Source organism: Streptomyces sp. NPDC048664, from assembly GCF_040650555.1.
Lineage (GTDB): Bacteria > Actinomycetota > Actinomycetes > Streptomycetales > Streptomycetaceae > Streptomyces.
This window is the reverse complement of record NZ_JBEZHK010000016.1, coordinates 55,049-165,971: the sequence shown is the minus strand read 5'-3', so window position 1 is coordinate 165,971 and position 110,923 is coordinate 55,049. Positions and strand designations below refer to the sequence as shown.

Genomic DNA, 110,923 nt, shown 5'->3' with positions numbered 1-110,923 from the left:
GCCCGGGTCGGCCTCGACGGGCTGCGCGAGATGTTCGTGATGGTCAAGAACCCCGGCCACGCCGTCTGGCACGGCATGCGGGAACTGGAACCGGGCACCGTCGTCACCCTGGACCGCCAGGGCCTGCACCGACGCGTGTACTGGCACCTGGAGACCCGCCCGCACACCGACGACCGCGACACCACCATCACCACCGTCCGCTCCCTCCTCGACGACATCGTGCGCCGCCAACTCGTCGCCGACGTCCCCCGCTGCACGCTCCTGTCGGGCGGCCTGGACTCCTCCGTGCTGACCGCGCTGGCGGCGCGCCGGCTGGGCGAGCACGGGGAGAGGGTGCGCAGCTTCGCGGTGGACTTCGTCGGCCACGAGGAGCACTTCGTCGCCGACGAGCTGCGCGCCACCCCCGACGCCCCGTTCGTCCACGACGTCGCCCAGGCCTCCGGCACCCAGCACCAGGACATCGTCCTCGACGTGAAGGCGCTCGCCGACCTCGACGTCCGGGCGCAGACGATCCGGGCGCGCGACCTGCCGGTGGGCATCGGCGACCTGGACTCCTCGCTCTACCTGCTGTTCAGGGCGATCCGCGAGCACTCCACGGTGGCGCTGTCCGGGGAGTCGGCCGACGAGGTGTTCGGCGGCTACCTCCAGTTCTTCGACGAGGACGCCAGGCGCTGCGAGACCTTCCCGTGGATGGCGCAGGCGGAGCGCTTCGGCAGCGACTCCGGCATCCTGAACCCCACGCTCGGCGCCGCCCTGGACCTGAAGGCGTTCGTCGCCGACAGCTACCGTGCCGGTGTCGCGGGCATCCAGCGGCTCGACGGGGAGAGCGACTTCGAGTTCCGGATGCGCACGATCTGCCATCTGCACCTGACCCGGTTCGTGCGGGTGCTCCTGGACCGCAAGGACCGGCTGAGCATGGCGGCCGGGCTGGAGGTGCGGGTGCCGTTCTGCGACCACCGGCTGGTCGAGTACGTCTACAACGCGCCCTGGTCGCTGAAGTCGTTCGACGGCAGGGAGAAGAGCCTGCTCAGGGAGGCGAGCGCCGACCTGATCCCGCGCTCGGTGTACGACCGCGTCAAGAGCCCCTATCCGTCGACGCAGGACCCGCAGTACGCCGTCGCCATCCAGGACCACGTCAAGGACATCCTGGCCCGCCCCTCCCACCCGGTGTTCGACCTGCTGGACCGGGACACGGTGCACCGGGCCGCCTACCGGGACACCCCGCAGGTCACGCTGGCGGCCCGGCGCGGACTGGAACGCACGGTGAACCTGGCGCTGTGGCTGGACCTGTACAAGCCGCAGCTGCTCCTGGACTGAGGGCTCAGCCGGGCCAGACGATCGCCTGGAGTTCGCTGTAGGCGTGCAGGGCGTACGAGCCGACGTCCCGGCCCACGCCACTGCGCTTGAAGCCGCCGAACGGGGCCTCCATGTTGCGGCCCACCGTGTTCACCCCGACCCCGCCGGCCCGCAGCCGGCGGGCGACACGGAAGGCACGGGCCACGTCGCCCGACCAGACGTAGTCGATCAGGCCGTAGTCGCTGTCGTTGGCCAGCCCGACGGCCTCCTCCTCGTCCGCGAAGGGCAGGACGACCACCACGGGACCGAAGATCTCCTCGCGGACCACCCGCATGTCGGGGGTGCAGTCCGCGAGGACGGTGGGAGCGACGTAGAAGCCCCGGTCGTGCGGCGGCCGGGAGCCGCCGGCGGCCAGGCGCGCGCCTTCCTTGCGGCCCAGTTCGACGTAGCTCTCCACACGGTCGCGGTGCGCCGAGGAGATCAGGGGGCCGACGACCGTGCCCCGCTCCCGCGGGTCGCCCACCGGCAGGCGCGCCGCGTACGTCGCCAGCCCGCTCACCACACGGTCGTACACGTCCCGGTGCGCCAGGACCCGGGTGGGTGCGGTGCAGATCTGCCCGCTGTAGAAGGAGAAGGTCGTCCCCACCCCCGCCACCGCCGCGTCCACGTCCGCGTCGTCGAAGACGAGGGCGGCGCCCTTGCCGCCCAGCTCCATCAGCTGGCGTTTCATGGAGCGGCCGCACACCTCGGCGATGCGCTGTCCCACGGCCGTGGAGCCGGTGAAGCTGACCATGTCGACGTCCGCGCAGTCCACGGCCGCCTGCCCGGTGTCCGGGCCGGAACCGGTGACGACGTTCACGACGCCCGGCGGGGCGCCCGCCTCCGCCAGGGCCTCGGCCATGCGGTACACGGACAGCGGGTCCTGCGGGGCGGGTTTCACCAGCACCGTGTTGCCCATGGCCAGCGCGGGGGCGACCTTGCCGGCCGGGTTGGCCCAGGGGTTGTTGTAGGAGGTGATGCAGGTGACCACGCCGACCGGCTGCCGCACGGCCAGCGCGCCCAGCACGGCGGCCGGGCCGAAGGGGCCCGCCTCGTTGATCTGCGGCGGCAGCGGCTGCTCCCCGGGCTCCACGCGGGCGTAGCGCCGAAAGCGTGACACCGCGACCCCGACCTGCATCCCGCGCGCCGTGGCGGTGGTGGCGCCGCTCTCCGCCCGGGCGAGGTCGGCGAGGGGCACGAGGTCGCGCCGCAGGAGGTCCGCGGCGCGGGCGAGGACCGCCGCCCGCTCCTCGGGCGCCGTGCGCGACCAGGGGCCGAACGCCTCGCGGGCCGCGGCGGCCGCCGCCTGCACCTGCTCGCGGGACGCCTCGGGCGCCCAGCCCACGTTCTCCTCGGTCGCCGGGTCGAGCACCGCGTAGTGGCCCCGGTCGGGCTCGACCCACGCGCCGCCGATGAACAGCTTCTGCCGCTCGCTCACTTGGTGCTCACCGTCCTGGTGTCGCGGCCCGAGCGCAGCACCCTGCCCGGCACCGCGCCGCTCACCACGTCGTCCCGGATCGCCTCGGTGCCGTTGACCCAGACCGCCCGTACGCCGATCGCCCGGGAGTCGAGCCGCGGGCTGCGACCCGGCAGGTCGTGCACCAGGGTGGCGGGGCCGGCGTCGATGCGCCGCGGGTCGAACAGCACCAGGTCCGCATGGAAGCCCTCCCGCACCTGGCCCCGTTCCCGCAGTCCGAAGAGCCGCGCGGGATCGTCCGTCAGCATCTGCACGGCCTTCTCCAGCGGCACCAGCTTCCGGCCGCGCAGGCAGTCCCCGAGGAAGCGGGTGGTGTACGGGGCGCCGCACATGCGGTCCAGGTGGGCGCCGGCGTCCGAGCCGCCGAGCAGGACGTCCTCGTGCCGCCAGGTCTCGGCCCGCAGGGCCCAGGAGTCGGGGTCGTTGTCGGTGGGCATGGGCCACAGCACGGTGCGCAGGTCGTCGTGGGCGCAGATCTCGACCAGGCAGCTGAAGGGGTCCTGGCCGCGTTCGGCGGCGATGTCCCGCACGACCCGTCCGCTCAGGCCCTCGTTGGCCGGGCTGTAGGTGTCCCCGATGACGTACCGCTCGAAGCGGGCGAGCCGCCGGAAGACCCCCGCCTCCCTGGAGTCGGCGCGGCGCAGCATCTCGGCCCGTACCCCGGGGTCGCGGAGCCGGGCGATCCGCTCGGCCACGGGCAGGCTCAGGATCTCGCCCCAGCCGGGGATCAGGTTGAGGGCGCAGAAGGTGCCCAGGGACATGTTCATCGGGGTGAGGATCGGCATGGTGAGGGCCACCACCCTGCCGCCCGCCTCGCGGGCGCGCTCGGAGGCGAGCAGCTGGCGCGGCACGCGTTCCGGTACGGCCGCGTCGACGGTCAGGACGTTCCAGTTCAGGGGGCGTCCGGCGGTCGCGCTCAACTGGGCGAGCAGGTCGATCTCGGCGTCGCTGAACTGGTCCAGGCAGCCCGCGACGATCGCCTCGATCTGGGTGCCCTCGTGCTCGCCCACCGCCCGTGCCAGGGCGAGGAGTTCGGCGGGCCGGGCGTGCCGGGAGGCGACCGGGTGGCCGTCCCCGTCGGAGTGGGTGGAGGACTGGGTGGTGGACAGCCCCCAGGCGCCGGCGTCCATGGCGTCCTTCAGCAGCCGCACCATGGCCGCCAGTTGCTCCGCGCTCGGCTGCCCGCCGATCGCGTCCGGGCCCATCACGTACCGGCGCAGGGCGCAGTGCCCCACCATGAAGCCGGCGTTGACGGCGATCCGGCCTTCGAGGGCGTCCAGGTACTCCCCGAAGCCGTGCCAGGTCCAGGGCGCGCCCTCCTCCAGCGCGACCAGGGCCATGCCCTCGACCCGGGCCATCATGCGCCGGGTGTAGTCGGCGTCCTCGGGGCGGGCGGGGTTCAGCGGGGCCAGGGTGAACCCGCAGTTCCCGGCGGCGACGGTGGTGACCCCGTGGTTGAGGGACGGGGTCGCGTACGGGTCCCAGAAGAGCTGGGCGTCGTAGTGGGTGTGGGGGTCGACGAATCCGGGGGCGAGGACGAGCCCGGTGGCGTCCTCGCTGGTCCGGGACTCCTCGGAGACCTTCCCCACGGTGGCGATACGCCCGTCCCGTATCCCCACGTCGGCGGTGTACGACAGCGCGCCCGTCCCATCCACGACGGTCGCGCCCCTGATGACGTGATCGAGCATGAACCTTGCCTCCAAGAGTCCGGGCGCGTGGGACGCACCCGCGGGGTGCGGGGCGGTCAGGCGCCGGCGCTGCGCCGGAACCTCGTCGTGCGGTGCACCGGATCCGTGTCGATCTTCGGGATGACGTGCTCCCCGATCAGCCGGATCGTCTGGAGGGTCTCCTCCTTGGGCACCCCGACCGGCAGCCCGAAGCTGAGCTGGTCGGCCCCGGCCCGCTCCCACCGCCGGCACTGCCCGAGCACCTCGTCCGGGTCACCGCAGATGAGCAGTTCCTCCTCGATGAGGATCTCCAGGAACTCCTCCGTGTACGGGGGCAGCGTCTCGGGCCATTCGGGGAAGCCCTCGGGGCGCGGGAAGGTGTCGTGGTAGCGGAAGACGAGGGACGGCAGGTAGTGCAGCGCGCCGTTCATCGCGATCCGGATCGCCTCGGCGTGGGTGGGCGCGCAGATGGCGGTGGTGGTCACCATCACGTTGTCGTTGACGAAGTCGCCGATGGGTTCGGCGTCGACGATCGCCGTCTTGTACTGCTCCAGCACCCACTCCATGTCGGAGACCTTCTGGATGCTGAAGCCGAGCACGCCGAGGCCCTTCCTGGCGGCCATGGCGTAGGAGGGCGGCGACCCGGCGGCGTACCACATGGCGGGGTGCGAGGGCCCGTACGGCTTGGGGAGCACCTTGCGCGGCGGGAGTTGCCAGTGCTTGCCCTCGAAGCCCGGGTACTCGTCCTGGAGCCACATCTTCGGGAACTCCGCGATGGTCTCCTCCCAGATCTCCTTCGTGTGGTTCATGTCGGTGATGCCGGGGAGGAAGCCGAGGATCTCGTGCGAGCCGGCTCCGCGTCCGCTGCCGAACTCGAAGCGGTTCTCGGTGAGGTGGTCGAGCATGGCGACCTTCTCGGCCACCTTCACCGGGTGGTTGACCTGGGCGAGCGGGTTGAAGATGCCGGAGCCGAGGTGGATGCGTTCGGTGGCGTGGGCGAGGTAGCCGAGGTAGACGTCGTTGGCGGAGAGGTGCGAGTACTCGTCCAGGAAGTGGTGCTCGGACGCCCAGGCGTACTTGAAGCCGGACCTGTCCGCCTGGATGACGTACTCGGTCTCCTCCATCAGCGCCTTGTGCTCCGCGAGCGGATCGGTCTCGGCCCGCTTGCCCACGTACCCCTGTACAAAGAGCCCGAATTCCATGGAGGTTCACCGTCCCCACGAGTGCGCGACATGTGATCTGACGGATCGTCAGTTCTTATCTGCCGCCGACTCTGGCACCACCCACCGGGGTCGTCAATAGCTGACGATCCCTCAGCCGCGAGTGGGGCGAGGTCACAGGACGGAGACCCCCGCCAGCCACCCTCCGTCGATCACGAAGGGCTGCCCCGTGATGTACGAGGAGTCGTCGGACGTCAGGAAGAGGGCGAGCCGCGCCACCTCCTCGGGGCCGCCGATCCGGCCGAGCGGCACCAGCCTGCGGTACAGCTCGTCCAGCGCCCGGCTCGTCTCCCGCGGGTCCGCCTCGGCGTCGAGGCGGGCCGGGTTGGACATCGGGGTGTCGACGGCGCCCGGGCAGATCGCGTTGACCCTGATCCGCCGCCCGGCCAGCTCCAGCGCGGCCACCCGGGTCAGCCCGAGGATCGCGTGCTTGGTCGCCGCGTACGCGCCGACGGCGGCCATCCCGGTCAGCGCGGTGTAGGAGGCCGTGTTGACGATCGTGCCCCCGTCGGACATCCGGGGCGCCACGGCCTTGATCCCCAGAAAGCAGCCGACCTGGTTGACCCGCACGACCTGCATGAACTCCTCCAGGGGTGTGTCCACCAGGGAGTTGAAGCGCAGGATGCCCGCGTTGCCGACCAGCCCGTCGATCCGCCCGTTCGCCCGCAGCACGGCGGCCACGGCGGCGGACCAGTCCTCCTCACGCGAGACGTCGAGATGGACGTAGGACTGGCCCAGTTCCTTGGCGAGTTCCTCGCCCTGGTCGTCCAGCACGTCGGCGAGGACCACCCGGGCGCCCTCCGCCGTGAACAGCCGTGCCTCCTGCTCGCCCTGCCCGCGCGCCGCACCGGTGACGATGACGACGCGCCCGTCCAGCTTGCCCATGCGGCCTCCTCAGTCCAGGCGCGGGGCCACCTCGGCCCCGAACGCTGCTATCTGGTCGGTGAGTTCGGTACGGCTGCGGCAGCGGAACCGCACCTGGAGCAAGTGCACGCCGAGTGCGGCGTAGGCGTTCAGCGACTCGGCGACCGCCTCCGGTGCCCCGCTGACCGTGCGCCGGCCCACCTCCCAGCGGGGGGTGCCCACGTACAGCGGTTCGGTGATGGCGTTGACGGTGAACGGGTCCGTGTTCCCCGCCTGCGCCCGCAGCCGGCGCAGCAGGTCGATCTGGGCGGGCAGCCTCTCGCGGGGGTCGCCCTGAGGCAGCCAGCCGTCGCCCCTGAGCGCGGCCCGGCGCACGGCGGCCGGCGAGGAGCCGCCCACCCAGATCGGCACCCGGCTCTGGGCGGGCCTGGGGCGCTGCCCGAGCCCCTCGAAGTCGTAGGCCTTGCCGTGGTGCTCGGGGAACTCCTCGGGCCCGAGCGCCGCCCTGAGGGCGTCGACGCTCTCGTCCAGCAGGGCGCCGCGCCGGCCGAAGTCCACGCCGAGCGCCTCGAACTCCTCCCGCACGTGCCCGGCCCCCACCCCGAGGACGAGCCGCCCCGCGGAGAGATGGTCGAGGGTCGCGTACTGCTTGGCCGTGACCAGCGGATGCCGCAGCCCGACCACCGCGACATGGCTGAGCAGCCGTACCCGCTCGGTGACGGCGGCGAGATGGGCGAGGGTGGCGACGGGGTCGTACCAGACCGTGCTCATCCCGGCGGCGAGACGGCGCGGGATGGCGACGTGGTCGCACGCCGCGAGGTAGTCGAACCCGGCGCCCTCGGCGGCCTGCGCGACGGCGACCAGGTCCTGCGGGCCCGCGTCCGCCTCCCAGGACTCGGCGAAGACCACGGACTGGGACTGGACGGGAAGCTGCATCCCGTACCGCAGCCGCCCGCTCACCGGGCACCGCCCGGCCACAGCCCCTCGTCCGTCAGCCCCAGCAGGTCGATGGCGTTGCCCCGTACGATCCGGTCCACGACGTCCGCGTCCAGGTGGCCCATCTGGGCCTCGCCGACCTCCCGCGACTTCGGCCAGGTGGAGTCGGAGTGCGGGTAGTCGGTCTCGTAGAGCACGTTCCCGGTGCCGATCGCGTCCAGGTTCCTGAGGCCGAACGCGTCGTCGAAGAAGCAGCCGAAGACGTGCTCGGCGAACAGTTCGGACGGCGGGCGGTGCACCTTGTCCGCGACGCCGCCCCAGGCGCGGTTCTCCTCCCAGACGACGTCGGCGCGTTCGAGGATGTACGGGATCCAGCCGATCTGGCCCTCCGCGTACATCACCCTGAGGTTCGCGAACCGCTCGAACTTGCCGCTCATCAGCCAGTCGACCATCGAGAAGCAGCAGTTGGCGAAGGTGATGGTGGACCCGACGGCGGGCGGGGCGTCGGCGGAGGTGGACGGCATCTGGCTGCTGGAGCCGATGTGCATCGCCACGACGGTGCCGGTCTCGTCGCAGGCGGCGAGGAAGGGGTCCCAGGCGTCGGTGTGGACGGAGGGCAGCCCCAGGCGGGGCGGGATCTCGGAGAAGGCGACGGCCCGGACCCCGCGCGCGGCGTTGCGGCGCACCTCGGCGGCGGCGAGTTCGGGGTCCCACAGGGGGATGAGGGTGAGGGGTATGAGGCGGCCGTGCGCGTCGGGGCCGCACCACTCCTCCACCATCCAGTCGTTGTAGGCGCGCACCGAGAGCAGCGCGAGCTCGCGGTCCTTCGCCTCGGTGAAGGTCTGGCCGCAAAAACGCGGGAAGGTCGGGAAGCACAGGGCGGACTGGACGTGGTTGACGTCCATGTCGGCCAGGCGCCGGGGCACGTCGTAGGAGCCGGGGCGCATCTGCTCGTAGGTGATGACCTCGAGCCTGATCTCGTCCCTGCTGTAGCCGACGGCGGTGTCGAGGCGGGTGAGGGGCCGGTGCAGGTCCTCGTACACCCACCAGTCCCCGACGGGCCCCTCGTCGCCGGGCGCGCCCATGACGGGGGCGAACCTGCCGCCGAGGAAGGTCATGTCCTTCAGGGGGGCGCGGACGACGCGCGGGCCGATGTCGCGGTACCTGCTCGGGAGCCGGTCCTGCCAGACGTGCGGGGGCTCCACGGTGTGGTCGTCGACCGAGATGATCCTCGGGAAGGTGCCGCCTGCCGTTGAGGTCGCTGAGGTCTCCATGGCGGTCACGGTAGCGCTGATCTGACGAAGCGTCAGCTAGGGGGACGGCGCTCGGGCGTCAGGTCGGCTACTGTGCGGTGCGCGGGTTTCACCGCGCGAGGAATCCCGAATTCCCGGCAGACGCGAAGAACCTGTGGAGACGATGTGAGGCGGGGCCCACCCGCCTGTGATCGGCGTCTCCCGCGGCTGACGTTTCTGCCATGCACAAGGCAAACTGGGCTCCTCGGTTGAATACGGATCGACTGAATACGGATCGACGGGGGGCCTGGGGGCAGCGATGGACGGTGTACCGCGAGTGGCTGAGCAGCGGAGTCCCGAGGTGTCGGCGGACTTGCGCTTCGGTGTACTCGGGCCGGTGCGCGCCTGGCGCGGAGAGGAACCGCTGGCCACGGGCTCGCCCCAGCAGCGTGCCCTGCTGGCCGCGCTGCTGCTGCGCGAGGGCCGTACCGCGACCGCCGGCGAGCTGATCGACGCGCTGTGGGGCGAGGAACCGCCGCCCCGGGCGCTGGCGGCCCTGCGGACCTACGCCTCCCGGCTGCGCAAGGTCTTCTCCCCCGGGGTGCTGCACAGCGAGTCCGGCGGATACGCGCTGCGGCTGGGCGAACCGCGCTTCCTGGACCTCACCGTCGCCCAGGACCTGGCGGCGGACGCCGAGAAGGCGCGGAGCGCGGGCGACCTGTCCCACGCCCGCCAGGTGCTCAACGAGGCGCTGGCGCTGTGGGACGGGGAGACGCTGGCGAACGTGCCCGGCCCCTACGCCGACACCCAGCGCACCCGCCTGGAGGAATGGCGGCTGCAACTCCTCGACTCCCGGCTCGACATGGACCTGGAGCAGGGCTGCCACGCGCAGGCGGTCTCCGAGCTCACCGCGCTGACGGCGGCCCATCCGCTGCGCGAGCGGCTGCGGGAGCTGCTGATGCTGGCGCTGTACCGCTCGGGCCGCCAGGCCGAGGCGCTGGCCGTGTACGCGGACACCCGCCGTCTGCTGGCCGACGAACTGGGCGTGGACCCCCGCCCGGGCCTGAAGGAACTCCAGCAGCGGATCCTGCGGGCGGACCCGGCCCTCGCGGAGCCGTCGGCCCCGGCCTCGGAGCCGGCCTCCGTGCCGGTGCGCCCGGCCCAGCTCCCGGCCACCGTGCCCGACTTCACCGGCCGGTCCGCCGTCGTGACCGAACTGAGCGAGGTGCTCGCCTCGTCGGAGGGCCGGATCATGGCCGTCTCCGCCCTGGCCGGCATCGGCGGCGTGGGCAAGACGACCCTCGCGGTGCATGTGGCGCACCAGGCGCGCGGCGCGTTCCCCGACGGCCAGCTCTACGTGGACCTCCAGGGCGCCGGGCAGCGCGCGGCCGAGCCCGACACGGTCCTCGGCTCCTTCCTGCGCGCCCTGGGCACGGCGGAGTCCGCCGTGCCGGACTCGCTGGAGGAGCGGGCGGCGCTGTACCGCTCGATGCTGGACGGGCGGCGGGTGCTGGTCCTGCTGGACAACGCCAAGGACGCGGCGCAGGTGCGCCCGCTGCTGCCCGGCACGGAGGGCTGCGCGGCCCTGGTCACCTCGCGGGTGCGCATGGTGGGCCTTGCGGGCGCCCATCTCGTGGACCTCGACGTGATGTCCCCGGACGAGGCGCTGGCGCTGTTCACGAAGATCGTGGGCGAGGAGCGGGTGGGATCGGAGCGCGAGGCCGCGCTCGACGTGGTCGCGGCGTGCGGCTTCCTGCCCCTCGCCATCCGCATCGCGGCCTCCCGCCTCGCCGCGCGCCGCACCTGGACGGTCTCGGTGCTGGCGGCGAAGCTGGCGGACGAGCGGCGGCGGCTGGACGAGTTGCAGGCCGGTGACCTGGCGGTGAAGGCCACGTTCGAGCTGGGCTACGGGCAGCTCGAACCCGCGCAGGCGCGCGCGTTCCGGCTGCTCGGGCTCGCCGACGGCCCGGACATCTCCCTCGTGGCGGCGGCCGCGGTCCTCGACCTTCCGCCCGAGGACGCGGAGGACCTGCTGGAGGCGCTGGTCGACACCTCCCTCCTGGAGTCCGCGGCACCGGGCCGCTACCGCTTCCACGACCTGGTCCGCCTCTACGCGCGGGCGTGCGCGGAACGCGACGAGCAGCCACCGGGCGAGCGGGACGCGGCGATGTCGCGACTGCTGGACTTCTACCTGGCCACCGCGGCGGGCGTGTACGCGATCGAACGCCCCGGGGACCGGCTGGTGGATCACCTGGAGGCCACCGCGCACCCGGGCCTGACGTTCGAGAGCCGGTACGAGGCCCAGGACTGGCTCTACGCGGAGGCCAACAGCCTCCTCGCGTTCGTCCAGCAGCGCACCGGGAGCGGGACGCTGCGGCGCGCCGTCGACCTGCTGTGGGTGGCGAAGGACCTCGCCGAGTCCGGCGCCAACTCGAAGCAGTACGAGGCCGCGGCGCACGTTCTGCGGCACGCGGCCGACGAGGCGCGGGACGCCAGGGCGCGCAGCCGTGTGCTCACCACGCTGACCAACGTGCACCTGGTGGCCGGGCGGTTCGGCCAGGCGGACGACGAAGCGCGCAGGGCGATGGAACTCGCCGAGGCGTCGCACGACCTGGCGCCCAAGTGCTGGGCCGCCAACGATCGCGGCATCATCGCCCTCTACCAGAACCGTCACGCCGACGGCGAGGCTCATCTGCGCCTGGCCATCGCGAGCTTCAGGCTGGACGAGAACCTCGCGGGGGAGGCCAGTGCCCTGTGCAACCTCTCCCGTATCCAGTTGGCCATGGGGCAGGTCGCGGATGCCGTGGGCCTCGCCCGGCAGGGCACCGCCATCTACGACCGGCTGGGCCACACCCTGCGCGGCGCCAACGGCCGCTACGCCCTCGGGCTGGCGCTCACCGGCCAGGGGGAACTGGACTCCGCCGTCCGCAGCCTGACCGAGGCGCTGGAGGTGTTCCGCGACAGCAGGCAGCGGCTGTGGGAGGGGATGACGCTCATCCGCCTCGCGGAGGCGCACCTGGCCGGCCGCAGACCGACCGAGAGCGCCGCCCTGGCGGAGCAGACACTGGCGGTCCTGCGCGGCATCGGGGGCGAATGGCAGCGCGGCCTCGCCCTGACCGTGCTCGGCCGGGCTCTCAGCCGGCTGGGCCAGAACGGCCGGGCCCGGGCCTGCTGGCAGGAGGCCGTCGACGTCTTCGACCAACTCGGCTCACCCGAAGCGGCCGACGTGCGGACCATGCTCACCGCCGCGGCGGCCTCGCAAGGGCTGTGAGCAGGCCGCATGAGGCGTTCATCGTTCGTTTATCGCGGCAGGGCAAGCTGGTTGTTGTCGATCCGCGGTGTCGGGGGGCAACCGGGTCAGCGGCCATCGCTGCCGCTAGGGTGAACGGCCCTGATATACCTGTCCGGCGGCCCCCGGGGGAGCTGCCGGGCGGGTATCGCCCATCACTGAACGGGAGTTGCAAGTCCATGAGCGACGCAAAGAAAGACCCCATCGTCAAGCCGCTCGACAACCACGCCATGGACGTGGAGGGCGCCAAGCCGCTCGACAACCACGCGATGGACGACGAGGTCGCGGTGCTGAAGGACGCCACGGGTGGTACGGCGACCCCGCAGGACAACCACGCGATGGATGAGAAGGCCTGATCAGACTCATCTGCACACGGGGGTCGGCCGCGGCGGCGCGGAGGGGGAGCCGTCGCGGCCGAGGTGTGTCACGGGTTGGAGGAGCAGCATGACCGCACAGCAGATCGAGGCCGCCGAGCCGGTCGTCGCCAGGCCCGAGCGGACACCCGCGGCCCTTCGAATCGCCCTGGCCCAGGTGGCCCCGCACCGGCTGCCCGAGATGGAGCAGCAGAAGGACGAGGCCATCGCCCTTGCGGCGCGCACGCGCAGCCTCGGCCCGATCAACCAGTTCCTGGAGAGCTGGGCCGTGGCGATCGAGATCGCCCGGACCCCGGCCCTGGCCGCGCGGCTGCGCGCGGCCGTCTACACCGCACGCAGCGTGCACCGCGACGACCCGGCCTGGCGCGAGGCGATGGACGAGATCCACGCCCTCCAGATCTGGGCCCGGGACTCCATCGCCCCCATCTGAGCGAGCGGCGCGGCCCGTTCCACCGGCGCGTCAACACCGGGCGCGCAGCTCGCCCTTCACCACCTTCCCGCTGGCGTTGCGCGGCAGCTCCGGGACGAACTCCACCGTCCTGGGGACCTTGTAGTTCGCCATCTCCCGCCGCGACCAGGCGATCAGGTCGTCGGCGGTCAGGCGGGAGCCCGGGCGCCGCACGACATACGCCCTGCCGACCTCGCCCAGGCGCCCGTCCGGTACGCCGATCACCGCCACGTCCGCCACGTCCGGGTGCAGGCCGAGCAGTTGCTCGATCTCCGCCGGGTAGGCGTTGAAGCCGCCCACGATGAACATGTCCTTGATCCGGTCCGTGATGCGCAGGTTGCCCGACGCGTCCAGGACGCCGACGTCGCCGGTGCGCAGCCAGCCGTCCGGGGTGAGGACCTCCTCCGTGGCCCGCTCGTCCTCGAAGTAGCCGCGCATGACGTGGAATCCGCGCACCAGGATCTCCCCCGGGGTACCGGAAGCCTGCGCGGCGCCCTCGGCGTCCACCACCCTCACCTCGGTGCCGGGGATCGCCCGGCCGGACGTCGTGGCGATCACCACGGGGTCGTCCTCCTGGCGGCACATGGTGACGAAGCCGCTCGCCTCCGACAGGCCGTACGCCGTCAGCACCGTCCGGACCCCCAGCTCGCCCCGGAGGCGCTCCACCAGGCGCAGCGGGACCACGGCCGCACCGGTCACCACCAGGCGCAGGGCCGACAGGTCGTGGGCGGCGCGGGCGGGGTGGTCCAGGAGGGACTGGTGGAGGGCGGGTGGCCCGGGGAGCACGGAGACGCGTTCCGCGGCGATGTTCGCCAGGGCCGTGTCCACGTCGAACACCGGCTGCGGGATCATCGTCGCGCCCCGCATCAGGCACGCCAGCACGCCGGCCTTGTAGCCGAAGGTGTGGAAGAAGGGGTTCACGATCAGATAGCGGTCGCCGTGGCGCAGGCCCGCCAGTTCGGTCCAGATCCCGTACGCCCGCAGCGTCTGGGCGTGGGTGATCACGGCGCCCTTGGGCCGGCCCGTCGTGCCCGAGGTGAAGACGATGTCCGAGGGGCTGTCGCCGCCGAGGGCCGCCGACCGGGCCCGCACCTCCGGGCCCCCGGTCCCCTCGCCGCCGGCGAGGAAGTCCTTCCAGGTGCGGAAGTCGGCCGGGGCGTCGTCCGCCAGGACCACCACCTGGTCCAGGTGCGGCAGGCCGGGGAGCGGTCCGCCCCCGGGCCCCTGGCCCGCCGCCCGGCGCAGCGCGGCCACGTACGACGTCCCGAGGAACGTGCCCGTGACGAAGAGCAGCCTGGCCCGGCTGCGGTGAAGGACGTAGGCGGCCTCCGCGCCCTTGAACCGGGTGTTCAGCGGTACCAGGACCGCGCCCGCGCAGACCGCGCCCAGCGCCGAGACGATCCAGTCGAGGCTGTTCGGCGCCCAGATCGCCACCCGGTCGCCGACGCCGACACCGCTCGCCATGCAGGCGGCGGCCGCGCGCTCCACCCGGGCGCCCAGTTCGGCGTACGAGATCCGGGTGCGGCCCTCGACCACCGCCTCGGTGTCGCCGTAGCGCCGGGCGGCGCTGCGCACCAGGCCCGGAACGCTCCCCCACTCCATGTCACCGCGCACAGCGGCCTCCCCAGCACTAGCTGACTGTTCGTCAGATTAGTTGTAGCCTGACGACCCGTCAGCCACCAGGGTGCCTGGCGCCCGGAAGGGGCACCGGCGCCGGGACTCCCCACGGAGGTGTGCCCATGGCAGGGGCAGGACTCAAGGACGCGACCGCCGTCGTCGGCATCGGGCAGACCGCCTTCGCCCGCCAGCTACCCGAATCGGAGCGGGCGTTGGCGTGCCGGGCCATCCTCGCCGCGCTCGACGACGCCGGGATCGCCCCGGGCGAGGTGGACGCGCTCGCCTCGTACACCATGGAGGAGACCGACGAGGTGGAGGTGGCGAAGGCGGTCGGGTTCGGGGACCTGACCTTCTTCAGCAAGGTCGGCTTCGGAGGCGGGGGTTCCTGCGCCACCGTCGCCCATCTCGCCGCCGCCGTCGCCACCGGCCAGGCCACCGTCGGCGTCGCCTGGCGCTCCCGCAAGCGCGGCAGCGGGCCCCGGCCCTGGCGCAACACCGACGTGCAACTGCCCACCCCCGCCCAGTGGACCCGGCCCTTCGGCCTGCTGCGGCCGGTGGACGAGATCGGGATGCTGGCCCGCCGCTACATGCACGAGTACGGGGCGAGCCGCGACCACCTCTTCAACGTCGCCCTCGCCTGCCGCAACCGCGCCAACCAGAACCCCGCCGCGATCATGTACGACCGCCCGCTGACCCGGGAGATGTACATGGACGCCCGCTGGATCAGCGAACCGCTGTGCCTGTTCGACAACTGCCTGGAGACGGACGGCGCGCTGGCCTGCGTGGTCGTGTCCGCCGAGCGCGCCCGCGACTGCCGGCAGCGGCCCGTGTACGTCCACTCCGCCGCGCAGGGGCTGCCCACCCAGCACCACGGGATGGTCAACTACTGGAACGACGATCCGCTCACCGGCCCCGCCTGGACCGCCGGGCGCCATCTGTGGAAGCACGCCGACCTCACCCCCGAGGACGTCGACGTCGCCCAGATCTACGACGCCTTCAGCGTCCTCATACCGCTCTCCCTGGAGGGGTACGGCTTCTGCGGCCGGGGCGAGGGCGGCGCGTTCACCGAGGGGGGCGCGCTGGAGATCGGCGGACGACTGCCCCTCAACACCTCGGGCGGCGGCCTGTCCGAGGCCTACGTGCACGGCTTCAACCTCATCAACGAGGGCGTACGGCAGCTGCGCGGCACCAGCACCGCGCAGGTCCCGGGCGCCGCCACCTGCCTGGTCACCGCCGGCGAGGGGGTTCCCACCTCCGCCCTGCTGCTGAGGAGCTGAGCCATGTCCGACACCCTCCTGACCCCCGTCCACGACGCGGACGGCGAGCCCTTCTGGGAGTACGCCGCCCGGGGCGAGCTGCGCGTCCAGGCCTGCGCCGACTGCAGCGAACTCCGCTTCCCGCCCCGCCCGTGCTGCCCGCACTGCCAGTCGTTCGACAGCGCGTGGCGGCCCATGAGCGGGCAGGGGCGGATCTGGTCGTACGTCGTCCCGCATCCGCCGCTGCTGCCCGCCTACGCGGCCCGCGCCCCGTACAACGTGATCCTCGTGGAGCTGACCGAGGCCCCGCGCATCCGGCTGGTCGGCAACCTCGTCACGGATCCGGACGCGCCGTTGGACTCGGTGCCCCCGGACCAGGTGCGCATCGGGGCGCGGGTGCGGGCCGTGTTCGGCTCGGACGGGCTGCCGCGCTGGGTCCTGGAACGGCCGTGAGCGGCGGGCTGCGGGTGGCGGCGGACCAGGACACCGGGGTCGCCGTCGTCACGCTCGACCGGCCGGAGCGGCTCAACGCCATCGACCTGGATCTGGCCCGCGCACTGGCCTCCTGCTGGCAGGAGCTGCGCTTCGACGACACCGTGCGCGCCGTCGTCCTCACCGGCGCGGGCGAGCGGGCCTTCTGCACGGGCATCGACCGGGGCGCGGACGTGCCGCAGCCCCGCTCCCCCTACATGGTGGACGATCCGCTGCTCGGCATCGGCCCGAAGGCGAACGGCCTGTGGACACCGGTGATCGCCGCCGTGTGCGGGATGGCCTGCGGAGGGGCGTTCTACCTGCTCGGCGAGTGCGAGTTCATCGTCGCGGACACCAGCGCGACGTTCTTCGACCCGCACACCACCTACGGCATGGTCAGCGCGTACGAGTCCACCGCCATGGCCCAGCGGATGCCGTACGGGGAGGCGGCGCGGATGGCGCTCATGGGGACCGCGGAGCGGATCTCGGCACGGCGGGCGCACGAGATCGGTCTGGTGTCCGAACTCACCGAGCCCGGTGCCGCCGTGGCCGCCGCCGTGCGCTGCGCCACCGTCATCGCGTCGTATCCACCCGACGCGGTACAGGGCACCGTACGGGCCCTGTGGACGGCCCGGGAGGCCTCCCGGGCCCACTCCTTCGCCCAGGCACCCGCGCTGATCGCCCTCGGAAACCTCCCGGCCGGGCGGCAGACGGAACTGTTCACGGCCAGACACGAGCGAACACCGGGGTACCGGCTGCGCTAGCACCTGCGGCGGGCAGCGCTCGCCTGTCCGGGGGCGGTGCCCGGTGTGTGCTCTCGGTGTGGCGGGCGTCAGCCGGGGGAGGCGGTGGGGGCGGGTACGCAGTGGGCGATCTCTCGGGCCAGGCCGGGGGCCACGGCGACCTTGGCGAGCGCGGTGCCGCCCGCGGGTGCCGTCACCCGTGCCGTGTTCGTGGCGAGCCGGGTGCCCGCCCGGTCCTCGAAGTCGACCCGGACGACGAACTCGTTCGCACGTCCGCCTGGGTTGGTGACCTGGACCGTCGCGTACGGCTTCCCCTCGCTGGCGCAGCTCACGAGCTTCACGGTCCCGGCGGCCGGAGAGCCGTAGGCGCTGGCGCTGGCGCTGGCGCTCGGGCGGGACGCGGGGGTGGTGCGGTAGCGGGGCCGCCGGTAGGAGGAGCTTCCCCCGCCACTGCCCCCGCTGCCGCTCGACGAGTAGCTGTCATGGTCCTGGTGGGAGCTGCTGCACCCGCCGCCGCTCCCACCGTGCCCGTGGCTGCTGTGGCTGCCGTGGTGCCCGTGGGAGAACCCCGTCAGCGCCAGCACCACCATGACCGTCACAGCGGTGAACCTGAGACCGCTCCCCCGTATGAACATGCCGACACCGTACCCGCCCGGCCCACGGGACGGATCAGGTGGTGCGCGCCGTCCCCGTCCCCTTCTCCGCGTCCAGGGCGTACACGCAGCGGTCCTTGCTGCACGCGTAGACCACGCCGTCCTTCACCACCGGCGCACCGGTGATCTCGCCGCCGGTGGCCAGCTTCCAGCGCAGCCGGCCGTCGTCCGCCTTGAGCGTGTAGAGCAGGTGGTCCGTGGAGCCGAAGTGGATGCGGCCCTCCGCCACCGCCGGGGAGCCCACGATGTCGCCGCCCGACTGGAAACGCCACTTCGGCGTGCCCGTGACCGCGTCGAGGGTGTAGAGGCCCTTTCCGCTGCCCACGTGGACGTGCCCGGCCGCCACCAGCACCGGCTCGATCGAGGCCCGCGACTCGGTGGCGATGCGCCAGCGGTCGCGGCCGTCCGTGGCGTCCAGCGCGTACACCGTGCCCAGGTAGTCGGCCAGGTAGACGCCGCCGCCCGTCACCGCGGGGCCCGGTACGAAGGCCGGCGGGCACAGGAAGACCGCCGGGGCCTCGAAGTGCCAGCGCACCATGCCGCTCGTGACCTCGATGGCCAGGACCCGGGCGCCGGCCGAGACGTACACGTAGCCGTCCGCGGCCTGGGTCAGGCGCACGGGGACGCCGCCGCAGGAGGCCGCGTCGCCGATCGGGTACGACCAGCGCTCGTCGCCCGTGCGCGCGTCCAGCGCCAGCAGCCGGGCGTCCTTCCAGACGTACACCGTGCCGTCCTGGACCAGCGGTCCGGCCTCCGGTGTCTCGAAGTCCGTCTGCGCCCCGGTGAGCTCCCACAGCTTCTGGCCGTTCGCCGCCTCCCAGGCCTGCACGCCGCCGCCCCGGGTGCCGGTGACGACCGTGCCGCGGTCGGCCTGGACGGAGTACACCCAGCCGTCCAGCGACAGCCGCCACAGGTCCGCGCCCTCCCGGGCGTCCAGCGCGAAGAGCGTCGGGCCGTCGGAGGCGTGGACGCGGCCGCCCGCCACCGCCATCGACCAGGCCACGTCCCGCGTCTTGAAGCGGCGGCGGCCCGTCGCCACGTCCAGGGCGTGCACCTCGAACGAGGTGACGTAGACCAGGTCCTCGGCGACCGAGGGGGTGCCCCATACGTCGTTGGACATACGAAAACGCCAGGGACGCCAGCCGGTGGCGCCCTCCGAGGGCGCGGCGGTCGGGGCGACCGAGGGGGGTGCGACGGCGGGTGCGGTGCCCGTCCCGGCACCCGGCCGGGACCAGGACGCGACGAGGCCCGCCTCCGGGGGAGGCGCCTTCACGGCGGCGGCACGGGCGTCGGCGACGCGCGGTCCGGGCCCGATCGGCACGGAGGCGCCCGCGAGCAGCACCGGTCCGCCGCCGGGCCCGCCGACCGGCACGGGCGCGGGGGCGTGCACGGGGGCCTGACCAGGGGCGTGCGACGGCGGGGGCGGCACCGCGGTGGGCCGGACGCCGCCGCCCCGGCTCGCGGACGGGGACGGCTTCACCGCGGGACGCCCGCCGCGTCTCCCCTCGATCAGGGAGACGGCCTTCTCGGGCAGCCACGCCGACGCCGTGCCGCTGTCGTCCGAGCCGGAGCCGAACAGATGGGGGGCCAGCTGGGCCTGGAGGTCGGCCGGGTTCGGGCGGGCGGGGGCCTCCATCTGCATGCAGGACTCGATGAGCGGGCGCAGCTCGTCGGGCAGCCCCGACAGGTCCGGGCCCTCGCGCAGCAGCATGAAGACGGTCTCGACGGGGTTCGCGCCGTGGAAGGGCGGATGGCCGGTGGCGGCGAAGACGAGCATCGAGCCCAGCGAGAAGACATCGCTGGCGCCGGTCACGCTGCGCGAGTCCTTCGCCTGCTCCGGGGACATGTAGGCGGGGGTGCCCACGGCGACGTTCGTCATCGTCAAACGTGTGTTCGACACGCCGGAGGCGATGCCGAAGTCGATCACCCGGGGGCCGTCCTCCACGACCAGGACGTTCGACGGCTTCAGATCGCGGTGGACCAGCCCGGCGCCGTGGATCGACTGGAGCGCCTCGGCCACGCCCGCCGCCAGCCAGCGCACCGCCTGGGCCGGCATCGGCCCGCACTCGGTCACTATCTCTTCCAGGGAGGGCGCGGGCACGTACGCGGTCGCCAGCCACGGCACGGCCGCGCGGGGGTCGGCGTCGACCACGGCCGCCGTGTAGAAGCCGGAGACCGCGCGCGCCGCCTCCACCTCGCGGGTGAAGCGGACCCGGAAGAGCTGGTCCTCGGCCAGTTCCGTGCGCACGGTCTTGATCGCCACGCGGCGCCCGGAGGCCGAGCGCGCGAGATAGACCAGCCCCATGCCGCCGGCACCCAGCCGTCCCAGCACCTCGAACGGACCGATCCGCCGCGGGTCGTGCTGTGTCAGCTGATCCACCACTTGCCTGCCACCTCCCCGTACGGGTCGCGTTCATCCGCGTCGTGCACGCGACCCCGTGCAGCGTCTCACCACCGCACCGCCATGGCGGCACGCAGCCTGATTCTCCCTGCCCGGAGCACCGGTTGCGAACCCGGGGGCGAGTCGGGGTGTCTGCGGACAAATCCACGCCCGCCCACCCCACCGGACACCGGCTCCCACACAAGGGAACGCCCGCCCCTCCCGGAAAGTGCCCGAGAGTGTACACAAAGAAACTGGCCTCTCACTTTCCGTGACGGCCACTCTTCTGCCGGGGCCCGCACGGACCGGTCGGAGAGGCGGCTGCGAGCAGGTCCGAGGACCCCCGTGGAGCACCCCCCTCCCCATTTGCAGTCGGCCGAATCGCGCTCCGATCACCCGTCGGTAAGCTGACGGCATGACAGGACAAGTACGTACCGTCGACGGCCGCGTGGCCGGTCGGCGCGGGCAGGCGACCCGGCAGAAGCTGCTGGACTGCCTCAGCGACATGCTCAGCTCGTCGCCCTACCGGGACGTCAAAGTCATCGATGTCGCCCGGAAGGCAGGGACGTCACCGGCGACCTTCTACCAGTACTTCCCGGACGTCGAGGGCGCCGTCCTGGAGATCGCCGAGCGCATGGCCGCGGACGGCGCCGGGCTGACCGAACTGCTCGCCGGGCGCTCCTGGGCCGGCAAGGCCGGCTGGGCGACGGCGCAGGAACTCGTGGACGGGTTCCTGGACTTCTGGCGCAGGCACGACGCCATCCTGCGCGTGGTCGACCTGGGAGCCGCCGAGGGCGACAAGCGGTTCTACAAGATCCGGATGAAGATCCTGAACTCGGTGAACAACTCCCTCGCGGATTCGATCACCGAACTCCAGTCCAAGGGACGGGTCGACAAGGACGTGAACCCGGCGGCCGTCGCCGGCGCGCTCGTGGCGATGCTCGCGTCCGTGGCCTCGCACCAGAAGGGCTTCCAGTCCTGGGGCGTCAAGCAGGCCGAACTCAAGCCGAATCTGGCGCTGTTGGTCCATCTGGGCGTGACGGGCAGGAAGCCGACGAAGTGAGACCCGCACGGTAGGACGTCGGCTGTTCCGGGCTCCGGGCACATGTCCTGTCATGTCCTGCCCTGCGGGCGGCGCTCCGGCCGCGCCGCCGCCGCGTACGCCGCGTACGCTCACCGCCGTACCGTCACCGCCGTACGATCCGAAACAGCCGGATCCGACGATCCACCCGCGCCTGGTACGTCGCGTACGGCGGCCAGAAGGCCACCACCTCCGCCCAGACCGCGTCCCGCTCCGCGCCGCGCAGCAAACGGGCCGTGACCGGGATGTCCCGCCCCCTCCAGCTGATCTCCGCGTCGGGATGTGCGAGCAGGTTGGCGGTCCAGGCCGGGTGAGCGGTGCGCCCGAAGTTGGACCCGACGAGGATCCACGTCCCGCCGCCCTCCTCCGGCATGCACGCGAGCGGCGTACGGCGCGGCAGGCCGCTGCGGGCTCCGGTGGCCGTGAGGATCACGCTCGGCAGCACCCGCGCGCTGAGGACGACCCGCCCGCGGGTCATCCGGTGCGCGGCACGGTCGAGGGCGGGCACCACGTGTGGGGCGACCTTGGCGAAGCCCCGCGTGGACGACACCTTCCGCACGAGCCGCACCCCGAGCCCCGCTCCGCCGCCGGTCATACGGCCACCTCCCCCTGCTCGAAGATCCCCGCCCGGTCGGCGGCGTGGGCGCGCAGCCGGTGCACGGGGCCGAACAGCAGCTCGTCCCCGGCGGCCCGCTTGAAGTACAGATGCGCCTCGTGCTCCCAGGTGAAGCCGATGCCGCCGTGGAGCTGGATCCCTTCGGAGGCGGCGGCCCGCAGCGCCTGCAGCGCGGAGGCGAGCGCGAGTCCGCCCACGGCCTCGACCGCCCCCGGCGCGCCTGCCGACCAGGCCGCGTAGTAGGCCGCCGAGCGGGCCGCCTGCACCCGCACGTACACATCGGCCAGCCGGTGCTTCACGGCCTGGAAGGACCCGATCGGCCGCCCGAACTGCTCCCGCCGCTCGACGTGGCGGACGGTCCGCTCCAGGATCCGGTCGGCCGCGCCGACCGCCTCGCAGGCGAGGACGGCCGCCGCCCGGTCCCCGGCGGCGGCGAGCGCGCCGAGCACGTCGGCCCCGGCCTCGCCCAGCAGCTCGGCCTCCACGTCGGGCAGCCGCACCCGCGCCAGGGGTCGGGTCGCGTCCAACGCGGTCTGCCTGGTCCGCAGCGGGCCGGTCTCCGCCCGTACGAGGAAGAGCAGGGTCCGGGACCGGGCGTAGCCACCGGCGTGGGCGGCCACGACCAGGAGCCCGGCGCTGTGCCCGTCCAGCACCTGGCTCGCCTCCCCGTACAGCCGCCAGGCGCCGTCGGCGCGCCGCGCCTGGATGCCGCCGGCGCGGCCCCCGCCGGCCCAGTCGCCCCGGTTGCCGTCGACGAGGCCGAGGGCGGTGGCGAGGGCGGTGCCGGGGACGGCGAGGGTGGCGGTCAGTTCGCCGGAGGCGAGGCGCGGGAGCAGTGCGGTGCGCTGGTCCTCGGTGCCGAGGGCGAGCAGCAGGGGCGCGGCGAGCACGGCGGTGGCCAGCAGCGGGGAGGGGGCGAGCGCGCGTCCCACCTCCTCGCAGGCGAGGGCGAGTTCGGTGGCGGAGCAGCCGACGCCGCCGTACCGTCCGGGCAGCGCGAGCGCGGGCAGACCGATCCGGCCGGCGAGGGTGTCCCAGAGGGCGGGGTCGTGTCCGGCGCTGTTCCGGACGGCGGCCCGCACGTCCTCGGCCCCGCAGTGCTTGGCGAGCGCCTCCCGCACCGTGCGGCGTATCTCTTCCTGCTCAGCGGTGAAGCGGGCGTCCATGAGCGTGGTCCCTTCTTCATCTGACGATCCGTCATATTAGGCCGGGAGCCCGCCGACCGGGAGGGGTGGAACCGATTTCCCCGACCGGGCCACGAAGGGGGGCGACAGGCAACCGATCTGATGTACCGTCAGATTCATGACTGCTGCGACCGGCCGCAAGGCCGCCATCGTCGGGGTGGCGCTGTCCGACTGTGGCCGGATCGACGAGGCGACGTCGTACGCCCTGCACGCACAGGCCGCTCGCCGGGCGCTGGCGGACGCGGGGCTGGAGCGCGGGGTGATCGACGGGTTCGCCTCCGCGGGGCTCGGGACCCTGGCTCCGGCGGAGGTCGCGGAGTATCTGGGGCTCCGGCCGACCTGGGTCGACTCCACCTCGGTCGGCGGGTCCACCTGGGAGGTCATGGCCGCCCACGCGGCCGACGCCATCGCGGCCGGGCACGCCCGCGCGGTGCTGCTGGTGTACGGCTCCACCGCCCGCGCCGACATCAAGGCGGGCCGGCGCACCGGGAACCTGTCCTTCGGCGCCCACGGGCCCCTCCAGTTCGAGGCCCCCTACGGCCACACCCTCATCGCCAAGTACGCCATGGCGGCACGGCGCCACATGCACGAGTACGGCACCACGCTGGAACAGCTCGCCGAGGTGGCCGTGCAGGCGCGCGCCAACGCGGCGGCGAACCCCGAGGCCATGTTCCGCGAGCCGGTCACGGTCGACGAGGTGCTGTCCGGGCCGATGGTCGCGGATCCGTTCACCAGACTGCACTGCTGCATACGCTCCGACGGCGGGGCCGCGGTGCTGATCGTGGCCGAGGATCTCGTGCCGGACTGCCGCACCCGGCCGGTGTGGGTGCTCGGGTCCGGGGAGTACGTCTCGCACACGACGATGTCCGAGTGGGACGACTTCACCGTGTCCCCGGCGGCGGTCAGCGGCGCGCTCGCCTTCGAGCGGGCCGGCGTGCGCCCCCAGGAGATCGACTTCGCGGAGATCTACGACGCCTTCACCTACATGACGCTGGTGACGCTGGAGGACCTCGGGTTCTGCGCGAAGGGCGAGGGCGGCGCCTTCGTGGAGAAGGGCAGGCTGCTGGCGCGGGGCGGGGGGTTCCCGGTGAACACCGACGGGGGCGGTCTGGCGGCCCAGCACCCCGGGATGCGAGGGCTGTTCCTGCTGGTGGAGGCGGTGCGGCAGCTGCGCGGCACGGCCGGCGCGCGGCAGGTGCGGACCAGGGACGGGGAGGTGCCCCGGCTGGGGGTCGCCTCCGGCACGGGGGGCTGGTTCTGCTCGTCGGGAACACTGGTGCTGGGATGCTGACCGGCCCCCGGCGAGGGCCGCCTCGCCATACTCGGGGCATGGCAACGGATCTTCATGAACTGCTGCGGTCCCTGCGGGTGTGGGACCCGGCCACCACCGAACTGCCCGCCTTCGACCCGGCCGCGACGCCCGCCGAACCGCTCGCGCTGTTCACGGAGTGGTTCGCCCGGGCGGTGGCGGCCGGGCAGCGCGAGCCGCACACCATGGCCCTGGCGACCGCCGACGCCGACGGCACCCCGGACGTCCGCGTCGTGATGCTGCACGGGGCGGACGCGGACGGCTGGACCTTCGCCACGCACGCGGGCAGCCGCAAGGGCCGGCAGCTCGCGGTACGGCCGTACGCCGCGCTGGAGTTCTACTGGCCCGTCCAGGGTCGCCAGGTCCGGCTGCGGGGACCGGTCACCGCCGCACCCTCCCAGGAGGGCCAGGCGGATCTGCACGCCCGCTCCACCGGCGCGCTCGCCGCCGCGCTCACCGGGCGGCAGAGCGACGTCCTGGACTCGGTCGCGGAGTTGGCGCGGGCGTCCGAGGAGGCCTGGGAGCGGGCGCGCCGGGAACCCGCGGCGCCGGTTCCGTCCTGGACGCTCTACCGGGTGCGGCCCGAGGAGGTGGAGTTCTTCCAGGGGGACGAGCAGCGCCGCCATGTGCGGCTCGTCTACCGGCGGGCCGAGGAGGGCTGGAGCAAGCTGCTGCTGTGGCCCTGAGGGGGCTCGCGAGGCTCCGTTCGGCGCGCGGCGGGCCCCGTCAGGGCAGCGCCGGGTCCGGGTCGGTCGCGACCCGGGCGTGCAGATGCACGTCCCGGAACCCGCCCGGCGGCGCCTCGTCGTGCATCGCGCCGCGCAGCGTCCCCTCGACGAGGAAGCCGCATCGCTCGGCGATGCGGCAGGACGCCGCGTGGCCGACGGCGTGGCCCAACTCCAGTCGGTGCACGCCCAGGTCGGTCAGGGCCCAGCGGGCGGCCAGGGCCAGGGCGCGGGTCGCGACCCCCTGGCCCCGGGCCTCGGGCAGGATCCAGTAGCCGACGCGCGCGGTACGCAGGAACAGGTCGATCTCGTTGACCCCGATGTGCCCCAGCGTCGCACCGCTCGCCGCGTCGGTGATCCGGAACGAGGCGCTGGTGCCGTCCGCCACCGCCGCCAGCTTCCAGCGCAGCGACTCCCGGGCGCTCTCCCTGTCCGACACGCTCTTCACCGGTGTGTTCCACCGCCGGAAGTCCGGGTCCGTCAGCCCGCGCAGCCAGGCGTCGACATCGCCGTCCGACGCGTCGTCCCAGGAGCGCAGCCGCAGGCCGTGGCCGTGCAGGACGGGGGAGAGGTCGGGAAGGTCGTCTTCGGCCCGGTCGCCGCCGGCGCGGTCGCTGTTCCTGACGTCGGTCATCGGTCCATTCAAGCCCGCGCCCCGGTCGCCTGTCTCGACCATTTCCGCACCGGGCGCCCCAGGGCCTCAACTCCCGGGGCGGAACACCGGGACCGCGCCCTCCCCGGCCCGCCGGAAGCACGCCCGCAGCGCCATCCCCACCCGCAGTCCGGCCTCCTCGCACTCCACCACCTCCGTCATCATCCGCGGCCCCTCGGCGAGGTCGACCACGGCGGCGACGTAGGGGGTGCGGCCCGTGAACGGCGGGAGGTCGTTGCGGTGGACGACGGACCAGGTGTAGAGCGTGGCCCGGCCGCTCGCCCGCTCCCAGGTGACGTCCTCGCTCCAGCAGAACGGGCAGAACTCGCGCGGGAAGTGGTGCGCGCGCCCGCACGCCGCGCACCGGCGGATCAGCAGGGTTCCCCGGGCCGCCGCGTCCCAGTAGGGACGGGTGAAGGCGTCGACGGCGGGCAGGTCGTGGCGGGGCCCGCCCGTCGGCTCCCCCGGCCCGGTCACGCGAACAGCCCCAGGGCGCTGTCCGCCGACCATGTCTGCCAGGACATCGCGAACAGGGCCACGGCCGAGATCAGCGCCATCATCGCGTTCTGCCCCTGCTCCGCCCAGTCGTGGATCATGAGGACGAAGTAGAGGACATTGAGGAGCAGACCGCCGGCCAAGGCCACCGGGGTCAGGAAGCCCGCCGTCAGGCCGAGGCCCAGGGCGAGTTCCGCGTGGACGACGATGTGGGCCATGACGCGCGGGCGGGGCGCGACCACCCGGTCGAAGCCCTTGCGCACGGCGGGCAGACGGTGCCGGGACGCGACGCCGGCGGCCCACTCGATGCCGGAACCCCGTTCGAACCAGGCCTTCTTGTCCTTGTGCCGCCAGCTCTCCAGCCACCACAGTCCGAGGCCGATGCGGAGCACGGCGAGCCACTCCGCGCCGGTGAGCCAGATCGTGTGCATGGGGCGCCCGCCTTTCCAGCGGCCAAACTTCTGACGGTACGTCAGTTTCGATGCCCGGAAGGCCCCACGCAAGAGCCGCGCACCGTCCGCCGCTCCCCCGCAACCGGTCCGCCTACGACACCGGCCCCACGCACTCCTCCTACAGCCGTGATCGATTCGCAACGCATTCCGGTCTTGACCGAGACCCATCAAGGAATCGTCTGGATACGCTCCGCTCATGGCCGACTCGACTACCGCTTCGCCGCGCCCCGTGGTGCCGTCCCACGAGGACCGGCCCGTCTACGTCATCGGCGGCGGACCGGGCGGCCTGGCCACCGCCCACGCGCTGCGCGCCCGGGGGATACGGGCCGTCGTCCTGGAGCGGTCGGACCGCGTCGGGGCCGGCTGGAGACGGCACTACGACCGGCTGCGCCTGCACACCACGCGGCGCCTGTCGGCCCTGCCGGGCCTGGCCGTGCCGCGCTCCTTCGGGCGGTGGGTGGCGCGCGACGACGTGATCCGCTACCTGGAGACCTACGCCGAGCACCACGGGCTGGAGATCGTCACCGGCGTCGAGGTCTCCCGCGTGGAGCCCGCCCCGGACGGCACCGGCTGGCTGCTGCACGCCACCGGCGGCCGGGAGCTGACCGGCAGCGCGGTCGTCGTCGCCACCGGCTTCAACCACACCCCCCACCTGCCCGCGTGGCCCGGGCGCGACGCCCGCACGGTCGAGCTGCTGCACGCGGGCGAGTACCGCGACGCCGCGCCCTACGCGGGCCGTGACGTCCTGGTCGTCGGCGCCGGCAACACGGGCGCCGACATCGCCGTCGACCTGGTGGAGGGCGGGGCCGCCCGTGTGCGGCTGGCGGTGCGCACCGCACCGCACATCGTGCGCCGCTCGCTCGCCGGGTGGCCCGCGCAGCGCAGCGGGATACTCCTGCGGCGCCTGCCGGCCCGGCTCGCCGACCCGCTGGCCCGACTCCAGGCGAGACTGAGCGTCCCCGACCTGTCGGCGCACGGACTGGCCCGGCCCGCCGCGGGGCTCTTCTCGCGCGCGAAGCACGGCGCGATCCCCGTGCTGGACACCGGACTCGTCGACGCCGTGCGCAAGGGGCGCGTCGAGGTCGTGGCGGCCGTCGAGGGCTTCGCGGGCGGGGAGGTCCTGCTCGCCGACGGCGGCCGCGTCGCGCCGGACGCCGTGATCGCCGCCACCGGGTACGTCCGCGCCCTCGAGGGGGTCGTCGGCCACCTCGGCGTCCTCGACGAGCGCGGCAGGCCGGTGGTGCACGGCGCGCGCTCGCCGGAGTCGGCTCCCGGCCTGTACTTCACCGGCTTCACCAACCCGATCAGCGGCACGCTCCGCGAACTGTCCATCGACGCGCAGAAGATCGCGAAGGCGGTGGCGCGCCGCGCGGCGAAGGCCCGGGCGGAGGCGGCGCGGGCGGAGCCGTCCCGTTCGGGCGGGCTCCGCTCGCCGGGCTCTCGCGTGGAGAAGGCCCACCCGGCCCCCTGAGGCGACCGTCGCCGACTCCAGGCCCGCGCACGCACCCACCCGCACCCGCACCCGGCGGATTCGTGCTTTTGTCTGCACGCCCGTTCCTGACGTCACGTCAGTTCAGTAACCTGACAGAGCGTCAGTTGATTGAGCCGTCACACAGGAGCGGGCGGAAAAGATGCTTGGATCGACCCACGGCACCCTCACCACCGACTCCCGCCGGGCCCGGGCCATCGCCTGCGGTGAGCAACCCTCGCCCATGGTGCACGGCAGGCCGGCCGACGTCGGGGACCTCGACGTCGGCGGACGGCCGCTGCACCGCGACGCCCCCGATCTGGACCGGTTCTTCCGGCCCGAGTCCGTCGTCGTCGTCGGCGCGTCCGACGCCGAGGGCAAACCCAACACCGGTATCACCAGACAGCTGCTCGCCTGGGCCGAGCGGGTCGGCGCGCGGCTGCATCCCGTGCACCCCACCCGCCGGTCCGTCTTCGGCATCCCCTGCCTCCCCTCTCTCGCGGATCTGCCGGAACAGGTCGATCTCGCCGTGCTGCTCGTCTCCGATCCCCTCCCTCTCATCGAGGAACTCGGCACCGCCAAGGTGAAGTTCGCCGTCGCCTTCGCCTCCGGTTTCGCCGAGACGGGCGAGGAGGGCTCGGCGGCCCAGGAACGGCTGGCCACCGCGGTGGAGCGGGCCGGCGTGCGCCTGCTCGGACCGAACACCAACCTCAACGCCTTCGAACGGTTCCGCGACGACCTGGACGGGCCCGCCATCGCGCTCATCACCCAGTCCGGCCACCAGGGCCGCCCCGTCTTCGCCCTCCAGGAGCTGGGCATACGGCTCTCCCACTGGGCGCCGACGGGGAACGAGGCCGATCTGGAGAGCGCCGACTTCATCTCCTACTTCGCCGAACGGCCCGAGGTCGGCGCCATCGCCTGCTACATCGAGGGCCTGAAGGACGGCCGCTCCTTCCTGCTCGCCGCCGACCGGGCCGCCCGGCGCGGTGTCCCGGTCGTCGCGGTCAAGGTCGGCCGTACCGAGACCGGCGCCCGCACGGCCGCCTCACACACCGGCAAGCTGACCGGCGCGGACGACGTGGCCGACGCGGCGATGCGGCAGTACGGGGTAATCCGCGTGGACGGGCTCGACGAACTCCAGGACACCGCCACCCTGCTGGCCCGCGCCCGCCCGCCGCGCGCCGAGGGCGTCGTCGTCTATTCGATCTCGGGCGGCACGGGCGCGCACGTCGCGGACCTGGCCGCCGAGGCCGGCCTGCGCCTTCCGGTCCTCTCCGAGGCGAAGCAGGCGGAGCTGCACCAGTGGATTCCCGAGTACCTGAGCGTCGCCAACCCCGTCGACAACGGCGGTCACCCGGTGGGCGACTGGCGCGGTCGCAGGATCATCGACGCGATCCTCGCCGACCCCCAGGTGGGTGTGCTCATCTGTCCTGTCACGGGGCCCTTCCCGCCGCTGAGCGACAAGCTCGTGCGGGATCTCGTGGACGCGGCGGAGCACACGGACAAGCTGGTGTGCGTGGTGTGGGGCTCGCCCGTCGGCACCGAGGCCGCCTATCGCGAGACCCTGCTCGGCTCCCCGCGCGTGGCGACCTTCCGCACCGTCGCGAACTGCCTGACGGCGGTGCGCTCCCATCTCGACCACCAGCGGTTCGTCCGCGGCTACCGCTCCCCCTTCGACGAGGCGCCCCGCACGCCCTCGCCCTCCTACCGCAAGGCGCAGGCGCTGATGCGGCCCGGGCAGCAGCTGAGCGAGCACGCGGCGAAGCAGCTGCTGCGGGCGTACGGCATCCGCGTACCGCGCGAGCAGTTGGTGACCAGCGCCGCGGCGGCCGTGCGCGCGGCGGGGCTCGTCGGCTACCCGGTGGTCATGAAGGCGTCCGGCGCGCAGATCGCCCACAAGACCGAACTCGGCCTGGTGAAGATCGGGCTCACCTCCGCCAGCCAGGTCCGGGACGCCTACCGGGAGCTGACGGACATCGCGCGCTACGAGCAGATCAAGCTCGACGGGGTGCTGGTGTGCCAGATGGTGGAGCGCGGGGTGGAGATGGTCGTCGGCGTCGGCCATGACCGGCTCTTCGGGCCGACGGTCACCGTCGGGCTCGGGGGGGTCCTGGTCGAGGTGCTGCGGGACACCGCGGTGCGCGTGCCGCCCTTCGGCGAGGAGCAGGCGCGGGACATGCTCTTCGAACTGCGGGGGCGGGCCCTGCTGGACGGCGTGCGCGGGCGACCGCCGGCGGACGTCGACGCGCTGGTCGAGGTCGTGCTCCGCGTCCAGCGGATGGCTCTCGAACTCGGGGACCAGATCGCGGAGCTGGACATCAACCCGCTGATGGTGCTGCCCAGGGGGCAGGGAGCCGTGGCGCTGGACGCGCTGGCGGTGTGCGGCTGACGCCCCGGCCGATGCGGCGACGCCCCAAAACAAGGCCACGCAACACGACACGACGAAACGGAACATGATGGCTCCTTCCCCCGAAGATCCCGTCGAGTCATTGGTACTGCACACCACTGACAGCCACGTCTCACAGCTCACCCTCAACCGCCCCTCCTCCCTCAACGCCATCACCCCTGACCTGCGCGAACAACTCATCCAGAAATTCCTGGACGCCTCCGCCGACCCGGACGTACGCGCCGTCGTCCTCACGGGAGCGGGCCGCGGCTTCTGCGCGGGGGCCGACCTGCGCGGCGGGGGCGCGAGCGGCGAGCGGATACCGGGCGATGTGGCGCGCACCCTGCGCGAGGGCGCCCAGCGGCTGATCGCCGCGGTCCTGGACTGCGAGAAGCCGGTGATCGCGGCGGTGGGCGGCGTCGCGGCCGGGCTCGGTGCGCATCTCGCCCTCGCCTGCGACCTCGTGATCGCCGCCGAGTCGGCCTCCTTCGTGGAGGTGTTCGTGCGGCGCGGCCTGGTCCCGGACGCCGGGGGCGCCTACCTCCTGCCCCGGCTCGTCGGGCCCCGTCGGGCCAAGGAGCTGATGTTCTTCGGCGACGCGCTGTCGGCGGCGGACGCCGAACGCCTCGGGCTGGTCAACCGGGTCGTGCCGGCGGACGGGCTGGAGAAGGCGGCCCGCGCCTGGGCGGAGCGCCTGGCCGCCGGTCCCACCCGCGCCCTCGCGCTCACCAAGCAGCTGGTCAACGCCTCGCTGGACACGGACCGGGCGACGTGCTTCGCGGCCGAGGCCGCCGCGCAGGAGATCAACATGACGACGGCGGACGCGCGGGAGGGCGTCGCGAGCTTCGTGCAGCGGCGGGACGCCGCGTTCGAGGGCAGGTGAGCTCCGGCCCTCGAACCCGGCGACGCCTCCGGTCCACCCGGGCCCTCGGCCGGATCAGGCCCGCTTCAGGACGCGCAGCGAGCCGGCGTCGGCGTCCCCGAACAGGACGAACAGCTCGGGCTCCCGCCGCGTGCCGCCGATCGTCCAGAACGTCCCGTGCCCGCAGTCACCGCCGAACCGTACGAAGACCCCGTCGCGGTGCCCGGGTCCCTCGTCACCGTCCGCCGCGTAGCGGCCGTTCCGGTCGAGCACCCAGGTGCCGGTGCCGTCGCACACGGCGAAGTCCTCGTCGGTCCGGGCACCGGTCGGGGGCCGCACCGGCACCCGGGTCAGTTCGACCCGGCCGCCCTGGCCCAGTCGCATGACCGCCCCGTCGTCGCCGCGCCACTCGCCGGCGAGCCGCGCGGCGGACAGGACCGGGGGCCGGTAGGGCGCGAGCAGGCCCGCCACCGAGGCGACCGCCCCGGCCGAGACGACCAGGACGCACAGGGCGAGGGACGCGAGACCCGCACGCCGCCACAGGGGCCAGAACCCCCACGCCCGCCCGGTGCGCGCGGCGCGACCCCGCAGATACGCGATCCCCAGCACGGGCGGCACGGCCAGTGCCGTGAGCCATCCGGCCGCGGCGGCGAACGGCCAGGCGCCGAGCGCGGCGCCCACCCCCGCCCACAGCGCCGCGACCACCGCGGCGTACCCCAGATGCCAGAGCCACTCGGGGCCCCGGGTGAGCCGGGCCGCCGGCCGGGCGAGCGCGGCGGCCGGCAGGGTGTGCACCGCGGCGTGCGCGAGGCCGAGCACCGGAAGGACCAGGGGCGCGAGGACGACGAGACAGGCCACGCCCAGACCGCCGCCGGTGGCGCCGTGGTCGTCGCGGGTCGACGCCGCCAGCCACCACAGGAGCCCGGCCGCCGGCAGCACCGCCGCGCTCGTCGCCGCGGCCGCCGTCCGGTTCTCCCACGCCGCGCGAACACCGTCCCGCCACATGGTCTTCACGTTCCCCCGCTCCATGGCCACAGCCTAGACACAGCTTCCTGCACCCCTCTCACGCCCCTTCCCATCTGACATGACGTCAGCTTCAATGGAAGGCGTGATGGGACACGCCGGGATGGCGGCCACCGCCGTCCGCTACCTCAGATCGGTCGGGGCCCCTGCGGCGGAAGGGCCCTTCGAAGCCCTGCCCCGGCCGGAGCTGCGCTGTGTCGGCCAGGACGAGCGCGCCCCGGTCGACCAGGCCGAGTTCCGGCGCGTGCTGGGGAACTTCGCCACCGGCGTCACGGTGATCACGGCGCCCGCGCGGGACGGCGAGGCGGGCCCCGCCGGATTCGCGTGCCAGTCCTTCTCCTCCCTGTCGCTCGACCCCGCGCTCGTCGTGTTCATGGTCGGCCGGTCCTCCACGACCTGGCCGCGCATCGCCCGCGCGGGCGTGTTCTGCGTGAACGTGCTCGCGGCTCACCAGGCCGGGTTGTGCCGCGGCTTCGCGGTGAGCGGCGGGGACAAGTTCGCCGGGGTCGAGCACGAGCCCGCGCCGTTCTCCGGCTCGCCCCGCCTCCTGGGCACCGCGGCGTGGATCGACTGCTCCCTGCACGCCGTGCACACGGGCGGCGACCACCTCATCGTGGTGGGCCGGGTCCGGGCCCTGGGGTCGGACGAGGACGACGGCGCGCCGCTGCTGTTCCACAAGGGCCGGTTCGTATAAGGGACTCCCGCCGCGGCGAAAGGCCCTAACATGCGGCGTTGTGGCTTTTCAGAATTCATGGGGGACCCCGCAGGGCGGCCCGGCGCCGCTGCCGCCGATACCGGCGAGGGAACTGCGTCCCCGGCGCATCTGGTACGTGATCGGCGCACTGCTGGGGGTGGTGCTGGCCGGTGCCGGGGTCGTGTTCCTCGTGGTGGCGGTGAAGGACACCGTGCACTCGATCGACGACACCCGCACCCTGCCCAACGGCGTGACCCGGGAGTTCTCCTTCGTCCGGGGTGAGACCAGGGAGATCTACGTCTCGCAGTCCGGGCGGGGCCGGGTCGACTGCCGGATCCCCCAGATGCCGCCCGGGGCGCTGACCCAGCCGAGCACCAGGTACCGGATCACCCTCGACTCCCGCTCCTGGGTGCGTGTCTTCGAGGTGCGGCCCACCGACAGCGGCACCTACGCGGTCCTGTGCAACTCCGGGCTGCCGGAGGCCGAGTTCGCGCTCGGGGGCGCGCCCCATGTCGCGGCGACGGTCGGCGGCATCTTCGCGGCGGTCGGCTGCTTCCTCGCCGCCATCGCCTCGGTGCTGACCATCTGCCTCGTCACCGGCTTCCGCCGCGCCGGCCACCGCAGGCGGCTCGCCGCCGCCCGGGCGCCCGCACCGCAGTGGGGGGCCGGCCCCCAGTGGGGTCCCGTGCCCCCGGCGGGGCCGTGGGGGCAGCCGCCCTCCGGCCACGCACCGGAGCAACCGCCCCACCCGCAGCGGTAGGGCCTGTCTGACGATTCCTGTCGTCCGCCCGAAGGGCGGGCCGCGCGGCGCCTGGTGCGTGCGATCGCAAGGCGCCGGAGCGCCCTCGTGGCGGAGCCACGTGGGCGTTTCGGCAACGCCGCGAGCGCGCGTGCCAGGCGCCGCGCGGCAGGCAGGAATGGTCAGACAGGCCCTAGGGACGGCCCGCCGATCACGCGAGCGCGAGCGAGGGCGCGGGGCGGCGCCTGATCACCAGGGACATCAGGGCCGCCGCCGCGCACAGCGCGCCCGACGCGTACCAGACCACGTCGTACGAGCCGAACGCGTCCCGCGCGACACCGCCGAGGAAGGCGACCAGAGCCGCGCCGATCTGGTGGGAGGCGAGGACCCAGCCGAAGACGATGGCGCTGTCCTCGCCGTACTGCTCCCGGCACAGCGCGAGGGTGGGAGGCACGGTGGCCACCCAGTCCAGGCCGTAGAAGACGATGAAGAACACCATCGGCGGGTGCACGGACGGCGCCATCAGCATCGGCAGGAACAGGAGCGAGAGACCGCGCAGGGCGTAGTAGACGGCGAGCAGGCGGCGCGGTGAGAAGCGGTCGGTGAACCAGCCGGAGGCCACCGTGCCCAGCACGTCGAAGACCCCGATGACCGCGAGAAGCGAGGCCGCCGCGGTGATCGGCATGCCGTGGTCGTGGGCCGCCGGGACGAAGTGCGTCTGGACCAGGCCGTTGGTTGAGGCGCCGCAGATGGCGAAGGATCCGGCCAGCAGCCAGAACGGGCCCGTGCGCACCGCCGAGAGCAGGACGCCGACGGCGCGGCGGGCGGCGCCGCGCACGGGCGCCGGCCGGGGGACGAACTCCGTTGCCCCGTAGGGCGCGAGGCCCACGTCGGCCGGGTGGTCGCGCAGCAGCAGCCAGACGAAGGGGACGACCGCGAGGGCGGCGAGCGACACCGTCACCGAGGCCGGGCGCCAGCCGTGGTGCTCGACCATCCAGGACAGCACGGGCAGGAAGATCAGCTGGCCGGAGGCCGAGGCGGCCGTGAGGATGCCGCTGACCAGGCCGCGCCGCCCGGTGAACCAGCGGTTGGTGACCGTGGCCGCGAACGCCAGCGCCATCGAGCCCGTGCCGAGGCCCACGAGCAGGCCCCAGCAGAGCACGAGCTGCCAGGCCGCCGTCATCCACACGGTCGCGCCCGAGCCCACGGCGATCACCACGAGGGCCACCGCGACGACCCGGCGGATGCCGAAGCGGTCCATCAGGGCGGCGGCGAACGGCGAGGTCAGCCCGTACAGCGCGAGGTTGACGGAGACGGCGGCCCCGATCGTGCCCCGCGACCAGCCGAACTCCTGGTGCAGCGGGTCGATGAACAGTCCGGGCACGGACCGGAAGGCGGCGGCGCCGATGATCGTCACGAAGGTGACGGCGGCGACGAACCACGCCCGGTGCACACGGGTGGGCATCCGGCCGGGGGGTCGTACGGCGTCCGCGCGCGCGGATTCGGTCGTCTGGGTCACGTTGTCGAGGGTCCGACGCGACGGGCTGCCGATCGAGTGGCCCGAAGGACAGTGTTCGTTAGGATCGGGCCATGGCCCGATCCCCCGCGTCCGCCGTCCGGCCGCACCGCGTCGTCGTCCTCGCCCTCGACGGGCTGCTCCCCTTCGAGCTGGGCATCCCGCACCGGATCTTCGGCCGCCCCCGAGACGCCCAGGGGCAGCACCTCTACGAGGTCCTCACCTGCTCCGTCCGTCCGCCCGGCCCGGTCAGGACCGACGCCGACTTCGTCATCCACGTCGAGCACGGCCCCGAGGCCCTGGCCACCGCGGACACCGTCATCGTCCCCGCCTCCTACGAACTGGGGCCCGTCTTCGAGCAGGGCGTCCTCACGGAGGAGCTGGCCGCCGCCCTCGCGCACATCAGCCCCGGCACCCGGCTCGCCTCCATCTGCACCGGCTGCTACGTCCTGGCCGCCGCGGGCTATCTCGACGGGCGCCCAGCCACCACGCACTGGTACGACGCCGAGCACTTCCAGCGGCTCTTTCCGAGGATCCGGGTCGACGCGAACGTCCTGTTCGTCGACGACGGGGACGTCCTGACCTCCGCCGGGGTGGCCGCCGGGATCGATCTGTGCCTGCACATCCTGCGCCGCGACCACGGCACCGCGATCGCCAACGAGGTGGCCCGCCGCACGGTGGTCCCGCCGCACCGCGACGGCGGCCAGGCGCAGTACATCCACCGCCCCGTGCCGGACCCGCGGCTGGCCACCACGGGCGCGGCCCGCGCCTGGGCGCTCGGCCGGCTCCACGAGCCGATCCAGCTGCGCGACATGGCCCGGCAGGAGGCCATGTCCGTGCGCACCTTCACCCGCCGCTTCCGCGAGGAGTCCGGTGTCAGCCCCGGCCAGTGGCTGACCCGCCAGCGCGTCGAACGAGCCCGCCAGCTCCTGGAGTCCAGCGACCTGTCCGTCGACCAGGTCGCCAGGGACGCCGGGTTCGGTACGGCCCAGTCGATGCGGCAGCACCTCCAGAGCGCCCTCGGGGTCACCCCGACCGCGTACCGCAGGACGTTCCGCAGGGGCGCCGACTGAGCGGACGGCCGGGGCGCGGGGCTCAGGGCTTGAGGAAGGCGCGCAGGGTCTCCACCGCCAACTCGTCGGTCGCGGCACTGCGCCCGGAAAGGCGGTGCACGAGGATCCACCCCTGCGGAAAGGCACCGGCGAAGACGGACGCGTCGCGGGTCGCGCCGTTGTGGTACAGCAGATCCCCCGCCTTCTGCCAGGCCGGCGCAGGCTCGCCGAGCCTGCGGTCGACGAGCAGCTCGGTGACGAGGCGGGCGGTGGCCCGAGGGGTCGCCCACAGTCCGCCGGCGGGCAGGATCGCTCCCGTCATGGTCCAGGGACGCTTCGGCCGCCCGAGCAGCCCGCGACCGCACAGCCGCCGGTCGGGCGCAGGTTCGGAGGCGACGTCGGCGACGCCGAGCGGGTCGAGGACGTGGCGGTGCAGGAGTTCGGTGTACGGCGTGCGGGTCGCCGCGACCAGGGCGGCGCCCAGCACGGCGTATCCGAGGTTCGAGTACTCCTCGGCGCTGCCCGGGGCAGCCGTGGTCAGGGTGTCGAGGTGGCGTACGACCTCGTCCAGGGCTCCCGCGTCGAAGGCCGCGTAGGGGTCGCGCCCGCGGATACCTGGCGGCAGCCGGGGAAGGCCCGAGGTGTGCTCGGCGAGATGGCGCAGGGTGATGCCCGTGCCGCTGGGCGCCGGCAGGAACTTCTCCAGCGGGTCGTCGAGGTCCAGGACGCCGGCGGCGGCCAGGGCGGTCAGCACGGTCGCGGTGAGCGGCTTGGTCAGGGAGCCGATCTGCACGAACGCGTCCGGGTCGTGACCGTGGCGGACCAGGGGCGCCTGGAAGCTGCTGAGGACGCAGAGGGGGACGCGGATCACGGCGGCCTCAGCCGTGCGTCCGGGGCAGCGCGCAGGCCGCCGTACCGGCGGGCATGCGGTGCCGGTGGGCGGCCACCTGCCGGTAGACGAGACGAGCGGCCTGCCTGACGCCGGGGGCGCGCAGAAGCAGTCCCGCGGCCCGGTAGCGGCGGCGGGGGGAGGAGGAGAGGTACGCACCGAGCGCCTGCGCGCCGGAACTCACCGCGTCGGCCTCGCGCAGGACGAGGACCTCCCTGTCGAGGCGCTCGCGGTGCGGCCGGGTGATGTGGTCGGGCAGCGCCTGCCAGGGCGTGGCCCTCATCCGCGGTCTCGCGCCGCGGCGCAGGCGGGTGATGGTCGCCTGGCAGAATCCGCAGTCACCGTCGAAGGCCAGCGTGGGTGCGGCGGGGCTGTCGGCTGCAGAGGGGTCGGAGCGCACGGGCTTGTCCTTCGGTCCGTTGGTCCATGACGTGCGGGTTCGGGGGGGCGAGGGAGCCCGTCGGTCAGGCTCGGGCGAGCCAGAGTTCGAGGACGGCTTCCCGCTCGCGCGACCGGAGGATCCCGGCCGGCCGTGTCTGGTTCGCCCACCACTCGGTGATGACGGCGGGCGTGGCGGTGCCCTGGGTGAAGTGGCCGATCAACCGGCGGGAGAGGGCGATCTCGCGCGGGGAGTAGGCGACGGCCGCGCTGGAGTGGACGGGCGTGGTGACGGTGCCGTCGGGCGTGGTGATGGACACGGTCATCTCGGTGGGGCTGCCGGGCACCCACGCGTCCAGCGCCGCCGCGGCGAACGTCGCCGCGTGCAGCGCCCACCGCTGCACGGTGGAGCGCACCGGGACCTCGGTGACCTCGAGTTCGGTGACGTCGGACCAGGCGAAGGCGTGCGGGTCCGGGCCCTTGACCCGGGGCCCCGACGTCTCCAGGACCACCTCGGGGGCCGGTGCCGTCGTCGGCGCTCCGACGTACACGCCGTCCGCCGTGACCCAGAACAGCCCCACCGTGATGCCGTCGTCGCGTTCGTGGGGCGGGGTTGCTTCCATTGCCGTCCGTTCTCCTTCCGCTCGGGTCGGCCCGCCGCGACGGGCCGACCCGCTGAACCAGTGAGCTTGCCCGGCGCCCGGCCCCGACGCGCGGTTTCCGGCCAGGGGCACCGGGACGGCTACCCGGCCTCCTCCACGAGCGCGCCCTCGGCGGTGCGCCCCGTCGGACCGCCCTCACGCCGGGCCCGCCGGCGCAGCCGGACGGCCAGCTCGCTCACGATGGAGACGGCCTTGCCGAGTTCCCTGTCGAGGAAGACGAGGTCGCAGGCGATCATCGTCAGAGCGAAACCGGTGAGGCCCATGAACAGCGCGATGCCGAGGTGGAAGCTGATCGACATGGCGGCGGCCCAGGGACGCAGGGCGGGTACCAGCACGCCCAGCGGGAAGTACACGAGGAAGAAGACCGTGATGTAGGTCCCGGCCACGACCGCGAGGTCATGGTCGTAGACGAGGTGCGAGACACCGGGCAGCGTGAACTCCGGAACCCGCAGCACGTAGAACAGGGCGGTGCCGTCCTGCCACATCTGCCCCTGCACCTTGTACAGGCCGCTGACGACGTACACCAGGCACATCTGGGCCGCGATGGCCACAACGCCCAGATTGTGCAGGGGCGTCGTCAGTGATCGCAGGTGCGTCGGCAGGCGCCGGGCGACCTTGTCCGCGACGCCGGAGGGAAAGGAGAACCGGCTGTAGCAGCGTGTGGCCAGGAGCATCGGGATGACCAGGTAGGCGAGGTTGTCGCCGCCGTCGAGCAGCACCGGCTGACGTTCGTAGAGCGACCACAGGAACACCCAGTGGCAGGCGAGTCCGACGCGGCCACCGATACCCAGGGTCACCATCAGGGCGGTGATCAGGCCCAGATGGAAGATCAGCTGGAACCACGCCTCGGACGAACTCCAGGCGTACAGGCTGAAGGAGCCGTTCTCATGGACCTGGGACACGAAGTCGTGCCAGGGCAGGACGGCGTCAGGCCCGAAGAGGTAGTTCCTGTCGGCGTACTGGCTGACGTAGAACATCAGACCGACGAATCCCAGCACGGCACGGGTTCCGGACACACCGACCACGCCGAAGGGCACCGAAGCCCACCTGTCGAGCGCGGCGTTGAGCTTGTTCACCTGACCGCCTCCGCATTCCGCCACCGCAGGTCCTCGAAGCGGGTCGTTCCCTTGGCGAAGGGATTCCTGCGTTGCGACCAGGACGGCAGTGCGTGCACATAGATTCGCACCTGCACAGCGGAGGGCGAGCCGTCGCAGGTGTTTTGCAACTGGGACATCGAATACCGCGCCAGGAAGGTCTCCGCCTGGTTCCGCGCATTCCTCTCGTAGGGCAGGAGGGGCACCTGCCGCTTCTTCTTCTCCACTTCATTGCTTCGAAGTCGCGCCAGAACCGGATCGGGAGTGTCCAGCTGCGTGATGGTCCCACTCACGAGCCTGCTGATACGCGAGGGAAAGAACCGGTCATGCTGAACTCTCGCCACATAGGGACGAGTGACGTCGTAAAATCCGGTGACCTGTCCGTTTCCGCACCTGGCCCGCGCGAGAACTCCGCGGTCGTCCGACAGGGGGTCCGGGGCGAAAAGCATCCAGTTCTGCGACAGATAGGGCTCCGTCACCGAATTGACCTTGTCGTAGTAGCGGAGCTTGACGGGATTCAGCGGCGCCTGCGTCAGCGCCGCGACGGCGAGGTAGGCGCCCAGGAGGGCGGCCCCCGTCACGAGGACCGCCCTCCTGAGAACAACGTGCTCGGTCACTTGTCGAAGACCGTGTCAACCGCCTCGACCCCACCGACGCCCTTGGCGGGCGCCACATGGGTCCCGAAGAGGTCGTTGGCCACCTGACCCGCGGCCTTCGCCACGTGCGGGCAGGCCGCACGGCCGTGCACGACGGCCTTGCCCAGAAGGCTGCCCCAGCCGGCGGGCGCCTTCGCGGCGTCCGGCCGGACGACCGCCGGAGTGGAATCCGCCTTCGGCGCGGCGGCCTGCGCGGTTCCCTGCATGCTCAGCACGGCAGCGACACCACCTATGGCGACACCCGCCACGGCGAACAGCTTCTTCATCTTCTCTCCTTACGCCTGCTCGATTCAGGGCAGGCTTTGTCGATGCCCGGCACGTGCCGGGCAGCAGAAGAGGGATGGAGTACGGGCAGCGCGGAATCGCGCTGCCGATGCCGACGCCCACGGATCGAAAGCGCCGGACTCCCCCTGTCGGTCACGGGGGTGCCGCGGCATGTGGTCAGCATGCCGCCCTGGAAAAACCGGAATCCGGCCCTCCAGAAACATCCCCGTGAGACAGATACTCGCACACCCGGAGTCGACGTCTCCTGTCGTTATCGATCTTGTGCGACTGGAAACGACCAATACCCGCCAGGCGGAATCACCAGGACCGCTTCCGGATCGCAGCTTCACACCTGCGCAAACCCGGACAGGCCCGAGGCGCTCTCGATGATCATGGTCGTCCCACTTCCGGCGCCTCCCCGGGGAAGGGTTGGCCGAAACTGCTGTGTCCGTCGGCTACGGCTGGAAGGTGAGCACGGCCCGCGCCACCCTCCCCGCGTGGGCGTCCGCCGCCGCCTTCTCGAAGTCCTCCACCGGGTAGGTCGCCGTCACCAGGTCGTCCAGGAGCAGCCGGCCCTCGCGGTAGAGCCGGGCGTACAGCGCGATGTCCCGCTGGGGGCGTGAGGAGCCGTAGCGGCAGCCCAGGATGGACTTGTCCAGGTACAGGGACGAGACCAGGAACGTCGCCTCGGCCGTCGCCGGGGGCACCCCCAGCAGGATCGCCTGGCCGTGGCGGTCCAGGGAGTCGATCGCCGCGCGGATCAGCTCGACGCGGCCCACGCACTCGAAGGCGTGGTCGGCGCCGGACGGGAGCAGGTCCCTCACCCCGCCCGTCGAGGTGAGGAAGTCCGTGGCCCCGAACCGGCGTGCCACCCCCTCCTTGTCCGGGTTGGCGTCCACCGCCACGATCCGCGACGCCCCTGCGATGCGCGCGCCCTGGAGCACGTTGAGGCCGATCCCGCCGGTGCCGATGACGAGGACCGTGTCGCCCTGGTCCACCCGGGCGCGGTTCAGCACCGCGCCCACGCCGGTCAGCACGCCGCAGCCGATCAGCGCGGCCGACGTGAGGGGGATGTCCTCGGGGATGCGGACCGCCTGCACCGCCCTGACCACGGTCCGCCGCGCGAAAGCCGAGTTGGACGCGAATTGGTACACCGGGCGGCCGCCCCGCGTGAACGGCTGCCCGGGGCGGCCGATCGCCTGGCGGCACATCGTGGGCCGGCCCCGGTCGCACTCCGCGCACGCCCCGCAGTTCGCCAGGGTGGACAGCGCGACGTGGTCGCCCGGTCGGACGTGGGTCACGCCCTCGCCCACCGACTCCACCACGCCCGCGCCCTCGTGGCCGAGCACCACGGGGACCGGGAACGGGATGGTCCCGTCCACCACGGACAGGTCGCTGTGGCACAGCCCCGCCGCGCGGATCGAGACCCGCACCTCGCCGGCTCCCGGCTCCCGTACCTCCAGATCGTCCACCACCTGCGGCCGCGTGCCGTCGTAGAGGACTCCTGTGATCCCGCCTGTGACACCTGACATGGCAACTCCTCAGCCCTTGGGTCCCCTTGGTTCCTTCGGCAGGCCGAGCACCCGCTCGGCGACGATCGTGCGCTGGATCTCGTCCGAGCCGCCGTAGACGGTGTCGGCCCGGCTGAAGAGGAACAGGTGCTGGAGCGCGTCCAGTTCGTAGGGCGCGCGCGCCGACCAGTCGGCCGGACCCGTCGCGCCCGCCGCGCCCCGCACCCGCACGGCCAGTTCACCCAGGCGCTGGTGCCAGCCGCCCCACAGCAGCTTCGCGACACTGGGGGCGCCCGCGTCCGCCGCCTCGCCGCCCAGGGTGCGCAGCGCGTTCCAGCGCATCGTCCGCAGCTCGGCCCACTGGGTGACCAGCAGGTCCCGTACGACGGGATCGTCCACCGCGCCCGTCTCCCGTGCCGTGCGGATGACGTCGCCGAGCTCGCGGGCGAAGCCGATCTGCTGGGCCAGGGTGGAGACACCGCGCTCGAAGCCGAGCAGGCTCATCGCGACTCGCCAGCCGTTGCCCTCGCCCCCGACCACGTGCTCGGCGCGGGCCGTGGCGCCGTCGAAGAACACCTCGTTGAACTCGCTGGTCCCGGTGAGCTGGCGGATGGGGCGGACCTCGACGCGGCCCGGCTGGTCCATCGGCACGAGGAGGAACGTCAGCCCGTGGTGGCGGCGCGCCTCCCGGTCGGTGCGGGCCAGCACGAAGCACCAGTCGGCCTCGTGGGCCAGCGAGGTCCAGATCTTCTGGCCGGTGACGCGGTACGCGCCCGAGCCGCCCTCGCGCAGGGCGGTGGTGCGGATGCCGGCCAGGTCGGAGCCCGCGCCGGGCTCGCTGTAGCCCTGGCACCACAGCTCCTCGCCCCGGGCGACGGGGGGCAGGAAGCGGGCCTTCTGCTCGGGGGTGCCGTGGACGGCGAGGGTGGGGGCGAGGAGGTTCTCCCCGATGTGCCCGGAGCGCGGGGGCGCGCCGGAGCGGGCGTACTCCTCGGCCCAGGCGACCTGTTGGGTGAGGGTGGCCCGGCGGTTGCCGTGGCCGTCCTCGGGCCAGCCGAGGCCGATCCAACCGGCGGCGCCGAGCGTGCGCTCCCATGCGCGGCGGTCCGGGGCCTCCTGGCCCGCGAGCCGTGCCGTCAGCCAGGAGCGCGCCTCACGCCGGAACGCTTCGTCTTCCGGGCCGAACCCGAAGTCCATGTCTCCGCCTTGGGTTGGTGGGCAGGTGCGGGGTCACGCGTTGGGGCGCGCGCCCTCCCGGGCCGCCCGCTCCATCGCCTCCAGCTGCGTGAGCATCGGCATCGGGTCCGTGCCCACCGACGTGGGCAGGAACTCGGCGATCGACTCCGGTGTCCAGGAGTCCTGCGCGTACGCCGCCCTCAGCTCCCTGGGCTGGGCCCACACCGCGAGCTTGGGGCCCGCGATCGTGTACACCTGCCCGGTGATGCGGGCCCGGCGGGCGTGGTCCGAGAGGAGGTAGACCACCAGGGCGGCCACGTCACGCGGTTCGCCGATCTCCTTCAGCTCCAGGGGGACGTTCGCCGACATGCGCGTACGGGCCACGGGTGCCACCGCGTTGGCCGTCACCCCGTACTTGTGCAGCCCGAGCGCGGCGCTGCGGACGAGGGAGATGACGCCGCCCTTGGCCGCGCTGTAGTTCGCCTGCGCGACCGAGCCCTGGTGGTTGCCGCTGGTGAAGCCGATCAGCGTGCCCGAGCGCTGGGCGCGCATGACCGCCGACGCGGCGCGGAACACCGTGAACGTGCCCTTGAGATGGGTGGCGACGACCGGGTCCCACTCCTCCTCGGTCATGTTGAACAGCATCCGTTCGCGCAGGATGCCCGCCACGCACACCACGCCGTCCAGTCGGCCGTAGGCGGCCAGGGCCTCGTCCACGACACGCTGCCCGCCGGCCATGGTCGAGATGTCGTCGGCGACCGCGACGGCCTCCTGGCCCGCGGCCTGGATCTCCTTGACGACGGCCTCGGCGATCTCGCTCGTGGGTGAGGCGCCCTCCATCGACACCCCGTAGTCGTTGACGACGACCCGCGCGCCCTCGGCCGCCGCGGCCAGCGCGACCGCGCGCCCGATGCCACGGCCGGCTCCGGTCACGGCGATGACCTTGCCCGTCAAGAAGTTCCCCATGCTCGGCCCCTCCCAGATTTTCTGACGGTTCGTTAGATTGACGGTTCGTTAGATTCTATGACTCGCCGCACGCGCGGAGACAAGCCCCGGGGAGGACTCATGTCGCTGCCTGCCGAGTTCCACGAGATCGCCGCGCGCGTGAACAACTGGGGGCGCTGGGGCCGGGACGACGAGATCGGGACCCTGAACCTGATCACCGACGAGGTGGTGCGCCAGGCGGTGGGCTGCGTGCGCAGCGGGCGGCGCGTCCCGCTCGCCCTGCCGCTCACCCGGGACGGGGTGCAGACCGGGATGATCCCCGGGCGGGTCGACCCGCTCCACGTGATGGTGCAGATCAACCAGGAGATCTTCGGCCCGGGCACCGTGGCGTGCAGCGACGACGCCGTGACGATGGGCCTCCAGTGCGCCACCCACTGGGACGCGCTGACCCATGTCTCGCACTCCGGGAGGCTCTACAACGGGCGCCCGGCCGACACGATCACCCCCCATGACGGCGCCCGTTTCGCGGGGATCGACAAGTCCCGGCACATCGTCTCGCGCGGAGTGCTGCTCGACGTGCCCCGCGCGCTCGGGGTGGCGCGCCTGGAGGGCGGGCACGCCGTGACCCCCGAGGACCTTCAGGCGGCCGAGGATCTCGCCGGGACGCGGGTGCGCGCCGGTGACGTCGTGCTCGTGCGGACGGGGCAGATCCAGGCCGCCCTCGCGGGCGACAAGCACGCGTACGGGTATCCGTCGCCGGGGCTGTCCGTGCGCACCCCCGAGTGGTTCCACGCGCGCGACGTGGCGGCGGTCGCGAACGACACGCTCACCTTCGAGATCTTCCCTCCCGAGATCGAGGATCTGTGGCTGCCCGTGCACGCCCTCGACCTTGTGGAGATGGGGATGCTCCAGGGGCAGAACTGGAATCTCGAAGAGTTGTCCACAGCCTGTGGAGAAGAAGGCCGCTACAGCTTCCTGCTGTCGGCCATGCCCGAACCGTTCGTCGGCGGCACGGGGACTCCGGTGGCACCGGTGGCCGTCCTCTGAGCGCGTACGCGAGGCGTGCGCGGCAGGGCGGTATGGCGCGGCACGGCGCGGTGCGGCACGGCGACACCGTCGAGGGCTCCCGTCACCGGAGCCCTCGGCGCCTCCTCGCGGCGAATCCGCCGCATACGAGCGTGAAGAAGCGGACACCCGGCGTCAACGGCACTTCAGGGGTTTCCTCACGTACTTCCCTTTTGTGCGGGACGCGCGCGGAAGCGCGTGCCGGCGCGGGGCCACCACGGGAGCGCCCGCGAGCGGCCCTCAGAGCGCCCCGAGCGCGAACTCCGCCGTCACCGTGTCGGCCCCGTACACCGAGGCCTTGCCGGTGACCGACGCGACCGACGCCGCGCAGCGGTCCAGTTCGCACCAGATGCGCTTGCCCACGCCCTCCTGGTCCCAGCCCCACCGGTCCGCGAGCCCGTCCACCAGCTCCAGACCGCGGCCGCCCGTCTCCTCGCCCGAGGCGTGCCGGGGCTGGGGCGGTCGGGCGCTGGCGTCGGCGACCTCCAGGCGGACCATGCCGGCCACGGCGCCCGAGGGGTCGTCCCGCACCCCCGTCAGCAGCAGCCGCAGCACGGCGGGGCACCCGGTGTGCACCACCGCGTTGGTGACCAGCTCCGAGACGAGCAGGATCAGCGTCTCGGCGAGCGGCTCGTCGTCCGCTATGCCCGACCCGGCGAGCCGGGAGCGGGTCCATCGGCGAGCCCGGCCCACTTCCGCGGGGTCGGGCCGGATCTCCAGCTGCACTTGAAGCACCTGCACCGCTCACACCATCCGAACCGGCGGGCACATCGCCTCGCGCCTCGCAAGGGCCACGATCGTGGTCACTTTCTGCATGGCAGGAACCAGGATCACGGACCGTGATTCCCTCGCCCGACAGCATGGTTGACGTACAGTCACCCCAACAAGCGCTTCGGGCATATTCCAGCGCGAAGGAGTACCTGTGCGGCATACTGTGCGACGCTTGCCGTGACGAGTCGAACAGGCGGGCGCGACCGCACGCCCGGCCTCCGGAGCCGTGCGCATCACCGGATCCGGCGCCACCACTGGGGTCACACCGGGGTGAATCGGACTCGGTACCGCTCGCATCCCACACAAGGTACCGGAGCCGCCCGCCGACTCCAGTCCGTGACAAGTCACGCGTAGGACACAACCCGGTATCAACGCACCGTGACGCGAGAGCGCCACAATCAGCGACATTCCCGGCGGTCGCCCCACGCCCCGGGTCGGCCCGAGCGCCGCAAAGCGCCTGCCCAGGGGCCCGCGCGCACGTCGGGCGGCGGCGCGGGGGCACCGCCTACCCGGCCTCCGTGAGCAGCTCCGCCGCCAGCAGTTCCTCACTGTGCGTACTCTCCCCCGTGCGCTGTGTCCTCACCCATGCCCGCTTCAGGAACAGGTGCACGTCCGACTCCCAGGTGAAGCCCATGCCGCCGTGCACCTGCAGGCAGTCGCGGGCGCCGCGCACGGCCGCCTCGTCGGCGAGCAGGCGGGCGGCGGCGATGTCCAGGGGATCGGCCGTGACGGCGGCGGCGTAGACCGCGACCCGGGCCGTCTCCACGCGCACCAGGCTCTGCGCGCAGAGGTGCTTGACCGCCTGGAAGGCCCCGATCGGCCGCCCGAACTGCTCCCGCGTCCGCGCGTACGCCACCGCCGCCTCGCAGACGCGGGCCGCGCCGCCGAGTTGTTCGGCGGCGGTGAGCAGCACCCCGACCGGGTCGGCTGTGCCACCGCCCGAAACGCCGGGCGTGTCGCCCACCCGAGCACGCGCTACCCCGGGCGCGGGCGCGCTCCCGTGCGGCGTCGGGACCCCGGACGCGGTCCCGGGCGCGGATGCGGTCCCGGCCCCGTACACGCTCCCGGGCGGGACCGGGGGCAGGCGGTGCAGTGGGGTCAGGGGGTCCACGGAGGTCAGGGGGGCCGCGCCGGAGGCATCCCCCAGCACGGTGTCCGCCGCCTCCAGCCACTCCACGAGCCCGCCGGGGCAGACGGCCGTGACCACCGCCTCGCCGGTCGCCGCGCCCGCCACCCGCCCCGCCGCGAGGTGCGTGGCCACCAGCGGCCCGGGCAGCAGTACCCGGCCCGCCTCCTCGAAGGCGAGCACCGCCTCGGGCAGCCCGAGGCCCACCCCGCCCTCCGCCTCCGGCAGGCGGAGCGCGAAGAAGCCCGCCGCGCCCAGCTCACGCCACAGCGCGCGGTCGAGCACGCCGGGCCGGGCGACGGCGGCGCGCAGCTCGCCCGCGCCGAAGCGGCCGCTGAGCAGGTCCCGCACCCCGGCCTTGAGCGCCTTCTGATCGTCGGTGAGTTGGAAGCGCACCGTCCCGTCACCGTCCCTTCGGCAGGCCCAGAATCCGCTCGGCCACGATGTTGTGCTGGATCTGCGAGGTGCCGGCCGCGATGGTGTACGACAGCGACGACAGCCGGTCCAGCACCCAGGGCCGGCCGAGATCGAGGGACGCGGCGCCCAGTACCTCGGCGGCGGTGTCGTAGAGCTCCTGGCGGGCGTGCGAGTAGCGCAGCTTGAAGACCGAGCCGCCCACGCCCGGCACGCCCCCCGTCCGCTCCGCCTCGCTCACGTTCCACTGGGTGAGCCGCCACAGCGCGCGGAACTCGGCGTGGAGCCGGCCCAGTCTCCTGCGCAGCGACGTGTCGTCCCAGCGGCCGTTGCGGCGGGCCTCGCGGGCCAGTTCGCCAAGGACGCGGCGGCAGGCCACCACCTCGCCGACGAACGCCGTGCCGCGCTCGAAGGAGAGGGTCACCATGGTCACGCGCCAGCCGTCGTTCTCCGCCCCGACCCGGTTGGCCACCGGCACCCGCACCTCGTCGAGGAACACCTGCGCGAACTCGGTGGAGCCGGCGAGCGTGCGCAGCGGGCGCACGGTGACGCCGGGCGCGTCCATGGGCAGCGCGAGCCAGGTGATGCCCCGGTGCTTGGGCGCGTCCGGGTCCGTGCGCACGAGCAGTTCGCACCAGTCGGCGACCTCGGCGTGCGAGGTCCAGATCTTGGCGCCGCTGACCACGTAGTCGTCGCCGTCCCGCCACGCGCGGGTGCGCAGCGAGGCGAGGTCCGAGCCGGCGTCCGGTTCGCTGAACCCCTGGCACCAGACCTCCTCGCCGCGCAGGACGGGCGGCAGCCAGCGCGCCCGCTGGGCGGGAGTGCCCTCGGCGGCGATGGTGGGGCCCGCGTGCAGCAGGCCCACGAAGTTCGCGCCGACGTAGGGCGCCCCCGCCCGCTCGGCCTCCTCCAGGAAGATCAGATGCTGGGTGGGGGTGGCGCCGCGCCCGCCGGCGTCCGCGGGCCAGTGCAGGCCCGCGTAGCCGGCGTCGTGGAGCATCCGCTGCCAGCCGAGGTCGTAGGCGCGCCTGCCCGGCCAGTCGTCGGGGGACGGCTTCGGCGGGAGGGCCGGCAGCGCCTTGGCGAGCCACTCCCGCAACCGTGCCCGGAAGTCCTGCTCCTCGGGCGTGTACGTGAGGTCCACTACCGGTCCAGGTCGAGTCCGAGCATGCGGATCGCGTTGCCGCGCATCAGCTTGTGCACGGTCTCGTCGTCCAGGCCCTTGACGTGGTCGAGGGCGACCTCCTTGGTGTGCGGGAAGGTCGAGTCGACGTGCGGGTAGTCGGTCTCGAAGGTGGCGTTGTCGCGGCCGACGGTGTCGAGGGACGCGATGCCGTGCTTGTCGCGGAAGAAGCAGCAGTAGATCTGCCGGTAGTAGTACGTCGACGGGGGCTCGGGGATCAGGTCGCGCACACCGCCCCAGGCCCGGTGCTCCTGCCAGACGTCGTCGGCGCGCTCCAGGGCGTACGGGATCCAGCCCATCTGCCCTTCGGAGTAGGCCAGGGTGAGGCGCGGGAACCGCACCAGCACCCCGCTGAACAGGAAGTCCATCATCGAGGCCATGGCGTTGTTGAAGGAGAGCGAGGCCTGCACGGCGGGTGGGGCGTCCGGGGAGGCGGCGGGCATCTGGGACGACGATCCGATGTGCATGTTGACGACGGTGCCGGTGTCCTCGCAGGCGGCGAAGAAGGGGTCCCAGTGGCGGGAGTGGATGGAGGGCAGTCCGAGGTGGGTGGGGATCTCGGAGAAGGTCACCGCCCGTACGCCCCGCGCGGCGTTGCGCCGGATCTCGGTCACCGCGAGGTCGATGTCCCACAGGGGGATCAGGCACAGCGGGATCAGCCGGCCGCCGCTGTCGCCGCACCACTCCTCGACCATCCAGTCGTTGTACGCGCGGACGCAGGCCAGAGCCACTTCCTTGTCGTGCGCCTCGGCGAAGGTCTGGCCGCAGAAACGCGGGAAGGTGGGGAAGCAGAGGCTGCCCTCGACGTGGTTGAGGTCCATGTCCTTCAGCCGCTCGACCGGGTCCCAGCAGCCGGGGCGCATCTCCTCGCGGGTGATGCCCTCCAGGGTCATCTCGTCGCGGTCGAAGCCGACGGCCGCGATGTTGCGCTTGTACGGGAACTTCAGGTCCTCGTAGAGCCACCAGTCGGTCGCGGGGCCGTCCGGGTCCATGGTGATCTGGTACTTGCCGCCGACGTAGGCGAGTTCGCCGATCCCCGCGGTGAGCGGCCTGGGGCCGCGGTCCCGGTACTTCCTCGGCAGCCAGGTGTCGAAGAGGTGCGCGGGTTCGATCACGTGGTCGTCGACGCTGATGATGCGGGGCAGTTCGGTCATGAGCTCCAGTCCCCTTCGGTCCCCTCCGTCTGACGCGTCCCGATCTGATGACCCGTCAGATTTTCCTCATGGGCAGGTTAGTCCCGCACCCCTGGACCGACAAGGCGGGGCGCCCTACGCTCTGCGCACGATCTGACTAACCGTCAGTTCCGTGGGACGCGCGCCGGACGTCCCTGAGGCACAGGGAGCCGCCGTGAACGACACCGCACACGCGCTGGGCACCTCCCGGACGCTCTGGGAGCTGGTCGAACGCCGTGCCGCCCTCACCCCCGACCGGGCCGTCCTCCTGCAGGGCGACCGCTCGCTGAGCTTCGGAGCGCTGCGCGAGCGGGCGGAGCGGGTGGCGGCGGGGCTGTACGGCATGGGGGTACGGCCCGGCACGGTCGTCGCCTGGCAGTTGCCCACCCGTATCGAGACGGCGCTGCTGTCCTTCGCGCTCGCCCGCCTCGGCGCCGTGCAGACACCGGTCATCCCCTTCTACCGGGACCACGAGGTCGGCTTCGCGCTGCGCGGCGCGAAGGCGGAGTTCTTCGCGGTGCCGGGCACCTGGCGCGGCCACGACTTCGCGGCGATGGCGCGGCGGCTCGACGCGACGGGGGTCTTCGAGGTGTACGACGGCGACGCCCTGCCCGACGGCGACCCGGCCGTGCTGCCCGGGCCGCCCACCGAGGGCACCGCGGTCCGCTGGATCTACTGGACCTCGGGGACGACCTCCGACCCCAAGGGCGTGCTGCACACGGACCGTTCACTGATCGCGGGCGGCTCCTGCCTCGCGCACGCCCTCCACCTCTCGCCCGACGACGTGGGCTCCATCGCCTTCCCGTACGCCCATATCGGCGGCCCCGACTACACCGTGATGCTGCTGCTGTACGGGTTCCCGGCGGTGATGTTCGAGCAGTTCGCGCTGCCGGAGGCGCTGGAGGAGTACCGCAGGCACGGGGTGACGGTGGCCGGCGGTTCCACGGCGTTCTACTCGATGTTCCTGGCGGAGCAGCGCAGGCGGCCGGGCACGAGGCTGATCCCGAGCCTGCGGCTGCTGGCGGGCGGGGGCGCGCCGAAGCCGCCCGAGCTCTACCACCGGGTCGTCGACGAGATGGGCGTGCGGCTGACGCACGGCTATGGCATGACCGAGGTGCCGATGATCACCATGGGGTCGCCGGACGACTCCGACGAGAACCTGGCGACCACCGAGGGGCGGCCTCCCGCGTCGATGGAGATACGGATCGTGGACGGGGAGGTGCGGCTGCGGGGGGAGGCCGTCTGCCGGGGCTACCTGGACCCGGCGCAGACGGCCGAGGCCTTCGACGCGGACGGCTTCCTCATCACCGGCGACCTCGGCCGGCTCACCCCCGACGGCCATCTGGTGCTCACCGGGCGCCTCAAGGACGTCATCATCCGCAAGGGCGAGAACATCTCCGCGAAGGAGATCGAGGACCTGCTGCACGGCCATCCCGGCGTCGCGGACGTCGCGGTGATCGGGCTGCCGGACGAGGAGCGCGGCGAGCGGGTCTGCGCGGTGATCGAGCGGGCGCCGGGCACCCCGGCGCCGACCCTGGCCGCCGTGACCGCGCACCTGCGAGGCCGGGGGCTCTCCGTGCACAAGCTGCCCGAGCAGGTGGAGGTGGTGGACGCCCTTCCGCGGGGCGAGACCCTGCGGAAGGTGCTCAAGTACAAGCTGCGCGAACGCTACGCGGCGGCCGTCACTCCGGAACCGTGAAGTAGCGCGCGACCGCGGCCACGATCTCGCCCTCGCCCACCTTGCCGTCGCCGTCCACGTCGAGCGAGGCGGTCACCGTCCGCGCGATGTCCTCGTGCACGCCGAGGGCCCGCAGGACCCGGACGGTCTCCTCGACCGTGGCCGTGCCGTCGTGGTCGCCGTCCGCCACGGCGAGCGCGGCGTGCAGGAAGGGGCGGGCGATCTCCGCGAACCGCTCGGGGTTGTCGCGCAGCCGCTTGACCGCGCCGCCGATGAACTCCTCACGGGTGATGCGCTGGTCCCCGTCCCGGTCCGCGATCCCTGCCATGCCCTGCCAGAAGGCCTCGCCTCCGGCGTACAGGGCCTGTCCGCGCTCGGAACGGGCCGCGGTGCCGAACTCGGTGAGGACGGCCTTGGCCGCGATGTTGAAGTCCTCGCGGTCGATGTAGCCGCTGCCGTCCTGGTCGAAGGTGGCGAACCGGGCGGCGATCCTGCGCTCGTACTCGGTACTGACCATGTGTTCTGGGGCCGCCTTACATCACATCGGGGGTGTATCGGCACGGAGCGTACGACGCTCCGGTTGTCGGAGGAGGCGAAAAGCGTCGCTTGTACCAAGATCGCAGGAATTTTGGGACAACAGTGTGGCGCGGTCACGACGGCGACACGCCGAGGCACGCCCCGACGGACGCGCGCGCGGCGCGCGGGAAGCCCACGTGAGGCCACCTACCGGTACGGAGTCACGCCGAGAGCGGTCGCGCCTCGTCGTCCGTGGCGGAGTCCACGTCCCGGTGCACCTCGAACAGCCGCCGTACCCCGAGCGCGGCGAGCACCCGGTTGACGTGGGAGCCCTCGGCTCCGCCCCGTCCCGGCAGTATCAGCCGCAGCCGCCCCTGGCAGGACCGGATCAGCCGCCGCGTGGCGATGAGCACACCGACCCCGCTGGAGTCGCAGAAGAAGACCTCGGACAGGTCGAGGACGACCTGGTGGCGTCCGTCGGCCACCGCGTCGTGCACCCGCTGCCGCAGCACCGGGGACGTCACGAGGTCCAGTTCGCCCGACACCTCGAGCACCGCCCAGTCGCCACGCTCCCAGAAGGACACTTCGAGCGTCACCGCCACGCCTCCCGTCTGCCTGCACAACCGTACTGGAACCGGAAGCGCTCGCTTCGCTTCCTTCAGGCGCGACTGCCCCGACCCTTTTCCATGAAACCCCGGAGCGCCGATCGAAAGCGTGCCGCGAACGAGCCAATTCGTTCAGTGATGGTCTTATTTCAACAAGTCTGATCATCAACAGGCGGGGTATGCGCCCACCCGGCCACCGGACCCGCACATCCGGAACCACCGACTACCTTCGAGGAGACCAGGGCTGAGGGGGGCCGCATGGCGCAGAAGGACGCACCGCCCCGGTGGGACCACGGGGTGCGGCGGCGGCTCGCCCGGGGCGAGGCGGCGGCGCTCGGCGAGTGCTACGACCGGTTCGCCCCGCTCGTGCACGGACTGGCCCACCGCGTGCTCGGCGAGGAGGAAGCGGCCGACTCCATCACGCGGGAGGTGTTCGCCCGCCTCTGGGAGGACCCCGGATCCTACGACCCGCGGCGGGGCTCCCTGCGGTCCTGGCTCGCCCTGCGCACCCACCTGCTCGCCGTCGAGCGGCTGCGCGCCACCGAGACCGCGGCACTGCGCCCGGGCGGCGGGCGGACGCGGCAGGAGGTGGAGCGCACGGTGCGCGGCGCGTCGGTCGCCGCCCGCGCCGACCGCATCGTCACCTCGATGCCCCCCGCGCTGCGCGACGCGCTCGAGCGCGCCTACTTCCAGCGCCGGGACCACCACCAGACCGCGGCCGACCTCGGCATCACCCCGGACGAGGCCCGCAGCCGCCTCCGCCTGGGCCTGCACCTGCTGTCCGCGGCCCTGGAGACGGACTCCCCCGGCACCCTCCCGCCCGAGGCGGAGGCCGGCTGGTGAGCGCCTCGGAGCGCTCCGACGCGCACGACGGCGCACCCCGGATCCCGCCGCCGCGCCCCTCCGTCGAGGACACCGGGCTGCCCCTGCCCGATCTCGATCCCGCCCCGGCCGCGCCGCTCCCGCACGCGCCCACGCACGAGGTGCTGAGGTCGCTGCTGGGGGCCTGGGCGCTCACCGCCTGCACGCCCGAGGAGACGGCGGCCGTCGAAGCGCACCTCGGGGGCTGCGGCCCGTGCGCCGACGAGGCACGGCGACTGCGCGCGGCGGTGCGGCTGCTGCACCGCCCGGACAGCCTCGATCTCGACCCGGGCCTGCGCGCCCGCGTCCTCGCGAGCTGCCTCGACCGGCGCCCGCCCCGCGTTCCGGTGCCCGGCTGGGCCGCCCCGTACGACGCCGAGGCCGCGCGCCTGGACGCCCTGCTCGACGACATAGGCACCGCCGAGTGGCACGCGCCGGTGCGCCTGCGCTGGTTCGACGGGACGGCACCGGCCGACCGCCGTACGACCGTCGCCGGGGTGATCGCCCATCTGCTGTCCGTCGACGGGCTGGTGGCCGTGGCACTGGGGCTCGACGACCCGCTCGGCCGGGCGGACGGCGGCGAGGGCACGCCGCAGACCCGTACCGAGGCGTACTGGCGCGCCTCGCGCTTCCCGCCCACCCGTGCCGTACGCGTTCCCTGGCGGGAGCAGAGCCGCGAGCTGGTGCGGGCCCTGTCCCTCCTACCTGCGGACGCCGACGGACCCGGCGGCGGGGGCGGCCCCGGCTCCGCGGTCTCGGTGTCGTACGGCGGGTTCGGGTTGCCGCTGCGGGACGCGATGCTCGACCGCGCCTTCGAGTGCTGGGTGCACGCGGAGGACATCGCGCGCGCCGTCCACTACCCCTACGAGCCGCCTGCCCCGCGACATCTGCACCAGCTGATCGATCTGGGGGCGCGGCTGCTCCCCGTCGCCCTGCGGGCACGACGCGGCGCGGGGCTCGCCGCGCCCGGCGACCGGGCGGGCCGGGCCCTGCGCCTGCAGATCGAGGGCTCGGGCGGCGGCCAGTGGCTGATCCCCCTCGACTCTCCCGACGGCACGGACGTCGCCACCGGGCCCGAGGTGGCGCATCTCGCGCTCGACGGGGTGGAGTTCTGCCGACTGGCCGCGGGCCATGTGCCGCCCGAGGAAGCGGCAACCGGGCAGACCGGCGACCGGGAGGCGATCAGGGACGTGCTGTTCGCGGCGGCGTCGCTGAGCCGGATGTAGCCGGGAAGAGAAGCCCGCGGGGCCTCCGGGACCGCCGGGACCGCCGGGACCTCCGGGACCGCCGAGGCCTCAGGCGAAGACGACCGTGCGCCGGCCGTTCAGCAGGATCCGGCGTTCGGCGTGCCACTTGACCGCGCGGGCGAGGGCCTGGCACTCCACGTCCCGGCCGACCGCCACCAGTTGGTCGGGGGTCACGTCATGGCCCACCCGCTCGACCTCCTGCTCGATGATCGGGCCCTCGTCCAGGTCGGCCGTGACGTAGTGCGCGGTGGCGCCGATCAGCTTCACACCGCGGTCGTGGGCCTGGTGGTACGGCTTGGCGCCCTTGAAGCTCGGCAGGAAGGAGTGGTGGATGTTGATGATCCGGCCGCTGAGCTGCTTGCACAGGTCGTCCGAGAGCACCTGCATGTAGCGGGCCAGCACCACCAGTTCGACAGCCAGGTCCTGGACCAGTTCGAGGACCTGGGCCTCGGCCTCCGCCTTGGTGTCCCTGGTCACCGGGATGTGGTGGAAGGGGATGCCGTACGAGCCCACGAGCTCGGCGAAGTCGGTGTGGTTGGACACGACCGCCGCGATCTCCACGGGCAGGGCGCCGGTCCGGGCCCGGAAGAGCAGGTCGTTCAGGCAGTGCCCGAACTTGCTGACCATCAGGACGACCCGCATCCTCTCGTCGGCCCGGTGGATCTGCCAGTCCATGTGGAAGGAGTCGCCGATCGCGGCGAAGCTCGCCCGCAGCTTGTCGACGGTCACGGGGGCGTCGGCGGAGAAGTGGACCCGCATGAAGAACAGACCCGTGTCGTGGTCCCCGAACTGCTGACTGTCCTCGATGTTGCAGCCGGTCATGAAGAGGTAGCTCGACACGGCGTGCACGATGCCCTGCTTGTCCGGGCAGGAGAGGGTGAGGACGTACTGCTCGGCGGGGGCCGCGGCCCGGGTGGACTGCTCACTCATGCAGGCCAGGGTCTCACGAGCACGGGCTCGGGCGGACGCGCGTCCCGCCACCCGGACGGGTCGGGTCCCCGGCCCCTACGCGGTCCGGGTGAGGATCCGCAGCACCTCGAGGGTGCGCGGCGGCGCCTCGGGGTCCTCGCCGTCGCTCACCGCGAGCCGCGTGTGGGCGTCACGGGCCGCCCGCACGGCGTCGGGCCACCCCTCGTGGTCGAGGTAGGCCTGCACCGGAGCGTCCGGACCGACCTGGTGCATGATCCGCAGCACCCGCAGCACGGCGGTGTCGACGAGCGCGGCCTCCTGCGAGTCGCGGAAGATCGTGCCGACGTACTTCTCGGCGGACCAGCTGTCCAGCCAGGTGTCCTCGACCAGGCGGTAGACGGCGTCGGTGACGTCACCGTACCCGTCGACCCCGGCGAGCCAGACGTCCCGCTGGAACGCGGGATCGGAGAGCATGTGCAGCGCGGAACGCACGTTGCTGCGCCAGCGCCACCACGGCATGTCGTTGAGCGGCATGCCGCCCATGGTGGATGAGCGACGGCCACGACGGGAAGAGGTCTCCGAACCTTGCACAGTCACCGATCGTACGTTCCGGGGGAAACCCCCCGGCGGTGTCCCCCCGCAATTCACCCCCATGTCACCTCCTGTTACCCATGGGTCACTCGCGGGTTAGCGATGTGGCGGAATCGTGCGGGTCCATGACCGGCAGGCGACGCACCACCAGCACCTCCAGCACTTCTTCCCTCCGCCCCCGAGTTCCCGGCTCCCGAAGCGGCGGCGGCACGGCCCGCCGCGTCAGGTCCGCGCTGCTGACCGTGGGGGCCCTGGTGGCGTGCTCGTCGCTCACCGCCGCCTGCGGAGTGGTCCCCGGTCTGTCCGGGGACTCCTCGGACGACTCCATCACCGTGATGACCTGGGCGCCCGAGAACACCTCCGCGACCAACGAGCCGGGCGTTCCGGCCATGGCGAAGGCGTACGCGCGCTGGATCAACGCGGGCGGCGGGATCGGCGGCCGCAAGCTCAACGTGCTGACCTGCAACGACCGCAACGACTCGATCGAGGCCACGAAGTGCGCCCGGCGGGCCGTGAAGGAGAACGCCGTCGCGGTCGTCGGCTCCTACAGCCAGTTCGCGAGCTCCTTCATGTCCCCGCTGGAGGCGGCGGGCATCCCCTTCATCGGCGGCTACGGGCTGACCGACGACGAGTTCAAGAGCATCCTCTCCTACCCCATCAACGGCGGTCAGCCCGCGCTGCTCGCCGGACTCGGTGAGGAACTGGGCAAGACCTGCGGTCCCGTCGCCCTGGTACGTCCGGACACCATCGCCGGTGACGCGCTCCCCCTTCTGCTGAACTCGGGGCTCAAGGCGGGCGGGCACCCGGCGGCGGCCGACGTGCGCGCCGTCGAGGACGCCACGGCGTTCGACCCGCAGGCCGAGCAGGCGCTGCGCGGCGCGACGCGGGATCCGCTGCTGAAGGGGTGCGTGGTGCCGGCGCTCGACGAGCGCACCGGCACGTTCATGGACTCCTTCCGCCGGCTGAGCGAGGAGTTCCCGGCGGTGCGCACCGCGTCCGTCCTCGGCAGCGTCGACCAGTCGGTCGTGGACTCCTCGGGCGGTGCGTCGGGGCCGTACGAGGGGGCGTACGTCACCAGCTGGTACCCGGCGGCGTCCGACCGGCGCTGGGACCCGATGAAGAAGGTCATCCGCGAGCAGGCCTTCGGCGACAACCGGATCGATCCGGCGGACGCGGGGGTGCAGACGACGTGGATCGCGTACACCGTGCTCAGGAAGGTCGTCGAGTCGCTCGGGGGCGGGGAGGTGTCCGCGCGGACGATCCGCTACGCGCTGGAGCACGGGCTCACGGTGGGCACCGGGGGGCTGACGCCGCCGCTGCGGTGGCGGTCGCAGGACATGACGGCCGTGGTGGATTATCCGCGGCTGGTCAACACGGACGTGACGTTCCAGGCGGTGCGTGGGGGGCGGCTGGTTGCCGCGCGTGAGGGGTTTGTGAATGTGGCCAGGACGCTGGAGAGCACGGTGACGGGCTGAGGGCGGGTTCTGCGCAGTTCCCCGCGCCCCTGTCGGGGGGCGTCCGGTCCGTCTGCGGGTGCGGGTTCGCGTGAGGTTCGCGCAGTTCCCCGCGCCCCTGATTCGGGGGGCTGCCGGTCGTGGGTGAACTGCGGGTCCGACGTGGGGTTTGCGCAGTTCCCCGCGCCCCTGGGAGCTGCGGGTTCGCGTGGGGATTTGCGCGGTTCCCGGCGCTCCTGCCGGGGGCGGGTCTGTTACAGCTGGGTCGGTTGGCGTGGGGTGAGGTTGTACTTGGACGCTATCGCGTTCCACAGCTGGGCCGCCCTGGCCTTCTGGGCGCTGGCCGTGCCGCTGGCGCGGTTGCCCCCCGCGGTCTGCGGTGTGTTGCGCGCGTGGCCCTTGTGGCACGCCTTCTTGTTGCCCGCGACCTGGTCCGCCCACGCCGCGTAGTGCGTGTCGGCGGACGCGGACGCCTGCCACGCGCTGTTGAGGGCGTTGGTCAGCGCGTCGTGGTCGGGAAGCTTGTCGACGCTGAGCGCCGCGAGCCGCTTCACGAGCTCCCCCCGCTGCGTGGCGGCGTTCCGCAGGTCCGTGGCCGCCTGCCCGAGGTTCTGGCAGGTCTTGACGTCGGCGACAGCACTGATCACCGTGCCCCGGCTGTTGCCGCTGTCGGCGAGGAGCTTGTCGAGCGCGACGGCCTGCTGCTGAGCCGGATCGGCGGCGGCCGGGCCCGAGGACTTCGCGGCCGGTGCGGTGGCAGAGACGTTCCTGCTGGCGTCGCTCTTGTCATCGCCCCCGCCGCCGCCCCCGCTGAGCAGCGCGCCCGCTCCGATGCCGAGGACGACGATGCCCACCCCGACGGCGGCTATGAGCGGCACCTTCGAGCGGCTCCGGCCGCCCGCGTCGTCGTGGCCCCCGTCGTCGTAGCGCCCCGGTCCCCGCGGCGGCGCCTCGACGCGCGGCAGGTGCTGGGTGGAGCCATGGCCGGCCGCGTCGTGGCGGAAGAGGTTGTCGAACTCCGCGGGGGTCCCGTACGGCGCGGGGCCGGACTGCCCGGTCACCGGGGGCAGGTACTGCGTGGCCTCGGCGTTGGGGTCGGAGGCGGGCGGCAGCGGAGCGGCGGCCCCGTGCCCCACGGCCCGTCCGAGGTAGCGCGTGGCGTCGTCCGCCGGGGCCTCCGGCGGGAGGGCTCCGGGGCCCGCGGGCGGGGTGTACCGGGGTGTGCCCTGGCCCGAGGGGACGGGCGGCAGGTACTGCGTCGCGCCCTCGTCGGGCCCGGCGGTGACCGGCGGTATGTACTGGGTGGCGCCCTCGTCGGCGGCGGGCGGCAGCGGCTGGGCCCCGGTGCCATACCCCTGGCCCTGGCCCGCTCCTTGCGCCCCGCTCCAGCCGGCGTGCGTGTCCGGGGAGTCCCAGGACTGCTGGGGCTGCTGGGGCTGCTGGGGCGCCGGGGTCTGCTGAGGTGCCCACCCCTGGCCCGTGTCGCCGCCCCAGGTCTGGGCGGGGGGCGGCGGCGCCTGGTCCTGCTGTGCGGGACCCCAGGGCTGGCCCCAGGTCTGGCCGCCGGCCGGCGCGGTGCCCGAGTGCGTGTCGTGGTTGCCCGCCGGGTAGGCGGCACCGCTCACCCCACCGGTACGGCCGGGCAGCAAGGGCTCACCCCCGTCGGAGGGCAGCACGATGCCTTCGCGCGCGGGTCGCGCCGAGGGCTCCTCGCCCTGTCCACTCTGCGTCACCGGGACTCCTACGAATGGGGGACCTTCGGAATCGTCGGCTCACGCTACCGGGTCCCCGGAGCCCCATGCCATGCAGCACAGGGCGTGACCTCGCCCCCGTGTGACGGTCGTAACAAAACCCCGGCTCGCGGCGCTGTTTATGCCGCCCTCACCCCCTTCTTCCTCCGCTCACCGACCGTTCACCACTCCTTCACCGGCTATGCCGCCGCGGACAGGTCAAGGCGCGCGCCGAACTCCCTCACCACCGACTCCTCCCGGTACGGCTCCAGGCGCTGCTGGAAGTCCTCCAGATACTCGGAGCCACGCTGGGACCGCAGCGTGCCGAGGAGCTCCACGGCCTTCAGCCCGGTGTGGCAGGCCTGCTCCACCTCGCGCTGCTGCACCTGCGCGGTGGCGAGCAGCACATAGCCGATCGCCCGGCGCCTGACCCGGGACTCGGGGTGCCCGGCGAGGGACTCCTCGGCGCAGCGCGCCGCCGCCTCGGCCTGCCCGAGGTCGCGGTGGCAGTGGGCCAGCTCGTCCGCCAGATACGCCTGGTCGAAGTGCGCGATCCACGCGGGGTCGTCCCCGCTGGCCTCGTCGGCGGCCTCCAGCGCCGCGACCGCGCGCCCCGAGGCGAACTGGGCGGCCCGCGCGTCGCCCAGCAGCGCGTGGCCCCGCGCCTCGGCCGCGTGGAACATCGCCTCCGCGCGCGGTGTCGCCCGCCCTCGTGCGCCCTCCTGGGCCGCCCGCGCCAACTGGGCGATCTCGCGCGGGTTTCCGAGCTGGGCGGCGAGATGGCTCATGGAGGCGGCGAGCACATAGCCGCCGTACGCGCGGTCGCCCGCCGCCTGGGCCAGCCGCAGCGCCTGGATGTAGTACCGCTGGGCGAGGCCGGGCTGGCCGGTGTCGATGGCCATGTACCCGGCCAGCTCGGTCAACCGCGCGACGGCGGCGAACAGTTCGCGGCCCACCACGTCCCGGTACGAGCCCGCCAGCAGCCCGGACACGACGCTGTTGAGGTAGTGCACGACGACCGGCCGCACATGCCCGCTGCCGAACTGGTGGTCGAGGTCGCACAGCGCCCCGGTCATCGCCCGGACCGCCGCCACGTCGGAGGGCCCGACCCGCGGCCCCGCCGAGCGCGCCACCTGGGCGTCCGGGCCCGAGATCAGCCAGTCGCGGCTGGGCTCGACCAGGGCCGAGGCGGCGACCGAGGAGCCGGACAGGAAGTCCCGGCGTCCGACGTCGCTGCGCCACAGCTCGCAGACCTGCTCGATGGCCCCGAGCACCGTCGGCGAGAACTGGAGCCCCACTCCCGAGGCGAGGTTCTTGCCGTTGGCCATGCCGATCTCGTCGATCGTGACCGTCCGCCCGAGCTTGCGCCCGAGCGCTTCGGCGATGATCGCCGGCGCCCGCCCCCTCGGCTGCTGTCCGCGCAGCCAGCGCGCCACCGACGTCTTGTCGTAGCGCAGGTCGAGTCCGTGTTCCGCGCCGCACATGTTGACCCGGCGGGCCAGTCCCGCGTTCGAGCAGCCCGCTTCCTGAATGAGCGCCTGCAGCCGTTCGTTCGGCTGTCGCGCGACAAGTGGCCTCGCGGCCATGGCGTACCCCCTGCTTCATGGCGCGCTCGCCGACGGTGCCCCGTCGGCTCGCGAGCCGTATGCCTGCGGTGCCTGCGCACGCACCGTGCCTTCGGAGTTGACGTGCTTCGGAGTCGATGTGTCCTCGGCGTTGCCGTGACGTCAGCGGTGACGTGTGAAGATCGATGCCCAGTGGACATACCCCTCATGCGGGACATGCGAGGATTGCCGGATCCCGCACGTCCGCACCGCCCCGGCCGTGGCCGCGCACACCCCCACATGACTACCCGGCCCCCGCTGCCGTTCCCCGTGCGCGCCCCCGGCTGTGCACCCGTGCGCCCCGCCCGCCGGACCGATACCCCCGCGCAGGACACGGGAGTCGCGGACGGGACGAAGGCGGGACGAGGACGGGACGAAGGGGGCAACCGCGAAAACCGGCTCCGGGACCGGGTAAAGCGCCGCGCGCAGCGGCGTAACCCGTGGTGACGGCCGGAGTTGAGTTCATCGTGGAAGAGACCATCGCGGGCCCCGAGACCGCCCCCATCCCGAAGCAGCGCGGCGCATCCTTCCTGGATTCGGCCGTGCGCTACATCGAGGAGCGCCACTGGGACGTGGTTCCCGGGACCTGGCTGGAGGCCGCCGACGGGATGCTCCACTGCTCCTGCGGACAGCGCGCGTGCCCGCTGCCCGGCGCGCATCCGGCGGGCGAGGACTGGGCGAGCCGGGCGACCGGCAGCGCGACCGTGACGCGCCGCCTGTGGGCCCGGCAGCCGAACGCGTCGGTCCTGCTGCCCACGGGGCGCGCCTTCGACGCCCTCGACGTGCCGGAGAGCGCCGGCTTCCTCGCGCTGGCCCGCATGGAGCGGATGGAGCTGACGCCCGGGCCGGTGACGGTGACACCGGACCGGCGCATGCTCTTCCTCGTGCTGCCCGGCACGTCGGCCAAGGTGCCCGACCTGGTGCGCGGCCTGGGCTGGTCCCCGGCCGCGCTCGACCTCACCACGCTGGGCGAGGGCGCGTACGTGGCGGCGCCGCCCACCCGCTTCGGCTCCCGGGGCGCGGTCCAGTGGGTCCGCCGCCCCACACCCGCCAACCGCTGGCTGCCGGACGCGGAGGAGCTGGTCTCCTCCCTGTCCTACGCGTGCGGCAGGGACCGCTGAGGCACCCGGCGGTGAGAAGGCGCGGAGCCGTGGCCGGTCGGCCACGGCTCCGCTCCCAGGACGTCGCGAGGACGCCGACGGCTCACTGGACGACCGACTGGATCTCCTTGACCGTCACGTCCTGATCGGAGTCGGAGAAGCCGTCGGGCAGCGGCTTGGCGTTCGGACCGTTCGGGCCGGCCGTGGGGTTCCAGGTGACCTTCCAGGTGATCCGGGCCGTCAGCTTGTACGTACCGGAGCCGGAGGACTTGCGGTACGTCACGTTGCAGTCGCTGTGCGAGCTGTCGACCTGGTAACCGCCGCCCGAGGTCGTGAACTTGTAGGTGCACGACTGCGGGTCGGCGTACTGGGTCTGGGCGTCGACGCGCAGCGAGTCCGGGCGGGCGACCACGGTCGCGGCGATGTTCGCCGAGGCCAACTGGGCGGTCACCCAAACCGGTTCGATCGCGTCGGTGAACGCGACACGGGTCGGGACGTTCACCTTCTGCTTGTCGGCGGCCGGGCTGAGCGTCACCGTGCGCGAGGGCAGCTTGGTCGCGCCGTAGGCGATCTGGGAAAGCATCTCGGGCGTGACCCCCTGGGCGGGAGCCGGGTTCGCCGGGTCGACCCACGCCCAGGACGGCGAGAGCTCACACGTCCCGACCTGCGCGGGCGGCAGGTACTTGTTGTCGACCAGCATCCACCACTTGCCGTCGTCGCCCTTGTGGTAGTGGATCTTGTTCATGTCCGACTGGACCTGGTTGTAGTAGTTGTAGACGGTGCTCGCGTTCGCCTTGCCCGCCGTCTCGTACTGGTTCTGCAGGTAGTCCTTGAACTGGTCCGGCGTGAAGGCCGGTTCGTACCAGCACGGAGGTGCGGTCCAGTTGACGTCCGAGGAGGTGACCGGCCGCGCGTCGCCGCCGGCGCCGTGGGAGGTCACCGACACCTGGGAGGTGATCCTGCCGTCGCTGCTCGTCGGGGTCGTGGAGGAGGACCCGGGATCCGTCGGTACGCCGTTGGAGGCGGTCGCCGCGGCGGAGGACGACAGAAGCAGTCCGGCGCACACGCCGGACGCGGCGACCCCTCGAAGCAGTGATCTGTTCAGCCGACCTGGCATGCCTTCGCCCCCTGGAGAGTCTTGTAGTCGACCACGTGCCATTCGCCGTTCTCGGCCTTCGCGAGTCCCAGCGACCACTGGGTGAAGTCCTTCGCGGACGGGGTCGTCACCTTGACCTGCCCCGTCTTGCGGACCTTCGCGTAACCCTTGCGCTGGTCCTCGCAGTACGTGACGGTAGCGGTCCCGTTCGCGACCCGCACCGCCGGTTCGTAGTAGTGGTACGTACCGGTGACACTCATCCCGCTCTTCGCCCACTTGTTGAGGGTGTCCGCGTACTCGGCACCCTTCAGGCCGGTCCAGAACCGGGTGAAGTTCGGCGTGTTGCCACTCCCCTTCACCTCCGCCTCCAGGATCGCCGTGATCGCGTAGGACGTGTCGCGCAGCACCGGGCCCTTGTCGGGGTCGGAGTTCGTGAAGCCCTCCAGCTGGACCTTGACGTCCGAGGGAAGGGCGAAGTCGGGTGCACCCGCTCCTCGCGGCGCCCCCGTCGTCGCCGGGCCGCTCGGCGTGCCCGAGGTCGGGTTCCCGGTCTCCGCGCCCTTGATCGCATCGGGCGACGTGTTGCCGCCGCCGCACGCGGTGAGCAGCATGGCCGATGCGGCGACCAGTACGGCCGCAGCGGTCAGTGTGCGGGTGGTCACGTGTGCTTCTCCCGTTGTCTTCGGCACCACGAACGTTCGTACGTTACGACTTTAGTTGCGGACGCGAGCAGTCGCCCGCAACAAATGCGCGACAACTCACGGGACACCAGGGCGAGTCACGGGCCGCCAAAGCGCCCCTCTCGTGACACCCCGGGGCAGGTCGCCCCCACGTCCGTCAGGCGATCGCAGGTCTAGGGCCTGTCTGACCATTCCTGTCGTCCGCCCGAAGGGCGGGCCGCGCGGCGTCTGGTGCGTGCGATCGCAAGGCGCCGGAGCGCCCTCGTGGCGGAGCCACGCGGGCGTTTCGGCAACGCCGCGAGCGCGCGTGCCAGACGCCGCGCGGCAGGCAGGAATGGTCAGACAGGCCCTAGGGTGCTCATATGACCGAGAGGGCTGAGGCGGGCATGCCTGCCGTACGGGTGGCTGTACGAGTGCAAGGGCTCTGGAAGCGGTTCGGGGAGCAGGTCGCCGTCGGCGGCATCGATCTGGAGCTTCCCGCGGGCCGGTTCATCGGGCTGGTCGGGCCGAACGGGGCGGGGAAGACCACCACCCTGTCGATGATCACCGGCCTGCTGAGACCCGACCAGGGCAGCGTGGAGGTCGTGGGGCACGACGTGTGGCGGGATCCGGTCGAGGTGAAGGCCCGCATCGGCGTCCTGCCGGAGGGGCTGCGCCTGTTCGAGCGGCTGTCCGGGCGCGAACTCCTCGCCTACACCGGGCGCCTGCGGGGGCTTCCCGGCGCCGAGGTCGACAAGCGCGCCACCCAGCTCCTGGACGTCCTGGACCTGGCCGGGTCCCAGCACAAGCTCGTGGTGGACTACTCGACCGGCATGCGCAAGAAGATCGGTCTCGCCGCCGCCCTGCTGCACAACCCCGAAGTGGTGTTCCTCGACGAGCCGTTCGAGGGCGTGGACCCGGTGTCCGCGCAGACCATCCGCGGCGTCCTGGAGCGCTACACCGCCTCGGGCGCCACCGTGGTGTTCTCCTCCCACGTCATGGAACTCGTGGAATCGCTGTGCGACTGGGTGGCGGTCATGGCCGCGGGACGCATCCGCGCCCATGGCCCGCTCGCCGAGGTGCGCGGCACGGCGCCCACCCTCCAGCAGGCGTTCCTCGAACTGGTCGGCGCGAACGGCCGTGCCGCGAGCACCGATCTCGACTGGCTCGGGGGCGGCGCCCGATGAGCACCGCGCCCACCGCGACCCCCGCGACCGCCGTGAGCGCGGCACGCCCCGCGGCCCTCACCGCGACCGTCGTACGACTCAAGCTGTCGCTGCTGCGCAACGGGCTGCGGCAGTCCGCCGGGCGGCGGGCCGCCTATGTGGCCTCCGTCGTCCTGGTGCTCCTGGTCGCCGCGCTCCAGCTGATCGGCCTGATCGCGCTGCGCGGCAACGCGCACGCCCCCACCGTCGCGGTGCTGCTGGTCGAGGTCCTCGCGCTCGGCTGGGCGGTGATGCCGCTGTTCTTCCCGAGCGGCGACGAGACGCTCGACCCGACCCGCCTGGTGATGCTCCCGCTGCGCCCCCAGCCGCTGGTGCGGGCGCTGCTGGCGGCCTCCCTGGTCGGCATCGGCCCCCTGTTCACGCTCTGCCTGTTCACCGGTTCGGTCGTCTCCCAGGCGCACGGGGCCCTCGCCTACGTCGTCGCCGTCATCGGCGTCGCCCTGGCGCTGCTCGTCTGCGTGGCGCTGGCCCGGGCCGTGGCCGCCGCCAACATCCGGCTGCTGACCAGCCGCAAGGGCCGCGACCTGGCCGTACTGAGCGGACTCGTCATCGCGGTCGGCGTGCAGGTCGTCAACTTCGGTCTCCAGCGGCTGGGTTCGTCCGGCGGCCTGGCCACGCTCGACCCGGTGGGCGAGGTGCTGCGCTGGGTGCCGCCCGCCTCCGCGATCGGCGCCGTGGACTCCGCGAGCCGCGGCTCCTACGGCGCAGCCGCCGCCCAACTCGCGCTCAGCGCCGCCGCTCTGGCGGCCCTGCTGGCCCTGTGGTCGCGCACCCTGACGAGGCTGATGACCTCGCCCGACCAGTCCACGCTGGGCGCCGCCGAACCGGGCGCCCGGGAGCGCGGCACCGGGTCGGGGCTGTCCCGGCTGCTGCCGGCCGGCCGCACCGGCACCGTGATGGAGCGCAGCCTGCGCTATGTGTGGCGCGACCCCAAGACCAGGGCGGCGTGGGTGACCTCGCTCGCGATCGGACTGATCATCCCGGTCTTCAACGCCCTCCAGGGCACCGGCTCCGTCTACTTCGCCTGTTTCGCGGCCGGGATGCTCGGCGTCCAGATGTTCAACCAGTTCGGCCAGGACACGTCCGCGTTCTGGATGGTCGCGACGACGGTCTCCACCTCGCGGGACGCCTCTGCCGAACTGCGCGGCCGGGCGCTGGCCGTGCTGCTCATCACCCTGCCCTACAGCGCCCTCGCCGCCACCGTGACGACCGCGCTGCTCGGCGCCTGGTCCAAGCTGCCCGAGGTGCTCGGACTGTCCGTCGCGCTGCTGGGCGCGCTGGTGGCGGCCGGCGCCGTCGCCTCGGCCCGCTTCCCGTACTCCATCCCGCCGGAGGGGCGCAGGAACGTGGCGCCCGGGCAGGCGGGCCTCGCCTGGATCGCCCTCATGGGCGGCATGGTCTCCTCCGCCGTGCTGTGCGCGCCCGTGATCGCGGCGGCCGTCTGGATGAACGTCGCCTCGGGCGGGGAGCGGTGGACCTGGACGCTGCTGCCGGCGGGCGCGGTGTACGGGGCGCTGATCGTCGAACTCGGCCTGCGGCTCGCGGCACCGGTCACGGCGCGGCGCCTGCCCGAGATCCTGGCGGCGGTCAGCAAGGGCTGACCGCCGCCACCGGCCCGGATCCGGCCGCCGCCGTGCGGGGGATCCGGGACCGCAAAACTTTCCCGAACCCGATGTGGGCTGGGTCACGTTCCAGTTGAATGAAGACGAGTGAGCGGACGAACGCGCTGCACACGCGGACGCGGCAGCCTGCAGGGGGTCCAGGTGAGTGCTTCCCGGCCTAGGGGGACGACGGACGAGATCGGGCCCGACGAGCCCGACCGCGACGGCGCGGATCTTCTCGCCGCGCTGCTGGACGGCATGGACGCGGCGCTGTGCGCCTTCGACTCCGCCGGGGTCGTCACCCACTGGAACCGGGAGGCGGAGCGGATCCTCGGCTGGTCCGCGGCCGAGGCCGTCGGGCGGCGCGGCTTCGCCGACTGGGCGGTGCGGCCGGCCGACGCGGCGGAGGTCGAGGCGCGGCTGATGTCGGCGATGGGCGTGCGCGGGCGGCAGGTGCACGAGTTCGCGCTGGTGACCAAGGAGGGCGGGCGCGTCCTCGTGCGTACCCAGTCCGCCGCCGTGCGCGGGGCCGACGGGGCGCCGGCCGGAGTGTACTGCGCCTTCGGCGAGGTCCACGCCCAGATGGACCTGGAGCGCTCGATCGCGCTGAGCGAGGCCCTGTTCGAGGACGCGAGCTGGGGCGTGATGCTGGTCGACGCGGATCTGCGGCCGGCCGTCGTCAACGCCTACGCCGCCCGCGCCCTCGGCACCGGGCGCACGGCGCTGCTCGGGCGGCCGCTGGGGGACCTGCTGTCGCAGGGCGTGGAGGAGCTGGAGAGCGCGCTGACCCATGTGCTCGCCGAGGGCGCCCCGCCGGCCCCCGCCGAGCTGTGGGTGTGCGTGCGGTCCGCCGAGGGCGTACGGCGGCGGTGCTGGCGCAGCGGGTTCCTGCGGCTGTCCTCCCCGCTCGCGGAGGAGCCGGTCCCTCTCGGGGTGGGCTGGCTGTTCCAGGACGTCACCGAGGCCAAGCAGGCGGAGCAGGACGCGGCGCTGCTGCGCTTCCGCTCCAACCAGCTGCACCGCGCGGCACGGGCGGCGGCCGAGTGCGAGGACCCCGGCGAGGCGGCCACCGTCCATCTCGACTTCGCGCTGGCCGGGTTCGCCGACCACGCCCTGATCGACCGGGTGGCGGGCGAACCGCCGGCGGACGGGGAGGGTCCGGTACGGCTGGTACGGGCCGTCGAGACGCCGTCCGGCGCGCCGGGACCCAGCATGCTCGCCGGGAAGGCGGGCCTGCCGGTGCGGTACGCCGAGGGGCATCCGGCCCTCCAATGCGTGGCCCGCGTCGGGTCGGTCCGGGCCGGGGCGGGCGAGCTGGGCGCGGAGCGGGCGAGCGAGTGGGCGCTGTCCCGGCAGTGGCCCGCCGACGCGGTGCACGCCCTGTGCACGGTGCTGCGCAGCCGGGGCCGGACGCTGGGCGTGGTGACGTTCCTGCGCGGGGCCGGCCGCAGCCGGTTCGAACGCGCGGACGCGGTGTACGCGGAGGACGTCGCCGCACGCATCGCCACCGCCCTGGACCTGGCCGGTACGACGTAGCGTGCGCCCCGAAGGGGCGCGAGAAACTGCGCGACCAGCCACGACGCCGCCGCAGGTCCCCACGCTCCGCAAGGGGCACCCCCCCAGGGGCGCGGGGAACTGCGCGACCGGCCACGACGCACCCGCAGACGAACGACACGCGCGGTGAACCGCGATGCCGGGGCGGGGCCGGTGCTACGGGTGGTGGTAGAAGATGCGGTCGCCGTACGCGCGCATCACCCGGGTGTTCCACTCGTGGCCCCCGTCGACATTGCCCGACCTGAGCAGCGGCGGTTCGACACCGCGGTCCGCGAGGACCCCCGCAGCGGTCGCCATCACCGCCTGGAGCAGGGCCGTGGTGACGACGGTGGAGGCCGGGGCGAACGGGGCCGGGACGGCCTCCAGCCGGAGCTCCGCGTCACCGACCGCGATCTTGGAGTCGAGGACGACGTCGCAGTGGTCCTTGAGATAGGTACCGGAGGCGTGCCGCGGCCCGGTCTGCGCGGCGTAGGCCACCGAGGTCACGCCGATGACCTTGACCCCGCGCTCGCGGGCCTTCATCGCCATCTCCACGGGGAGCGCGTTGCGGCCCGACAGGGAGACGACCACCAGCAGGTCGCCGGAGCCGAGCGGGCTGGAGTCCAGGACCGCCGAGGCCAGTCCGTCGACCCGTTCCAGCGCGGAACCGAGGGTCGCGGGCATGACGTCGACGCCGACCACGCCGGGGACCGCGAGAAGGTTCATCAGGGCGAGGCCGCCCGCGCGGTAGACGAGGTCCTGGGCGGCCAGGGAGGAGTGCCCGGCGCCGAAGGCGAACAGCCGGCCGCCGTCGGCGACGGTGTCCGCGATCAGGGTCCCGGCCTCCGCGATCGGCCCCGCGTCCTCGTCCCGCACCCGCCGCAGCAGCCCGATCGCCGCGTCGAGGAAGCGCCCGGCGAGGTCGCCCGACGCCGCTCCCGGCCCACCGGCGCCGTGCCGCGCCCGGTTCGACTCCTCGCTCATGCCTGCGATGTCCCTTCGCGGGGTCGGGGTGACAGGCGATCACGTTACGGTGCGGGACGCGGTCTGGACCAGTGGGGCGGGGCGGCGTCACTCCCCGGTTGTCAGTCGCATGCGTCAGAATTGGTGGCAGGGCCAGCGCACACGCCGGTGGGCCGTCGAGCCTTCGGCAATCTCAATCGAGGGGCACGTATGTCCGGACTGATCGACACCACGGAGATGTATCTCCGCACCATCCTCGAACTGGAAGAGGAAGGCGTGGTCCCCATGCGCGCCCGGATCGCGGAGCGGCTCGACCAGAGCGGGCCGACGGTGAGCCAGACGGTGGCGCGGATGGAGCGTGACGGCCTGGTGTCGGTCGCCGCGGACCGCCATCTGGAGCTGACGGACGAGGGCCGCCGCCTGGCCACCCGTGTGATGCGCAAGCACCGCCTGGCCGAGTGCCTGCTGGTCGATGTGATCGGCCTGGAGTGGGAGCAGGTGCACGCGGAGGCCTGCCGCTGGGAGCACGTGATGAGCGAAGCGGTCGAGCGCCGTGTGCTGGAGCTGCTGCGCCACCCCACCGAGTCGCCGTACGGGAACCCCATCCCGGGCCTGGAGGAGCTGGGCGAGAAGGACGGCGCGGACCCGTTCCTGGACGAGGGCATGGTGTCGCTGGCCGAGCTGGACGCGGGGACGGACGGCAAGACGGTGATCGTGCGGCGGATCGGCGAGCCCATCCAGACGGACGCGCAGCTGATGTACACGCTGCGGCGGGCCGGGGTGCAGCCCGGGTCGGTCGTCAGCGTGACGGAGTCGGCGGGCGGGGTGCTGGTGGGGAGCGGGGGTGAGGCGGCGGAGCTGGAGGCGGAGGTCGCCTCGCACGTGTTCGTGGCCAAGAGGTAGCCCGCCGCCCCGGGCCGGAACAAGATCCAGTCTGCCGAAGCGCAGCGGACCACGCGGTTCGCGTGCGAGGCTGTGCCCGGAGGCATATGACCGGACGGCTCCTGGCCGAGGGCTGACAGCGATGTCACCCCGCCGAAGAGAGGGTGGGAGATGTGCCGCAGACAGGGTGAGAGCCCCGGCACCTTGGGCGCCGGGGCCTGTCCTCCCCAGTTGCGACCCGGAGCCCCGAGCTCCCAGGGTCGCTCCCCTCGGACCGTCTTTCCCCGAGCGGTCCGCCTCCCGCTGAAGATCTCCCCACGGACGCGGCCGCCAATCCTGGAGGAAGGTCACTCGAAGGTGGGGTGTTGTCCCGAGAAAGGCCATTTTCGAATAGTCATTCGATACCGTCGAGGCGAAACCAGCACAGGCAGCGGAACGACAGCGGCATGCGGAGCAGGGGGGTGCCAGGACGATGGTGCGGCGCATCGACGTGATCGGGGCAGGCGGCGTACACCTCGCCGCGTGGGAGTTCGCCGACCCTCCCAAGAACGCTGAGCACGAGGGCGCACCGGGCGTCCTGTTACTGCACGGCCTCATGGGACGCGCCTCCCACTGGGCCGCCACGGCCCGCTGGCTCTCCGAGCGGCACCGCGCCGTCGCCCTGGACCAGCGCGGGCACGGCCAGAGCGACAAGCCCGCCGAGGGCGCCTACACGCGGGAGGCCTACGTCGACGACGCCGAGGCCGCCCTGGAGCAGCTCGGCCTCGCCCCGGCGGTGCTCGTCGGTCACGCCATGGGCGCGCTGACCGCCTGGCAGCTCGCCGCCAAGCGTCCCGACCTGGTGAGCGGGCTCGTCATCTGCGACATGCGGGCGTCCCCGCTCGGCGCCGCCTCGCAGCGCGAGTGGGAGGACTGGTTCCGGTCCTGGCCCCTGCCCTTCGCCGCGCTCGCCGACGTACGGAAGTGGTTCGGCGAGGACGACCCCTGGGTGGAGCGGCCGAATCCGGCCCGTGGCGCGTTCTACGCCGAGGTGATGGCCGAGTCCAAGGACGGCTGGCGGCCCGTCTTCGAACCGGAGCAGATGCTGAGGTCCCGCCAGACCTGGGTCCACGACGCGCACTGGGAGGAGCTGGCGCAGGTGCGCTGCCCCGCCCTGGTGGTGCGCGGCCTGGACGGGGAGCTGGGCCGGGCGGAGGCCCAGGAGATGGTGCGCGTCCTGCCGCACGGCCGGTACGCCGAGGTCGCCGACGCCGGCCACCTCGTCCACTACGACCAGCCGGAGGCCTGGCGGGCGGCGATCGGACCGTTCCTCCAGGACGTGCTCGCCCACCCCGGCTCGGAAAAAACCGGTTGATCGGGTGCCGGGACGTTCCTAGGGTGTGGAGTACACGAGAAGGGAGGTGGTTCGGCAGATGTATGGAAACCGGACGCGTGAGGTGGCTGCGGGCTAGCGGCCCGACACCCCACCGAGTGCGGTGCCGGCGCAGCCGGCCCAATCCCGAGCAGTCACCCGACCCGCGAGTCCGCCGGCACGTCCGGCCGGCTCCCCCGCCGTCAGGCGGAGGACCTGGACTCGCGGGTCGTCTGCGTGTGCGCGGCCCTCAGGGGCTCAGGCGCTCCACCCGCCAGGTGCCGTCCGGCCCCGCGACATAGCGGAGTCGGTCGTGCAGGCGGTTCTCGCGACCCTGCCAGAACTCGACCGTGCGCGGGACGACACGGAAGCCGCCCCAGTGCGGCGGCACCGGGACCTGCGATCCCTCGGGGTAGCGCGCGCTCAGCTCCTCGTAGGCGCGTTCGAGCTCGGCGCGGGAGTGGATGACCGAGGACTGGGCGCTGGCCCAGGCGCCGAGCTGGGAGCCGTGGGGGCGGCTGCGGAAGTAGGCGGCCGTCTCGTCGCGACCGGTCCGGCGGACGACACCCGCGACGATCACCTGGCGGGCCATCGGATGCCAGGGGAACAGCAGCGCGACCTGCGGGTTCTCCTCCAGCTCCCGGGCCTTGCGGGAGTCGTAGTTGGTGTAGAAGACGAAGCCCTGGCCGTCGTACTGCTTCAGCAGGACCGTACGGGAGCTGGGCCGGCCCTCCCGGTCCGCCGTGGAGACCACCATGGCGTTCGGCTCGTAGATCATCCCGGCCAGGGAGGCCTGGGCCGCCTGCTTGAACCAGTCGGCGAACTGGTCCATCGGGTGGGCGGCGAGCGACGCCTCGTCCAGCCCCTCGGCGCGGTAGTGCGCCCGCATCTCGGCGGGGTCGTGGGCCAGGTCCTCGGCCGGGCCCCGGGCCGCACGTTCGACAATGAGTTCGATATCCGGCTCCGCGCCGGGGCCGGACACGGGGGCCGGGGGCGGGGCGGGACTCTCGGGGGCGGGTTCGTCCGGGAAGCGGTCGGTCACGTCGTCATCTTGCCGTACACCACGGGCACTTCGGGCGGGCGCGGTACGTCACTGAGTGGCACTGAGTGCCGCAACCTCTCCCCAAAGGTGGCACTCGGGGATATCGTGCAGATGCGGGCCCGGGTGGATGAGCCCCGATCGATCGGGGCATCACCCGGGTGACGCGACGGACCACGAGTCCTGCACCAGAACCGGCCCGTGGACGGGGCCGGCGGGAATCCCACAGACCACATCCGCCGCACACTTCACACATCACGAGGAGCCGCCTGATGTCCGATTTCGTACCCGGGCTCGAAGGAGTCGTAGCGTTCGAGACGGAGATCGCCGAGCCGGACAAGGAGGGCGGCGCTCTGCGGTACCGGGGCGTCGACATCGAGGAACTGGTGGGCCATGTCTCCTTCGGCAACGTCTGGGGGCTGCTCGTCGACGGCGCCTTCAACCCCGGGCTGCCGCCCGCCGAGCCGTTCCCGATCCCGGTCCACTCGGGTGACATCCGCGTGGACGTGCAGTCGGCACTCGCCATGCTCGCGCCGGTGTGGGGCCTGAAGCCGCTGCTGGACATCGACGCCGAGCAGGCCCGCGAGGACCTGGCGCGCGCCGCCGTCATGGCGCTGTCCTACGTCGCCCAGTCGGCCCGCGGGCAGGGGCTGCCGATGGTGCCGCAGCGGGAGATCGACAAGGCGCACTCCATTGTGGAGCGGTTCATGATCCGCTGGCGGGGTGAGCCGGACCCGAAGCACGTCGCGGCCGTGGACGCCTACTGGACGTCGGCCGCCGAGCACGGCATGAACGCGTCCACCTTCACGGCGCGGGTCATCGCCTCCACCGGGGCGGACGTGGCGGCGGCGCTGTCGGGGGCGGTGGGCGCCATGTCCGGGCCGCTGCACGGCGGTGCGCCCTCGCGGGTGCTGGGCATGATCGAGGAGATCGAGCGCACCGGGGACGCGGAAGCGTACGTGAAGCGGGCGCTGGACCAGGGTGAGCGGCTCATGGGCTTCGGCCACCGGGTGTACCGGGCGGAGGATCCGCGGGCGCGGGTGCTGCGGCGTACGGCGCGTGAGCTGGGGGCTCCGCGGTTCGAGATCGCGGAGGCGCTGGAGAAGGCGGCGCTGGAGGAGCTGCACAGCCGGCGTCCGGACCGGGTGCTCGCCACGAACGTGGAGTTCTGGGCGGCGATCATCCTGGACTTCGCGGAGGTGCCGGCGCACATGTTCACGTCGATGTTCACGTGCGCGCGTACGGCGGGGTGGTCGGCGCACATCCTGGAGCAGAAGCGGACGGGGCGGTTGGTGCGGCCGTCCGCGCGGTATGTCGGGCCGGCGGCTCGGGGGGTGCGGGAGATCGAGGGGTACGGGGGTATCGGGGCCTGAGCCCCTTCCTCGCGGGCGCGGGGATCTGGGGACCTGCGGGTCCGTCGTGGCTGGTCGCGCAGTTCCCCGCGCCCCTTAGGGGGTGCCCCTTGCGGAGCGCGGGGAGCTGCGGGTTCGTCGTGGTTGACCGCGCAGTTCCCCGCGCCCCTTGCTCGCGCGGTTCCCCGCGCCCCTTTGGGGGTGGGTCAGGCTGCTGTCAGGAGGGGGGTGTGGTGGCGGGCTGCTGACAGGGGGTGGGCCCTGAGCTTGCCCTTCAGCTCGTTGTAGCCGTACTCCGCGAACAGCGGGTTCGACGGGTCCTGGGTGATGCCGGGGGCGCCGGAGGCGTGCGGGAAGGGCAGGGGCTGGATGCGGGCGTCCAGCCGGGGGTTGTAGAAGAACGGCACGGAGAAGCGCTCCGTGGCGCCGGGCGGGCTGACCACCCGGTGGTTGGTGGCCAGCAGGTAGCCGTCGGTCGCCACCTCCAGCAGCTCACCCAGGTTGACCACGAACGCCCCGTCCAGCGGCGGCACGTCATGGAAGAGCCCGTCCTCGCGCTGCACCTGGAGCCCGCCCACCCGGTCCTGGAGCAGCAGGGTCAGGAAGCCGTAGTCCTTGTGCGCGCCCACCCCCTGGTCCGCGCCGTCCCCCGCGCTGCCGGGATAGCGCACCAGTTTGAGGTGAGGGTGGGCCTGGTCGCCGAAGACCGGATCGTAGAAGTCGGCGGGGGCGCCGATGGCGGTGAGCAGTTCACGCAGGAGGCGGTCGGCGACCGTGCCGAGCCGGTCGATCCAGGCCAGCGCGGCCTCGCGCAGCCCGGGCAGGGCGGTGGGCCACTGGTTGGGGCCCTGGAGCCACCAGTACGCGGGCTCCCCCGGGCCGGGCACGTGCGCGGGGCGCTCGGCGCCTATGTCGAGCTGGTCGCGCCAGTCCCGGGCGCCCTGGGTGCGCTCGTCCCCCGTGCGGGTGTAGCCGCGGAAGTGGGGCGAGCGGACGTTGTCCAGGGCGAGGCGTTCGGCTTCGGGGAGCGCGAAGAACGCGCGCATCGCGGCGAGGAGGGCGTCCGTCTCGGCCCGGGGCACACCGTGGCCCACGAGCTGGAAGAAGCCCACGTCGTGCGCGGCGCTGTGGAGTTGTGCGTGCAGGAGTGCTCGGGCCTGGGGGCCGCGGTCGGCGGCGGACAGGTCGATGATCGGGAGCTGGTCGTACGACGTGGTCGTCATGGGGTGCGTCCGCGGGGTCTACGGGGCACGGGCAGCCGCCGAGGGTAGGGCGGGGCCCGGGGTGCCATACGAAGAGGGAAGAGCAGAGAGAAGAGGGCTGGGGTCAGGCAGAGCGCCGACAGCCCATGCTCGTGACGCGCACGAAGTCCACGTGGCGGCGTCGAACGAGCATCGGAAGCATGGAGGGAAGGATACTGCTCGGTCCCGGGTTCGGGTATGGCCGGATTCACTGCCCCGGAGGGAATGCGTCCGCCAGGTCCCGAGGAGGCGGGCAGGCGGTCAGTCGAGCGCCTCGTCCAGCAGCGCCGCCCACTGGGCCACCACGCGTCGGCGGCGGGCCGCGTCGTCGGTGAGCAGGTTCGCCAGGCCCAGGCCGCGGGCCATGTCCAGCAGGCCCTGGACCGTCTCGCGCACGCCCGGCCGGGACTCGTCGGCGCCGAGCAGGTCGACGGCGATGCGGTGGGTCTCACGGCCCACGTGCGCCTCCAGCTCGACCACCCGCGGCCGCAGCGGCTCCTCGTTCGACGCGGCCACCCACAGCTGCAGGGCGGCCCGGAACAGGGGACCGGTGTACAGGTCCACGAGGGCCGCCACCACGGCGCGGCGGTCGGCGGCGCCGTCCGGGAACAGGTCGCGCATCGCGGTGGAGCGCTCCTCGGCGACGTACTCGACGGCCGCCGTGAACAGGTCCTCCCGGGTCGGGAAGTGGTGCTGGGCGGCGCCCCGGGAGACGCCCGCGCGTTCCGCGACGACCTGCACCGTGGAGCCCGCCCAGCCGTGTTCGGCCAGGCAGGCCACGGCGGCCTCGAGGAGCCGCTGCCGGGTCGCCCGGCTGCGGTCCTGCTTGGGCACGCGGTCGACCGCGCTCACACCACCCACTCCGGGTCCCGTCGTTCGAGGAAGGCCGTCATCCCCTCGCGGGCCTGCGGGGAGGCGAACAGCCGGGCCGAGAGCGCGGTCAGATCCGCCGCGTCCCGGTCGAAGGTCTCCAGCACCCTAACCGTGAGCAGGCGCTTCGTCTCGGCCAGGGCTCGCGGCTCGGACCGGCGCAGTCCGTCGAGCACGGGTGCGAGCACCTCGTCCACGTCGTCGCCGTACGCGGTGAGCAGTCCGGCGGTCACGGCGTCGGCGGCGCCGAACCGCTCACCGGTGAGGTAGTAGCGGGCCATGGCGCGGGGGTCGGTGCGCGGCAGCAGGGTCAGGGAGATGACGGCGGGGGTGACGCCGATGCGCACCTCGGTGAGGGCGAAGGTGGACTCGGCGGAGGCGGCCGCGATGTCGCAGGCGCCCAGCAGGCCGAGGCCGCCCGCCCGGACATGGCCGGCGACCCGGGCCACGACGGGCTTGGGCAGCTCCACGATCTGCCGCAGCACCCCGACCAGCGTCCGCGGATCCGGCGGGTCGCGCAGGTCGGCGCCCGCGCAGAAGGTGTTCCCGGTGTGGGTGAGGACGACGGCCCGGACGTCCTCGTCCTTGGCGGCGGCGGTCAGGGCCTGCCCCAGTTCACCGACGAGCGCGGCCGACAGGGCGTTGCGGTTGCCGGGCGAGTCGAGGGTGAGGGTGGTCATGCCGCGCTGGTGCGCGGACCGTACGAGGGGGGTGGTCATGGGCGCTCCCTGAGCTGTCGGCGGAGGATCTTCCCGCTGGCGGCGCGCGGCACGGTGTCGACGAAGGTGACCGCGCGGACGCGCTTGTACGGGGCGACGCGCTCGGCGACGTACGCCCTCACCTCGCCCTCGGACAGGCCGTCCCCGGGCTGGTCGTCCCCGCCGGGCCGGCGGACGACGAAGGCGTGCGGTATCTCGTTGCCGTCGTCGTCGCGGACACCGACGACGGCGGCGTCCACGATCTCCGGATGGGTCAGCAGGAGGGCCTCCAGTTCGGCGGGCGCCACCTGGAAGCCCTTGTACTTGATGAGTTCCTTGACGCGGTCGACGACGAACAGCCAGCCGTCGGCGTCGACGAGGCCGACGTCACCGGTGTGCAGCCAGCCGTCCTGGTCGATCATCGCGTCGGTCGCGCCGGGCTGTCCGAGGTAGCCCTTCATCACCTGCGGGCCGCGGATCGCGATCTCCCCCCGCTCGCCGACGCCCAGGTCCTTGCCGGGCTCGTCCAGGGACAGGATGCGCATCTCGGTGCCCGCGACGAGCTTGCCGACCGTGCCCGGGGGCGGGTTCGCGGCGTCGAGGGGGACGACATGGGTGCCGGGGGACAGTTCGGTCATGCCGTAGGCCTGGCCGACCGGGGGCAGTCCGAGCCGGCGGGCGCAGGCCGCCGCCAGGTCGGCGTCCAGGGGGGCGGCGGCGGAGATGACGTACTTCAGGGACGACAGGTCGTAGCCCTCCACGGCGGGGTGCTTGGCGAGGGCGAGCACGATCGGCGGCGCCACGTACAGGGCGGTGATGCGGTGCTTCTCGATCGCCGCGAGGAACGTCTCCAGCTCGAAGCGGGGCAGGACGACGACCGTGGCGCCGAGCCTGAGCGGGGCGTTCATGAGGGCGGTCAGGCCGTAGATGTGGAAGAAGGGCAGGACGGCGAGGACGCGTTCGCCGAGCGCGTTCGGCACCAGGGGTTCGAGCTGGGCGAGGTTGGTGGCGACGGACCGGTGGGTGAGCATCACGCCCTTGGGCACGCCGGTGGTCCCGGAGGAGTACGGCAGGGCCGCGATGTCGTGCGCCGGGTCGATCTCCACCTCGGGTTCGGGCGCGGTCGTGCCCAGCATGTCGAGCAGGGAGCGGTGCCCCTGCGCGCTGTCGCACACGAGGATCTCCTGGACGCCGCCGGCCTTCTCGGCGGCGGTGCGGGCCGTGTCCAGGAACGGGGAGACGGTGACGATCCAGCGCGCCCCCGAGTCACGCAGCTGCTTGGCGAACTCCTCGGCCGTGGCGAGCGGGTGGACGGTCGTGACCGACGCGCCCGCGCGCGTGGCGGCGTAGAAGGCGAGCGGGAAGGCGACGGTGTTGGGGCTGTGCAGGGCCAGGACGTCGCCCTTGCGCACCCCCGCCTCGGCGAGGGCCGCGGCGAGCCGCCGGTGGAACCGGTCGAGCTGCCCGTAGGTGAGGGTGGTGCCGTCCACCCCGTCGATCAGGGCGGCCCGCTCCCCGAACTCGGCGGCCCGGCCCAGGACCGCCTCGTGGATGGGGAGATCGACGGCCGGGACGTCTGCGTACTGGCTGCGGAACACGGTTCCTCCTCGTACGGCGCTGGACGGCTGGGCACGGAACGGGTACGCGTGCGCCCCGGGTCAGTACGACTTCGGCAGGCCCAGGGTCTGGTGGGAGACGTAGTTGAGGATCATCTCCCGGCTGACCGGCGCGATGCGGGCCACGCGCGCGGCCGCGATGAGCGAGCCGATGCCGAACTCGCGGGTGAGGCCGTTGCCGCCGAGGGTGTGCACGGCCTGGTCGACGGCCTTCACACAGGCCTCGGCCGCCGCGTACTTGGCCATGTTCGCGGCCTCCCCGGCGCCGGCGTCGTCGCCCGCGTCGTAGAGGTGCGCCGCCTTCTGCATCATCAGGCGGGCCAGTTCGAGTTCGATGTGGGCCTGCGCGAGGGGGTGGGCGATGGCCTGGTGGGCGCCGATGGGCGCCTTCCAGACGGCGCGCTCGCGCGCGTACGCGACGGCCCGGGCCAGCGCGAAGCGGCCCATGCCGATCGCGAAGGCGGCGGTCATGATGCGCTCGGGGTTGAGCCCGGCGAACAGCTGCAGCAGGCCCGCGTCCTCGTCTCCCACGAGCGCGTCGGCGGGCAGCCGTACGTCGTCGATGGTCAGCTCGAACTGCTTCTCCGCGCTGCTCAGTTCCATGTCGATCCGGTGCCGGCCGAAGCCGGGGGCGTCCCGGGGGACGATGAACAGGCAGGGCTTGAGATGTCCGGTGCGGGCGTCCTCGGTGCGGCCGACGATCAGGGTGGCGTCGGCGATGTCGACGCCGGAGACGAACACCTTGCGGCCGTTCAGGATCCAGTCGCCGCCGTCACGGCGCGCGGTGGTGGTGATGCGGTGGGAGTTGGAGCCGGCGTCCGGTTCGGTGATGCCGAAGGCCATGGTGCGGGTGCCGTCGGCCAGGCCGGGGAGCCAGGCCCGCTTCTGGGCGTCGGTGCCGAAACGGGAGATGACGGTGCCGCAGATCGCCGGTGACACGACGAGCATGAGCAGGGGGCTGCCCGCGGCGCCCAGTTCCTCCAGGACGATGGAGAGTTCGGCGATGCCGCCCCCTCCTCCGCCGTACTCCTCGGGGAGGTTGACGCCCAGGTAACCGAGCTTGGCCGCGTCCCGCCACAGCTCCTCGGGCTGGCCGCCGTCCCTGATGACGGTGGTGAGGTAGTCACGGCCGTAGCGGGCGCCCAGGGCGGCCACGGCGGATCGCAGGGCCTGGTGCTCTTCGGTCTCCGTCACGGAGCTCATGTGTGTCTCCCGAGTGGTGTGACGTGCGCTTCCGTTGGTGGCTTGTGCGTCTGCGGTCGGGGGCTGGTGCGCCTGCGGGGCGCCGGTCAGGCGTCGTGGGCCGATTCGTCCACCACTGCCAGGAGCGTGCCCGGTTCGACCTGCCGGCCCGGGGTGGCGTGCAGGGCGGTCAGCGTGCCGGCGGCGGGAGCGGTGATCCTGTGTTCCATCTTCATCGCCTCCAGCCACAGCAGGGGCTCGCCCGCCCGTACGGCGGAGCCGACGGCGAGGCCTTCCGCCACGCGGACGACCGTTCCCGGCATCGGGGCCAGCAGGGAGCCGGGGGCGTGGGCGGCCGACGGTTCGGTGAAGCGGGGGAGGGCGGTGAGGGCGGTGGCGCCGACGTGGACCTGGTCGCCGTACCGTGCGATCTCGAACCTGCGCCGCACGCCGTCCCGTTCGAGGATCACCAGGTCGGCGTCCACGTGCACCACCTGCACCCCCGGCGCCACCAGGCCCTCGCGCGTGTGCCGGTAGCGGACCTCGTGCTCCTCGCCCGCCATGAGGTAGCGCTTGACCTGGTCCTGGGAGGCGAGGTTGCGCCAACCGCCGAAGCGCGAGCGGCCGTGGCCGTCCGCGAGGGCGGCGGCCAGCGGGGCGTGCGGGTCGGGGGCGGGGTCGGCCAGGGCGGTGAGGTGGCGCTCGTAGAAGCCGGTGTCCATGCGGGCGGCGGTGAACTCCTCGTGGCGCAGGGACCGTACGAGCAGGTGCCGGTTGGTCGCCGGGCCGTGGACGGTGGCCCGTTCCAGCGCGCCCGCCAGCCTCCGGACCGCCTCGGCGCGGGTGGGCGCGTGCGCGATCGCCTTGGCGAGCATCGGGTCGTAGTGGACGCCGACGGTGTCGCCGTCGGCGTACCCCGCGTCCAGGCGCACCCCGGGGACCGCCAGGCGGTGCAGGGTGCCGGTCTGCGGGGCCCAGCCGGCGGCCGGGTCCTCGGCGTACAGGCGGGCCTCGACGGCGTGGCCGTGCGGGCGCGGCGGCTCGGCCGCCAGCGCCTCGCCCTCCGCGACCCGGATCTGGAGCGCCACCAGGTCGATGCCGAACACGGCCTCGGTGACCGGGTGTTCGACCTGGAGGCGGGTGTTCATCTCCAGGAAGTGCGCCGTGCCGTCCGCCACCAGGAACTCGACGGTGCCGGCGCCCACGTAGTCGACGGCGCGGGCGGCCCGCTCGGCCATCGCGCACAGGGACGCGGTCAGTTCCGGGGCCAGGCCCGGCGCGGGGGCCTCCTCGATCACCTTCTGGTGGCGTCGCTGGAGGGTGCAGTCGCGGGTGCCCAGCACCCACACCGTGCCGTGGGTGTCGGCGAGGACCTGCACCTCGACGTGGCGTCCGCCCTCCACGTACGGCTCGACGAAGACCTCGTCGTCGCCGAAGGCGCCGAGCGCCTCGGCGCGCGCGGCGGTCAGTTCGGCCTCCAGGTCCTCCAGGCGCCGTACGACCCGCATGCCGCGGCCACCGCCGCCGGCCGCGGCCTTCACCAGGACCGGCAGGTCGTCCGCGGTCACGGAGGTGAGCGGCTCCAGCCCCATCAGCTTCTTCGCGCGGGTCTTGGAGGCCATCGCCTCGATGGCCTCGGGCGGCGGCCCGATCCACACCAGGCCCGCGTCGATCACGGCGCGGGCGAAGTCGGCGTTCTCGGACAGGAAGCCGTACCCGGGGTGCACGGCGTCGGCGCCGGAGGCGAGGGCGGCCTTCACGATTCTGTCGGCGCGCAGATAGGTGTCGGCGGGCGCCGCCCCTTCGAGCCGTACGGCGGCGTCGGCCGTGCGCGTGTGGAGCGCGCCCGCGTCGGCGTCCGAGTGCACGGCGACGGTGCGGACGCCCAGTTCGTGGCAGGTGCGGAAGACGCGGCAGGCGATCTCGCCGCGGTTGGCCACCAGGACTGAAGTGATCATGGGCCTCACATCCGGAAGACGCCGAACCCACCGCGCGCGCCCTCGAAGGGCGCGGTGTGGATCGCGGACAGGCACAGGCCGAGGACGGTGCGGGTGTCGCGCGGGTCGATGACCCCGTCGTCGTACAACCGCCCGGACAGGAACGTCGGCAGGGACTCGGACTCGATCTGCTGCTCGACCATGGCGCGCAGCGCGGCGTCCGCCTCCTCGTCGTAGGGCCGCCCCTTCGCGGTGGCGGACTGCCGGGCGACGATGGACAGGACGCCGGCGAGCTGCTGCGGGCCCATGACGGCGGACTTGGCGCTCGGCCAGGCGAACAGGAAGCGCGGGTCGTACGCCCGCCCGCACATGCCGTAGTGCCCGGCCCCGTAGGAGGCGCCCATGAGCACGGACAGGTGCGGCACCCGGCTGTTGCTGACCGCGTTGATCATCATGGCGCCGTGCTTGATGATGCCGCCCTGCTCGTACTCCTTGCCGACCATGTAGCCGGTGGTGTTGTGCAGGAACAGGAGCGGGATGTCCCGCTGGTTGGCGAGCTGGATGAACTGGGCCGCCTTCTGCGACTCCTGGCTGAACAGCACGCCCTGCGCGTTCGCCAGCACCCCGAGGGGATAGCCGTGCAGGGTGGCCCAGCCGGTGCACAGGCTGGGCCCGTACGACGGCTTGAACTCGTCGAAGTCGGAGCCGTCGACGATGCGGGCGATGACCTCGCGCGGGTCGAACGGCACCTTCAGGTCGCCCGGGACGATGCCGAGGAGGTCCTCGGGGTCGTACTTGGGCGGGGCCGCCGGTCCCGGCTCGGGGTGGGCCTTGCGGTGGTTCAGGCGGGCCACCACGCGGCGTGCCTGGCGCAGGGCGTCCGGCTCGTCCGCGGCGAAGTGGTCGGCGAGGCCGGAGACGCGCGCGTGCATCTCGGCGCCGCCGAGGGACTCGTCGTCGCTCTCCTCGCCGGTGGCCATCTTCACCAGCGGCGGCCCCCCGAGGAAGACCTTGGCGCGCTCCTTCACCATGATCACGTGGTCGGACATGCCGGGGACGTAGGCGCCCCCGGCGGTGGAGTTGCCGAAGACCACGGCGATGGTGGGGATTCCGGCGGCGGACAGCCGGGTCAGGTCCCGGAAGATCGCGCCGCCCGGGATGAAGATCTCCTTCTGGGAGGGCAGGTCGGCGCCGCCCGACTCCACCAGGCTGATCAGCGGCAGCCGGTTGGAGAACGCGATCTCGTGCGCGCGCAGGGCCTTCTTCAGGCTCCAGGGGTTGCTGGCGCCGCCGCGCACCGTCGGGTCGTTCGCGGTGATCAGGCACTCGACGCCCTCGACCACACCGATGCCGGTGACCAGGGAGGCGCCGACCGTGTGGTCGCTGCCCCAGGCGGCGAGCGGGGACAGTTCCAGGAAGGGGGTGTCGGGGTCGAGGAGCAGCTCGATGCGCTCCCGGGCGAGCAGTTTGCCGCGCCCCCGGTGCCGTTCGACGTACTTCTCGCCGCCGCCCGCGAGCGCCTTGGCGTGCTCGGCGTCCAGGGCGGTGAGCTTGGCGAGCATGGCCTCGCGGTGGGCCCGGTGGTCCGGGTCGCGTACGTCCACAGCTGTGGAGAGGACCGTCACAGCAGAGCCTCCGGTATGTCCAGGTGGCGGGAGCGCAGCCATTCGCCCAGGCCCTTGGCCTGCGGGTCGAAGCGGTGCTGCGCGGCGACGCCCTCGCCGAGGATGCCCTCGACGACGAAGTTCAGGGCGCGGACGGCGGGCAGGAGATGGCGCACGACCGTCAGGGCGGCCGTCTCCGGCAGCAGCTCCCGGAACCGGTCGACGGTCAGCTCGTGGGCGAGCCAGCGCCAGGCGGCGTCCGAGGTGGCCCACACCCCCACGTTGGCGTTCCCGCCCTTGTCGCCGCTACGCGCCCCCGCCACCAGGCCGAGCGGGGCGCGGCGCGTGGGGCCCGGCGGGAGCGGCTCGGGCGGCGGCGGCTCGGGGACGTCGTCGAGCACGGCGGTGGCGTGCGGCGCGGCCACGGGCAGGCGCCGCCCGTCGTCCAGGACCGCCACGTGCCCGACGTCGCCCTGGGGGACGTACGCCGCCTCGAAGACACCGTAGGGCGCCCCCTTGCCCGGCGGGGCGAGCACGTGGAAGCCGGGGTAGCTGGCCAGCGCCAGTTCGATCGCGGCCCCGCTCAGAGCCCGCCCCACGACGGCCTGGTCGGGGTCGCGCACGACGAGCCGCAGCAGCGCGCTCGCCGTCTCCTCGGTGTCCGCGTCGGCCCGGTCGGTCCGCACCAGCTCCCAGGTCACCTCGGCGGGGGCCCGCTCGGCGCGCGCGAAGGCGTCCGCCATCTGCTCCCGCACGAGCGCGGCCTTGGCCTCGATGTCCAGCCCGGTGAGCACGAAGGCGACCTCGTTGCGGAAGCCGCCGAGCCGGTTGAGCCCGACCTTGAGGGTGGGCGGCGGGGCCTCACCGCGCACGCCGTCGATCCGCACCCGGTCGGGGCCGTCCTGGGTGAGCCGCACGGTGTCCAGCCGGGTGGTGGCGTCGGGTCCCGCGTAGCGGGCGCCGCCCGTCTCGTACAGCAGTTGCGCGGTGACCGTCCCGACGTCCACGAACCCGCCGGTGCCCGGGTGTTTGGTGATGACGCTGCCGCCGTCCTCGTGGATCTCGGCGAGCGGGAAGCCGGGGCGCCGTACGTCGCCCTTGGCGAAGAAGGAGTAGTTGCCGCCGGTGGCCTGCGTCCCGCACTCCAGGACGTGCCCGGCGACGACGGCGCCCGCGAGCCGGTCGTGGTCGTCGGGCCCCCAGCCGAAGTGGGCGGCGGCGGGCCCGGTGACCAGGGCCGCGTCCGTGACCCGGCCGGTCACCACGATGTCGGCGCCCGCCCGCAGGCACGCGGCGATGCCGAACCCGCCGAGATAGGCGTGCGCGGCGAGGCTGCCGGGGTACCGGCCGGTGAGGTCGTCGCCCTCGACGTGCGCGACGCGCACCGGTATGCCGAGCCGGTCGGCCAGTGCCCTGACGGCTTCGGCGAGTCCGGCCGGGTTGAGGCCGCCGGCGTTCGCCACGATCGTGACGGAGCGCTCGTGGGCGAGGCCCAGACCCTCCTCCAACTGCTTCAGGAACGTGCGGGCGTATCCGGCGGACGGGTCCTTCAGCCGGTCGCGGCCGAGGATCAGCATCGTCAGTTCGGCGAGGTAGTCACCGGTCAGGACGTCGAGTTCGCCGCCGGTGAGCATCTCGCGCAGGGCGTCGAAGCGGTCGCCGTAGAAGCCGGAGGCGTTGCCGATGCGCAGCGGCCTCATGCCGGACCCCCCTTCGGCGCGCGGCCGTCGCCGGGCGGGCCCGCGAACGCCTGGGCGATGTCCAGCCACTGGTCGGCGTCGGGGCCCTCGGCGCGCACGGCGAGGTCGTCGCGGTGCGCCCGCTGGGTGACCAGCAGGCAGAAGTCGAGCGCGGACCCGGTGACCCGCTGGGCGGCGTCCTCCGGGCCGAACACCCAGGTGTCCTCGCCCGAGGGGGCGCGGAGCTCCACACGGAACTCCTCCTTGGGCGCGCTCAACCCCCGCACCGCGTAGGTGAAGTCGCGTGCGCGCACCCCGATGCGGACCACGTGCCGCAGCCGGTCGGTGGGGGCGCGCCTCACGCCGAGCGCGTCGGCGATGTCCTGTCCGTGCGCCCAGGTCTCCATCAGCCGGGCGGTGGCCATCGACGGCACGGCCATGGGCGGCCCGTACCAGGGGATCCGGGTGCCGGGGGGTGCCGCGCGCAGGGCGGTGTGCAGGGCGGCCCGGTCCGCGCGCCACTGGGCGAGCAGTTCGGCGGGCGAGCGCTCGGCGCCCTCGGCGGCCGCGTCGTCCACCCAGGTCCCGGCGGAGGCGAGCGCCTTCTCGACCTGTCCCGCGAACGCCTCGGGGTCGGTGGCGGCCAGCAGCGCGTCCCGGTCGGTCCAGGCGAGATGAGCGATCTGGTGGGCGACGGTCCACCCCTCGGCGGGGGTCTGGAGGGCCCACTGGGCGGGGCTCAACCCGGCCACGAGGCGGTCGAGTTCCTCGCTCTCGGCGTGCAGATCATCGAACACGGGCGGTGTCGGATCGGACATGGGGGGAGCATGGCAGCGGGGCCAGAAACAATCAAGCGTGCTTGCATGGATTTTCCCCGCATGGATTTCCCCATCCGGGAGTCTTCCACAAGCCGTCACGCGAACGCATACGAACCGCTACTTTCGGTGATCAGGAGGTGGTCGGAATGACCATCCGGCAACTCGACCCCACCGGGTCGCCCTTGGAGTACTACGGCAACGAACTGCGCCTGGCACGCCAGGCGGCGGGGCTCACCCTGGCGCAGCTCGGCGCGATCCTCTACTGCACCGGGTCGCTGATCGGACAGATCGAGACCGCGATCAAGGTCCCCCAGCGGACCTTCTCCCAGCGTGTGGACGCGGCGCTGGGCACGGACGGGAAGTTCGACCGGCTGGTGGGCCTGGTGCTGCGGAGCGTCCTGCCCAGCTGGTTCCAGCCGTATGCGGAGATGGAGGCAAGAGCGGCGTACATCTCCACGTTCCAAGCCCAGTTGATGGACGGCCTGCTCCAGACGGAGGGGTACGCGCGGGCGGTGCTGGGCATGCGTGCGGAGGGCGGCGATCTGGACGCCAAGGTGGCGGCACGCCTGGAGCGTCAGCGCGTCCTGGAGGGCGAGCATCCGCCGCTGGCTTGGGTGGTGCTGAGCGAGGCGGTGCTGCACCAGGCGGTGGGCGGCCCGGAGGTCATGCGGGAGCAGCTCGCCCATCTGCTGGCCGCGGGTGAGAAGCGGTGGCTGAACGTGCAGATCCTGCCGTTCAAGGCGGGCGCGCACACCGGACTGCCGGGCTCGTTCAGCCTTCTGCGTTTCGAGAAGGACCCGGACGTCGTCTACACCGAGGACTTCGTCCAGGGCCATATGACCGCCGATCCGTCAGCCTTCAGGGAAGGCTCCTTCCGATACGATCACCTGCAGGCCGCGGCCCTCTCCCTGGAGGACTCGGTGGCACTGATCGCAGACGTGATGGAGCACCGTTATGGGGAAGCACTCCGGAGATGGCGAGCGCACAGTGGCGTAAGTCGTCGTACAGCGGCGACACGGGCGGCGACTGCATCGAGTGCGCACCGCTGGGTGCCGCCGCCTGGCGCAAGTCGTCCCACAGCAGCGACACGGGCGGCCAGTGCGTCGAATGTGCGCCGATGGGTGGCGCCAGCTGGCACAGGTCCTCCCACAGCGGCGACACGGGCGGCCAGTGCGTCGAGGTGGCCGACCTCAGCGCGCACATCGCCGTCCGGGACTCCAAGAACGTGGCGGCCGGGGCGTTCACGGTGAGCCCCGAGGCGTTCACCGCCTTCACGGCCTTCGCGACCGAGAGCGCGGTCAGTCCGAACGGTTCGTGACCGGCCGGCCGCGGTGACGGTGCCGAGGTGGGCGGAGCCGCGACCTCGGCCGGCCGGCCGAGGTCGAACCGGCATGGGGCGGGCGGCAGGCGGGACTTGGCGTCTGGTGGACTACGTCCCGTGAGTGACACCCTGCGGGACCGGATCGAGCGGTACTACGCCACGGTGCCCCTGTCGTTCGCCGTGGCCGAGGACTTCGGGACGCTCCGGCTGTTCGTGCGCGAAGGGCCGGGCACCCCGTACTACGGCGGCCCCAGCCACGCCCAGCCCACCGGCCGGGGCACCGTCGACACCATCGACGTCGACGCCGCCACCGTCGATGTCGGCGACATCGCCCGCGTACGCGCCCGGCAGCGCGAGCTCGGCGTGCCGGAGGCCTTCGAGTGGCTGGCGGAGACGGCGCCGGGCATGCGCGGCCTGATGGAGGCCGCCGGACTGCCGGTGCTGGAGCGGCCTTTGATGGTACTGGAGCCGCACCGCGCCCTGAGCGCCACCCCGTTGCCCGGCGGTGCGACGCTCCGGGTGGTGACGGCGGACGACCCCGTGCTGCCCGCCGTCCTCGCCCTGCCCCGCCTCGCGTTCGCGCAGCAGGACACGGAGGTGGGGCCGGCGGGTCGTGCGGAGCTGCTGAGGGTCGCCGGTGAAGTCCGCGCGGACGGCACCGTGGACGCGGTGCGCCCCACGCTCGCCGCCGGGCACAAGACCCTCATCGCCGCCCTCGGCCCCGACGGCACCCCGCTGGCCGCCGGGCACTACCACCCGGCCGCCGGCGCCACCGAGATCGGCGGTGTCGGCACCCTCCCCAGCGCCCGCCGCCAGGGCCTGGCCCCGGCCGTCACGGCGGCCCTGGCCCGCCACGCCCGCGACCACGGGGTGGGGACGGTCTTCCTCGCCTACGCCCAGGACGTGGTCGCCCGCATCTACACCCGCCTGGGCTTTCGCCGCACCGACACGACCCTACTGATCGCGAACCAGCCCGCGCGGTCATGAGCACACGGGGGATGGGGCGGGCGCGTCAGGCGTCCCGCCGCACCAGCGCCCGCCACCCCGCCACCAGCGCCGCCGCCGCCCACAGTGCCGTCACCCCGAGCCCCGGCCAGGGGCCGATCGGCCCGGTCGGGGTCTGGTACAGGATCTGCTGCCCCGCGTGGTCCGGGAGGAGGTCGGCGGCGCTCCCGGCGATGTCGCCGATCACGAAGGAGCCGATCAGGATGAACGGGATGAGCAGGCTGAGGACGGCGACGGCGCTGCGCAGCAGGAACGTCAGGCCCATGGCCAGCAGGGCCATCAGGGCGAGGTAGAGCCCCGCGCCGACGCAGGCGCGCAGCGCTCCCGGCGTGCCGAGGCCGATGGCGTACTCCCCCAGGAACGCCTGCCCCACGAAGAAGGCGGCGAACGACGTCGCGAGCCCCACGGCGAGGGAGGCCACGGCCACGACCGCCGTCTTGGCGGCGTAGAAGCGGCCCCGGTGCGGCACGGCCGCAAGGGAGATCCGCAGGGCCGCCCCCGCGTACTCGGACGACGCCGCGGTGACACCGAAGGCGATGGCCGCGATCTGCGCGAAGTTGACGGCGTAGAAGGCGCCGAAGACAGGGTCCCCGCCGTTGTCGGCCTCGGCCCGCCCGACGGTCGCGAAGACGAGCACGGTGATGGCCTGCGTGGCGGCGAAGACCGCGATCAGGGACCCGAAACTCGCCCGGACGGAGCGGATCTTGAGCCACTCGGAGTGGAGCAGCGCGGCGACGGACATGGTCAGACCTCCTGCGGTGCGGCCGGGGACGCGGGGGTGGCGAACTGGGCTTCCTTCGCGGTGAGGGCGAGATAGGCCTGCTCCAAGGAGGTCCGTTCGTCGCCGAGTTCGTGGATCGGGATGCCCTCGCGGGCGGCGAGGGCTCCCACCTGCCCGGCGGTGGCGCCCTCCACCACCCAGCGGCCCTCCCCGCCCGCCTCCACCGTGTGCCCGCCGGCCAGCAGCGCGGTCCGCAGCCTCACCGGGTCGCCGCTGCGCACGTGCACGCGCGCCCGGCTGTGCCGCTCGATGAAGTCCTCCAGGGACGCGTCGGCCAGGAGCCGTCCCCGGCCGAGGATCACGAGGTGGTCGGCGAACGCCGCCGTCTCGTTCATCAGATGGCTGGAGACCAGCACCGTCCGGCCCTCTCGGGCGAGTGCGCGCAGCAACTCCCTGATCCAGACGATCCCCTCCGGATCGAGGCCGTTGGCGGGCTCGTCCAGCAGGAGGACGGGCGGATCGCCGAGCAGCGCGGCGGCGATGCCCAGGCGCTGGCGCATCCCGAGCGAGAAGGTCCTGATCCGGCGGCGCGACACGGAGGCGAGGCCGGTCTGCTCCAGCACCGCGTCCACGCGGCGGGCGGGGATGCGGTTGCTGACGGCGAGGAAGCGCAGGTGGTCATGGGCGGTGCGGGAGCCGTGCGCCGCCTGCGCGTCCAGCAGGGCGCCGACCGTGCGCAGGGGTTCGGGACCCGTCCCGTAGGGGCGGCCGCCGACCGTGGCGGTGCCGGAGGTCGGGCGGTCCAGGCCGAGGACGAGACGCATGGTGGTGGACTTGCCCGCGCCGTTGGGGCCGAGGAAGCCGGTGACCCGGCCCGGTTCGATGCCGCACGTCAGGCCGTCGACGGCCCTGGTACCGCCGTACTCCTTGGTGAGGTCGGTGAGTTCGATGCTGGTCATGGTCCAAGCGTCGGCGGAACGGCGCGGGCGGGCCTCCCCCGCGGGAGCGGAACCCCTCCCCCGCGGGCGGGGCACGTCTCCCCCGCCCGGGGGAGACGCCGGTCCGGCACCCCCTGCGAGGATCGCGGCATGCCCCGCCTCCTGGCGCCGCTGACGCGCGCGGTCACCTACACCCGCTGGCTGCACCTCCTGCTGGGCGGCCTCGTGCCGGTCGCCTGCGGGATGGTCTACCCGGGGCTGAACAACCCGTCGCCCGCGGACTGGGCCCTGACGATGGTCCTGCCGGTCCCCGTGGTCCTCGCCGTCGCCCTCGTGCCCGCGGTCCGCCGCGCGGAGGGCCTCCAGGCGCGGCTGATGCTGTTCCCCGGTCCGCACGCACGCGTGCGGGGCGGCGAGGAGCCGGGCGTCTCGGCCGCCCCGTCCGCCACCTGGAGCGACCGGGCCAGAACCGGCGCCTGGCTGGTCCTGCGGGTGGAAGCGGGCTTCGCCGTCGGGATGGTGACGGTGCGGCTGATGGCGCTGGCCCTGGCCCTGGTCGGGGCCACCGCGGGGGACGGCGGCGCCGCGGACCCCGGCGTCGGGGGCGCGCCCGTGCGCGTGCCCGGGGGGAGCCTGGCGTACGCCCTGCTGGTACCCGTACCCCTGCTGGTGCTGCTCGCGGTGACCGCCGGCGCGGGAGCCCTCATGGCGGGGGCGGCCCGCCGGCTGCTCGGGCCCTCGGTCAGGGAGCGGCTGTCGGAGCTGGAGGAGCGCACCGAGCGGCTCCTGGAACGCAACAGGATCGCGAGGGAGTTGCACGACTCCCTCGGGCACGCGCTCACCCTCGCGGTGGTCCAGGCGGGCGCCGCCCGGGCCGCGGCCGACCCGGGGTTCACCGACCGGGCGCTGGCGGCCATCGAGGAGACGGGGCGGGCCGCCCTGGAGGACCTGGAACGCGTCCTGCTCGTGCTGCGCGAGACGGGCCGGCCGGCCGGCACCCGTCCCGGGCTCGACGAGGCGAGCCGGCTGCTGGAGTCCGCGCGGTCCTCGGGCGCCCTGGCCGACGCCGAGGTGACGGGGCCGTTGGAGCATCTGCCGGGCCCGGTCTCGCGCGAGGCCTACCGGATGCTGCAGGAGGCCCTGACCAACGTGCTCCGGCACGCGGGACCCGTGCCCGTCGGCGTCCGGATCACCGTGCGGGGCGGGCGGCTGCGGCTGGAGGTGCGCAATCCTCTGGCTCCGACGGGGCAGGCGGCCGGATCCGGCGGGGGCGACGGCGGCGGGACCGGCCGGGGCAGCGGCAGCGGGCTGCGCGGGGTGCGCGAGCGGGCCGCGCTGCTCGGCGGCGAGGTCCAGGCGGGGCGGGAGGGCGACCAGTGGCTGCTGCGCGTCGACCTGCCGCTGTCCCAGAGCACGTGAGCCCCGTAGGGTCACCTGATGCCTCTCACCGTGCTCCTCGTCGACGACGAACCCCTCGTACGGGCCGGCCTGCGGGCCGTGCTGGAGGCCCAGCCCGACATCGACGTGGTGGGCGAGGCCGCCGACGGGGCGGCCGTGGTCCCGCTCGTCCGGCGACTGCGGCCCGACGTCGTCGCCATGGACGTGCGCATGCCGCTGATGGACGGGATCGAGGCCACCCGGGCGGTGCTGCGCACCGTGCCGGAGCCGCCGAAGATCGTCGTGGTGACGACGTTCGAGAACGACGAGTACGTCTACGGCGCGCTGCGCGCCGGTGCCAGCGGCTTCCTCCTCAAGCGGGCGCGGCCCGCGGAGATCGTGCACGCGCTGCGGCTGGTGGCCGCGGGCGACTCCCTGCTGTTTCCGGCCGGAATACGGCAGTTGGCCGCCTCGTACGGGCGGACGTACGGCACCTCCGAGGCCCGTGCGGCCCTGGAGCGGGCCGCGCTCACCGAGCGGGAGGGCGAGGTGCTGCGGCTCATGGCGCGGGGCCTGTCGAACGCGGAGATCGCCGCGCGTCTGGTGGTGGGGACGGAGACCGTCAAGTCCCATGTGAGCGCCGTCCTGGCCAAGCTCGGCGCCCGGGACCGCACGCAGGCCGTCATCGCCGCGTACGAGTCCGGCTTCGTGTCGCCGGGCTGACCCCGGTCGCCCCGGTCGACTCCCCCGTACAGGCGCGTCCAGGGTTCACACACCTGTCCTAGTCTATTACCCTGGACCGGCAGGTACATCATGATGAACGAACTTCGACGCGATTCTGGACGGCGCCCGTGAACAGGCCAAGCACCGCCTCCCCCGGCCCGGTTCCGGCTCCCGTTCCGGCCGCGGCTGCGACCGGGCCGGGGTCCGGACACCCCGGCCCCGACGGGCCGCGCTCCCGCCGCCCGGGCACTCCGGGCGGCCTCGGCGCCCTGGGCCCCGTGGGTCTCGTGCTCGCCGGTGGCGTCTCCGTCCAGTTCGGCGGGGCGCTCGCGGTCACCCTGATGCCCCGCGCCGGCGCGCTCGGGGTCGTCTCCCTGCGGCTGCTCGTGGCCGCCGTCGTCCTGCTGCTCGTCTGCCGACCCCGGCTGCGCGGGCACTCGCGCGCCGACTGGGGCACCGTCGTCGTCTTCGGCGTCTCCCTGGCCGCGATGAACGGCTCCTTCTACCAGGCCCTGGAGCGCATCCCGCTCGGCCCCGCCGTCGCCCTGGAGGCCCTCGGCCCGCTCGCCCTCTCGGTCCTCGCCTCCCGGCGCGCGGTCAACCTGGTCTGGGCGGCCCTGGCACTGACGGGCGTCTTCCTGCTCAGCGGCGGGGGCTTCGGCGGCCTGGACCCGGTGGGCGTCGCGTTCGCCCTGGCCGCGGGCGCGATGTGGGCCCTGTACATCGTCTTCAGCGCCCGCACGGGCCGGCGCTTCCCCCAGGCCGACGGGCTCGCGCTCGCGATGGCCGTGGCCGCGGTGCTGTTCGTGCCGCTGGGCGTCGCCGAGTCCGGCTCGAAGCTGCTCGTCCCGGCGACGCTCGGGCTCGGCGCGGGCGTGGCCCTGCTCTCCTCGGTCCTGCCCTACACCCTGGAGCTGCTGGCCCTGCGCCGGATGCCCGCCGCGACCTTCGCGATCCTGATGAGTCTGGAGCCCGCCGTCGCGGCCACCGCCGGGTTCCTGGTCCTCGGCCAGTCGCTGAGCGCGCCTCAGGGGGTGGCGATCACGCTGGTCATCGCGGCGAGCATGGGCTCCGTCCTGACCCAGGCCCGACGGGGCCGGGCGGTGCCGGTCGAGCCGGAGGCCTGAGGCCTGAGGCCTGAGGCCTGAGGCCTGAGGCCTGAGGCCTGAGGGCTGAGGGCTGAGGGCTGCCCCTGGGCCGGGGTCGGGACGGACCGGCCTCGCGGTCAGTGCGGGACGGTGTGCGCGGTGGCGGGGACGGGGGCGAGCCGGTAGGTGTCCTCGTGGGTGACCACGAGACCGGCGGTGGGCGGCGCGAAGTGCGTACCGAGGACCAGGGTGTCGGTGCCGGCGAGGGAGTCGAGCAGCCTGCGGCGCGAGGCCTCGGACTGCGCCGGGTCGATGTCGACACAGGCGCCGATGGCGGGGTGGGCGAACTGGACCGGGTGGTGGATGCAGTCGCCGGTGATCAGCGCCGCCTCCCCCTGACTGGTCAGCTCGACGGCGATGTGGCCGGGGGTGTGACCGGGCGTGGGGAGCAGACGCAGCCCCGGAGCGATCTCGCGCCCCTCGGCCGGGACGTCGACGAGGTCGAGCAGCCCCGCCTCCTCGACCGGGACCACGGAGTCGCGGAACATCCGCCCGCGCGCCTCCTCCATGTCGTACGCGGCCCAGAACTCCCGCTCGGCGCGTGAGGTGAGATAGCGGGCGTTGGGGAAGGTGGGGACCCATGCGCCGTCGACCTCCCGCGTGTTCCAGCCGACATGGTCGGCGTGCAGGTGGGTGAGGATCACCAGATCGACGGAGTCCGGGGGGAAGCCGGCGGCGGTGAGGTGGTCGAGGAAGTCGGTCCGCAGGTCGTGCCAGGCCGGGTTGGCCCGCTCCTTGCCGTTGCCGATGCCGGTGTCGACCAGGACGCGCAGCCCGCCGACGGTGAAGGCGAAGCTGTGGCTGTCGATGCGCAGGACGCCCTCGTGGTCGGCGAAGTGCGGGTGCAGCCAGTCGTGGTGCCTGACCACCTCCGGGGTGGCGTCCGGCAGCAGCCAGGGTCCGGTCGCGGGCGGCAGGGGGACCTCGTCGACGCGGTGGACGGTGACGGCGCCCACGGTCCAGGAGGGGATGGCGGTGGTCCGGTCGGTCGGTGAGGCGTTCATGGTCCGTCGTTCCTTTGGCTCTTCAGGGGGGTCAGCGGCGGTGGCGGTCGTCTGCGAAGAGGGGTGCGCCGCATCCGGCGTGGCACGGGACAGGAGATCCACCCCCTAAAAGCAACCAGTTTGCTTTAAGTGACTCTAGAGCCTAACGTCCCCTAAAGCAAACCATTAGCTTTTGACGTGGGAGCAGTCCCGTCCGACCAGGAGAGAACGCCATGTCCGCTGCCGGACTCACACCGTCGGAGGCGGCCCGCTGGGCCGACCGCGCCGGACTCACCCTGCCTGCCGACCGGCTCGCCGCGGTGGCCGCCACCGCCGACCACATCCAGTCCGTCGTCGCCGTCCTGCGGGAACTGGACTTCTCGGACACCCCGCCCGCCGCCGCCTACCGCGCCGGAGAGGAGAAGAACGATGCAGCCGTATGAACTGTCCGTCGCCGCTGCCGCCGAGGCGATCCGGGCGCGAGCGCTGTCCCCCGTCGAGCTGGTCGACTCCGTCCTGGACCGCCTCGAGCAGGTGGAGCCGCACCTTCACGCGTACGTCAGCGTCGCGGCCGAGGAGGCCCGTCAGGCGGCGCGCGAGGCCGAGCGGGAGGTCGCGGCCGATCGTCCGCACGGCCCGTTGCACGGCATCCCCATGGGACTCAAGGACCTCATCGACGTCGCCGGCACGGCCACCACGGCCGGCTCCCGGGTCCGGGCGGACCACCGGGCCGCCGCCGACAGCACGGTCGCCGCCCGTCTGGCCGCGGCCGGCGCGATCCTGCTCGGCAAGACGCACACCCATGAGTTCGCCTACGGCCTGACCACCCCGCAGACCCACAACGCCTGGGACCGGGACCGGGTCGCGGGCGGCTCCAGCGGCGGTTCCGCCGTCGCCGTCGCCGCGGGCGCGGCCACCTTCGCCCTGGGCACCGACACCGGCGGATCGATCCGGGTGCCCGCGGCGCTCAACGGAGTCGTCGGCCTCAAACCGACCTACGGCCTCGTCCCACGCCACGGCGTGACGTCCCTGTCCTGGTCGCTGGACCACGTGGGCCCGATCACCCGCACCGTGGAGGACGCCGCCCTGGTCCTGTCCGCCCTGGCCGGCCACGACCCCCGCGACCCCGCCTCCCTGGCGGCGCCCGGCTCCCCCTACCGGCCGGACGGCGCCACGGAACTGACGGGCCTGCGCATCGGCATACCGCGCACCTACTACTTCGACCATGTCGACCCCGAGGTGCAGGCCGCCGTCCGGCGCGCCACGGCCGAGCTCGAGAGCCTCGGAGCACGGCTCGTCGAGGTCGACATCCCGATGACGCGCTACGTCCAGGCCACCCAGTGGGGCCTGATGGTGCCCGAGGCCACCGCCTACCACGAGCGCACCCTGCGCGCCGTCCCCGAGCTGTACCGGGACGACGTACGGATCCTCCTCGAAGCCGGCGAGCTGATGCCGGCCGGGGACCACCTGCGGGCCCAGCGCTCGCGCACCCTCATGCGGCAGGCCTGGGCCCGCCTGATGGAGGAGGTCGACGTGATCGCAGCCCCGACCGTCCCGGCCACCGCGGTGAAGGCGGGCGACGAGGCGATCACCTGGCCGGACGGCACCGTCGAGGCGGTCTCCGACGCCTACGTACGCCTCTCGGCCCCCGCCAACATCACCGGGGTGCCCTCGCTGTCCGTCCCGGTCGGCCACGACACGGCAGGCCTGCCCATCGGCATGCAACTCCTCGGCCGCCCCCTCGGGGAGCGGGTGCTGCTGCGCGTCGGCCACGCCTACGAGCGGACCCGCCCCGCACGCCGCCTGGCGACGGCACGGACGACCGCTTGACGCATCACATTTGCTTTAAGCTGGTTCCATGAGCCGAAAGACCATGGTCCGCCCCGGAGGGCGCAGTGCCAGGGTGCAGGCATCGGTGCACACGGCGGTGCGCGAACTCGAGGCCGAGGTGGGTCGCGAAGCCCTCACGGTGCCCCTGGTGGCCGCTCGGGCCGGAGTCACTCCGTCCACGATCTACCGGCGCTGGGGCGATCTGCAGGAGCTGATGTCGGACGTGGCGGTCGAGCGCCTGCGGCCCGAGGCGGCGCCGAAGGACAGGGGAAGCCTCAGGTCCGACCTGGAGGCCTGGGCCGAGCAGTTCCTGGAGGAGATGGCCGCCCCCACGGGCCGTGCCTACATCCGCGACGCCCTGCTCGGCGACCCGGACGGCGCCAACGCGGGTCAGTGCTCGGCCTACGCGGCCGACCAGATAGACGTCATCCTCGGCCGCGCGGCCGACCGCGAGGAGGACGCACCCGACGTCGAGACGATCCTCGACCGCGTCGTCGCTCCCCTGATGTACCGCATCCTCTTCCGCCCGGAGGGACTCGACACCGCGTACGTGCACGACCTGCTGGCCGGACTCGTCGCACCGAACGACCACTGAACGCGTCCGTCACCGGCGTGCCATGTACCACTCCAGTGCCCTGTGCAGCAGCCGGTTGAGCGGCAGGTCCCACTCGCCCAGGTACTCCACCGCGTGGCCGCCCGTGCCGACCTTGAAGCGCAGCAGCCCGAGGTGGTGGTCGGACTCCTCCAGGGTGTCGGTGATGCCGCGCAGGTCGTAGACGGCCGCGCCCCGCTCGTGGGCGTCGCTCAGCATGCGCCACTGGATCGCGTTGTTCGGCTGGACCTCGCGCCGCCGGGCGGTGGAGGCGCCGTACGAGTACCAGACGTGGTCGCCGACCGTCAGCATCGTCGCGGCGGCCAGCACCTCACCGTCGTGGTGGGCGAGATACAGCCGCATACGGTCCGGGTCCTCGGCCGTCAGCGCGGTCCACATCCGCTGGAAGTACGGCAGCGGGCGCGGCAGGAAGCGGTCCCGCTCGGCGGTCTCCGTGTACAGGGCGTAGAACGCGGGCAGGTCGTCGTACCCGCCCTGGACCACCTTGACGCCCGCCTTCTCGGCCTTCTTCACGTTGCGCCGCCACTGCTGGTTGAGGCCCCCCTGCACCTCCTCCAGGCTCCGCCCGGCGAGCGGCACCTGGAAGACGAAGCGGGGCTGCCCGGCCGCGAAGCCGTCGTCGCCTCCGGGCCGCGTCGGCCGCCAGCCCATGCCGCGCAGCCGCTCCGCCACGGCGGCGGCCCCCGGTTCGTACTCCGTCGGCGGCACGTCCCGCAGCCGCCGCGCGTCCGGGTCCGCCATCGCCTCCTTGACGGCGTCCGCGCTCCACCGGCGCACGACCACGGGCGGGCCCATCTTCACCGAGAAGGCCCCACGGCCCCTCAGATGGGTGACGAGCGGGGCCAGCCAGCGCCCGAGGTCCGGGGCGTCCCAGTCGATCACCGGGCCCTCGGGCAGATAGGCCAGGCACCGGCCGAGCCTGGGCAGCGGGCGCAGCAGCACCAGGCCCACGCCGACCGGCCCACCGTCGCCGTCCTCCTCGAACCAGCCGAGGCTCTCCGCCCGCCAGTCCGGCTTCACCTCCCCCCACGACGGCACCTGCATATGGCTGGCCGACGGGCGCGAGGCGATGAACGCCAGGTGGTCCTGCGGCGAGATGGGGCGGATGCGCAGCGTCATACGGAGGGCTCCTGGGGTGGGCTCCGGGGACGGGGAGGACGCCTCCCGTGCCTCCATCCTCCCGAAGACCGCCCGGGCCGCCACCGGTGCGCGCCCCTCACTCCCGTGGTCGCCGCCTCCCGGTTCTCTCAGGCTCCGGTCCCAGGCCCGCCGCCAGCACCTGCGCCAGATGGCGTGCCTCGCGGCCCGCGAGTTGCTCCACCTGGGTGCGGCAGGAGAAGCCGTCCGCGAGGACGAGCGCGTCGTCCGGCGCGGAGCGCAGCGCCGGGAGGAGCCGCTCCTCCGCGCAAGCCCTCGACACCTCGAAGTGGCCCTTCGTGAAGCCGAAGTCGCCCGCGAGTCCGCAGCAGCCGCCGGACAGCTCCCCGGTCAGGCCCGCCGCGGCACGCAGCCGCCGGTCGGCCGCGTCGCCGAGGACGGCGTGCTGGTGGCAGTGGGTCTGGCCCACGACCGGCCGGTCAAGCCGGGACGGCAGCCAGTGCGGGGCGTGCCGCTGAAGGACCTCCGCGAACGTCACCACGGCCGCCGCGAGGCGTGGCGCGCGCGGGTCGTCGTGCAGCAACTGGGGCAGGTCGGTGCGCAGGGCGGCGGCACAGCTCGGTTCGAGGACGACGACGGGAGGCGGCTCGGGGCCGGCCTCGGGGCCGAGGACGGGGTCCAGCAGGTCCAGCGTGCGGCGGAGCACCGCGCGGGCGCGGTCGAGCTGGCCCGTCGAGAGGTAGGTCAGCCCGCAGCAGACACGGTCGCGCCCCCTCCCCCCGGCGAGCCGGACGTCGAGCCCCGCCGTCTCCATCACCCGCACGGCCGCCCGTCCCACGGCGGGCGAGAGGAACTCGGTGAAGGTGTCCGGCCACAGCAGCACGGGCTCGCCCTGTCCCTCCCGCGGGCGCCCGGACCGCGTCCACCAGCGGGTGAACGTCCGTGCCGCGAGGCGGGGGATGTCCCGCTCGGGGGCGACACCCCCCAGGCGTCTCCCGAGCGCGGCGAGGGGCCGGACGGATGCCAGGAGGCCGACGAGCGGCGCCGTGCGGGTACGGTCGACGGCGCGCAGCCACAGCGGCAGCCACCCCATCGTGTAGTGCGCCGCCGGCCGGCGGCGGCCCGCGTAGTGGTGGTGCAGGAACTCCGCCTTGTAGGTGGCCATGTCGACGCCCACCGGACAGTCGCTGCGGCAGCCCTTGCAGGACAGGCACAGGTCCAGGGCGTCCTTGACCTCGGTCGAGCGCCAGCCGCCGGTGACCACCTCGCCCGCCAGCATCTCGTGCAGCAGCCGGGCCCGGCCGCGCGTGGAGTGCTCCTCCTCTCCGGTCGCCCGATAGGAGGGGCACATGACGTCCGTCGTGGACGCCTGCGTCGTACGGCACTTGGCGACACCCACGCAGCGGCGCACCGCCGCCGAGAAGTCGCCGCCGTCCGCCGGGTAGCCGAAGGCGACGTCCACCGGCTCGCGGGGCAGCGCCGCGAACCGCAGGTTCTCGTCCAGCCGGTGGGGCCGCACCAGCATGCCCGGGTTGAGGAGGCCGTCCGGGTCCCAGAGGTCCTTGGCCCGCTCGAAGAGGGCGATCAGATCCGGTCCGTACATCGCCGGCAGCAGCTCGGCCCGCGCCTGGCCGTCGCCGTGCTCCCCCGAGAGGGAACCGCCGTGCGCCACGACCAGGTGCGCGAGGTCCTCGCCGAAGCGGCGGAAGCGGGCGACGCCCGGCGCGGTGATCAGGTCGAAGTCGATACGGACATGGATGCAGCCGTCCCCGAAGTGGCCGTACGGCGTGCCGCGCAGCCCGTGGTCGGCGAGCAGGTGCCGGAAGTCCCGGAGGTAGGCGCCGAGCCGGGCCGGCGGCACGGCGCAGTCCTCCCAGCCCGGCCACGCCTCCGCACCGCCGGGCCCGGCTCCGGGCTCGGCTCCGGGGCCGGGCGCCCGGCCGGGCAGTCGGGAGGCCGCGCCGCTCGCGTCCTCGCGCAGCCGCCACAGCGCGCGCTGCCCGGCCGGGTCCGTGATCACCGCCGCGTCCGTCGCGTCCGCCGCCCGGACGATGTCCCGCGCCCGCGCGCCCGCCTCGGCCGGGTCCGCGCCGCCCGTCTCCACGAACAGCCAGGCGCCGCCCCGCGGCAGCCCAGCCGACGGCGGCACGAGGTCGGCGCCCATGCCCTCCACCGTCAACGGGCCCCACGGCAGCAGCCCGCACGCCGCCTCGGCCGCCGCGCTCTCGTCCGCGTACGCCAGGACGGCGAGCGCCCGCGCGGGCGGCGCCTCCACCAGTCGCACGACCGCCTCGGTCAGCACGCCCAGCGTGCCCTCCGAGCCGCAGAAGGAGCGGGCCACGTCCGCGCCCCGCTCCGGCAGCAGCGCGTCCAGGGCGTATCCGGAGATGCGGCGCGGCAGGTCCGGGTAGCCCGTGCGCAGCGGCGCGAGCCCCGCCTCCACCAGGGCCCGCAGCCCCTCGGGGGCGCCCCGCCAGCCCTGACCCAGCGTCAGCGCCCGGCCCCGCGCGGTGCGCACCGACAGCTCGCGCACGCTGTTCGCCGTCGTGCCCCAGGCCACCGAGTGGGAGCCGCACGCGTTGTTGCCGATCATGCCGCCGAGCGTGCAGCGGGCGTGCGTGGAGGGGTCCGGGCCGAAACGCAGCCCGTGCGGGGCGGCGGCCTCCTGGAGCCGGTCCAGGACCAGGCCCGGCTGCACGACCGCCGTACGCGCCCCGGGGTCCAGGGACACCAGCGCGTTCATGTGCCGGGTGAAGTCCAGCACCACCCCCGTGCCCGTCGCCTGCCCGGCGATGGACGTGCCCCCGCCGCGGGCGACGACCGACACCCCTTCCTCACGGCACACGGCCAGCGCCGCCGCCACGTCGTCCGCGTCGCGCGGCGCGACCACGCCGAGCGGCACCCGGCGGTAGTTGGACGCGTCCATCGTGTGCAGGGCCCGCGCCGTCGCGCCGAAGTCGACCTCGCCGCGCACCGCCGCCCGCAGCCGGGCCCGGAGCGCGCCCGCGTCCCTGTCCACGTCCCCTGTCTCCCTCATGCCTCCCAGGATGCACCCGACCACCGACAGTGACCGCCGCGCCCGGCCCGCCGCCGGGTTCACCCGGGAGACAAAGAAGCGGACCGCCGTGCTTTGGACGTCCCGACAGGTCCACCCACCGGGTGGCGTCGTCTCATCGGACGGACACGGTTCCGCGGTACGTCACCCAGCGACTACCCTCCGCCTCGTGGCCGATATCAAGATCCCTGCTGACATCAAGCCCGCGGACGGCCGTTTCGGCGCGGGTCCCTCCAAGGTGCGGGTCGAGGCGCTGGACGCGCTCGCCGCGACGGGCGCTTCCCTGCTCGGCACGTCCCACCGCCAGGCTCCGGTCAAGAACCTCGTCGGCCAGGTCCGCGAGGGAATCCGCGACCTGTTCCGGCTCCCGGACGGCTATGAGGTCGTCCTCGGCAACGGCGGGTCCACCGCCTTCTGGGACATCGCGACCCACGGTCTGATCGAGAACAAGTCGCAGCACCTCACCTTCGGCGAGTTCTCCTCCAAGTTCGCGAAGGCGGCGAAGCTCGCCCCCTGGCTCGCGGAGCCCACCGTCATCGCGTCCGACCCGGGCACGCACCCGGAGCCGGCCGCCGAGGCCGGCGTGGACGTGTACGCCTTCACGCACAACGAGACCTCCACCGGTGTCGCGATGCCCGTCCAGCGGGTCGCGGGCGCCGACGAGGGCGCGCTGGTCCTGGTGGACGCCACCTCCGGCGCGGGCGGCCTCCCGGTCGACATCGCCGAGACGGACGTCTACTACTTCGCCCCGCAGAAGTCCTTCGCCTCCGACGGCGGCCTGTGGATCGGCGTCTTCTCCCCCGCCGCCATCGAGCGCGCCGAGCGGGTCCACGCCTCCGGCCGCCACATCCCGGAGTTCTTCAGCCTTCCCACGGCGATCGACAACTCCCGCAAGAACCAGACCTACAACACCCCGGCCCTCACCACCCTCTTCCTGCTGAACCAGCAGCTGGAGTGGTTCAACGGGCAGGGCGGTCTCGACTTCGCGGTGGGCCGCACCGCGGCCTCGGCGCGCACGCTCTACACCTGGGCCGAGGACGTCAAGTACGCCACCCCGTTCGTCACCGATCCGGCCAAGCGCTCCCAGGTCATCGGCACGATCGACTTCGCGGACGAGGTCGACGCGGCGGCCGTGGCCAAGGTGCTGCGTGCCAACGGCATCGTGGACACCGAGCCCTACCGCAAGCTCGGCCGCAACCAGCTCCGTATCGCGATGTTCCCGGCGATCGACCCGGCGGACGTCGAGGCGCTCACGAAGTGCGTCGACCACGTGATCGAGCGGCTGTAGCCGTCCGTTCGCGCCGTTCCACGGCGTCCGAGGGGCGTCCGGTGGCTACCGGGCGCCCTTCGCGTATCCGCGGATGCGGTAGCGCAGCCCGGAGGTCGAGGTCCGCCAGCCGGTGTCCTCGGTGACCGCCCACGCCGCCGCGTCCGGCGTCGGGGCGTAGGTGTCGCCGTCCACCGCCGTGTCGACCTCGGTGACCGAGAGCACCGTGGCGTGGGGCAGGGCCGCCCGGTAGATCTCCCCGCCGCCGATCACCCATGTGGCGGCGGCGGAAGCCGACTCCTGGGGCTCGGCCGCGAGCGCCAGCGCCTCCGCGATGGACCCGGCGCGCTCCGCGCCCTCGGCCGCCCAGTGCGCGTCCCGGGTCACCACGATGTTGCGCCGGCCGGACAGCGGACGAAAGCGCGGGGGCAGCGAGTCCCAGGTCCTGCGCCCCATCACCACCGGGTGTCCGAGGGTGGTCGCCTTGAAGTGGGCCATGTCCTCGGGCAGCCGCCAGGGAATCGCGTTGCCCGCGCCGATCACACCGCCGAGGCTCTGCGCCCAGATCAGCCCGACCTCCATGTCCGGCCTCACACCGCGACCGGGGCCTTGATGGCGGGGTGGTGCCGGTAGTCGAGGATCTCCACGTCGGAGTACGCGTAGTCGAACAGCGAGTCGGCCTGGCGCAGCCGCAGCCGCGGGAACGCGAACGGGGTGCGCGCGAGCTGCTCGGTCACCTGCTCGTGGTGGTTGTCGTAGATGTGGCAGTCGCCGCCGGTCCAGATGAAGTCACCCGGTTCGAGACCGACCTGCTGCGCCACCATGTGCGTGAGCAGGGCGTAGCTGGCGATGTTGAAGGGGACGCCGAGGAAGAGGTCCGCGCTGCGCTGGTACAGCTGGCAGGAGAGCCGGCCGTCGGCGACGTAGAACTGGAAGAAGGCGTGGCACGGGGCGAGCGCCATCCTGTCCAGCTCGGCCACGTTCCAGGCGGAGACGATCATCCGGCGGGAGTCCGGGTCCCGGCGCAGGGTGGCGAGCACCTCGCTGATCTGGTCGATGTGCCGGCCGTCCGGGGCGGGCCAGGAGCGCCACTGCGCGCCGTAGACCGGCCCGAGGTCGCCGTGCTCGTCGGCCCACTCGTCCCAGATGGTGACGCCGTGCTTCTGCAGCCAGCCGACGTTGGAGTCGCCGCGCAGGAACCACAGCAGCTCGTACACGATGGACTTGAGGTGCACCTTCTTGGTGGTGACCAGCGGGAACCCCTGCGCGAGGTCGTAGCGCAGCTGGTGCCCGAAGACACTTCGGGTGCCGGTGCCCGTCCGGTCGGCCTTGGCCGTCCCGGAGGTGAGCACCAGCCTCAACAGGTCTTCGTACTGGGTGTCCGCCACAACCGTCGAGTCTACTGGCCCGCACCCGATCGCCTCGCGCGTCCCTACCGCCGCGGCCGTCGCAGGCGCCGCAGCCCGAGCAGAGCCGCCACCAGCACGACGACGGCGATCACGCCGCCCACCTTGTAGTCGGCGGACAGGCCGGATCCGCCGCCCGACCCGGAGCGCGCGTCGCCCTTCCCGGACGGGGACGTCCCGTCGCCGCCGCGATAGGGCGCGCTCTCGGCGACGACAGCGCTGTCGCTGCCCTCGGTGCCGTACAGCAGCGTCGTGCCGTCGACGGTGTAGGTGAGCGACTCGCCCTGCTGCTGCAGGGGCACCTCCAGCCTGCCCTGCTTCCTGATGCGGCCGCCGTTCCAGTCGTAGGCGATCCCGCCGAAGTAGCCGCGCACGGCGAGCTGGCGGCCGTCGGGCGAGAAGGCGGCGTCGGTGGCCCACAGGTCGACGGCCGCGACCGGCCGGAAGATGTTGGACCCGGACGTGGAGAGCGTCGCCGGGCCCTCGTAGAGGTGCCCGCCGTCCTCGTTCTTGTCGATGATGTAGACCCGCCCGGTCCGGGGGTGCACGACGAGGGACTCCGCGTCGCGCGGACCGTCCGCGTACTTCACCACGTACTGGGTGGCCCGGATCGTCTGGTTCCGCAGGACCTTGGGCTCGGGCAGCTTGTAGATCCACACGTAGGGCCAGCGGCCGTGGAAGTTGTCGCCGATGTCGCCGACGTAGAGCTGGTTGTCCGGGCCCATGGATATCGCCTCCACGTCACGCGGACGGCCTATGCCGCTCAGGGTGACGGTGGCGACCGTCCGCCCGGTGCGGCTGTCCACGGCGTAGAGGTAGGGGCCGTCGTCGCTGTCGTTGTGCGTCCAGTAGATCCCGGGGTGCAGGCGGGAGGCGGCGAGCCCGCTGGACTCGGTGACGCGGGGGTCCTTGATGGTGAAGCCGCCGTCACCGCCCTCGGCGGGCGAGGCGGCCGAGGCGGGCGCGGCAGGCACGGCGGACGCGGGCGCTGCGAGCGCACCGACGAGAAGGGCCCCGGCGAGGAGCGCGAACGATCGACGCATGCCCCAAGACTGCCATCCGCCCTTCACACGTCCCCCTCGTACCTCCCCGCACCCCGGCCCCCTCCGCGTGTCGATCCTCACACCCGCACGCCCCGTACCTCCCCCCTGGAGCGGACGCCGATCATCCATGATGAGCGGATGCTCAGGTTCATGCCCGTAGGCGACTCCATGACGATCGGCAGCGCGGGCGAACACACATGGCGCTACCGGATGTGGCAGCACCTGTGCACGGCCTACGACGGCCCGTGCGCGCTGGTCGGCCCGCGCGAGACGCTGCACGACAAGACGACGGACGCCCCGACGTCCCACGCCTACGCCGAACCCCGCTTCCCCCAGGCCCACCTGGCGGGCTGGGGCGAGGGCTGGCAGCACATGGTGCCGCTGATCGCCGACGCGGTACGCCGGACACGCGCGGACATCCTGCTGGTCTCGCTGGGCCTGATCGACCTGGGCTTCTACACCAACGCGGAGCAGACCGCCGAGAACATGCGGCTGTTCGTGGCCGAGGCCCGGTCGGCGAACCCGCACGTGCGCATGGTGCTGCTCCCCGTCATCCCGAACATCCGGGCGGCGACCGAGGACTCCTTCGCGGAGCAGGTGACCCTGTTCAACGAGCTGCTCGCCAAGGCGGTGGCGGACCTGGACGAGCCCCGCTCCCCGCTCGTCCTGGCCTCCGTCCCGCCGTCGTACGACATCCACCGCGACACCTACGACGGCACGCACCCGAACGAGCGGGGCGAACACAAGATCGCGGCGGCGTTCGCGGACACGCTGCACCAGGCCTGGGGCCTGGGCGAGGCGTACGAGGACTGAGCCCCGCACCGCCCGTGGCGTCCGTGGCGTCCGGTGCGAGCGGCCCCCCGGCCCGGGGCCGGGGGGCGGCCGGTCACCAGGCGAAGGCCTCCGGCGACGGGCCGGGGCCCGGGAAGATCTCGTCCAGGGACGCCAGCAGGTCCTCGCTCAGGTCCAGTTCGACGGCGCGCAGCGCGGAGTCGAGCTGCTCGGCGGTGCGCGGGCCGACGATCGGGCCGGTGACGCCGGGGCGGGTCAGCAGCCAGGCCAGAGCGACCTCGCCGGGCTCCAGGCCGTGCTTGTCCAGCAGGTCCTCGTAGGACTGGATGCGCGCGCGGATCGTGGTGTTGGCGAGCGCGTCCGCCGCCCGCCCGGTGGCGCGGCGGCCGCCCGCGGTCTCCTTCCTGATGACCCCGCCCAGCAGTCCGCCGTGCAGCGGCGACCAGGGGATGACCCCGAGGCCGTACTCCCGGGCCGCCGGGACGACCTCCATCTCGGCGCGGCGCTCGGCGAGGTTGTAGAGGCACTGCTCGCTGACCAGGCCGATGGTCCCGCCGCGCCGTGCCGCCACCTCGTTCGCCTGGGCGATCTTGTAGCCGGGGAAGTTGGAGGAGCCGACGTACAGGATCTTGCCCTGCTGGACCAGGACGTCGATCGCCTGCCAGATCTCCTCGAACGGCGTGGCCCGGTCGACGTGGTGGAACTGGTACACGTCGATGTGGTCGGTGCGCAGCCGCTTGAGCGACGCGTCGACGGCGCGGCGGATGTTCAGCGCGGAGAGCTTGTCGTGGTTGGGCCACGCCGGACCGTCGGCCCCCATGTGGCCGTAGACCTTGGTGGCGAGGACGACCTTGTCGCGCCGGTCGCCGCCCTTGGCGAACCAGTTCCCGATGATCGTCTCCGTGCGGCCCTTGTCCGCGCCCCAGCCGTACACGTTGGCGGTGTCGAAGAAGTTGACGCCGGCGTCCAGCGCGGCGTCCATGATCGCGTGGCTGGTGGGTTCGTCGGTCTGCGGTCCGAAGTTCATCGTGCCGAGGACCAGTCGGCTGACCTTGAGTCCGGTGCGTCCTAGCTGCGTGTACTCCATGAGGTCCCAGCCAACGCCTTCGAGTCCGCTCAAGGCAAGGGCCACCGCGCCGGGGGCGGCGGCGGGGACGGCGCGCGCGGCTCAGGGCACGGTGGTCAGGGCGCTGGGCCGCTACCTGCCGAGCGCGGCTGTCAGCGCCACCACCGCGAGCATCATCACGAGTACACCGGCCATGATCCGGTTTCGGGTCTTCGGGTCCACACGTCGAGACTAACCGGCCCGCCCTACGCCTCGTCCGCCGGACCGTGTCCCACGGCTCCGAGCGGCCAGCGGGCGACCGGCTCGTAGCGGGGCCGCTCCCCCGCGACGCCGGACCTCGGCAGGCTGCTGCGGACCAGGACCAGCTCGCCGACCGTCCAGGCACGGCCGCGGAAGTCGCGCAGGGCGTCCGTGTACGGGTGGCTGTCCACCCCGTCCCGGCTGCGGGCGAGGGTCAGGTGGGCCTGGTAGCGGCGGTGCTCCCCGACGGGCACACCCGACTTCCGCCCGGCCGCCTCCGCACGGTCGGCCAGCAGCCGCAGGGCCGGCAGGTCCCCCTCGGCCCCCACCCACAGCACCCGGCCGTGCCCGAACTGGCCGCCGCCGCGCATCGCGAGCGGGAACGGCGGCGTGCGGCGGGCCGCGCGCTCCAGACGGGCCGACAGGTCCGGCACGGCGGCGTCGTCCACCTCCCCGTAGAAGGACAGGGTGAAGTGCCAGCCGGGGCGCCCGGTCCAGCGCAGTCCGTCCGCCCCGGGCAGCCGCTTCAGCTCGCCCACCTCGCGGGCGAGCTCGTCGGTGGCGTCCGGCGGGGGAAGGAGGGCCGCGAAGAGTCTCATGCGGCCAGTGTCACCGCGGGCACCGGCGGATGTCCGGCCGTATCCACAGCTCCGTGCGTATCGTTGTACCGCGCGGCCGCACTCGTCCGGGGCGGCCGGGGAGGAGCGCCACGATGACCGTCCTCGAAGACAGGATCGCGATGGCCGAGTGCGACGACGAGAGCACGCTCGACGCGATGTTCGACCGGCTTGAGCCCACCCCCGAGGGATACAAGGTCGAGATCGTCGAGGGGACCGTCTACATGTCGCCGCAGCGGACCACGCACTGGCAGATCGCTCTGAGCATCATCATCCAGCTGTGTGCCACATACCCCCAGAAGCGGCTGATGTCCGACGTCCGCATCGACTACCCCGGTCACCGCAACGGCTTCGCCACCGATGTGACGGCCCTGGCGGAAGGCGCGGAGCCGGCGGAGAACGGCCGCTGGCGACACGAGGACGTCGAGTTCGTCGCGGAGGTCGTCTCCAAGGGCACCGCGGCCAACGACTACGGCCCCAAGAAGACCGCCTTCGCCACGGCCGAGGTGCCCGTGTACGTGATCGCCGACCCCTACAAGGGGATCTGCTACGTCTACACGCAGCCCAAGGAGGGCAGTTACGTCACCCGGACGACGGTGCCCTTCGGGGAGGACATCGACCTGACCGGCACCGTGGTCGACCTCGTCCTGAAGACCGACGAGTTCCCGCGCGACTGACGTCGGTCCGGGCCGGCGGCCGCACACGGCGACGCGCCGGACCCGGTGACCGTGCGCCCGCTCGTCAGGCCGCCGCCGCCAGGTCCTTGCGCGGCTCGGCCCGGGGCACGAAGCGGAGCCGGGGGTGGCCGCGGTTCCAGGCCATCGTCAGACGCAGGTCGCCCGCGCGGGCCAGGAGGAGACCGATCGTCCCCGCCGCCGCGGCGGACACCAGGCCGCCGAGGGCGAAGCCGACCCGGGCGCCGTAGACGTCCGTGATCCAGCCGACGAGCGGCGCGCCCAGGGGCGTACCGCCCATGAAGACCATCATGAACAGCGCCATGACGCGGCCGCGCATCGCCGGGTCGGTGCCCATCTGGACGGCCGTGTTCGCGGTGACGTTCACCGTCAGGCCGAAGATCCCGATCGGGACCATGAGCAGCGCGAACAGCCACAGGGACGGGGCCCCGGCGGCCGCGACCTCCAGCACGCCGAAGGCCGCCGCGGCCGCGATCAGCAGCCGCAGCCGGGCCGTGCCCCGCCGGGCCGCGAGCAGCGCGCCGGTCAGGGAGCCCAGCGCGATCAGCGTGTTGAAGAGGCTGTAGGCGCCGGCGCCGGCGTGGAAGACGTCGTCCGCGTACGCCGACAGCCACACCGGGAAGTTGAAGCCGAAGGTGCCGATGAACCCGACCAGCACGATCGGCCAGATCAGTTCCGGGTGCCCGGCGACGTAGGTCAGCCCCTCGCGGAGCTGGCCCTTGCCGCGCGGTGCCCGCTCCACGACGTGCAGCTCGCGGGAGCGCATCAGGAGGAGGCCGACGAGGGGGGCGAGGAAGGACAGGCCGTTGAGCAGGAAGGCCCAGCCCGTGCCGACGCCGGTGATCAGGAGGCCGGCCACGGCGGGGCCGACCAGCCGGGCGGACTGGAAGTTCGCCGAGTTCAGGCTGACCGCGTTCTGGAGCTGGCCCGGGCCGACCATCTCGGAGACGAACGACTGCCGGGCCGGGTTGTCGACGACCGTGGCGAGACCGACCGCGAAGGCGGCGACGTAGACGTGCCAGACCTGGACGTGGCCGGACAGGGTCAGCAGGGCGAGGACGAGGCCGGTGGCGCCCATCGCCGACTGGGTGACCAGCAGGGTGGGGCGCTTGGGGAGGCGGTCGACCAGGACCCCGCCGTACAGGCCGAACAGCAGCATCGGCAGGAACTGGAGCGCCGTGGTGACGCCGACGGCGGTGGAGGAGCCGGTCAGGCTGAGGACCAGCCAGTCCTGGGCGATGCGCTGCATCCAGGTGCCGGTGTTCGAGACGACCTGGCCGATGAAGAAGAGGCGGTAGTTGCGCACGCGCAGCGAGCTGAACATGGTGCCGGAGCCGCGGGTTCTGGAGGCGGGCGGGGAGTCGTGGGCGGCTGGTGCGGGGGCGGAAGGTGCTCCGGGTCCCGAACTCAAAGGGGTCGCCTCCTTGCGGCGTCGAGGGTGCGCGGGTGGGGCCGCGGCGGTCACTGGTGCGCGAGCTTCTCCAGGACGGGGGCGGCGGCGCGGAGTTTCGCCCACTCGTCCTCGTCCAGGCCCTCGATCAGTCCGGCCAGGAACGCGTTCCGCTTACGACGGCTCTCTTCGAGCATCGCCTCGGCCCGCTCGGTCTGGGAGACCACTTTCTGGCGCCGGTCCTCGGGGTGCGGCTCCAGCTGGACCAGACCCTTGCTCTCCAACAGCGCCACGATGCGGGTCATCGACGGCGGCTGGACGTGCTCCTTGCGGGCGAGCTCGCCCGGCGTGGCGGAGCCGCAGCGGGACAGGGTGCCGAGCACCGACATCTCGGTGGGGCTCAGCGACTCGTCGACCCGCTGGTGCTTCAGTCGGCGCGACAGGCGCATCACAGCGGAGCGGAGAGCGTTCACGGCGGCAACGTCGTCGCCATGGGTCAGGTCAGCCATGCTCTTTAGCATAACTCATTACCTTCTCTAAGGACTACCGGAAAGTGCCGCCCCGGGGGTGACTCCGGCCACTGTCGAGCCCTTGGCCCCCTTGGGCTCCCGACCCCCACCCGTGGCCGAAACAGCCACGCCGCACACATCACCCATTTGAGTGATATCGCAGCGGAACGTGACGCGTCGGCCGCCCGAAGCGGGCAACCCTCGTGCCATGGGGACCAGCGTGCTCAGCGTGCGGATGGACGGGGAGCTGCTCGACAGGCTCCGGGAACATGCCGCGAAACGAGGAATGAGCGTCCAGGACTATGTCGTCCGGACGCTCACTCGCCACGACTTCGACGAACGGTTTCAGGCCGCTGTCGAGGAGACGGAGCGGTTCTACGGGGTCACCTGACCCGGGCCGCTCCGGTGCGGGCCGGGGCTCAGGTCAGGCCCAGCGCCGGCATCAGGTAGTAGAAGCCGAAGACCGCCGCCACGACGTACATCGGGATCGGCACCTCCCGCCAGCGCCCCGCGGCCAGGCGCAGGACGACGAAGGTGAGGAAGCCCATGCCGATGCCGTTGGTGATGGAGTAGGTGAACGGCATCATCAGCATGGTCACAAAGGCCGGTATGGCGATCGTGTAGTCGGCCCAGTCGATCTCCTTGACGGAGTTGGACAGGATCAGGAAGCCGACCGTGACCAGCGCCGGGGTCGCCGCCTGGGACGGGACCATCGTGGCGACGGGGGTGAGGAACAGGGCGACCGCGAAGAGGGCGCCCGTGACGACGTTCGCGACGCCCGTGCGCGCGCCCTCGCCGACGCCCGCCGTGGACTCCACGAAGCAGGTGGTGGCCGAGGAGGAGCTGGCGCCGCCCACCGCGACCGCGATGCCGTCGACGAAGAGGACCTTGTTGATGCCGGGCATGTTGCCCTCGGGGTCCGTCAGCTTGGCCTCGTCGCTGATGCCCATGATCGTGCCCATCGCGTCGAAGAAGCACGACAGCAGGACCGTGAAGACGAAGAGGATCCCGGTCAGCACCCCGACCTTGCCGAAGCCACCGAACAGGCTGACCTTGCCGAGCAGACCGAAGTCGGGGGTGGCGACGGGGTTGCCGGGCCACTTGGGGACGGTCAGGCCCCAGGACGGGATCTTGGCGACGGAGTTCAGGATCAGCGCGAGGACCGTCATCGTGACGATCGAGATCAGGATCGCGCCCGACACCCTGCGGACGATCAGCGCGAAGGTGAGCAGCGTGCCGAGCACGAAGACCAGCACCGGCCAGCCGTTCAGATGGCCGTCGCCGCCGAGCTGGAGCGGCACCGTGGTCTGCGCGACGTCCGGGATGCGGGTGACGAAACCGGAGTCGACCAGGCCGATCAGCATGATGAACAGGCCGATGCCGATCGAGATGCCCTTGCGCAGGCCGAGCGGCACCGCGTTCATGACGCGCTCACGCAGACCGGTGGCGACCAGCAGCATCACCACGAAGCCGGCGAGGACCACCATGCCCATCGCGTCCGGCCAGGACATGCGCGGGGCGAGCTGGAGGGCCACGACGGTGTTGACGCCGAGACCGGCGGCCAGCGCGATCGGGACGTTGCCGATCACTCCCATGAGCAGCGTGGTGAAGGCCGCCGTCACGACGGTGGCGGTGACCAGCTGGCCGTGGTCGAGGTGGTGCCCGTACATGTCCTTGGCGCTGCCCAGGATGATCGGGTTCAGCACGATGATGTACGCCATCGCGAAGAAGGTCGCGAAGCCACCGCGGATCTCGCGCGCGAGCGTGCTGCCCCGCTCGGAGATCTTGAAGTAGCGGTCGAAGGCGCCGGACGGCGGCCTGGTGCCCGGCTGCTGCGGGGCGGGGACCTTGGCGGTGGCCGAGGTGGGCATGCGGGACCTCAAGGGTGCGGAAGGGGCGACGGGGAGTGCCGGTCGCCCACG

101 protein-coding genes and 1 pseudogene are annotated in these 110,923 nt (G+C 73.1%); 41 read left to right on the top strand and 61 right to left on the bottom strand.

The window, feature by feature from the left end:
* Window positions 1-1,317 (top strand): asparagine synthase-related protein (locus tag AB0C59_RS19455; protein WP_363006092.1); only part of this gene is annotated, 1,317 nt, incomplete at its 5' end.
* A gap of 4 nt (window positions 1,318-1,321) precedes the next feature.
* Here the strand turns inward: AB0C59_RS19455 and AB0C59_RS19450 are convergent.
* The 6 genes from AB0C59_RS19450 to AB0C59_RS19425 form a co-directional block, all read right to left on the bottom strand.
* Window positions 1,322-2,773, bottom strand: coding sequence for an aldehyde dehydrogenase family protein (locus AB0C59_RS19450; protein ID WP_363006090.1), 1,452 nt, complete (start codon window positions 2,771-2,773; stop codon window positions 1,322-1,324).
* The gene (locus AB0C59_RS19445; protein ID WP_363006088.1) at window positions 2,770-4,500 is read right to left on the bottom strand and encodes a D-aminoacylase; all 1,731 of its coding nucleotides are present in this window, start codon (window positions 4,498-4,500) and stop codon (window positions 2,770-2,772) included. Before AB0C59_RS19445 ends, AB0C59_RS19450 begins: the two co-directional genes overlap by 4 nt.
* A 56-nt stretch (window positions 4,501-4,556) precedes the next feature.
* Window positions 4,557-5,681, bottom strand: a complete 1,125-nt coding sequence (locus AB0C59_RS19440; protein WP_363006086.1) for an LLM class flavin-dependent oxidoreductase — start codon at window positions 5,679-5,681, stop codon at window positions 4,557-4,559.
* Window positions 5,682-5,813: 132 nt separating this feature from the next.
* The gene (locus tag AB0C59_RS19435) at window positions 5,814-6,584 is read right to left on the bottom strand and encodes an SDR family oxidoreductase (protein WP_363006084.1); all 771 of its coding nucleotides are present in this window, start codon (window positions 6,582-6,584) and stop codon (window positions 5,814-5,816) included.
* A gap of 9 nt (window positions 6,585-6,593) precedes the next feature.
* The gene (locus tag AB0C59_RS19430; RefSeq protein ID WP_363006110.1) at window positions 6,594-7,499 is read right to left on the bottom strand and encodes an LLM class F420-dependent oxidoreductase; all 906 of its coding nucleotides are present in this window, start codon (window positions 7,497-7,499) and stop codon (window positions 6,594-6,596) included.
* A gap of 20 nt (window positions 7,500-7,519) precedes the next feature.
* Window positions 7,520-8,773 (bottom strand): amidohydrolase family protein, encoded by a 1,254-nt coding sequence (locus AB0C59_RS19425; protein ID WP_363006082.1) that lies wholly within the window; start codon window positions 8,771-8,773, stop codon window positions 7,520-7,522.
* A gap of 277 nt (window positions 8,774-9,050) precedes the next feature.
* On the opposite strand from AB0C59_RS19425, the gene AB0C59_RS19420 reads away from it, so the two are divergent.
* From AB0C59_RS19420 to AB0C59_RS19410, 3 genes are all read left to right on the top strand, one after another.
* A complete protein-coding gene (locus AB0C59_RS19420; RefSeq protein WP_363006080.1) occupies window positions 9,051-12,002 on the top strand; it encodes a BTAD domain-containing putative transcriptional regulator in 2,952 nt (983 codons plus the stop codon).
* Between the two features lie 197 nt (window positions 12,003-12,199).
* On the top strand, window positions 12,200-12,376 hold the full coding sequence (locus AB0C59_RS19415; protein WP_363006078.1) for a hypothetical protein: 177 nt from the start codon (window positions 12,200-12,202) through the stop codon (window positions 12,374-12,376).
* Window positions 12,377-12,464: 88 nt separating this feature from the next.
* Window positions 12,465-12,824, top strand: coding sequence for a hypothetical protein (locus AB0C59_RS19410; RefSeq protein ID WP_363006076.1), 360 nt, complete (start codon window positions 12,465-12,467; stop codon window positions 12,822-12,824).
* Between the two features lie 30 nt (window positions 12,825-12,854).
* On the opposite strand, the gene AB0C59_RS19405 is transcribed toward AB0C59_RS19410, so the two are convergent.
* Window positions 12,855-14,456: a FadD3 family acyl-CoA ligase gene (locus AB0C59_RS19405; protein WP_363006074.1), complete on the bottom strand. Its 1,602-nt coding sequence runs from the start codon at window positions 14,454-14,456 to the stop codon at window positions 12,855-12,857.
* A gap of 125 nt (window positions 14,457-14,581) precedes the next feature.
* On the opposite strand from AB0C59_RS19405, the gene AB0C59_RS19400 reads away from it, so the two are divergent.
* From AB0C59_RS19400 to AB0C59_RS19390, 3 genes are read left to right on the top strand one after another with little or no spacing between them, the layout of a single operon-like run.
* Window positions 14,582-15,736, top strand: a complete 1,155-nt coding sequence (locus AB0C59_RS19400; RefSeq protein ID WP_363006072.1) for a lipid-transfer protein — start codon at window positions 14,582-14,584, stop codon at window positions 15,734-15,736.
* 3 nt (window positions 15,737-15,739) lie between these two features.
* The gene (locus tag AB0C59_RS19395) at window positions 15,740-16,168 is read left to right on the top strand and encodes an OB-fold domain-containing protein (RefSeq protein WP_363006070.1); all 429 of its coding nucleotides are present in this window, start codon (window positions 15,740-15,742) and stop codon (window positions 16,166-16,168) included.
* On the top strand, window positions 16,165-16,950 hold the full coding sequence (locus tag AB0C59_RS19390; protein WP_363006068.1) for an enoyl-CoA hydratase/isomerase family protein: 786 nt from the start codon (window positions 16,165-16,167) through the stop codon (window positions 16,948-16,950). Before AB0C59_RS19395 ends, AB0C59_RS19390 begins: the two co-directional genes overlap by 4 nt.
* 68 nt (window positions 16,951-17,018) lie before the next feature.
* On the opposite strand, the gene AB0C59_RS19385 is transcribed toward AB0C59_RS19390, so the two are convergent.
* Both AB0C59_RS19385 and AB0C59_RS19380 read right to left on the bottom strand, forming a co-directional pair.
* Window positions 17,019-17,564 carry a hypothetical protein gene (locus AB0C59_RS19385; RefSeq protein ID WP_363006066.1) on the bottom strand — a complete coding sequence of 182 codons (546 nt, stop codon included), beginning with the start codon at window positions 17,562-17,564 and terminating at the stop codon, window positions 17,019-17,021.
* 34 nt (window positions 17,565-17,598) lie between these two features.
* Window positions 17,599-19,965, bottom strand: coding sequence for a PQQ-binding-like beta-propeller repeat protein (locus AB0C59_RS19380; protein WP_363006064.1), 2,367 nt, complete (start codon window positions 19,963-19,965; stop codon window positions 17,599-17,601).
* Between the two features lie 412 nt (window positions 19,966-20,377).
* Here AB0C59_RS19380 and AB0C59_RS19375 point away from each other — a divergent pair, with 412 nt between their 5' ends.
* Window positions 20,378-21,025 carry a TetR family transcriptional regulator gene (locus AB0C59_RS19375; protein ID WP_363006062.1) on the top strand — a complete coding sequence of 216 codons (648 nt, stop codon included), beginning with the start codon at window positions 20,378-20,380 and terminating at the stop codon, window positions 21,023-21,025.
* A 124-nt stretch (window positions 21,026-21,149) separates the two neighbouring features.
* On the opposite strand, the gene AB0C59_RS19370 is transcribed toward AB0C59_RS19375, so the two are convergent.
* A complete protein-coding gene (locus tag AB0C59_RS19370) occupies window positions 21,150-21,638 on the bottom strand; it encodes a nitroreductase family deazaflavin-dependent oxidoreductase (RefSeq protein ID WP_363006060.1) in 489 nt (162 codons plus the stop codon).
* Window positions 21,635-22,825 (bottom strand): acyl-CoA dehydrogenase family protein, encoded by a 1,191-nt coding sequence (locus AB0C59_RS19365; RefSeq protein WP_363006058.1) that lies wholly within the window; start codon window positions 22,823-22,825, stop codon window positions 21,635-21,637. Before AB0C59_RS19365 ends, AB0C59_RS19370 begins: the two co-directional genes overlap by 4 nt.
* 136 nt (window positions 22,826-22,961) lie before the next feature.
* On the opposite strand from AB0C59_RS19365, the gene AB0C59_RS19360 reads away from it, so the two are divergent.
* Window positions 22,962-24,134: an acetyl-CoA acetyltransferase gene (locus AB0C59_RS19360; RefSeq protein WP_363006056.1), complete on the top strand. Its 1,173-nt coding sequence runs from the start codon at window positions 22,962-22,964 to the stop codon at window positions 24,132-24,134.
* Between the two features lie 38 nt (window positions 24,135-24,172).
* Window positions 24,173-24,838 carry a pyridoxal 5'-phosphate synthase gene (locus tag AB0C59_RS19355; RefSeq protein ID WP_363006054.1) on the top strand — a complete coding sequence of 222 codons (666 nt, stop codon included), beginning with the start codon at window positions 24,173-24,175 and terminating at the stop codon, window positions 24,836-24,838.
* Window positions 24,839-24,878: 40 nt separating this feature from the next.
* On the opposite strand, the gene AB0C59_RS19350 is transcribed toward AB0C59_RS19355, so the two are convergent.
* The 3 genes from AB0C59_RS19350 to AB0C59_RS19340 all read right to left on the bottom strand — a co-directional run bounded on the left by AB0C59_RS19350 (window position 24,879) and on the right by AB0C59_RS19340 (window position 26,455).
* Window positions 24,879-25,511, bottom strand: coding sequence for a GNAT family N-acetyltransferase (locus AB0C59_RS19350; RefSeq protein WP_363006052.1), 633 nt, complete (start codon window positions 25,509-25,511; stop codon window positions 24,879-24,881).
* Window positions 25,512-25,577: 66 nt separating this feature from the next.
* Complete coding sequence (locus tag AB0C59_RS19345) at window positions 25,578-26,039, bottom strand: OB-fold domain-containing protein (RefSeq protein ID WP_363006050.1); 462 nt, start codon at window positions 26,037-26,039, stop codon at window positions 25,578-25,580.
* On the bottom strand, window positions 26,003-26,455 hold the full coding sequence (locus AB0C59_RS19340; RefSeq protein ID WP_363006048.1) for a DoxX family protein: 453 nt from the start codon (window positions 26,453-26,455) through the stop codon (window positions 26,003-26,005). Before AB0C59_RS19340 ends, AB0C59_RS19345 begins: the two co-directional genes overlap by 37 nt.
* A gap of 217 nt (window positions 26,456-26,672) precedes the next feature.
* Here AB0C59_RS19340 and AB0C59_RS19335 point away from each other — a divergent pair, with 217 nt between their 5' ends.
* From AB0C59_RS19335 to AB0C59_RS19325, 3 genes are all read left to right on the top strand, one after another.
* Window positions 26,673-27,947: an NAD(P)/FAD-dependent oxidoreductase gene (locus AB0C59_RS19335; RefSeq protein WP_363006046.1), complete on the top strand. Its 1,275-nt coding sequence runs from the start codon at window positions 26,673-26,675 to the stop codon at window positions 27,945-27,947.
* Window positions 27,948-28,107: 160 nt separating this feature from the next.
* The gene (locus tag AB0C59_RS19330; protein WP_363006044.1) at window positions 28,108-30,333 is read left to right on the top strand and encodes an acetate--CoA ligase family protein; all 2,226 of its coding nucleotides are present in this window, start codon (window positions 28,108-28,110) and stop codon (window positions 30,331-30,333) included.
* Between the two features lie 64 nt (window positions 30,334-30,397).
* Complete coding sequence (locus AB0C59_RS19325) at window positions 30,398-31,213, top strand: enoyl-CoA hydratase-related protein (RefSeq protein WP_363006042.1); 816 nt, start codon at window positions 30,398-30,400, stop codon at window positions 31,211-31,213.
* Between the two features lie 54 nt (window positions 31,214-31,267).
* Here AB0C59_RS19325 and AB0C59_RS19320 read toward each other — a convergent pair whose 3' ends face one another.
* On the bottom strand, window positions 31,268-32,221 hold the full coding sequence (locus AB0C59_RS19320; RefSeq protein ID WP_363006040.1) for a hypothetical protein: 954 nt from the start codon (window positions 32,219-32,221) through the stop codon (window positions 31,268-31,270).
* Window positions 32,222-32,303: 82 nt separating this feature from the next.
* Between AB0C59_RS19320 and AB0C59_RS19315 the strand changes: the two genes are divergently transcribed.
* Window positions 32,304-32,909: a flavin reductase family protein gene (locus AB0C59_RS19315; protein ID WP_363006038.1), complete on the top strand. Its 606-nt coding sequence runs from the start codon at window positions 32,304-32,306 to the stop codon at window positions 32,907-32,909.
* 40 nt (window positions 32,910-32,949) lie between these two features.
* Complete coding sequence (locus tag AB0C59_RS19310) at window positions 32,950-33,669, top strand: serine/arginine repetitive matrix protein 2 (RefSeq protein ID WP_363006036.1); 720 nt, start codon at window positions 32,950-32,952, stop codon at window positions 33,667-33,669.
* Between the two features lie 190 nt (window positions 33,670-33,859).
* Here the strand turns inward: AB0C59_RS19310 and AB0C59_RS19305 are convergent, their stop codons facing one another.
* Window positions 33,860-35,167, bottom strand: coding sequence for an MFS transporter (locus AB0C59_RS19305; RefSeq protein ID WP_363006034.1), 1,308 nt, complete (start codon window positions 35,165-35,167; stop codon window positions 33,860-33,862).
* A gap of 71 nt (window positions 35,168-35,238) precedes the next feature.
* Between AB0C59_RS19305 and AB0C59_RS19300 the strand changes: the two genes are divergently transcribed.
* Window positions 35,239-36,237, top strand: a complete 999-nt coding sequence (locus tag AB0C59_RS19300) for a helix-turn-helix domain-containing protein (RefSeq protein WP_363006032.1) — start codon at window positions 35,239-35,241, stop codon at window positions 36,235-36,237.
* A gap of 22 nt (window positions 36,238-36,259) precedes the next feature.
* Here AB0C59_RS19300 and AB0C59_RS19295 read toward each other — a convergent pair whose 3' ends face one another.
* The 9 genes from AB0C59_RS19295 to AB0C59_RS19255 form a co-directional block, all read right to left on the bottom strand.
* Window positions 36,260-37,087, bottom strand: coding sequence for a serine hydrolase (locus tag AB0C59_RS19295; protein WP_363006030.1), 828 nt, complete (start codon window positions 37,085-37,087; stop codon window positions 36,260-36,262).
* Between the two features lie 7 nt (window positions 37,088-37,094).
* Window positions 37,095-37,505 carry a DCC1-like thiol-disulfide oxidoreductase family protein gene (locus AB0C59_RS19290; RefSeq protein ID WP_363006028.1) on the bottom strand — a complete coding sequence of 137 codons (411 nt, stop codon included), beginning with the start codon at window positions 37,503-37,505 and terminating at the stop codon, window positions 37,095-37,097.
* A gap of 64 nt (window positions 37,506-37,569) precedes the next feature.
* Window positions 37,570-38,106, bottom strand: a complete 537-nt coding sequence (locus AB0C59_RS19285) for a hypothetical protein (RefSeq protein ID WP_363006026.1) — start codon at window positions 38,104-38,106, stop codon at window positions 37,570-37,572.
* Window positions 38,107-38,225: 119 nt separating this feature from the next.
* The gene (locus AB0C59_RS19280) at window positions 38,226-39,221 is read right to left on the bottom strand and encodes an HTTM domain-containing protein (protein WP_363006024.1); all 996 of its coding nucleotides are present in this window, start codon (window positions 39,219-39,221) and stop codon (window positions 38,226-38,228) included.
* Window positions 39,218-39,856: a DUF5819 family protein gene (locus AB0C59_RS19275; RefSeq protein WP_363006022.1), complete on the bottom strand. Its 639-nt coding sequence runs from the start codon at window positions 39,854-39,856 to the stop codon at window positions 39,218-39,220. The genes AB0C59_RS19280 and AB0C59_RS19275 overlap by 4 nt, the downstream gene beginning before the upstream one ends.
* Window positions 39,853-40,161: a hypothetical protein gene (locus tag AB0C59_RS19270; RefSeq protein WP_363006020.1), complete on the bottom strand. Its 309-nt coding sequence runs from the start codon at window positions 40,159-40,161 to the stop codon at window positions 39,853-39,855. The genes AB0C59_RS19275 and AB0C59_RS19270 overlap by 4 nt, the downstream gene beginning before the upstream one ends.
* A 453-nt stretch (window positions 40,162-40,614) precedes the next feature.
* On the bottom strand, window positions 40,615-41,670 hold the full coding sequence (locus AB0C59_RS19265; RefSeq protein ID WP_363006108.1) for a Zn-dependent alcohol dehydrogenase: 1,056 nt from the start codon (window positions 41,668-41,670) through the stop codon (window positions 40,615-40,617).
* Between the two features lie 30 nt (window positions 41,671-41,700).
* Window positions 41,701-42,867: an acyl-CoA dehydrogenase family protein gene (locus tag AB0C59_RS19260; protein ID WP_363006018.1), complete on the bottom strand. Its 1,167-nt coding sequence runs from the start codon at window positions 42,865-42,867 to the stop codon at window positions 41,701-41,703.
* Window positions 42,868-42,900: 33 nt separating this feature from the next.
* Entirely contained in the window at window positions 42,901-43,812 is a 912-nt protein-coding gene (locus tag AB0C59_RS19255; RefSeq protein WP_363006016.1) for an SDR family NAD(P)-dependent oxidoreductase, read from the bottom strand.
* Window positions 43,813-43,911: 99 nt separating this feature from the next.
* Between AB0C59_RS19255 and AB0C59_RS19250 the strand changes: the two genes are divergently transcribed.
* Window positions 43,912-44,838 carry a cyclase family protein gene (locus AB0C59_RS19250; RefSeq protein ID WP_363006014.1) on the top strand — a complete coding sequence of 309 codons (927 nt, stop codon included), beginning with the start codon at window positions 43,912-43,914 and terminating at the stop codon, window positions 44,836-44,838.
* 258 nt (window positions 44,839-45,096) lie between these two features.
* On the opposite strand, the gene AB0C59_RS19245 is transcribed toward AB0C59_RS19250, so the two are convergent.
* The 4 genes from AB0C59_RS19245 to AB0C59_RS19230 all read right to left on the bottom strand — a co-directional run bounded on the left by AB0C59_RS19245 (window position 45,097) and on the right by AB0C59_RS19230 (window position 49,504).
* The gene (locus tag AB0C59_RS19245; protein ID WP_363006012.1) at window positions 45,097-45,597 is read right to left on the bottom strand and encodes an ATP-binding protein; all 501 of its coding nucleotides are present in this window, start codon (window positions 45,595-45,597) and stop codon (window positions 45,097-45,099) included.
* Window positions 45,598-46,132: 535 nt separating this feature from the next.
* On the bottom strand, window positions 46,133-47,149 hold the full coding sequence (locus AB0C59_RS19240) for an acyl-CoA dehydrogenase family protein (protein WP_363006010.1): 1,017 nt from the start codon (window positions 47,147-47,149) through the stop codon (window positions 46,133-46,135).
* A gap of 7 nt (window positions 47,150-47,156) precedes the next feature.
* Entirely contained in the window at window positions 47,157-48,311 is a 1,155-nt protein-coding gene (locus AB0C59_RS19235; RefSeq protein ID WP_363006008.1) for an acyl-CoA dehydrogenase, read from the bottom strand.
* Complete coding sequence (locus tag AB0C59_RS19230) at window positions 48,311-49,504, bottom strand: amidohydrolase family protein (protein WP_363006006.1); 1,194 nt, start codon at window positions 49,502-49,504, stop codon at window positions 48,311-48,313. The genes AB0C59_RS19235 and AB0C59_RS19230 overlap by 1 nt, the downstream gene beginning before the upstream one ends.
* A gap of 193 nt (window positions 49,505-49,697) precedes the next feature.
* On the opposite strand from AB0C59_RS19230, the gene AB0C59_RS19225 reads away from it, so the two are divergent.
* Complete coding sequence (locus AB0C59_RS19225; protein ID WP_363006004.1) at window positions 49,698-51,221, top strand: AMP-binding protein; 1,524 nt, start codon at window positions 49,698-49,700, stop codon at window positions 51,219-51,221.
* On the opposite strand, the gene AB0C59_RS19220 is transcribed toward AB0C59_RS19225, so the two are convergent.
* Window positions 51,205-51,717: an EF-hand domain-containing protein gene (locus AB0C59_RS19220; protein ID WP_363006002.1), complete on the bottom strand. Its 513-nt coding sequence runs from the start codon at window positions 51,715-51,717 to the stop codon at window positions 51,205-51,207. The genes AB0C59_RS19225 and AB0C59_RS19220 overlap by 17 nt on opposite strands.
* Before the next feature lie 220 nt (window positions 51,718-51,937).
* A complete protein-coding gene (locus tag AB0C59_RS19215; RefSeq protein ID WP_363006000.1) occupies window positions 51,938-52,318 on the bottom strand; it encodes an STAS domain-containing protein in 381 nt (126 codons plus the stop codon).
* Between the two features lie 261 nt (window positions 52,319-52,579).
* On the opposite strand from AB0C59_RS19215, the gene AB0C59_RS19210 reads away from it, so the two are divergent.
* Window positions 52,580-53,164, top strand: coding sequence for a sigma factor (locus AB0C59_RS19210; protein WP_363005998.1), 585 nt, complete (start codon window positions 52,580-52,582; stop codon window positions 53,162-53,164).
* On the top strand, window positions 53,161-54,408 hold the full coding sequence (locus AB0C59_RS19205) for a zf-HC2 domain-containing protein (protein WP_363005996.1): 1,248 nt from the start codon (window positions 53,161-53,163) through the stop codon (window positions 54,406-54,408). Before AB0C59_RS19210 ends, AB0C59_RS19205 begins: the two co-directional genes overlap by 4 nt.
* A 69-nt stretch (window positions 54,409-54,477) precedes the next feature.
* On the opposite strand, the gene purU is transcribed toward AB0C59_RS19205, so the two are convergent.
* Window positions 54,478-55,359, bottom strand: a complete 882-nt coding sequence (purU, locus tag AB0C59_RS19200) for a formyltetrahydrofolate deformylase (protein ID WP_363005994.1) — start codon at window positions 55,357-55,359, stop codon at window positions 54,478-54,480.
* Window positions 55,360-55,434: 75 nt separating this feature from the next.
* Window positions 55,435-55,935, bottom strand: coding sequence for a hypothetical protein (locus AB0C59_RS19195; protein WP_363005992.1), 501 nt, complete (start codon window positions 55,933-55,935; stop codon window positions 55,435-55,437).
* Window positions 55,936-56,054: 119 nt separating this feature from the next.
* Between AB0C59_RS19195 and AB0C59_RS19190 the strand changes: the two genes are divergently transcribed.
* Window positions 56,055-57,404: an ABC transporter substrate-binding protein gene (locus AB0C59_RS19190; RefSeq protein WP_363005990.1), complete on the top strand. Its 1,350-nt coding sequence runs from the start codon at window positions 56,055-56,057 to the stop codon at window positions 57,402-57,404.
* Between the two features lie 233 nt (window positions 57,405-57,637).
* On the opposite strand, the gene AB0C59_RS19185 is transcribed toward AB0C59_RS19190, so the two are convergent.
* Complete coding sequence (locus AB0C59_RS19185; protein WP_363005988.1) at window positions 57,638-59,116, bottom strand: hypothetical protein; 1,479 nt, start codon at window positions 59,114-59,116, stop codon at window positions 57,638-57,640.
* 197 nt (window positions 59,117-59,313) lie between these two features.
* Window positions 59,314-60,699, bottom strand: coding sequence for a transcriptional regulator (locus AB0C59_RS19180; protein WP_363005986.1), 1,386 nt, complete (start codon window positions 60,697-60,699; stop codon window positions 59,314-59,316).
* A 485-nt stretch (window positions 60,700-61,184) separates the two neighbouring features.
* Between AB0C59_RS19180 and AB0C59_RS19175 the strand changes: the two genes are divergently transcribed.
* The gene (locus tag AB0C59_RS19175) at window positions 61,185-61,838 is read left to right on the top strand and encodes a bifunctional DNA primase/polymerase (RefSeq protein WP_363005984.1); all 654 of its coding nucleotides are present in this window, start codon (window positions 61,185-61,187) and stop codon (window positions 61,836-61,838) included.
* 82 nt (window positions 61,839-61,920) lie between these two features.
* Here the strand turns inward: AB0C59_RS19175 and AB0C59_RS19170 are convergent, their stop codons facing one another.
* Window positions 61,921-62,934 carry a hypothetical protein gene (locus tag AB0C59_RS19170; RefSeq protein WP_363005982.1) on the bottom strand — a complete coding sequence of 338 codons (1,014 nt, stop codon included), beginning with the start codon at window positions 62,932-62,934 and terminating at the stop codon, window positions 61,921-61,923.
* The gene (locus AB0C59_RS19165) at window positions 62,919-63,575 is read right to left on the bottom strand and encodes a hypothetical protein (RefSeq protein WP_363005980.1); all 657 of its coding nucleotides are present in this window, start codon (window positions 63,573-63,575) and stop codon (window positions 62,919-62,921) included. Before AB0C59_RS19165 ends, AB0C59_RS19170 begins: the two co-directional genes overlap by 16 nt.
* 380 nt (window positions 63,576-63,955) lie before the next feature.
* Between AB0C59_RS19165 and AB0C59_RS19160 the strand changes: the two genes are divergently transcribed.
* The 3 genes from AB0C59_RS19160 (at window position 63,956) to AB0C59_RS19150 (ending at window position 67,935) form a co-directional block, all read left to right on the top strand.
* Window positions 63,956-64,759 carry an ABC transporter ATP-binding protein gene (locus AB0C59_RS19160; RefSeq protein WP_363005978.1) on the top strand — a complete coding sequence of 268 codons (804 nt, stop codon included), beginning with the start codon at window positions 63,956-63,958 and terminating at the stop codon, window positions 64,757-64,759.
* Window positions 64,756-66,399 (top strand): transporter, encoded by a 1,644-nt coding sequence (locus AB0C59_RS19155; protein WP_363005976.1) that lies wholly within the window; start codon window positions 64,756-64,758, stop codon window positions 66,397-66,399. The genes AB0C59_RS19160 and AB0C59_RS19155 overlap by 4 nt, the downstream gene beginning before the upstream one ends.
* Before the next feature lie 162 nt (window positions 66,400-66,561).
* The gene (locus tag AB0C59_RS19150; RefSeq protein WP_363005974.1) at window positions 66,562-67,935 is read left to right on the top strand and encodes a PAS domain-containing protein; all 1,374 of its coding nucleotides are present in this window, start codon (window positions 66,562-66,564) and stop codon (window positions 67,933-67,935) included.
* Window positions 67,936-68,109: 174 nt separating this feature from the next.
* On the opposite strand, the gene AB0C59_RS19145 is transcribed toward AB0C59_RS19150, so the two are convergent.
* The gene (locus tag AB0C59_RS19145; RefSeq protein WP_363005972.1) at window positions 68,110-68,916 is read right to left on the bottom strand and encodes an SIS domain-containing protein; all 807 of its coding nucleotides are present in this window, start codon (window positions 68,914-68,916) and stop codon (window positions 68,110-68,112) included.
* A 189-nt stretch (window positions 68,917-69,105) separates the two neighbouring features.
* Here AB0C59_RS19145 and AB0C59_RS19140 point away from each other — a divergent pair, with 189 nt between their 5' ends.
* Window positions 69,106-69,798, top strand: coding sequence for a metal-dependent transcriptional regulator (locus AB0C59_RS19140; RefSeq protein ID WP_363005970.1), 693 nt, complete (start codon window positions 69,106-69,108; stop codon window positions 69,796-69,798).
* Window positions 69,799-70,249: 451 nt separating this feature from the next.
* A complete protein-coding gene (locus AB0C59_RS19135) occupies window positions 70,250-71,131 on the top strand; it encodes an alpha/beta hydrolase (RefSeq protein ID WP_363005968.1) in 882 nt (293 codons plus the stop codon).
* Window positions 71,132-71,378: 247 nt separating this feature from the next.
* Here AB0C59_RS19135 and pdxH read toward each other — a convergent pair whose 3' ends face one another.
* Entirely contained in the window at window positions 71,379-72,017 is a 639-nt protein-coding gene (pdxH, locus tag AB0C59_RS19130; protein ID WP_363006106.1) for a pyridoxamine 5'-phosphate oxidase, read from the bottom strand.
* A 422-nt stretch (window positions 72,018-72,439) separates the two neighbouring features.
* Here pdxH and AB0C59_RS19125 point away from each other — a divergent pair, with 422 nt between their 5' ends.
* Complete coding sequence (locus tag AB0C59_RS19125; RefSeq protein ID WP_363005966.1) at window positions 72,440-73,540, top strand: citrate synthase 2; 1,101 nt, start codon at window positions 72,440-72,442, stop codon at window positions 73,538-73,540.
* Between the two features lie 185 nt (window positions 73,541-73,725).
* Here the strand turns inward: AB0C59_RS19125 and AB0C59_RS19120 are convergent, their stop codons facing one another.
* The 9 genes from AB0C59_RS19120 to AB0C59_RS19080 all read right to left on the bottom strand — a co-directional run bounded on the left by AB0C59_RS19120 (window position 73,726) and on the right by AB0C59_RS19080 (window position 85,164).
* Window positions 73,726-74,742, bottom strand: coding sequence for a 2-oxoglutarate and iron-dependent oxygenase domain-containing protein (locus AB0C59_RS19120; RefSeq protein WP_363005964.1), 1,017 nt, complete (start codon window positions 74,740-74,742; stop codon window positions 73,726-73,728).
* Between the two features lie 279 nt (window positions 74,743-75,021).
* The gene (locus AB0C59_RS19115; RefSeq protein ID WP_363005962.1) at window positions 75,022-75,621 is read right to left on the bottom strand and encodes a TetR/AcrR family transcriptional regulator; all 600 of its coding nucleotides are present in this window, start codon (window positions 75,619-75,621) and stop codon (window positions 75,022-75,024) included.
* Window positions 75,609-76,349, bottom strand: coding sequence for an enoyl-CoA hydratase family protein (locus AB0C59_RS19110; RefSeq protein WP_363005960.1), 741 nt, complete (start codon window positions 76,347-76,349; stop codon window positions 75,609-75,611). The genes AB0C59_RS19115 and AB0C59_RS19110 overlap by 13 nt, the downstream gene beginning before the upstream one ends.
* On the bottom strand, window positions 76,346-77,926 hold the full coding sequence (locus AB0C59_RS19105; RefSeq protein WP_363005958.1) for a 4-coumarate--CoA ligase family protein: 1,581 nt from the start codon (window positions 77,924-77,926) through the stop codon (window positions 76,346-76,348). Before AB0C59_RS19105 ends, AB0C59_RS19110 begins: the two co-directional genes overlap by 4 nt.
* 60 nt (window positions 77,927-77,986) lie before the next feature.
* Complete coding sequence (locus tag AB0C59_RS19100) at window positions 77,987-79,147, bottom strand: acyl-CoA dehydrogenase (protein ID WP_363005956.1); 1,161 nt, start codon at window positions 79,145-79,147, stop codon at window positions 77,987-77,989.
* Between the two features lie 86 nt (window positions 79,148-79,233).
* The gene (locus AB0C59_RS19095; RefSeq protein WP_363005954.1) at window positions 79,234-81,084 is read right to left on the bottom strand and encodes a biotin carboxylase N-terminal domain-containing protein; all 1,851 of its coding nucleotides are present in this window, start codon (window positions 81,082-81,084) and stop codon (window positions 79,234-79,236) included.
* A gap of 5 nt (window positions 81,085-81,089) precedes the next feature.
* A complete protein-coding gene (locus AB0C59_RS19090; protein ID WP_363005952.1) occupies window positions 81,090-82,688 on the bottom strand; it encodes a carboxyl transferase domain-containing protein in 1,599 nt (532 codons plus the stop codon).
* A complete protein-coding gene (locus AB0C59_RS19085; protein ID WP_363005950.1) occupies window positions 82,685-84,367 on the bottom strand; it encodes an acyclic terpene utilization AtuA family protein in 1,683 nt (560 codons plus the stop codon). The genes AB0C59_RS19090 and AB0C59_RS19085 overlap by 4 nt, the downstream gene beginning before the upstream one ends.
* A complete protein-coding gene (locus AB0C59_RS19080) occupies window positions 84,364-85,164 on the bottom strand; it encodes a TIGR03084 family metal-binding protein (RefSeq protein WP_363005948.1) in 801 nt (266 codons plus the stop codon). The genes AB0C59_RS19085 and AB0C59_RS19080 overlap by 4 nt, the downstream gene beginning before the upstream one ends.
* Window positions 85,165-85,310: 146 nt before the next feature.
* Between AB0C59_RS19080 and AB0C59_RS19075 the strand changes: the two are divergent.
* The 3 genes and pseudogenes from AB0C59_RS19075 to AB0C59_RS19065 form a co-directional block, all read left to right on the top strand.
* Window positions 85,311-86,123: pseudogene (locus AB0C59_RS19075) on the top strand (helix-turn-helix transcriptional regulator); the annotation flags it as partial.
* Window positions 86,124-86,137: 14 nt separating this feature from the next.
* Complete coding sequence (locus tag AB0C59_RS19070) at window positions 86,138-86,482, top strand: DUF397 domain-containing protein (protein ID WP_363005946.1); 345 nt, start codon at window positions 86,138-86,140, stop codon at window positions 86,480-86,482.
* Window positions 86,483-86,602: 120 nt separating this feature from the next.
* Window positions 86,603-87,472 (top strand): GNAT family N-acetyltransferase, encoded by an 870-nt coding sequence (locus AB0C59_RS19065; protein ID WP_363005944.1) that lies wholly within the window; start codon window positions 86,603-86,605, stop codon window positions 87,470-87,472.
* A gap of 25 nt (window positions 87,473-87,497) precedes the next feature.
* Here the strand turns inward: AB0C59_RS19065 and AB0C59_RS19060 are convergent, their stop codons facing one another.
* Both AB0C59_RS19060 and AB0C59_RS19055 read right to left on the bottom strand, forming a co-directional pair.
* Window positions 87,498-88,232, bottom strand: a complete 735-nt coding sequence (locus AB0C59_RS19060) for an ABC transporter permease (RefSeq protein ID WP_363005942.1) — start codon at window positions 88,230-88,232, stop codon at window positions 87,498-87,500.
* A gap of 2 nt (window positions 88,233-88,234) precedes the next feature.
* Complete coding sequence (locus tag AB0C59_RS19055; RefSeq protein ID WP_363005940.1) at window positions 88,235-89,170, bottom strand: ATP-binding cassette domain-containing protein; 936 nt, start codon at window positions 89,168-89,170, stop codon at window positions 88,235-88,237.
* A gap of 129 nt (window positions 89,171-89,299) precedes the next feature.
* On the opposite strand from AB0C59_RS19055, the gene AB0C59_RS19050 reads away from it, so the two are divergent.
* From AB0C59_RS19050 to AB0C59_RS19040, 3 genes are all read left to right on the top strand, one after another.
* A complete protein-coding gene (locus AB0C59_RS19050) occupies window positions 89,300-90,568 on the top strand; it encodes a histidine kinase (RefSeq protein WP_363005938.1) in 1,269 nt (422 codons plus the stop codon).
* Between the two features lie 18 nt (window positions 90,569-90,586).
* Window positions 90,587-91,249 carry a response regulator transcription factor gene (locus tag AB0C59_RS19045; RefSeq protein ID WP_363005936.1) on the top strand — a complete coding sequence of 221 codons (663 nt, stop codon included), beginning with the start codon at window positions 90,587-90,589 and terminating at the stop codon, window positions 91,247-91,249.
* A gap of 128 nt (window positions 91,250-91,377) precedes the next feature.
* A complete protein-coding gene (locus AB0C59_RS19040) occupies window positions 91,378-92,376 on the top strand; it encodes an EamA family transporter (protein ID WP_363005934.1) in 999 nt (332 codons plus the stop codon).
* A 98-nt stretch (window positions 92,377-92,474) separates the two neighbouring features.
* Here the strand turns inward: AB0C59_RS19040 and AB0C59_RS19035 are convergent, their stop codons facing one another.
* The gene (locus tag AB0C59_RS19035) at window positions 92,475-93,401 is read right to left on the bottom strand and encodes an MBL fold metallo-hydrolase (RefSeq protein ID WP_363005932.1); all 927 of its coding nucleotides are present in this window, start codon (window positions 93,399-93,401) and stop codon (window positions 92,475-92,477) included.
* A gap of 212 nt (window positions 93,402-93,613) precedes the next feature.
* Here AB0C59_RS19035 and AB0C59_RS19030 point away from each other — a divergent pair, with 212 nt between their 5' ends.
* From AB0C59_RS19030 to AB0C59_RS19020, 3 genes are read left to right on the top strand one after another with little or no spacing between them, the layout of a single operon-like run.
* Window positions 93,614-93,823, top strand: coding sequence for a hypothetical protein (locus AB0C59_RS19030; protein WP_363005930.1), 210 nt, complete (start codon window positions 93,614-93,616; stop codon window positions 93,821-93,823).
* On the top strand, window positions 93,810-95,210 hold the full coding sequence (locus tag AB0C59_RS19025) for an amidase (protein ID WP_363005928.1): 1,401 nt from the start codon (window positions 93,810-93,812) through the stop codon (window positions 95,208-95,210). Before AB0C59_RS19030 ends, AB0C59_RS19025 begins: the two co-directional genes overlap by 14 nt.
* Window positions 95,211-95,238: 28 nt before the next feature.
* Window positions 95,239-95,805, top strand: a complete 567-nt coding sequence (locus AB0C59_RS19020) for a TetR/AcrR family transcriptional regulator (protein WP_363005926.1) — start codon at window positions 95,239-95,241, stop codon at window positions 95,803-95,805.
* A 9-nt stretch (window positions 95,806-95,814) separates the two neighbouring features.
* Here AB0C59_RS19020 and AB0C59_RS19015 read toward each other — a convergent pair whose 3' ends face one another.
* Entirely contained in the window at window positions 95,815-96,942 is a 1,128-nt protein-coding gene (locus AB0C59_RS19015) for a peptidoglycan bridge formation glycyltransferase FemA/FemB family protein (protein ID WP_363005924.1), read from the bottom strand.
* Window positions 96,943-97,039: 97 nt separating this feature from the next.
* A complete protein-coding gene (locus AB0C59_RS19010; protein ID WP_363005922.1) occupies window positions 97,040-99,958 on the bottom strand; it encodes an FAD-binding and (Fe-S)-binding domain-containing protein in 2,919 nt (972 codons plus the stop codon).
* Window positions 99,959-100,145: 187 nt separating this feature from the next.
* Here AB0C59_RS19010 and serC point away from each other — a divergent pair, with 187 nt between their 5' ends.
* Window positions 100,146-101,264, top strand: coding sequence for a phosphoserine transaminase (serC, locus tag AB0C59_RS19005; RefSeq protein ID WP_363005920.1), 1,119 nt, complete (start codon window positions 100,146-100,148; stop codon window positions 101,262-101,264).
* Window positions 101,265-101,309: 45 nt separating this feature from the next.
* Here the strand turns inward: serC and AB0C59_RS19000 are convergent, their stop codons facing one another.
* From AB0C59_RS19000 to AB0C59_RS18990, 3 genes are read right to left on the bottom strand one after another with little or no spacing between them, the layout of a single operon-like run.
* Window positions 101,310-101,825: a dihydrofolate reductase gene (locus AB0C59_RS19000; RefSeq protein ID WP_363005918.1), complete on the bottom strand. Its 516-nt coding sequence runs from the start codon at window positions 101,823-101,825 to the stop codon at window positions 101,310-101,312.
* Between the two features lie 8 nt (window positions 101,826-101,833).
* The gene (locus tag AB0C59_RS18995; protein WP_363005916.1) at window positions 101,834-102,631 is read right to left on the bottom strand and encodes a thymidylate synthase; all 798 of its coding nucleotides are present in this window, start codon (window positions 102,629-102,631) and stop codon (window positions 101,834-101,836) included.
* 44 nt (window positions 102,632-102,675) lie between these two features.
* A complete protein-coding gene (locus tag AB0C59_RS18990) occupies window positions 102,676-103,692 on the bottom strand; it encodes a WD40 repeat domain-containing protein (RefSeq protein ID WP_363005914.1) in 1,017 nt (338 codons plus the stop codon).
* Between the two features lie 138 nt (window positions 103,693-103,830).
* On the opposite strand from AB0C59_RS18990, the gene AB0C59_RS18985 reads away from it, so the two are divergent.
* Window positions 103,831-104,505 carry an SGNH/GDSL hydrolase family protein gene (locus tag AB0C59_RS18985; RefSeq protein WP_363005912.1) on the top strand — a complete coding sequence of 225 codons (675 nt, stop codon included), beginning with the start codon at window positions 103,831-103,833 and terminating at the stop codon, window positions 104,503-104,505.
* Window positions 104,506-104,578: 73 nt separating this feature from the next.
* Here AB0C59_RS18985 and AB0C59_RS18980 read toward each other — a convergent pair whose 3' ends face one another.
* Both AB0C59_RS18980 and thpR read right to left on the bottom strand, forming a co-directional pair.
* Window positions 104,579-105,571, bottom strand: coding sequence for an aldo/keto reductase (locus AB0C59_RS18980; RefSeq protein ID WP_363006104.1), 993 nt, complete (start codon window positions 105,569-105,571; stop codon window positions 104,579-104,581).
* A 224-nt stretch (window positions 105,572-105,795) separates the two neighbouring features.
* Entirely contained in the window at window positions 105,796-106,389 is a 594-nt protein-coding gene (gene thpR, locus AB0C59_RS18975; RefSeq protein WP_363005910.1) for an RNA 2',3'-cyclic phosphodiesterase, read from the bottom strand.
* Window positions 106,390-106,502: 113 nt separating this feature from the next.
* Between thpR and AB0C59_RS18970 the strand changes: the two genes are divergently transcribed.
* Complete coding sequence (locus AB0C59_RS18970) at window positions 106,503-107,084, top strand: Uma2 family endonuclease (RefSeq protein WP_363005908.1); 582 nt, start codon at window positions 106,503-106,505, stop codon at window positions 107,082-107,084.
* A 64-nt stretch (window positions 107,085-107,148) separates the two neighbouring features.
* On the opposite strand, the gene AB0C59_RS18965 is transcribed toward AB0C59_RS18970, so the two are convergent.
* On the bottom strand, window positions 107,149-108,426 hold the full coding sequence (locus AB0C59_RS18965) for an MFS transporter (RefSeq protein WP_363006102.1): 1,278 nt from the start codon (window positions 108,424-108,426) through the stop codon (window positions 107,149-107,151).
* Between the two features lie 137 nt (window positions 108,427-108,563).
* A complete protein-coding gene (locus tag AB0C59_RS18960; protein WP_363005906.1) occupies window positions 108,564-109,001 on the bottom strand; it encodes a MarR family transcriptional regulator in 438 nt (145 codons plus the stop codon).
* Between the two features lie 208 nt (window positions 109,002-109,209).
* On the opposite strand from AB0C59_RS18960, the gene AB0C59_RS18955 reads away from it, so the two are divergent.
* Complete coding sequence (locus AB0C59_RS18955; RefSeq protein ID WP_360977185.1) at window positions 109,210-109,392, top strand: ribbon-helix-helix protein, CopG family; 183 nt, start codon at window positions 109,210-109,212, stop codon at window positions 109,390-109,392.
* Window positions 109,393-109,420: 28 nt separating this feature from the next.
* On the opposite strand, the gene AB0C59_RS18950 is transcribed toward AB0C59_RS18955, so the two are convergent.
* Entirely contained in the window at window positions 109,421-110,872 is a 1,452-nt protein-coding gene (locus AB0C59_RS18950; RefSeq protein ID WP_363005904.1) for an NCS2 family permease, read from the bottom strand.
* Between the last annotated feature and the right edge of the window lie 51 nt (window positions 110,873-110,923).

Bases quoted from the DNA above. Each gene is read 5' to 3' on its own strand.
- AB0C59_RS19445 (WP_363006088.1), bottom strand. From the start codon at position 4,500: ATGCTCGATCACGTCATCAGGGGCGCGACCGTCGTGGATGGGACGGGC.
- AB0C59_RS19440 (WP_363006086.1), bottom strand. From the start codon at position 5,681: ATGGAATTCGGGCTCTTTGTACAGGGGTACGTGGGCAAGCGGGCCGAG.
- AB0C59_RS19435 (WP_363006084.1), bottom strand. From the start codon at position 6,584: ATGGGCAAGCTGGACGGGCGCGTCGTCATCGTCACCGGTGCGGCGCGC.
- AB0C59_RS19430 (WP_363006110.1), bottom strand. From the start codon at position 7,499: ATGCAGCTTCCCGTCCAGTCCCAGTCCGTGGTCTTCGCCGAGTCCTGG.
- AB0C59_RS19425 (WP_363006082.1), bottom strand. From the start codon at position 8,773: ATGGAGACCTCAGCGACCTCAACGGCAGGCGGCACCTTCCCGAGGATC.
- AB0C59_RS19420 (WP_363006080.1), top strand. From the start codon at position 9,051: ATGGACGGTGTACCGCGAGTGGCTGAGCAGCGGAGTCCCGAGGTGTCG.
- AB0C59_RS19415 (WP_363006078.1), top strand. From the start codon at position 12,200: ATGAGCGACGCAAAGAAAGACCCCATCGTCAAGCCGCTCGACAACCAC.
- AB0C59_RS19410 (WP_363006076.1), top strand. From the start codon at position 12,465: ATGACCGCACAGCAGATCGAGGCCGCCGAGCCGGTCGTCGCCAGGCCC.
- AB0C59_RS19400 (WP_363006072.1), top strand. From the start codon at position 14,582: ATGGCAGGGGCAGGACTCAAGGACGCGACCGCCGTCGTCGGCATCGGG.
- AB0C59_RS19395 (WP_363006070.1), top strand. From the start codon at position 15,740: ATGTCCGACACCCTCCTGACCCCCGTCCACGACGCGGACGGCGAGCCC.
- AB0C59_RS19385 (WP_363006066.1), bottom strand. From the start codon at position 17,564: ATGTTCATACGGGGGAGCGGTCTCAGGTTCACCGCTGTGACGGTCATG.
- AB0C59_RS19375 (WP_363006062.1), top strand. From the start codon at position 20,378: ATGACAGGACAAGTACGTACCGTCGACGGCCGCGTGGCCGGTCGGCGC.
- AB0C59_RS19370 (WP_363006060.1), bottom strand. From the start codon at position 21,638: ATGACCGGCGGCGGAGCGGGGCTCGGGGTGCGGCTCGTGCGGAAGGTG.
- AB0C59_RS19365 (WP_363006058.1), bottom strand. From the start codon at position 22,825: ATGGACGCCCGCTTCACCGCTGAGCAGGAAGAGATACGCCGCACGGTG.
- AB0C59_RS19360 (WP_363006056.1), top strand. From the start codon at position 22,962: ATGACTGCTGCGACCGGCCGCAAGGCCGCCATCGTCGGGGTGGCGCTG.
- AB0C59_RS19355 (WP_363006054.1), top strand. From the start codon at position 24,173: ATGGCAACGGATCTTCATGAACTGCTGCGGTCCCTGCGGGTGTGGGAC.
- AB0C59_RS19350 (WP_363006052.1), bottom strand. From the start codon at position 25,511: ATGACCGACGTCAGGAACAGCGACCGCGCCGGCGGCGACCGGGCCGAA.
- AB0C59_RS19345 (WP_363006050.1), bottom strand. From the start codon at position 26,039: ATGGTCGGCGGACAGCGCCCTGGGGCTGTTCGCGTGACCGGGCCGGGG.
- AB0C59_RS19340 (WP_363006048.1), bottom strand. From the start codon at position 26,455: ATGCACACGATCTGGCTCACCGGCGCGGAGTGGCTCGCCGTGCTCCGC.
- AB0C59_RS19335 (WP_363006046.1), top strand. From the start codon at position 26,673: ATGGCCGACTCGACTACCGCTTCGCCGCGCCCCGTGGTGCCGTCCCAC.
- AB0C59_RS19330 (WP_363006044.1), top strand. From the start codon at position 28,108: ATGCTTGGATCGACCCACGGCACCCTCACCACCGACTCCCGCCGGGCC.
- AB0C59_RS19325 (WP_363006042.1), top strand. From the start codon at position 30,398: ATGATGGCTCCTTCCCCCGAAGATCCCGTCGAGTCATTGGTACTGCAC.
- AB0C59_RS19320 (WP_363006040.1), bottom strand. From the start codon at position 32,221: ATGGAGCGGGGGAACGTGAAGACCATGTGGCGGGACGGTGTTCGCGCG.
- AB0C59_RS19315 (WP_363006038.1), top strand. From the start codon at position 32,304: ATGGGACACGCCGGGATGGCGGCCACCGCCGTCCGCTACCTCAGATCG.
- AB0C59_RS19300 (WP_363006032.1), top strand. From the start codon at position 35,239: ATGGCCCGATCCCCCGCGTCCGCCGTCCGGCCGCACCGCGTCGTCGTC.
- AB0C59_RS19285 (WP_363006026.1), bottom strand. From the start codon at position 38,106: ATGGAAGCAACCCCGCCCCACGAACGCGACGACGGCATCACGGTGGGG.
- AB0C59_RS19270 (WP_363006020.1), bottom strand. From the start codon at position 40,161: ATGAAGAAGCTGTTCGCCGTGGCGGGTGTCGCCATAGGTGGTGTCGCT.
- AB0C59_RS19260 (WP_363006018.1), bottom strand. From the start codon at position 42,867: ATGGACTTCGGGTTCGGCCCGGAAGACGAAGCGTTCCGGCGTGAGGCG.
- AB0C59_RS19255 (WP_363006016.1), bottom strand. From the start codon at position 43,812: ATGGGGAACTTCTTGACGGGCAAGGTCATCGCCGTGACCGGAGCCGGC.
- AB0C59_RS19250 (WP_363006014.1), top strand. From the start codon at position 43,912: ATGTCGCTGCCTGCCGAGTTCCACGAGATCGCCGCGCGCGTGAACAAC.
- AB0C59_RS19230 (WP_363006006.1), bottom strand. From the start codon at position 49,504: ATGACCGAACTGCCCCGCATCATCAGCGTCGACGACCACGTGATCGAA.
- AB0C59_RS19220 (WP_363006002.1), bottom strand. From the start codon at position 51,717: ATGGTCAGTACCGAGTACGAGCGCAGGATCGCCGCCCGGTTCGCCACC.
- AB0C59_RS19210 (WP_363005998.1), top strand. From the start codon at position 52,580: ATGGCGCAGAAGGACGCACCGCCCCGGTGGGACCACGGGGTGCGGCGG.
- purU (WP_363005994.1), bottom strand. From the start codon at position 55,359: ATGAGTGAGCAGTCCACCCGGGCCGCGGCCCCCGCCGAGCAGTACGTC.
- AB0C59_RS19190 (WP_363005990.1), top strand. From the start codon at position 56,055: ATGACCGGCAGGCGACGCACCACCAGCACCTCCAGCACTTCTTCCCTC.
- AB0C59_RS19180 (WP_363005986.1), bottom strand. From the start codon at position 60,699: ATGGCCGCGAGGCCACTTGTCGCGCGACAGCCGAACGAACGGCTGCAG.
- AB0C59_RS19170 (WP_363005982.1), bottom strand. From the start codon at position 62,934: ATGCCAGGTCGGCTGAACAGATCACTGCTTCGAGGGGTCGCCGCGTCC.
- AB0C59_RS19160 (WP_363005978.1), top strand. From the start codon at position 63,956: ATGACCGAGAGGGCTGAGGCGGGCATGCCTGCCGTACGGGTGGCTGTA.
- AB0C59_RS19155 (WP_363005976.1), top strand. From the start codon at position 64,756: ATGAGCACCGCGCCCACCGCGACCCCCGCGACCGCCGTGAGCGCGGCA.
- AB0C59_RS19145 (WP_363005972.1), bottom strand. From the start codon at position 68,916: ATGAGCGAGGAGTCGAACCGGGCGCGGCACGGCGCCGGTGGGCCGGGA.
- AB0C59_RS19140 (WP_363005970.1), top strand. From the start codon at position 69,106: ATGTCCGGACTGATCGACACCACGGAGATGTATCTCCGCACCATCCTC.
- AB0C59_RS19135 (WP_363005968.1), top strand. From the start codon at position 70,250: ATGGTGCGGCGCATCGACGTGATCGGGGCAGGCGGCGTACACCTCGCC.
- pdxH (WP_363006106.1), bottom strand. From the start codon at position 72,017: ATGCGGGCGCACTACCGCGCCGAGGGGCTGGACGAGGCGTCGCTCGCC.
- AB0C59_RS19125 (WP_363005966.1), top strand. From the start codon at position 72,440: ATGTCCGATTTCGTACCCGGGCTCGAAGGAGTCGTAGCGTTCGAGACG.
- AB0C59_RS19120 (WP_363005964.1), bottom strand. From the start codon at position 74,742: ATGACGACCACGTCGTACGACCAGCTCCCGATCATCGACCTGTCCGCC.
- AB0C59_RS19110 (WP_363005960.1), bottom strand. From the start codon at position 76,349: ATGACCACCCCCCTCGTACGGTCCGCGCACCAGCGCGGCATGACCACC.
- AB0C59_RS19100 (WP_363005956.1), bottom strand. From the start codon at position 79,147: ATGAGCTCCGTGACGGAGACCGAAGAGCACCAGGCCCTGCGATCCGCC.
- AB0C59_RS19095 (WP_363005954.1), bottom strand. From the start codon at position 81,084: ATGATCACTTCAGTCCTGGTGGCCAACCGCGGCGAGATCGCCTGCCGC.
- AB0C59_RS19085 (WP_363005950.1), bottom strand. From the start codon at position 84,367: ATGAGGCCGCTGCGCATCGGCAACGCCTCCGGCTTCTACGGCGACCGC.
- AB0C59_RS19080 (WP_363005948.1), bottom strand. From the start codon at position 85,164: ATGTCCGATCCGACACCGCCCGTGTTCGATGATCTGCACGCCGAGAGC.
- AB0C59_RS19070 (WP_363005946.1), top strand. From the start codon at position 86,138: ATGGCGAGCGCACAGTGGCGTAAGTCGTCGTACAGCGGCGACACGGGC.
- AB0C59_RS19060 (WP_363005942.1), bottom strand. From the start codon at position 88,232: ATGTCCGTCGCCGCGCTGCTCCACTCCGAGTGGCTCAAGATCCGCTCC.
- AB0C59_RS19055 (WP_363005940.1), bottom strand. From the start codon at position 89,170: ATGACCAGCATCGAACTCACCGACCTCACCAAGGAGTACGGCGGTACC.
- AB0C59_RS19050 (WP_363005938.1), top strand. From the start codon at position 89,300: ATGCCCCGCCTCCTGGCGCCGCTGACGCGCGCGGTCACCTACACCCGC.
- AB0C59_RS19045 (WP_363005936.1), top strand. From the start codon at position 90,587: ATGCCTCTCACCGTGCTCCTCGTCGACGACGAACCCCTCGTACGGGCC.
- AB0C59_RS19035 (WP_363005932.1), bottom strand. From the start codon at position 93,401: ATGAACGCCTCACCGACCGACCGGACCACCGCCATCCCCTCCTGGACC.
- AB0C59_RS19030 (WP_363005930.1), top strand. From the start codon at position 93,614: ATGTCCGCTGCCGGACTCACACCGTCGGAGGCGGCCCGCTGGGCCGAC.
- AB0C59_RS19025 (WP_363005928.1), top strand. From the start codon at position 93,810: ATGCAGCCGTATGAACTGTCCGTCGCCGCTGCCGCCGAGGCGATCCGG.
- AB0C59_RS19020 (WP_363005926.1), top strand. From the start codon at position 95,239: ATGAGCCGAAAGACCATGGTCCGCCCCGGAGGGCGCAGTGCCAGGGTG.
- AB0C59_RS19015 (WP_363005924.1), bottom strand. From the start codon at position 96,942: ATGACGCTGCGCATCCGCCCCATCTCGCCGCAGGACCACCTGGCGTTC.
- AB0C59_RS19010 (WP_363005922.1), bottom strand. From the start codon at position 99,958: ATGAGGGAGACAGGGGACGTGGACAGGGACGCGGGCGCGCTCCGGGCC.
- AB0C59_RS19000 (WP_363005918.1), bottom strand. From the start codon at position 101,825: ATGGAGGTCGGGCTGATCTGGGCGCAGAGCCTCGGCGGTGTGATCGGC.
- AB0C59_RS18990 (WP_363005914.1), bottom strand. From the start codon at position 103,692: ATGCGTCGATCGTTCGCGCTCCTCGCCGGGGCCCTTCTCGTCGGTGCG.
- AB0C59_RS18985 (WP_363005912.1), top strand. From the start codon at position 103,831: ATGCTCAGGTTCATGCCCGTAGGCGACTCCATGACGATCGGCAGCGCG.
- AB0C59_RS18980 (WP_363006104.1), bottom strand. From the start codon at position 105,571: ATGGAGTACACGCAGCTAGGACGCACCGGACTCAAGGTCAGCCGACTG.
- thpR (WP_363005910.1), bottom strand. From the start codon at position 106,389: ATGAGACTCTTCGCGGCCCTCCTTCCCCCGCCGGACGCCACCGACGAG.
- AB0C59_RS18970 (WP_363005908.1), top strand. From the start codon at position 106,503: ATGACCGTCCTCGAAGACAGGATCGCGATGGCCGAGTGCGACGACGAG.
- AB0C59_RS18965 (WP_363006102.1), bottom strand. From the start codon at position 108,426: ATGTTCAGCTCGCTGCGCGTGCGCAACTACCGCCTCTTCTTCATCGGC.
- AB0C59_RS18960 (WP_363005906.1), bottom strand. From the start codon at position 109,001: ATGGCTGACCTGACCCATGGCGACGACGTTGCCGCCGTGAACGCTCTC.
- AB0C59_RS18955 (WP_360977185.1), top strand. From the start codon at position 109,210: ATGGGGACCAGCGTGCTCAGCGTGCGGATGGACGGGGAGCTGCTCGAC.
- AB0C59_RS18950 (WP_363005904.1), bottom strand. From the start codon at position 110,872: ATGCCCACCTCGGCCACCGCCAAGGTCCCCGCCCCGCAGCAGCCGGGC.